Here is a 113,429-nt window from a genome sequence, read left to right as displayed (position 1 = left end):
ATTCGTCAAGTGGGTGAGTGAGGCCAGTCGGTCAATCTGCAACGCCATCGCGGCTGGGGGCAGGAGCGGCCACCTGACAGCCTGCTCGGTGAGAATGAAGGTGAACCGCTTCGTCGTATCATAAAGAACGTCCTGCCGCTCCAACTTCCTCGCCATCGTCTTGCTGATGTCGGCCGGAGAATGGGCGAGGCTGGCCCGGATGTACTCAGGAGTGGACAGCAGCCCAGTGATAATCGACAGCAGAAAGAATCTGAACTCCGCACACGATGATTCGAGAGCGGCAAGCTCGAACTGTTTCTTTTCCAGCCCTCTCCGGCGAAGTGATCGAAGGTCTTGCCACTCGGTGTTGGCCAGTCTCGCGAGGGCAACCACCTCCTCGATGACCTCTGGCGGAGCGACAACGGCCCGGAAAATTCTTTCCAGGTCGAGCAGGCTTGGCAGAACTTTCCCGTTTTCGATCCGGCTGATCTTCGATTGGGACATGTTGCAACGCCGAGCGAGCCGGTCCCCAGTGAGACCGGCCCGCTTGCGCAGTTCTTTCAGCAGGGCCGCCAGTTCCTGCTTTGGCTGCCCCAATTGTTCAGGGTCGAATGTCACCGCTCACATACTCCAGGAATGGTACCGACTCGGCAACGGCAATTCGCTTCCACTGCCGGTACGGCTCCGGATCACCCTCGTAGAGTTCCCGATCGATCTGCGTCCCATCTGTCCGGTAGTTCATCAGAACCACCTTGGAATTGTCGAACATCCAGAAGTCCTGGTTCGGCAGACCCGGGATCTCCCGGTCGGTGAGGTCAAGAATACGGATGTTCTCACCGACCTTCACATGGTGCCGGTAGTAGTACTCGAACTCGAACCGAAGGTAGTCCGAGAGCGGACGGATCACCATATGAACCCTGCCGACGCTCTTTCCCTCCGAGGTCCATTGCCGAACCTCGTCCATCCAGCCCGAGGTGTAATCGTCGGGAGAATTCTCTCCGGCGAGAAAGCGCTTCAACCTCTCCGCTTCCTGGGGCACGGTGTAGACAGGCAGCGTCTCCAGCCGCCATGCCTCGTGCTTCATGGAATCGAAGCAGTCATTCCACGCGTCACCATCCAAGTGCACGAACTGCCTCCCTGAGAATCGACTCCGGGATTTCTACGATCCCTTCCCCTGCGGGCGGGGTGAATGCTTCGGATACGTCGCCCTGCATGACGAACGAACCGGTCGCCGTGCGGTACACGTTCGGGCAGTCCTTCTCTCCGCACTCACCGTTGCCGTTCCCGGTAAGCCGCGTCAGTTCCTCGCGTGCCATGCGAAACCCCCTGGTCTACGGCCGAGTTGGGCCGGAGAGAACGACCGTACGGGGCGTCGTCTGGACCCGTCTATGCACAGCCGCGACTATGCGTGTTGTGGCATAAAGTCACTCCGTCGAGCAGGGCGAAGCAGGTTGGGCACGTGACCAACGCATGACCAACACCCCCCTGAAACGGACAGAAACAGCAGGAAAGAAGAGGGGAAGCACCCGCCGAAACCCTGCCTATTGGCGGGTGTTTCCCCAGGTCAGAGCAGTTGCGGGCTGGTACCCGAGCGGAGAGTTCAAGTCCCCCCTCGGACACAGCGAGGAACCCCCGCTGAGCCGGGGTTTTCGTGTTTTCGGTGCCGTGCGCGGGGCGCAGGGCGTACGGCGTCGGGCGGATCGCTGACTGCCGCGCCGGGGAAAAATCGGTGGGGCGGAAGGCGGGGCGGCGGGAGACTCGGGGGATGAGCGACAGAATCACCCGGATCAATCCCCGCGGCCTCCACGAGACCCCCGGCTACCACCACATCACCGTCGTGGAGGCCGGGCGGACCGCGTATCTGGCCGGGCAGTGCCCGCTCGACGAGGCCGGAACCGTCGTCGGGCGCGGCGACCACGCGGCCCAGGCGGCGAGGGTCGCGGCCAACTCCCTGATCGCGCTGGCCGCCGTCGGCGCCCGGCCCGAGGACGTGGTGCGGTCGGTGATCTACGTGGTCAGCGAGCGCACCCCCGTGCTCTCGGCCGTGTGGAAGGCGTTCAACGCCTCGCCGCTCGGCCCCGCGTTCAGCACCGCGAGCACCCTGCTGGGCGTGGCCCAACTCGGCTTCACCGGCCAGCTGGTCGAGCTCGATCTGACCGTCGCGCTGCCCGCGTAGGGTGAGCCGCATGACGCAACCCTCCAGCCCGCTGATCGAGATCGACGGAGCGCCCGCGACCGTCGAGACGCTGGCGCCCGTGCTCGGCGGGTACGGCCACTTCACCGCGATGCAGGTCCGTGACGGCCGGGTCCGGGGGCTGCGCTTCCACCTGGCCCGGCTGGACGGCGCCACCCGCGAACTGTTCGGCACCCCGCTGGACGGCGAGCGGGTCCGGGCGTACGTACGGCACGCGCTGGCCTCCGCGCGCGCCGCGGACCCCTCCCGCCCCGCAGACGCCTCCGTACGCGTCAACGTCTTCCAGCCGGCCGACGTCCCCGGAACCCCCGTCGCGGTCATGGTCGCCGTCCGCCAGCCGGCCGCGATGCCGGAGGGCCCGTACCGGGTCAAGTCCGTGCCGTATCTGCGGCCGGTGGCCCACCTCAAGCACGTCGGCGGCTTCGCGCAGGGGTACTTCGGGCGGCAGGTGGCGGCCGAGGGGTATCAGGAGGCGCTGCTGACCGGCCCGGACGGCGGGGTCGCCGAGGGCGCGATCACCAACATCGGCTTCGTGGCGGGCGACACGGTGGTCTGGCCGCAGGGGCCCCAACTGCGCGGCATCACCTGGCAGGTGCTGGAGGAGGTCCTGAACGCGGTGGGCGTCCCGCAGGTCAGCCGGCCGGTGGGACTGGCCGACGTGGGCACGTACGACGGTGCCTTCGTCGTCAACTCCCGTGGCACGGCGACGGTTTCGCGGATCGACGACACCCCTGTGCCGATGGACGCCGAACTCCTCGGCCGCGTGGCGAAGTTGTACGAATCGGCGCCCTGGGACGAGATCTGACGGGAGATCAGCCAACGAGATCGGCGACGACCGGCAGATGGTCCGAGGCGCCGGTGACCGGCACCCGTACGTCCCGTACGCCGATCCCGGGCGAGGCCAGTACGTAGTCGATCCGCCGCTCCGGAGCCTGCGCCGGGTGGGTGAAGCCGTCCCCGGCCGGGTGGACGGCCGCCCAGGTGTCGGTCAACCGGGCCAGCAGCGGGGCCAGTTCGGGCGCCCGGGGTTCGGCATTGAGATCGCCCATCAGGATCTGCGGCCCGCCCCGGTCCTCGTCCAGCACCCGCAGCGTGTCGGCGACCTGGAGCCGCCGTACGGAGGGGTCGGCGCGATAGTCCAGATGGGTCCCGTAGACATGGACCGGGACCCCGCGCACCTCGGTGACGATCTCCGGGAAGCCGGGCGCGGGCGCCGGTACCGGGTCCGGGTCCTGGGTGGAGAGCCGGGTCAGCGGATGGTTCACCGCCGACAGGATCGGGTGCCGGGACAGCAGCGCGACGCCGAACTCCTCGCGCGGCGCGCCCGGCAGGGGCGGATCGAGGCTGTAGACCGGCGCGAAGAACACCCGCATCCCGGTCGCGTCCGCGATCTCCCGCGCCTCGTCCCGCCACTGGCTGCGCGCACCCCAGTGCACATCGACCTCCTCCAGCGCCACCACGTCCGGACGCTGCCCGGAGATCGCGGCGGCGGTCCGCGCCACGTCGAGCCGCCCGTCGTACCCGGCCCCCGCGTGGATGTTGTACGTCATCGCGCGCAGCCGTACGTGCGGGCCTTCGGCGCAGGCGGGTACGGCGGCGCCGACGCACAGCAGCGCGGCGCAGAGCGGGACCGCGAGCCGCCGGGGGGAGCGCATGGGTGACCTCCTGACGCGGGGGCAGGGGCCCGCCGTACGACGGCCAGGCTAGCTGTCGCCGCGACTCCCCGCCCGTCCACGCCGGGAGCCCCGGGCGGGACCGCCGCCGGTACGATCCGGTGCCGGGCACCCCGTTCACCCTGCGTACCCTTGGGTACCTCCGACGCGTGCGCCCGCCCGGCCACGCCACCGCGGGTACGCCGGAAGAAGGACCGAGAAGGACGAGAAGGACGAGAAGGAGGGGCACAGGTGTCCAGGCGCACAAGCAGCCCCTCCGCGGCCCAGATCCGCTGGATGAACGCCGCCGTGGTCTACGAGGCCATGCGGGCGCGCGAGTCCAGTACGGCCACCGATCTGATGACGGCGACCGGACTGTCGCGGCCGACCGTCCACACCACCTGCGACTGGCTGATCGCCCAGGGCCTGGCCGTCGAACTGCCCAGCGATCCGGCGCAGGACGCCCAGCCCGGCCGCCCCGCCCGCCGCTACCGGACCGACCCCCGGGCCGGGTTCGTGGTCTCGCTGGAGATCCGGGAGAGTCAGGTCACGGCCGCAGTCGCCGATCTGACCGGCCGGGTCTGCGGCGAACTCTCCCGGCGGGTCACCCCCGACCCGACCCTGCGCGCGCAGGCGACCGAGCACGGGCCGGCCCTCGCGCGGGACGTCATCGCGCTCGCCGGGATCGAACCGGCCGCGGTCTGGCAGGTCTGCGTGAGCATCCCCGCCCCCGTGCAGTCCCAGGGATACGCCCGCGCGACCGCGGCGCAGTACCGGGCGGGCACCCGGGACGTGATCACCGAACTGGCCGACACCCTCCCGTGGCCGGTGGTCGCCGAGAACGACGCCAACCTGGCGATGATCGGCGAGCACTGGCAGGGCGCCGCCCAGGGGCTGGCCGATGTCGTGCTGCTCGACGTCTGCGAGTACGGGTTCGGCGCCGGGCTGATCGTCAACGGCCGCCTGGTGCGGGGGAGCAGCGGCCTGGCCGGGGAGATGACGGCGGTCGACCTGCTGTCCGGCATGGGCCCGGCGGGCGGCGTCCCCGGCAAGCTGGTCAGGCTCGGCGCGGAGGCGGTGCTGCGGGCGCGGGACGCCGCAGGTCCGAAGCCCTCCGCCGGGGAGGAGGGCCGGCTCGTCGGCCTCGCGGGCGGCGACCCGGACCGGGTGACGGCCGACATGGTGTTCACGGCGTACGACCACGGCGATCCGGTCGCCCGGCGGATCGTGGACCGGATCGGCGCGATCGTGGCGCGGCCGGTGGCGATGCTGGCCACGCTCCTGGACCCCGAACTCGTGGTCGTCTACGGCCTGCCGGCGGACGCGGCGCGGCGGCTGATGCCGACGATCGAGGCCCGTACGTTCGACCTCTACCGCAGCCGGCTCGCCGGGCCGCCGCCGCGGCTGGTGCTCTCGGCCCTCGGCGGGCGGGCGACCGTACTGGGCGGGGTGCGCCGGGCGCTGAACGAGGTCGAGGGGCGGCTGTTCGGCGCGACGCACAGCGACCGCTGGCCGGCCGCGCCCGTACCCGCCACCGGGCCCACGGCCGTACCCGCTGCCGAGCCGACGTCCGGGCCCACGGCCGTACCCGCCGTCGAGCCGCCGGCCGTACCCGCCGCCGACGCCCGCTAGCATCCGCCAGCCCGTCAACTCCTGTCCTACGAAGGCCGGTTGGCCGGTTGTACGTGCGCCCGCCCCGCGCCGGACCGCGCACCGTTGACGTTCGTCCCACCCGTCGCTACGGTATCGCAAGCCCTTTAATAAATCCCTCTTCGTAACTCTTGGCGGCCCGTGACGCATGCCCGCGCGGGGCCGGTCGCCCACGAGCGAAGGACTCCCCGTGAGACACGCGAAGGTGAGAATCGTCGTCGGTCTGCTCTCCCTCACACTGCTCGCCGCCTGCGGCCGGCCGGGCGACGACAGCGACGGCACCCCGACGCCGCGGCGTTCAGGACCGAGCGCCCCCGCCCCGGCGAAGGCCAGGCTCACCATGTGGGCGATGGGCGGCGACGGCGACAACCTGCCCAAGCTGCTCAAGCAGTTCGAGGACGAGAACCCCGGCTACTCGGTCGACGTCACCTCGATCCCGTGGCAGGACGCGGCGAGCAAGTTCCGTACGGCGGAGGCCGGCGGAGTCACCCCCGACATCGCCCAGGTCGGCACCACCTTGATGGGCGGGATCACCGACGGATTCGAGCCCGTGCCCGACGGCACGGACACGAGCGTGTACTTCTCCGGCCCGCTCGCGTCGGCCCGGGTGGACGGCCGGACCGTGGGCGTGCCGTGGGCCGTCGACACCCGCGTGCTCTTCTACCGCACGGACCTCGCCGAGAAGGCGGGCTTCGACGGGCCGCCGAAGACCTGGGACGACCTCAAGAAGCTGGCCAGGGGGACCCAGACCGCGGGCGGGGCCAAGTGGGGCATCCGGATGGCGACCACCCCCGACCAGGATCTGCAGAACTCCTTCGCCTTCCCCTGGTCCAACGGCGCGCAGATCATCAGCGCGGACGGCTCGAAGTGGACCTTCGACACCCCCGAGACCATCGCGGCCTACCGCTACTACCAGAGCTTCTACACCGAGGGGATCGCCGACCGTAAGCCGTCCAGTGGCGCGGGCGCCGCCGAATCCGCCTTCGTCAACGGGCAGTTGGGCGTCCTGGTGGCCGGGGCCGGTGAGTCGGAACTGCTCGACCAGGCCGGCGGGCCGCAGTTCAAGGACATGTACGCGCTCGCCCCCTTCCCCAAGCAGAAGTCGGCGACGTCCTTCGCGGGCGGCTCGGACCTGGTCGTGTTCAAGCGGACCAGGAACAGCGCGGCCGCCTGGAAGCTCGTCCAGTGGCTCTCCCGGCCCGACGTCCAGGCGCGGTGGTACCGGATCGACGGCGCCCTGCCCGCCGTGCGGAGCGCCTGGCAGCAGCCCGAACTCGCCGACGACAAGCGGCTGTCCGTCTTCGGCGAACAGCTCAAGGACACCAACGCGCCGCCCGCCAACGCCACATGGCTCCAGATCTCCGACGTGGTCGGCCAACAGCTCGAACAGATGGTCAAGAACGGCAAGGACCCCGCCAAGGCCATGAAGGACGCCCAGTCCGCGGCCGACGAGATCGGCACCGGGGGCTGACGCGGTGACGGTCGTGTCAGAAGGGACCGGCGCCGGGCGTACCGCACGCCGTACCGCGCCCGCGGGCCGCCGTACCGCCTTCACCGGCCGAGGCGCGCGGGCGGCCTCGCGGGCACGAGGCCACGGCCCGCGCGGCAGGCGGCGCCGTCAGACCGTCATCGCCTGGTCCTTCGCGCTGCCCTTCGTCGTGCTGTTCGCCACCTTCACGCTGATCCCGCTGGTGTCCTCCTTCGCGATGTCGTTCAGCGACTTCACCAGCGCGGACACACAGCACCCGCTCGCGGTCGACTTCATCGGGTTCGACCAGTACACCAAGCTGTTCCGGAGCGCGCAGTTCCTCCACGCGCTGCGCAACACCGGCTACTTCGTCGTCGTCGGCATCCCCGTGACGATGGGCGTCGCGCTCGTCCTGGCCGTGGCGCTCAACAGCGGGATCACCCGGTTCCGGGTCGCCTTCCGGGTGGGCTTCTACACGCCCGTCGTGACGAGTGTCGTCGCCGTGGCCGTGGTCTGGCGGTTCCTCCTCCAGCCGGACGGCCCGGTCAACGCGGTGCTCGGCCTGCTCGGCGTCTCCGGGCCCGACTGGCTCAACAGCACGACCTGGGCGATGCCCGCGATGATCGCGATGGGTGTGTGGCGCAACATGGGCACGCTCATGGTGATCTTCCTCGCCGGCCTCCAGACCATCCCGGCCGAGGTCACCGAGGCCGCGCTCATCGACGGCGCCGGGCCGGTCAGACGCTTCACCCGGATCACCGTGCCCCTGATGCGGCCGACGCTGCTGTTCGGCGCGGTCCTGCTGTCGGTGTGGTATCTCCAGTTCTTCGAGGAGCCGTTCGTCATGACCCAGGGCGGTCCGCTCGACGCGACGCTGTCCGTCGGCTACTTCGCGTTCAAGCAGTTCGGCTTCGGCAACTACGCCTACGCCTCGGCCGCCAGCTATGTGCTCTTCGTGGCCATCGCACTGCTCAGCTCGGTCATGTTCCGGGCGCTGAGGGCGAGGGACTGATGGCGACGGCACCGACCGGCCGCTGGAGGGCACGGCGGCGGCTGCTCACGTATCTCGGCCTGGTCGTCGCGGTCCTGATCACCCTGCTGCCCTTCCTGTGGATGCTGCTGGGGTCGTTCAAGACCCAGGGCGAGATCCTGCGCGACCCGTCCGGCTTCCTGCCCGCGCACCCGACCACCGGCAACTACGGCACCTGGTTCACCCGGCTGCACCTCGGGCGGTTCTTCCTCAACAGCCTGGTCGTCGCGCTGGTCACCGTCGCCGGCAATCTGCTCTTCTGCTCGATGGTCGGCCACGCCCTGGCCAAGTTCGACTTCGCGGGCAAACGGCTGGTGTTCGCCCTGGTGATGATCACGCTGATGGTGCCGGGCGTGGTGACCTTCGTACCGCTCTTCGTGCTCGTCACCAAGCTCGGTCTGACCAACACCTACGCGGCGCTGATCCTGCCCTTCCTGACCTCGCCGCTCGGGGTCTTCATGATGCGGCAGTTCATCGGGCAGATCCCGGACACCCTGCTGGAGGCGGCCAGGATCGACGGCGCCGGCGAACTGCGCATCTGGGCGAGGATCGTCATGCCGCTGTGCGGGCCGCCACTGGCCACGCTGGGCATCCTGACGTTCCTCGGCTCGTGGAACAACTTCCTGTGGCCGCTCGTCGCCGCCCAGAGCGAGGACATGTACACCCTGCCGGTCGCGCTGTCGCTGTACTCGACCGGGCAGATCGCCACCGAGTACGGCCTGCTGCTCGCCGGTTCCGTCCTGGTCATCGCGCCCATCGTGCTCGTATTCGTCGTCCTCCAGCGGTACTTCACCCAGAGCATCGCGACCGTGGGCGTCAAGTAGCCCCGACCGGGCCGGAATCGGCCCCTGACAACCTCCGCCGGGCCGGACTCGGCCCCGGACCGCCCCCACCGGGCCGGACTCGGCCCCGGACCGCCCCCACCGGGCCGGACTCGGCCCCCAGCTCCACGCACCTGCCCGAAGCACCACGGAAACCCCACAAGGAAAGGGTCCCCACCCGTGCAGTCACCCAGCACTTTCGTCGCCGCCGCCGGACGCTACGACGAGATGAGATACCGCAGGCTCGGCAGGACCGGGCTGCTGCTCCCCGAGATCTCCCTCGGCCTGTGGCAGAACTTCGGCGACGACGGGCCGGCCGACCGGCACCGGGCGATCGTCACCCACGCGTTCGACCGCGGTGTCACCCACTTCGACCTCGCGAACAACTACGGCCTCCCCGCGGGCTCCGCCGAGGCGAACTTCGGCGCGGTCCTGCGGCGCGACCTGCGCCACCACCGCGACGAGCTGATCATCTCCTCCAAGGCCGGCTACCGCATGTGGCCCGGCCCGTACGGCGAATGGGGCTCGCGCAAGTATCTGACCGCCAGCCTCGACCAGTCGCTGACCCGGCTGGGCGTGGACTACGTCGACGTCTTCTACTCGCACCGCCCCGACCCGCACACCCCGCTGGAGGAGACGGTCGGCGCGCTCGCCGACCTGGTGGCCCGCGGCAAGGCGCTGTACGTCGGGATCTCCAACTACGACGTGGAGCAGACCCGCGCGGCCGTCGAACTGCTCAAGGACCTGCGGGTGCCGCTCGCGGTCCACCAGCCGCGCTACTCGATGCTCGACCGGGGGCCGGAGGAGGGGCTGTTGGACGTGCTCGGCGGCAGCGGGGTGGGATGCGTGTGCTACTCGCCGCTGGCACAGGGGCTCCTGACCAGCCGCTATCTGGACGGCACCCCGACCGGCTCCCGGATGGCGCGCGGCGACACGCTCAGGTCGGCGGCCCTCAGCGACACGCTTCTGGCCACCCTGCGCGGGCTCGACGCCCTCGCGCGCGAACGCGGCCGGACGCTCGCCCAGACCGCGCTGTCCTGGGCGCTGCGGGACCCGCGTGTCACCTCGCTGATCGTCGGCGCGAGCAGCGTCGCGCAGTTCGACGACAGCCTGGCGGCGCTGCGCAGTCCCGCTTTCAGCGACGAGGAACTGGCCCGTGTCGACCGGCTGTTGGCGGACGCCGCCGGAGCGGAGATCTGACGACGTCACAGGGCGCCGGTGTGCCCCCGCGTCACCGAGGGGGCCGGCGTGTCCTGCGGCCGGACGTCACACGGGGGGCCGGCGACGAACGTGTCCGCCGGCCCCCCGGACAGGTCAGAAACGGGCCCCGGTGGCCTCCGGGAGCATGTCCAGCTCCGCCAGATCCTCGGCGGTGAGCGTCACCTGGGCCGCCCCCACGTTGTCCATCAGGTACTTCGGCGTCTTCGTGCCAGGGATCGGGATGACATGGCGGCCCTGCGCGATCACCCAGGCCAGCGCGACCTGTGCGGGCGTCGCGCCGATCCGCTCGGCGAGCGCGCGCACCCTGCCGACCAGGGTGAGGTTGGCGTGCAGGGCGTCCTGCTGGAAGCGCTGGTAGGAGCGCCGTACGTCGTCGGCCGGAAGGTCCTCGAACGACGAGAACCGCCCCGCGAGGAAGCCGCGGCCCAGCGGGGCGAACGGCAGGAAGGCGATGCCCTCCCGGTCGCAGTACGGCAGCACCTCGGTCAGCGTCTCCCTTGTCCACAGCGACAGTTCGGACTGGACGGAGGCCACCGGGTGGACACGGTCGGCGCGTTGGATCTCCGGCACACCCACCTCGGACAGACCGAGCGTCCGCACCTTGCCCGACTCGACGGCCTCGGCCATCGCGCCCCACGTCTCCTCGATCGGCACGGCCGGGTCCACCCGGTGGAGTTGGTAGAGGTCGACATGGTCGGTGCCCAGACGCAGCAGGCTGCCGTCGATGGACCGCCGGATGTGCTCGGGCGTGCCGTTGTGCCCGTACACAATGCGGTCGCCGGTCCGCGACTCGACCACCAGGCCCACCTTGGTGGCCAGTACGGCACGCTCCCGGTACGTTCCCACCAGCGCCCTGCCGACCAACTCCTCGTTGGTGAAAGGCCCGTACACATCGGACGTGTCGATCAGGTTGGCGCCGAGGTCGACCGCCTGGCGGATGACGTCCACGGACGTGGCGTCGTCGCGGCCGACCGGGTCGTAGGCGTGGGTCATCCCCATGCAGCCGAGGCCGACGACGCCGACTTCGGGACCTGACCTGCCGAGTGTGGTGACGCGCATGGTTCTCCTTGTGCGGACTCGCGGATTGCCGACCCCCCTGCTCCCACGGCACTTGGGTGCGTGGCACGCGGAAGCGATACCGGGTCAGCGTGTCGCTTGGAGTGCACTCCAGGTCATGCGCCATTCCGTGCGGCGCGAGCAAGATCATTCGTATGGGGAGCACCACCGCGCGGCGCGAGGCGGGGTCCGACGGGGTGCGACCCCGGACCGGCGCGGCGCGGGCGAGGCGGTGGGGGTGCGGCGGCCGCGGCGCCGAAGGGTCCCGTCGGCGCAATGAATTTGGCGTGAGCGTGAAGTACCCGTAGAGTTACGTTCAACGACGCGGGGTGGAGCAGCTCGGTAGCTCGCTGGGCTCATAACCCAGAGGTCGCAGGTTCAAATCCTGTCCCCGCTACGAATGGAAAGGCCCGGTGCGCACGCACCGGGCCTTTTCCCTTGCCCGGACGGCTCCGGGCGCCCGCACAACGACGACCGGCGCTGTCGTACCAGCCGACCGCTCACCGTCCGTGTCAGAGTCTCACGTTCCGAGCCCGGCGGTCACCGTCCGCGGCGGTTCCGCCGCTCGGGCGGGAGGTACGGCGGCACATCGCGGCCCGGCTGATACCGCGACCCCTGCCGCATCCGCCGGATCACCAGGCCCGCGTCCACCGCCGCGATCGCGGCGATCGCGGCGACCACCGCCGCCCAGCCGGGGTGGCCGATCAGGACGAAGGCGACCGCGGCGGCGATCCCCCAGACCACCCCGCACAAGGCCAGCGTGAGCCTGAGCCGCAGCGGACTGCGGGCCTGAGTCGGTTCCGAACCGGTCCTGCGCACGGCCCTCATCTCCCTCCGTCCAGCACCGTCCCGGGGTCCGCCCTCGCGGGCCTCTCAAACCGCGCCTGCCCGGCCGAGGCCCGGGCATCCGGGTGGCGCCGAAAAACCTGCGGCGCTTTGCCGGGCCGCCGCGTAGGGTGCCTCACCATGGCCGTGATCATCAGGGACTACGCAGCCGCGGACGCCGCAGCCGTCTCCGCGCTCATGCGTGAGACCCTGCCCCACCTCGTGACGACGCCGCAGGTGGTGCACGCCCAGGTCACCGGCGCTCCGGCCCGCCAGCACTACCGGCTGCTGATCGCCGAGGACTCCGGAGTGATGACCGGCTGCGCCCGGATCGGCCTCTTCGCCGACACCGGCACACCGGGGCGGGCCTTCCTCAACCTCAATGTGCTCCCCGCCGGCCGCCGCCGCGGCACGGGCAGCGCCCTGCTGGCCGCCGCCGAAGCCCATCTGAGCGCGGTCGGCGCCACCACCGCCTACTCCTGGGCCACCGACGAGCCCGCCGCCCACACCTTCGCCACCCGGCACGGCTACCGGCCCGGCCGGTCCGCGAGCTTCCACCGGCTCGACCTGGGCAGCGGCTCACCGCTGCCCGACCGCCCGGCCCCCGCGGAGGGCGTACGGCTGCTGCCCGCGTCCCTGTGGGCCGACGACCCGCGCCCGCTCTACGAGTCCGACCTGGAGAGCTTCCGGGACGAGCCGGGCGACGTGGAGTCCGACGCCATCAGCTACCCGGACTGGCGGGCCCTGACCTGGGACCGGCCCGACTTCGACCCCGACCTCAGCACGGCCGCCGTCGTGGACGGCACCGTCGCCGCCTTCGTCGTCGCGCAGACCGACGGGCGGGAGCGGTACTGGTCCGGCGGCACCGGCACCCGCACGGCATACCGCGGCCGGGGGCTGGCCAAGGCCGCGAAGGCCCACTCCTTGCACCTGGCACGTACGGTCGGCTGTCGCGAGGCCTACACCAGCAACGACGACGGCAATCTCGCCATGCTGGCCGTCAACCGATGGCTCGGCTACCAACCCTGCGGCTCAGAACGGCGGTACTTCCGTGACCTTCCCGACCACCCATGACCTGCCCTGGTCCGACGCGGAGTGGCTCAACCCGCCCGCCGACGCCGGCACCGAGGGCGAGGCCCTGGTCGTCACCACCCGCGAGGGCAGCGACTTCTGGCGCACCACGGGCTACGGCTTCGTCCGCGACGAGGGCCACGCCCTGCTCGCGCCCTTCCCGGCCGGTTCGGCCGTCGAGGTCACCTTCGTCGCCGACCTTCCCGAGCTGTACGACCAGGCGGGCGCCCTGGTCCGGGTCGACACCGAGACCTGGATCAAGGCGGGCGTCGAACTCGCCGACGGCTACCCGCAGTTGGGTGCGGTCGTCACCCACGGCACCTCGGACTGGTCGCTCTCCCCGGTCCCGGAGTGGGCGGGCCGCGAGGTCACCATACGGGTCAGCCGGTCCGGTGACGCGGTGACCGTAAGGGCCCGCTGCGAGGACGGACCGTGGCGCACCGTACGGCTGGCCTGGCTCGACCCGGCGGCCGAGGCCCGCGCCGGGCTCTACTGCTGCTCACCGGAGCACGCCGGGCTCAAGGTGCGCTTCACCCGGCTGGCGACCGGCGCCGCGGACACCAGCCTGCACTGACACGGTCACGGGCGGCCCGCCGGTTCGCGTGACGGCCTCGTGCCCCCTCACGCCCCGGCCGGCGGACCGCCCGCGTCGCGCAGCACCGCGTCGAGCACCCGGGACCACTGCCGGACGATCCCGGACCGCCGCGCCGAGTCGTCGCTGAGCAGGTTGGAAAGACCGAGACCGCGGACCATGTCCAAGGTCGCCTGCACGGTCTCGCGCACCCCGGGCACCGACTCGTCCGCGCCCAGGAACTCCACCGCGAGCCGGTGCGCCTCCCGGCCGATCCGCGACTCCAACGCGGCCACCCGCGGCCGCAGCGCCTCCTCGTCAGCGGCGGCCACCCACAGGTGCAGCGCGGCCCGGAAGAGCGGCCCGGTGTGCACGGCCACCAGCATGTCCACCACCGCGTACGTACGGTCGGGGCCCTCGCGGGGCAGGGCGCGGGCCCGCTCGCGCACGGCGGCGAGCCACTGCTCGGCCATGTGCGCGATGGCGGCCGTGAACAGTTCCTCGCGGGTGCGGAAGTGGTGCTGCGCCGCGCCCCTGGACACGCCGGCCCGGGCGCACACCACCGCGACGGTGCTGCCCGACCAGCCGTGTTCCGCCAGACAGGACACGGCGGCCGTCAGAATGCGCTGCCGGGTGGCGCGGCTGCGGTCCTGCTTGGGCGCGCGGTCGGTCACGACGTCCACGACGGGGCCCTTCTCTCCAGGAAGGCCCGGATGCCCTCGGCCGCCTCGGCGGAGGCGAACAGCCGCGCGGCGGTCGTGGACAGTTCCTCGCCACGCGTGGCCAGCGCGGTGCGCAGGCATCCGGCGGTGAGCGCCTTGGACTCGGCGAGGCCCTGCGGCGAGGCCGCCCGCAGACCGTCGAGTATCGACTCCAGCGCGTCCAGCGGCGCGGTGACCAGGCCGATCCTTACCGCCTCCTCGGGGCCGAACGTCTCGCCGGTCAGGAAGTACCGGGAGACCGCCCGCGGATCCACCCGGGCCAGCACCGGCAGTGAGATCACCGCGGGGGCGAGCCCGATCCTGGCCTCGGTGAAGGCGAAGGTGGCCGCGGGGCCCGCCACGGCGATGTCGCAGGCGGCCACCAGCCCGAGACCGCCGGCCCGCGCGTGCCCCCGGACCAGGGCGACGACCGGCTTGGGCGAGTCGGCCGTCGCCCGCAGCAGCGCCACCAGCCGGCGCGGTCCCTCGGCCGTGCCCGCGCCCGCCTCCCGCAGATCGGCCCCGGCACTGAACGTGTCACCGGTGTGGGTGAGCAGCACCGCCCGGGCGGCGGGGTCGGCGCGCGCGTCCTCCAGGGCCAGGGTCAGTTCCTCGACCAGGCGGGCGGACAGGGCGTTGCGGTGCTCCGGGGAGTCGAGCGTGAGGACGGTGACGCCTCGGTCGTGCTCGCGGCGCACCAGGGGTGCGGTCGTCATGCGCGGGCTCCTTTCCGCGGTCGGCGCGCGGAGATGCGGAAGTGGCGGGACTACGGGGTCGGCGGGGGCAAGCAGGCCAGGGCAAAGGGGCCTTCGGGGTACGGGACTTCCGTACGGCCGGGGCGCGCCGGGTTCCGTGGGCGGCCGGTCCGGACGGGCGCTCAGTACGACTTGGGCAGCCCCAGCGTGTAGTGCGAGACGAAGTTGAGGATCATCTCGCGGCTGACCGGGGCTATTCGCCCCACCCGCGACGCCGTGAGCAGCGACGCGAGCCCGTACTCGGTGGTCAGTCCGTTGCCGCCGAGGGTCTGCACGGCCTGGTCGACGGCTTTGGCGCAGGCCTCCGCCGCGGCGTACTTGGCCATGTTCGCGGCCTCCCCGGCCCCCATGTCGTCCCCCGCGTCGTAGAGGTAGGCGGCCTTCCGCATCATCAGCCGGGCCAGTTCCAGTTCGATATGGGCCTGGGCCAGCGGGTGGGCGATGGCCTGGTGGGCGCCGATCGGGGACTTCCACACCTGGCGGGTGCGGGCGTAGTCCACGGCCCGCTCCAGGGCGTAGCGGCCCATGCCGAGGGAGAAGGCGGCGGTCATGATCCGCTCGGGGTTGAGCCCGGCGAACAGCTGTGTCAGCCCCGCGTCCTCGTCGCCGACCAGCGCGTCGGCGGGCAGTGCCACGTCGTCCAGGAAGAGCTGGAACTGCTTTTCCGGCGCGGACAGTTCCATCTCGATCCGCCGGAAGTCGAAGCCCGGCGTCTCGCGCTCCACGACGAACAGACAGGGTTTGAGCCGGCCGGTGCGGGCGTCCTCGGTGCGGCCCACGATCAGGGTGGCGTCGGCGATGTCGACGCCGGAGACGAAGACCTTGCGGCCGGTCAGCAGCCAGCCGCCGGTGTCCGGGTCGCGGCGGGCGGTGGTGGTGATCCGGTGCGAGTTGGAGCCCGCGTCGGGCTCGGTGATGCCGAACGCCATCCGCAGCGAGCCGTCCGCCAGGCCCGGCAGCCAGCGCCGCTTCTGCGGCTCGGTGCCGAAGCGGGCGAGCACGGTGCCGCAGATGGCGGGGGAGACGACCATCAGCAGCAGCGGGCAGCCCGCGGCGCCCAACTCCTCCAGCACCAGGGAGAGTTCGACCAGGCCGCCGCCCCCGCCGCCGTACTCCTCCGGGAGGTTCACCCCGAGGTAGCCGAGCCGTCCTGCCTCCTGCCAGAGTTCGTCGGTCGGCCGGCCCTCGCGGACCGCCGAGGTGAAGTACGCGCGCCCGTAGCGGCGGGCGAGGTCGCCGACGGCCTCGCGCAGGGCGCGCCGCTCGTCGCTTTCCAGCAGCGCGCTGTCGAAGGTCCCCTGTGTGGTGGTCATGGCCCTGACTCCTCCTTGACGACAGCGAGTACGGTGCCGACCTCGACCTGGCGGCCGGGTTCGGCGGTGAGTTCGGTGAGCGTCCCGGTGACGGGCGAGACGATCACGTGTTCCATCTTCATCGCTTCGAGCCAGAGCAGGGGCTGGCCGGCCTCGACCCGGTCGCCGGGTGAGAATTCACCGTTTCGAATGACGGTGCCCGGCATCGGCGCACGCAGGGAGCCGGGAGCGGACTGATCGCCGGGCTCGGGGAAACGTTGCAGCACGGTCAGCGCGATTGACACGATGGGTGAATCCACGAACACCCGTTCGGAGTAGCCGGAGTAGCCGGAGCCGGCGGGACCGCCGGACCGGACCGGGGGAGCGGCATGGACGGCGACGTCGAACCCCTGCCGTACGCCCCCGACATCGAGCACCACCCGCTCACCCGAGGCCGACACCAGCCGTACGTCCGGGTAGCTCTCGTGCCCCTCCGCCGTCAGCCCCTCGCGCCCGAGCCGGTAGCGGACCTCGTGCTCGCGGCCGCCGGGCTCGGCCCGGAAACGTTTCACCTGCGGCTGCGACGGAACGTTTCGCCAGCCCCCGAGCCGTACCGGCACCGGGCCCGCGCCCGACGCCACCCGCCGGGCCGCGTCCGCCAGCGCCGCCGCGAGGGCCGCCAGCGCCTCCGCCCGCCCGGCGGCGTCGTCCGGGTCGGCGGTCAGCGCGGCCAAGTGCCGTTCCAGGAAGCCGGTGTCCACCCGCCCGGCCGTGAACTCCGGGTGCCGCAGCGCCCGTACCAGCAGGTCGCGATTGGTGACCGGACCGTGCAGCCGGGCCCGTTCCAGAGCGTGCGCGAGCCGCCGTACGGCCTGCGCGCGGGTCGGCGCCCAGGCGATCACCTTGGCCAGCATCGGGTCGTAGCGCACCCCGACCGTCTCGCCGCCGGTCAGGCCCGCGTCCAGCCGCAGCCCCGCCTCGCGCCCCGGCAGCACCGCGAACTCCGTGTCCACGCCCGGGACGTCCAGCAGGTGCAGCGGCCCCGCCTGCGGCCGCCAGCCGCGTGCCGGGTCCTCCGCGTACAGCCGGGCCTCGACCGCGTGACCGCGTACCGGCGGCGGCTGGGGAGGCAGGGCCGCGCCCTCGGCGACACGTATCTGCCAGGCGACCAGGTCCAGGCCGGTGACGCACTCGGTGACCGGATGCTCCACCTGCAGACGGGTGTTCATCTCCAGGAAGTACGGCCGCCCGTCCGCGCCGACCAGGAACTCCACCGTGCCCGCGCCCGTGTAGCCGATCGCCCGCGCCGCGCGGGCCGCCGCGTCGTGCAGCGCCCGGCGTACGTCCTCGGCCAGACCGGGCGCCGGGGTCTCCTCGATCACCTTCTGATGGCGGCGCTGCAACGAGCAGTCCCGCTCGCCCAGCGTCCACACCGTCCCGTGCGTGTCGGCGAGCACCTGCACCTCGACATGCCGGGCCCGCTCGGCGTACGGCTCCACGAAGACCTCACCGTCGCCGAAGGCCGCGGCCGCCTCCGCCGCGGCCGCCGTCAACTCCGCGGGCAGCCGGTCCAGTTCGCGCACCACCCGCATACCGCGTCCGCCGCCGCCCGCCGCGGCCTTCACCAGCACCGGCAGATCGGCCGCCGTGACCGCCGCCGGATCGAGCGCGGCGAGCAGCGGCACCCCGGCCGCCGCCATTAGCTCCTTGGCCCGGGTCTTGGAGCCCATCGCGGCCACCGCCTCGGGCGGCGGACCGATCCACACCAGCCCCGCCACCCGCACCGCACGCGCGAAGTCGGCGTTCTCCGACAGGAATCCGTACCCCGGGTGCACCGCGTCCGCGCCCGCCGCGAGCGCCGCCGCCACCAGCAGATCGGCCCGCAGATACGTATCGGCGGGCGTGTCACCCGGCAGCCGTACCGCCGTGTCGGCCTCCCGTACGTGCGCGGCCCCCGCGTCGGCGTCCGCGTGCACGGCCACCGTGGCGATGCCCAGCTCCCGGCAGGTGCGGAAGACCCGGCGGGCGATCTCACCCCGGTTGGCCACCAGCACGGACCCGATGGCGCCGGACCCGGGAGCGCCGGACCCGATGGCGCCGGGCCTGATGGCGCCGGGCATGGTCGGGCCGGGGCCGGTCGTCGGTGAAGTGCTCATCAGCGGAAACCTCACATCCGGAAGACGCCGAAGCCGCCCCTCGCGCCCTCCACGGGGGCGCCGTGCACGGCCGACAGACACAGGCCGAGGACCGTACGGGTGTCGCGCGGGTCGATCACCCCGTCGTCGTAGAGCCGCCCGGACAGGAACATCGGCAGTGACTCGGCCTCGATCTGCTCCTCCACCATCGCCCGCAGCGCCGCGTCGGCCGCCTCGTCGTACGGCCGGCCCCTGGCCGCCGCCGACTGCCGGGCCACCAGCGACAGCACACCCGCGAGCTGCGCCGGGCCCATCACCGCGGACTTGGCGCTCGGCCAGGAGAACAGGAAGCGCGGATCGTATGCGCGGCCGCACATGCCGTAGTGCCCGGCGCCGTAACTCGCGCCCATCAGCACCGAGATGTGCGGGACCAGGGAGTTGGAGACGGCGTTGATCATCATGGCGCCGTGCTTGACGATGCCGCCCTGCTCGTACTCCCGGCCCACCATGTAGCCGGTGGTGTTGTGCAGGAAGAGCAGCGGGATGTCGCGCTGGTTGGCGAGCTGGATGAACTGCGCGGCCTTCTGCGCCTCCGCGCTGAACAGCACACCGCGGGTGTTGGCCAGGACGCCGACCGGATAGCCGTGGATCTCGGCCCAGCCGGTGGCAAGACCGGCCCCGTACAGCGGCTTGAACTCGTCGAAGGCCGAGCCGTCGACGATTCTGACGACGACCTCGCGCGGGTCGAACGGGGTGCGCAGATCGCCCGGCACGATACCGAGCAGATCCTCCTCGTCGAACAGCGGCGGGCGCGGGTCGGGGCGGGGCTCGGGGCCGAGTTTGCGCCAGTTGAGGCGCGCGACGATCCGCCGGGCGGTCCGCAGCGCGTCCGGCTCGTCCACCGCGAAGTGGTCGGCCAGGCCCGAGACACGGGCGTGCATGTCGGCGCCGCCCAGCGACTCGTCGTCGCTCTCCTCGCCGGTGGCCATCTTGACCAGCGGTGGGCCGCCGAGGAAGACCTTGGAACGCTCCTTGACCATGATCACGTGATCCGACATTCCGGGGACGTACGCGCCGCCGGCCGTCGAGTTGCCGAGCACCACGGCCACGGTGGGGATGCCGGCCGCCGACAGCCGGGTCAGATCGCGGAAGAGGGCGCCGCCCGGTATGAAGATCTCCTTCTGGCTGGGCAGATCGGCGCCGCCGGACTCGACCAGGCTCACCAGGGGCAGCCGGTTGGCGAAGGCGATCTCATTGGCCCGCAGGGCCTTCTTGAGCGTCCACGGATTGCTGGCGCCGCCGCGTACGGTCGGATCGTTCGCCGTCACCACGCACTCCACGCCCTCGATCACCCCGATCCCGGTGACGATCGACGCTCCGGTGGTGTAGTCGCTGCCCCAGCCCGCCAGCGGCGACAGCTCAAGAAAGGGTGTGTCGGGGTCGAGCAGCAGCTCGATCCGCTCCCGGGCGAGCAGCTTGCCGCGGCCGCGGTGCCGCTCCTGGTACGCGGGGCCGCCGCCCGCCAGCGCGTCGGCGTGCGCGGCCGCGACCTCGGCCAGCCGCTCCAGCATGATCGCGCGGCGCTCGGCGAATTCCGGGCCGCGGACGCCGAGGGCGCTCACGCGGCACCACCGGGGGCGGGGGAGCCGGGGGAAAGGCGGCCAGGTGCACGGTCCGCGCCGGACGCACGGCCGTCAGACGTACGCCCGGACCGTGCCCGGCCGGTGCCCGGCGGGGCACCGGGCGCCGCCGAGGCTTGTGGAAAAGGCCCGTGCGGATCGGCCATGGCCACCCCCTGAACGACGCCGTGTCATGAGCGGTGCTGACGAGCGTGCCAGTGGGCCAAGAAACAATCAAGCGTGCATGCATGATTTCCGGATACGGAGAAGGGGGCCGTCGGTGACGGCCCCCTTCGTCCTCGTCGTCGCCCGCGGCTCAGCCGCGGGCGGCCCGCCGAGCCAGCAGCGCGGCCCTGCGCTCGTCGAACTTCGTCGCCTGGTCGTTCAACCCGCCCATGAACAGGCCCAGTTCCTCCTGCGCCTGAATCCCCTCGGGCCCGAGCCCGGAGACCTCAAGCACCTTGAGATGCCGCAGCACCGGCAGCAGGACGTCGTCGTGGTGGATCCGCAGGTTGTAGATCCCGCCGATCGCCATCCGGGCCGCGGACCGCTCGAAACCGGGCATTCCGTGGCCCGGCATCCGGAAGTCCACCACCACGTCACGGATCGCCCGCATCGCCAGGTCCGGGGCCAGCTGGAGCGAGGCCGCCAGCAGATTCCGGTAGAAGACCATGTGCAGGTTCTCGTCCGTGGCGATCCTGGCCAGCATCCGGTCGCACACCGGGTCGCCCGACTCGCGGCCGGTGTTGCGGTGCGAGACACGGGTTGCCAGCTCCTGGAAGGCGACGTACGCCACCGAGTGCAGCATGCTGTGCCGGTGGTCGTGCTCGAACCCCTCCGACATGTGCTGCATCCGGAAACGCTCCAGCTCGACCGGGTCGACCGCGCGGCTGGTCAGCAGATAGTCGCGCATCACGATCGCGTGCCGGCCCTCCTCCGCGGTCCAGCGGTGCACCCAGGTGCCCCATGCGCCGTCGCGTCCGAAGAGAGTGGCTATTTCGTGGTGATAGCTCGGCAGGTTGTCCTCGGTGAGCAGATTCACCACCAGGGCGATCCGGCCGACGTCGGAGACCTTGGACTGCTCAGGTGCCCAGGCCTCGCCGCCCATCACCCCGTCGAAGTCACGGCCGTCGCTCCACGGCACGTACTCGTGCGGCATCCATTCCTTGGCCACCCCGAGGTGCCGATTGAGCTCACGCTCCACCACCTCTTCCAGCGCATAGAGCAGTGTCGCGTCGCTCCAGACGTCCGGTCCGGCTCGATGGGGCGAGGTAAGGGTCACGAGGGCTCCTGGGGCGGGGACGGTGTACCTACGCTATCGTAAGTTACGCAACCGTAGGTTAAGGCGGCGTAAGAAGGCAACCGGAGCGCCGCCGCGCAACCGGTTTTTCGTATCGCGCCCGCGCGCCGATCCGGACGCCCGGCCTCCGCCCCGCCGAGCTCCCGCCGGACCTGCCCCCGCCCCCCCGCGCAGCCCCCGCCGAGGTCCCGCCGCGCAGCCGATAGAATCCGGGCCCTGATGAGTGCCACTCTCGTAGCCAAGAATCTCGCCGCCGGTCACGGCGACCGTGTCCTGTTCACCGGTCTTGACCTGGTCGTCGCGCCGGGGGACGTGATCGGTCTCGTCGGCGCCAACGGCGCGGGCAAGTCCACGCTGCTGCGGCTGCTCGCCGGTCTCGCCACCCCAGAGGACGGCACGCTCCGGCTCAGCCCGCCCGCCGCCACCGTGGGCCATCTGCCGCAGGAGCCCGAGCGCCGGAAGGACGGCGAGACCGTACGGGAGTTCCTGGCCCGCCGTACCGGAGTGGCCGCCGCCCAAACGGCCCTGGACGCGGCCACCCAGGCCCTGGTCGACGGGGCACCGGGCGCCGACGACGCGTACGCGCTCGGCCTCGAACGCTGGCTCGCGCTCGGCGGCGCGGACCTGGACGAACGAGCCGAGGAGGCCGCCGCCTCCCTCGCCCTCGGGGTGAGCCTGGACCAGGAGATGTACGCGCTCTCCGGCGGCCAGGCCGCCCGCGCCGGGCTCGCCTCGCTGCTGCTCAGCCGCTACGACGTCTTCCTGCTCGACGAGCCGACCAACGACCTCGACCTCGACGGGCTGGAACGGCTGGAGAAGTTCGTCACGGGTCTGCGGGCCGGCACCGTGCTGGTCAGCCACGACCGCGAGTTCCTGACCCGTACGGTCACCCGCGTCGTGGAACTCGACCTCGCCCAGCAGCAGGTGACCACCTATGGCGGCGGATACGCCTCCTACCTGGAGGAACGCGCCACCGCGCGCAGGCACGCCCGCGAGGAGTACGAGGAGTACGCCGACACCAGGGCCGGCCTCGAAGCCCGGGCCCGGATGCAGCGGGGCTGGATGGACAAGGGCACCCGCAACGCGATGCGCAAGGCCCCCGACCACGACAAGATCGCCCGCAAGGCCCGCGCCGAAGGCAGCGAGAAGCAGGCCGCCAAGGCCCGCCAGACCGAGCGGATGATCGAGCGCCTGGAGACCGTCGACGAGCCCCGCAAGGAGTGGGAGCTGCGGATGGAGATCGCCGCCGCGCCCCGCTCGGGCGCGGTCGTGGCCACCCTGCGCGGGGCCAGGGTCCGGCGCGGCGGCTTCGCGTTCGGCCCGGTGGACCTCCAGATCGACTGGGCGGACCGGGTCGCGATCACCGGCGCCAACGGCTCGGGCAAGTCCACCCTGCTCGCCGCGCTGCTCGGCCGGCTGGCGCTGGACGAGGGGCAGGCCGCGCTCGGCCCCGGAGTGCTGGTCGGCGAGGTCGACCAGGCCCGCGGGCTGTTCCGGGGCCAGGAACCGCTGCTCGACGCCTTCCGCGCCCCGGCCCCCGACCTGGACCCGGCCGAGATCCGTACGCTGCTCGCCAAGTTCGGGCTCAAGGCCGCGCATGTGCTGCGGCCCGCCGCCACCCTCTCGCCGGGCGAGCGCACCCGCGCCGCCCTGGCGCTGCTCCAGGCCCGCGGGGTCAATCTGCTGGTGCTCGACGAGCCGACCAACCACCTCGACCTGCCCGCCATCGAGCAGCTGGAAGGGGCCCTGGCGGCGTACTCCGGCACGCTGCTGCTGGTCACGCACGACCGGCGGATGCTGGACGCCGTGCACACCACCCGGCGGATCGAGGTCGCCGACGGGCGGATCACCGAGCGCTGAGCTGTGCCCGGAGGGGGACGGGTCACCGAGAGCTGAGCCGTGCCCGGAGGGGGGACGGGTCACCGGGCGTCGGGGACGCGGGCCGCCGCGTGCCGAGCCCGTGCTGTCGCGGGCGGGGGACACCGGGCGCTGAGCCGCGTGTCGCGGACACCGGCCGCCGCGCTCTCCCACCCTCCTTTCGAGGGAACCGAACCCGGCTCCACGGCGTCCCATTCAGGACCGGCCGTTCTGTCAGCCCAGGGCGGCCCGGGCGAAGGAGGAACGGTCATGCGCGCTCGGCTGGTCGGTGCTGCCGCCGCCGTACTGCTGGTCGCGGGCTGCGGCTCCGCGACCGGGGTCCGGGTGGGCGCGCCGGACCCGGGCCCCAGCAGCGGGCAGCCCGACTGCGGCGACGTCGTGGTCACCCCGGCCGGCGGGATGGACGCCCGTGAGGTGTGCCTGAGTGTGGGCAGCACACTGCGGCTCGCGCTCGGACCGGGCGGGAACGTCACCGAGAAGGGCGCGGCCCTCACCGAGGTCTCGTCCGGCGTGTATCGCGGCGCGCGGGCCGGCAGCGCCGCGCTGAGCGGCTTTCGCCGGGCCTGCCCTCCGGGGAAGCACCACGGTCCGGTGTGCCATGCCCTCATCGGGTGGCGGGTCACCGTCGACGTCCGGTGACCGCGGCCGCGCCCGCGCGCTGAAGGCGGGCGGCAGCGGTGGGCCCGGGCCGGCCGCGCGGCCGACCCGGGCCCGTACTCCTCGATCAGCCGGTGGTCAGCCGACGTTGACCGCCGTGTCGTCGATGAGGAAGGAGGTCGCCAGGGTGGAGTCCTCGGTGCCGGTGAACTTGAGGTTCACGGTCTGTCCGGCGTAGGAGGACAGGTCCAGGGACTTCTGGACGTAGCCGGTGGTGTGGTTGAGGTTGGAGTAGGTGGCCAGCGTGGTGCTGCCCGCCTGGACGGTGAGCTTGTCGTAGGCCGTGGAGGTACTGGTCTCCGACGTGCTGATGTAGACGTAGAACGTGAAGGTGGCGTTGGTGCAGCTCGCCGGGATGGTCACCGACTGGGCGAGCGTGTCGGTGTGGGTGGTCCCGTAGCCGTCGAGCCAGGCCTTGTACGAGCCGCTGTGGGCGGGTGCGCCGGTGCTGTTGTCGATGACGCCGCTGCTGGTGGTCCAGCCGGTGTTGCCGCTCTCGAAGCCGGGGTTGGCGAGGAGCTGGGCGCTGGTGCAGCCGCCGCCCCCGCCGGCGCTGGTGACCGTCCAGGTGAAGGAGGCCGAGCCGGTCGCGTTGGTGGAGTCCTTGGCCGTGACGGTGACGCTGGAGCTGCCGGTCGCGGTCGGGGTGCCGGAGATCAGACCGCTGGAGGCGTTGATCGACAGCCCGGCGGGCAGGCCGGTCGCGCTGTAGGTCAGGGTCTGTCCCGAGGCGGAGTCACTGGCCTGGATCTGGAGGCTGGCCGCGGTGTTCACCTGCGTCGACTGGTTGGCCGGCTGGGTGACGGTGACGGTGTTCCCGCCGGTCGAGCCGCCGTTGGTGAAGGCGGCTGTGCCGTTCGGCGTGCCGAGGCCGGTCGGGCCGTCGTAGCCGGCCTTGGCGGTGCACAGATAGCTGCTGCCGCACGAGCCGTTGGCGCCGCTGGTCACGTCGTTGAGCGAGCCGGTGTGGGCGTAGGGGTACGAGGCCGGGGTGGTGTTCGCGGCCGGGGTGCCGGCCAGCGCGTAGACCGAGGCGATGATCGGCGAGGAGGCGCTGGTGCCGCCGTACACGTTCCAGCCGCTGGCCTGGTAACTGTCGTACACCGCGAGGCCGGTGGCCGGGTCGGCGACGGCGGAGACATCGGCTATCGTCCGCTTGGCGCAGCCGGTGTCGGTCTGCCAGGTGGGCTTGGCGTCATAGGCGGAGCAGCCCGAGCCCGCGCCCTCGCCGCCCGAGCTGCTGCCCCAGACGGACTCGGACCAGCCGCGCGTGGTGCCGCCGGCCCGCTTGAGCGAGGTGCCGCCGACCGCGGTGACGTACTTGGAGGCGGCCGGGTACTCCGCGCCGTAGCCCTCGTCGCCGGAGCTGACGGTGATGGCGACGCCGGGGTGGTTGAAGTACTGCGAGTCGGCGGTGGTGTCGGTGGAGTCCTCGTCGCCGCCGTAGCTGTTGGAGACGTACTTCGCGCCCAGGGTGACCGCGCGGTTCACCGCGGTGCCCAGGTCGTCCATGCTGGCGGTCTTCGCCTCGACCAGCAGGATGTGGCACTGCGGGCAGACCGCGCTGACCATGTCCAGGTCGAGCGAGATCTCACCGGCCCAGCCGGAGTCGGCGGTCGGGTAGCTGGTGCCGCCGTTCTGGTCGACCTTCTTGAAGCAGCCGTTGGCCGTGGTGCAGGCCGGCAGGCCGTACTGGGTGCGGTAGGTGCCGAGGTCCTTCTCCGCGTTGGGGTCGTCCTGCGCGTCCACGATGGCCACGGTCGCGCCGGCGCCGGCCGAGGCGGGCAGCGCGTAGGCGCTCTGCAGGTCGCTGGGGCCGAAGCCGGACGGGGTGGCGTCCGGGCTGATGCCGAAGTGCTGCACGACGTCGGTACGGGCCAGTGCCTGGCAGGCCATCCAGCCCTTCTTGGCCGGGGCGGCGCACAGCCGCTCGGTGTGCGCGGCGGGGGCGGCGGCGCTGACGGCCGCCGAGCCGTCGCCGGCCGCCGGGGTGCCGGCGACGGACGGCGCCGCGGCGGCGATCATGCCGCCGGTGAGCAGGGCACCCGCGGCCACCACCGCCAGGGTTGCGCGGCGGACGGACCGCCTGACCCGGCCTGGACTTGTCGACTGCAATGAACTGCCCTCCATGGGGGGATCGGCTCCCAAGGGGCGTCCACGTCCGGTGAATATGTCAAGGTCATGACAATTCACCATGGCGAGGTATCGCCCGGGACTTCGTGTGTGGCACGCGTTCACTGGAGATTCGGGAGTCAACTCCCGCTGACTGCCACCCCGTTGAGTGGTGACTGGTGTTGAAGGTAGTGAGGGGGCGCTCAAGGTACTACCGGGTAATGGCAAAGGATTGCCCTTGACTTACCTTCGCCCCAGCCCTCGCCCCACCCCACGCTCTGTCCCTTGCTCCGCCCTCGCTCGCTTCCGCCGGACGATCTCCGCCGTATACGTTGTGGCGCCATGGAGACGGAGGAGGAACCGGTCAACGACCTCGTCGCGCTGGGCCTGGCCCGGTACGAGGCGCGGGTCTACCTCGCGCTGGTGCGCCGCGAGTCGTACACCGCGGCCGAGGTCGCGCGCGAGGCCGACGTGCCCCGGCAGCGGGTGTACGACGTGCTCGACGCGCTGGTCCGGCGCAGGCTCGCCACCGCGCGGCCCGGGCGGGTGGCCACCTTCTCCGCGGTCGCGCCCGAGCTGGCGGTCGCGCGGCTGATGGCCTTGCAGCGCGAGGCGCTTGAGCGTCTGGACCAGGTGTCCTCCGCGCTCACCGCCGCGCTCGTCCCGGTCTGGGCCGACGGCCGCACCCACACCGTCCCGCTGGACTACGTGGAGATCCTGCGCGACCCCAAGTCCATCGCCGAGGCGTTCGCCGACATCCAGGCCCAGGCCAGGCACGAACTGCTCAGCTTCTGCAAACCGCCCTTCGTCGCCCCGGCCCTGAACGCCATGGGCATCAAGGCCGTCAAACGGCTGCGCCGCTCGGGCGGCACCGTGCGGGCGATCTACACCCACGAGGCGCTGGACGATCTCGATGTGCTGGAGAACGTACGGCGGTTCGGCGAGGCGGGGGAGGAGAGCCGCTTCACCGCGCTGCTGCCGCTCAAGCTCGTGGTGGCCGACGCCTCGCTGGTGCTGTGCGACATGCCGGACCCGGTCGCGGGCACGGGCGCGACCACCGCGCTCTACATCGAGCACCCGGCGCTGGCCGCGTGTCTGCGGATGGCGTTCCTGACCGTGTGGGAGGGCGCGGAGACCGTGGCGGGCGCGCGGCCCTGACGAAGGCGCGCGCGGGACGGGGCTCTGGACGTGGCTCCGCGCGCGGCGGTGGCAGGGGCCCGGGTGTCCGGAAGCCACCGGTCGGGCCGCGCCGGACACCGGGTCCGCCCGAGTGGTGGCGTTAAAGTGACCGCGTGGCCGTGTTCCTGCTCGGAGTCGGTGCCGCCTGCTGCCTCGGCCTCGGATTCGTGCTGCAGCAGCGCGCGGCGGTCCGCGCCCCGGGATCGGACTTCCTCTCCTTCCGGCTGCTGCTCGACCTGGTACGGATGCCGGACTGGCTGGTCGGCGTCGCCTTGATGGTGGCCGGCCAGGTGCTCGGCGCGGTCGCCCTCGCCTTCGGGCAGATCTCCCTGGTCGAGCCGCTGACCGCGACCAATCTGATCTTCGCCATGGCGCTGTCCCGCTGGCTCACCAGGCAGCCGCTCGGCCTCAGCGGCTGGGGCGGGGTGGCCGTGCTCGCCCTCGGGGTCACCGCCTTCATCGTCGCCGGGCAGCCGCACGGCGGCGGCTCCGAGGCGGGCGCGCTGCGCCACTGGCTGGTCTTCGGCACGGTCGCCGGGCTCGCGCTGCTGCTGACCGCGCGGTCCCGGCGGCTGGCCAAGTCCTCCGAGGCGGCCGTGCTCGCCCTCGCCGCCGGGCTGCTCTACGGGCTTCAGGACGCCCTGACCCGGATCTGCGGCGGGATCGCCCACCGCGAGGGAGTGGCCGGGCTGGTCGTCCACTGGCAGCCCTACGCGGTCCTCGCCATCGGGCTGACCGGCATGGTGCTCGTGCAGAGCGCCTTCGAGACGGCCCCGCTGCGGATGTCCCTGCCGTCGCTGACCGCCGCGCAGCCGCTGGCCGGGATCGCCTGCGGCATCGGCTTCCTCGGCGACCGACTGCGGGTCACCCCGGGCGCGCTGGCCTGGGAGACGGTGGGACTGGCCGCCGTGGTGGTCGGCGTGGTGATGCTGGGACGGCATCCCGCCATGCCGCCGGGCACCGCGCAGCCTCAGGCGGTGGGCGCCACCCCGATCGTCTGAGGACCGGACGGTACGACGGCGCGGTGGTACGACGGCGTGGTCGTACGACGATTCCGTCGGCTGTACGCGGGCCCGGGTCCGTACGACCGGAAGGTGCGACGATCCGACCGGCCGGCAACTGTTCCGACCGTGCCGAGCGTCCTCGCTCAGTCCGCCCGCGGCGCCCAGGTGAACCGCGGCTCGCGGCGCTCCAGGAAGGCGGCCGCGCCCTCCGCGGCCTCGCCGGCGTCCCGCGCCTGCGCGTCCCAGTACGCCTGCCGCTCCGGCGACGGCACGGCCGAGGCGAACTCCTTGGCCGCGGCCTGTGTCAGCCGCGAGCGGGAGGTGAGCACGCCGGTGAACTCCCGTACCCGCTTGTCCAGGCCGTCGGCGGGCAGCACCTCGTCCACCAGGCCGGTGCGCAGCGCGCGCTCGTGGTCGATCAGCTCGGCCGAGAACAGCAGGTACTTCGCGGTCGACGGCCCGGTCAGCGCGACCAGCCGGCGGGTCGAGGAGGCCGCGTAGACGATGCCGAGCCGGGCCGGGGTGACCCCGAAACGGGCGCCCTCGGCGGCGAAGCGCACATCGCAGGCGACCGCGAGCTGGCAGCCGCCGCCCACGCAGAAGCCGCGTACGGCCGCGACCGTCGGCTTGGGGAAGGCGGCCAGCGCCTCCTCGGCCGCGACCGCCGCGTCCTGGACGCCGCGCGGGCCGCCGGGCGCGGTGGTGAAGTCGGTGATGTCGGCGCCCGCGCAGAAGGTGTCGCCCTCGCCGGTCAGCACCAGCACCCGTACCCCGGGGTCGGCGGCGAGCCCGCCCAGCACACCGGGCAGCGCCCGCCACATCGCCAGGGTCATCGCGTTGCGGCGGGCCGGGTTGCCGAGGGTCACCGTGGCGACGCCGTCCTCGGCGCTCACCAGCAGACCAGGGCCGAACGCGGACATCGGGGGCTCCTCGGGGGCTGCGGGCAGGTGCGGGCCGGGCGGCCTCGGAGGCGGGCGCCGGCCGACGGGTGATCCTATCCACCCATCCCCGTACGGAATCGGTCGCCGTAATGACAGAGGTGATCGAAATCGGTCAAAAAGCGTGGAAACGTGCGGACTTACGGTCTCCCGCGCGAGCCGGTGCGTCATTCCTCGACACTCGGAGCGTGAGGCGGGATCTGCCGGGGCTCCCGGCGGGGCCGCGCGGACACGTCACGCGAAAGCGATGGTGGGTGCGGTCATGGAGGTCCGCGGGAGCGTTCCGCCCGGTCAGGCCCAGGCTCCGGCACCACGACCGTACGAGGGGGTGTGGCGGTTCACGGCCCCCTCCGTCGAGACGTCCGTGCCCCGGATGCGGCACGGGGTGCGCGCGCTGATCCGCGAGCGCGGGGTGCCGGTGGACGACGACACGCTGTACGGGCTGATGCTGATCCTCTCCGAACTCGTCACCAACGCCGTCCGGCACGCGGCCGTGCTCTCGCCCGAGTTCTCCGTGGAGGTCGCGGTCGGCGCGGAGTGGATCAGGATCGCCGTCGAGGACAGCCACCCGTACCGGCCCAGGGCCCTGGAGACCGACCACGCGCGGACCGGCGGGCGGGGACTGCTGCTGGTCAAGACGCTCACCGACGAGGCGGGCGGCCGGTGCGAGATCACCCGGACATCGGGCGGCGGCAAGATCGTCCGGGCGGCGCTGCCGCTGAGCGCGCCGGCGCACTGAGGGGCAGCCGCGCGCGGTGGCGGGCGGCTGCCCGGGCCGGCCTCTCGCGGGGCCGTCGTACTCCCCGCTACCAGCCCGCCGTACCCCCGGTCACCTCGCGCACGGTGGGCAGCGCCGCGTCCAGCACGGTCTGGAACCAGGCCGAGAACGGTCCGCTCTCGCGCAGCCGGGCCAGCTCCTTCGGGTCCGCGAACACCGTCTCGTCGATCTCCTCCGGGTCGGGCCGCAGCGGGCCGCCGACCAGGCCGACGAACAGGTGGTTGTACTCCTGCTCCACCAGGCCGGAGGCCGGGTCGGGGTGGTTGTAGCGGACCGTGCCGGCCTCGCGCATCAGCGCGGGCGCGGCGCCCAGCTCTTCCGCGGTCCGCCGGGCCGCCGCCACGAACGGCGGCTCGTCGGGGTACGGATGCCCGCAGCAGGTGTTGGACCACACACCGGGGGAGTGGTACTTGCCCAGCGCCCTGCGCTGGAGCAGCATCCGGCCCTCGTCGTCGAAGAGGAAGACCGAGAACGCCCGGTGCAGCCGTCCAGGCGCCAGGTGCGCCGACAGCTTCTCCGCCGTGCCGATCGTCACGCCGTTCTCATCGACCAGTTCGAGCAGGATCGGTTCCGCGACCCCGTTCGGGGACGGCGTGGAAGCGGGGGAGCCGGGTCGGCCGGTGGCAGGACTGGTTGGCATTTCCATCCTTCGCGTTCGACGACAAGACCTTAGTCTGCCTCACTTCCGGCCTCGTTCCGCGCCCGTACCGCGTCGCCGCACCGGCGCTTCGGGGCGAACGCCGGCCCCGCGTTCACGCCCCCGCCCGTTCCCGCGGCCCCTTGGCCGGGGGCTGCCCCGCCCGGCAGTCCGCCGCCGGGCGGCGCGCGCCTCCCCCGGCGGCTCGCTGACCAGGACGGTCGGGCGGGCATCCGGGCGGGAGAGAGGCCGCCGCGTCGCGTCGGGCGCGGCCTCACCGGGCGCCAGGCCCGGCCACGGCGTGTGGGCCCGCGCAGCGGAGAACGTGCCTGCCGGAAGGTGGAGGGTGCCTCCCGGGAGCACCCGGGCACACGGTCCGGGGCGGCCCGCCCGGCGAGGGCCTAGTGGCAGAGGCGGGCCTCGTGTTCCGCGTGGCCCACCGGTTCCAGCTGGAACGTGCAGTGCTCCACGTCGAAGTGCGTGCCCAGGCAGCCCTGGAGATCGTGCAGCATCTTCTCGTAGCCCACCGCCTCCAGGACGTCCTGGCTGACCACGACATGCGCCGACAGCACCGGCAGCCCCGAGGTGATCGTCCAGACATGCAGGTCGTGCAGCCCCTCGACGCCTTCGAGGGCCACGATGTGGCGGCGGATCTGAGCCATGTCCACCCCCTTGGGCGCCGCCTCCAGCAGCACGTCCACCGCCTCGCGCAGCAGCTGCCAGGTGCGCGGCACGATCAGCAGCCCGATCAGCAGCGAGGCCACCGCGTCCGCCTGCCGCCAGCCCGTGGCCATGAACACCAGCGCCGCCACCACGACCGCCAGCGAGCCGAACGCGTCGGCCATCACCTCAAGGAACGCCCCCCGGACGTTCAGGCTCTCCCGCTGCCCGCGCATCAGCACCAGCAGGGAGACCGAATTGGCCACCAGGCCCACCAGACCGAAGACGACGGTCGCGCCGCCGTCGATGGAGTGCGGGGTGATCAGCCGCCGCGCGCCCTCGTAGAAGATGAACGCGCCGACGCAGAAGAGCAGCACCGCGTTGAGCACGGCGGCCAGGATCTCGGCGCGGGCGAAGCCGAAGGTGCGGCGCTCGCTCGGCGGGCGGGCGGCGATGTGCACGGCGAGCAGCGCCATGGCCAGCCCGGCCGCGTCCGTGGCCATGTGCCCGGCGTCCGCGAGCAGCGCGAGCGAACCGGTGACGGCGCTGCCGACCACCTCGGTGACCAGCACCAGCACGGTGATGCCCAGCGCGATCCGCAGCCGCCCGCGGTGGACGGCGCCCGCCGTACCGACCGGACCGGTCACCGGCGTCCCGTGACTGTGGCCGTGACCGTGGCTGTGTCCTGCCCCCATCGACCCGGCCCCTCTTCCCGTTCGTCCGTCATCGTCCGCAACCGTCCGCACCGTCCGGGCCGGGTCCCCGCAGGCACCGCGCGCTCCGGTGCCGGCCGTCCTCCGGTCGTCGCGGGCCAGTCAACACCGGTCACGCACTGTGGGCAAGCCGGTACTGGAGACCGTTGTCATGTGCGGTGACCTGCGGTGATGAGGGGTGGCCGACCCGTGCGCGAAGGGCCGGCGAGTTCACTCGAACGGTTGCAGGGCGGGTCGGTTGTCGTCACGCCGACATGCGAGCATGATGATCACACCGGATGGGCCAAGCCCAGGCGAACAGGCAGTGAACTGCCGCTGTCCCGTATCCGATAGCCTCGCCGTCGTCCCGGTCCGGGCCCGTGGGCCGTCCGCGGACACGCCTTCGCACGCTTTCAGGGAGTGGGTTCCTCTGCCGACCGCCATTCTGACCGGCCCGCCCGTCGCCGGGTCGCCGTCGCCGCTCGGGGACGACCTGCGGGCGCTGGGGTTCCAGGTCGTCGAGGCGGACACGCCCGACGCCGTCGCGCAGCGGCTGGCGCAGGTGCCGCCCGCCGACCGGGTGGCCGTCGTCGACCGCCGTTTCCTCGGCCACCGCCACGCCCTGCGGCTGGCGCTGACCGACCCCCGGTTCGACGCGGCCGCCGTGCCGGGCGCGCTGTCCGCCCAGGCCGCGGCCCGCCCCGCGCTGACCCGCGCGCTGGCCGCCATGACCGGCCCGGCCGCCGTCGGTGCCGCCGCCGGCCAGGGCGCCGCCGCGGCGGACGGCGCCGCGCCCTCCGCGCTCACGCTCGCCGCCGACGTACCGGCCGATGTCCTGGCCCACGCGCTCGCCGCCGAAGGCGTCGAGCCGCACCGCCCCGAACTCGGCGTCCTGGTCGCCGCCGTCCCCGCCGACCCGGCCGCGCGCGCCGCCGCCGCCGAGGCCGTCGCGGCGGTCGACGAGGAGTCCGTACGGCTGCGCAGCGCGGTCAAGTCCCGCGACGGGTTCTTCACCACCCACTGCGTCAGCCCGTACTCCCGCTACCTCGCCCGCTGGTGCGCCCGGCGCGGCCTCACGCCCAACCAGGTCACCACCGCCTCGCTGGTCGTCGCGCTGATCGCCGCAGGATGCGCGGCCACCGGCACCCGCGGCGGCTATGTCGCCGCCGGTGTGCTGCTGCTCGCCTCCTTCGTGCTGGACTGCACCGACGGCCAGCTGGCCCGCTACTCGTTGCAGTACTCCACGCTCGGCGCCTGGCTCGACGCCACCTTCGACCGGGCCAAGGAGTACGCCTACTACGCCGGACTCGCGCTGGGCGCCGCCCGCGGCGGGGACGATGTATGGGCGCTGGCGCTCGGCGCCATGGTGCTCCAGACCTGCCGGCACGTCGTGGACTTCGCCTTCAACGAGGCCAACCACGACGCGACCGCCAACACCAGCCCCACCGCCGCCCTGTCCGGCCGCCTCGACAGCGTCGGCTGGACCGTGTGGGTGCGCCGGATGATCGTGCTGCCGATCGGTGAGCGCTGGGCGCTGATCGCCGTGCTCACCGCGGTCACGACACCGCGGATCACCTTCGTCGTCCTGCTGGTCGGCTGCGCGCTGGCCGCCTGCTACACCACCGCCGGGCGCGTACTGCGCTCGCTGACCCGCAGGGCCCGGCGCACCGACCGCGCCGCCCAGGCGCTGGCCGATCTCGCCGACAGCGGACCGCTCGCCGAGGCCGGCGCCCGCGTCCTGCGCCCGCTCGCCCGCCGGCTGCCCGCCTTCGCGCCGCCCGCCCTCGCCCTGCTGGGCACCGGCGCGCTGATCGCCACCGCCGCGCTCGCCCCGCGCGGCAGCTGGTGGCCCTCCGTGGCCGCCGTCGGTTACGTGCTGACCTCGGCCCTGTCCACCGCCCGCCCGCTCAAGGGCGCGCTCGACTGGCTGGTCCCGCCGCTGTTCCGGGCGGGGGAGTACGTCACGATCCTGGCGCTCGCGGCCGTCTCCCAGGTGAACGGAGCGTTGCCGGCGGCATTCGGACTGGTGGCAGCCGTCGCCTACCATCACTACGACACCGTGTACCGCATCCGCGGCGGCACCGGGGCGCCCCCGCGGGCCCTGGTCCGGGCGGCGGGCGGCCACGAGGGCCGGACGCTGCTGGTGGCGGTCCTCACCGCCGCCCTCGCCCACGGCACCGGGCTCACGGTCGCGCTGGCGGTCCTCGCCGGCGCCCTCGCGCTGCTGGTCCTCGCCGAGAGCATCCGCTTCTGGGTGTCCTCGGGCGCCCCGGCGGTCCACGACGAATCAGGAGAACCCGCATGATCGGCCTCGTGCTGGCGGCCGGCGCCGGACGCCGTCTGCGTCCGTACACGGACACGCTGCCCAAGGCGCTGGTGCCGGTCGGCCCCGACGGCGCGCCCGACGGCCCCACCGTCCTCGACCTGACCCTGGCGAACTTCGCCGAGATCGGCCTCACCGAGGCCGCCGTCGTCGTCGGCTACCGCAAGGAGGCCGTCTACGAGCGCAAGGCGGCCCTGGAGGCGAAGTACGGCCTCGCCCTCACGCTGATCGACAACGACAAGGCCGAGGAGTGGAACAACGCCTACTCCCTGTGGTGCGCCCGGGACGTCCTCACCCAGGGAGTGATTCTGGTCAACGGCGACACCGTGCACCCGGTCTCCGTCGAGCGGACGCTGCTCGCCGCCCGCGGTGAGGGCCGCCGGATCATCCTGGCGCTCGACACCGTCAAGCGCCTCGCCGACGAGGAGATGAAGGTCGTCACCGCGCCCGGCCGTGGGGTGCGCCGGATCACCAAGCTGATGGACCCGGCCGACGCCACCGGCGAGTACATCGGGGTGACCCTGATCGAGCCCGAGGCCGCCGCCGAGCTGGCCGACGCGCTCAAGGTCACCTTCGAACGGGACCCCGACCTGTACTACGAGGACGGCTACCAGGAGCTGGTCGACCGCGGCTTCACCATCGACGTGGCACCCATAGGCGACGTGTCCTGGGTCGAGATCGACAACCACGCCGATCTGGCCAGGGGCCGGGAGATCGCGTGCCAGTACTGACCCGGCTGATCCCCTCGCCGGTCGTCGTCGACATCCGCGGCGGGGCGCTCGCCGACCTGTCCAAGCTCCTCGCGGACCAGCGGATCTCCACCTCGGGCAAGCTCGCCATCGCCGCGAGCGAGGGCTCGGGCGCCCGGCTGCGCGAACGGCTCGCCCCCGAACTGCCCGGCGCCGACTGGTACCCGGTCGAGGGCGGCACCATCGACGCGGCCGTGAAGCTCGCCGACGCCATCCGCGGCAAGCGCTACGACGCGGTCGTCGGCCTCGGCGGCGGCAAGATCATCGACGTGACCAAGTACGCGGCGGCCCGGGTGGGCCTGCCCATGGTCGCGGTCGCCACCAACCTCTCGCACGACGGCCTGTGCTCGCCGGTGTCCACCCTGGACAACGACAACGGCCGCGGCTCCTACGGCGTCCCCACGCCGATAGCGGTCGTCATCGACCTCGACGTGATCCGCGAGGCCCCGGCCCGCTACGTCAGGGCCGGCATCGGCGACGCGGTCTCCAACCTCTCGGCCATCGCGGACTGGGAGCTGTCCCACCGCGAGACCGGTGAGCCGATCGACGGCCTGGCCGCCGCCATGGCCCGCAGCGCGGGCGAGGCGGTGCTCCGCCACCCCGGCGGCATCGGCGACGACGCCTTCCTGGTCACCCTCGCCGAGGGCCTGGTGCTCACCGGGATCGCCATGTCGATCAGCGGCGACACCCGCCCCTCGTCCGGCGCCTGCCACGAGATCAGCCACGCCCTCGACCTGCTCCACCCCAAGCGGGCCGCCGCCCACGGTGAGCAGGTCGGGCTCGGCGCCGCCTTCGCGATGCACCTGCGCGGCGCCCACGCCGAGTCCGCGCTGATCGCCACCGCACTTCGCCGCCACGGGCTGCCCGTGGGGCCCGACGAGATCGGCTTCACCGCTCAGGAGTTCGTCGAAGCGGTGCGCTACGCGCCGCAGACCCGCCCCGGGCGCTACACGATCCTGGAACACCTCGACCTGTCCGCCACTCAGATCAGGGACGCATACGCCGACTATGCCAAAACCATCAGTAGCTGAACTGCGCCCGGTCGTTCACCCCCCGGGGGTGAAGGACCGGCGCAGCGGCGAGCACTGGGCCGGGCGCCTTTACATGCGCGAGCTCTCGCTCCGCATAGACCGGTACATCGTGCCGACCCGGATCACCCCCAACCAGCTGACGTACGTGATGACCGTCTGCGGCGTGCTCGCCGCCCCGGCCCTGCTGGTGCCGGGGATCCCCGGCGCGGTGCTCGGCGTGGTCGCGGTCCAGCTCTATCTGCTGCTGGACTGCGTCGACGGCGAGGTCGCCCGCTGGAAGAAGCAGTTCTCCCTCGCGGGCGTCTACCTCGACCGCGTCGGCGCCTACCTGTGCGACGCCGCCGTGCTGGTCGGCTTCGGGCTGCGCGCCGCCGATCTGTGGGGCAGCGGCCGGATCGACTGGCTGTGGGCCTTCCTCGGCACCCTCGCCGCGCTCGGGGCCGTGCTGATCAAGGCGGAGACCGACCTCGTCGGTGTGGCCCGCCACCAGGGCGGGCTCCCGCCGGTCAAGGAGGCGGCGTCGGAGCCGCGCTCCTCCGGGGTGGCCCTGGCCCGCCGGGCGGCCGCCGCACTGAAGTTCCACCGGCTGGTGCTCGGCGTCGAGGCGTCCCTGTTCATCCTGGTGCTCGCGGTCGTGGACCAGATCCGCGACGACCTGTTCTTCACCCGGCTCGGCGTGGCCGTACTGGCCGGCATCGCGCTGCTCCAGACCCTGCTGCACCTGGTCTCCGTCCTCGCGTCGAGCAGGCTCAAGTGAGCACGCCGCTGACGCTCGGCGCGGTGGTCCTGACCATGGGCAACCGTCCCGCCGAACTCCAGGACCTGCTGGACTCGGTCGCCAAGCAGCAGGGCCCGGCCGTCGCGGTGGCCCTGGTCGGCAACGGAGCCCCGCTGCCGCCGGTCACCCACGCCGGGGTGCGCACCGCGGAACTCCCGGAGAACCTGGGCATCCCCGGCGGCCGCAATGTGGGCATCGAGATGTTCGGGCCCGCCGGCCGGGACGTCGACGCGGTGCTCTTCCTCGACGACGACGGGCTGCTGCCCTTCGACGACACCGCCGAGCTGGTCAGGGCGGCCTTCGCCGCCGACCCGGAGCTGGGCATCATCAGCTTCCGGATCGCCGACCCGGTGACCGGCGTCACCCAGCGCCGCCATGTGCCGCGGCTGCGCGCCTCGGACCCGATGCGCGGCTCCCGGGTGACCACCTTCCTCGGCGGCGCCTGCGCGGTCCGCAGCAAGGTCTTCGAGCAGGCCGGGGTGCTGCCGGCCGAGTTCTTCTACGCGCACGAGGAAACGGATCTGGCCTGGAGAGCCCTTGACGCGGGCTGGATGATCGACTACCGCGCCGACATGGTGCTGCACCACCCGACCACCTCGCCCGCCCGGCACGCGGTCTACCACCGTATGGTGGCCCGCAACCGGGTCTGGCTGGCCCGGCGCAATTTGCCGTGGCCGCTCGTTCCGGTGTATCTCGGCGTATGGCTTGTGCTCACTCTGGCGCGTAGGCCGTCCGGGTCCGCGCTGCGCGCGTGGTTCGGCGGTTTCCGCGAGGGCTGGACGACCCCGTGCGGCCCGCGGCGGGCGATGAGGTGGCGGACGGTGTGGAAGTTGACCCGACTAGGCCGACCCCCGATCATCTGACAAGCTCGGACCTGAGAGCATCAGGCGCAGCCCGGGGCCTCCCCTTCCCCCGGCGCGCACATTGAGGACGAAAGTGTCAACTGTGAGCGAGACAACGCACAATGGTGCGGTCGCCGTCGGAGCCCCACCGGCACCCTCGGCCGACGACGGCCTCAGCCCCGCCCAGCTTGCGGCCAAGTACGGTCTGTCCGTCAGCGGGGCCCGGCCCGGTCTGGCCGAGTACACCCGACAGCTCTGGGGCCGTCGACATTTCATCAACGAGTTCGCCAAGGCCCGCACCCAGGCCCAGTACACCCAGGCCCGCCTCGGCCAGCTCTGGCAGGTCATGACACCGCTGCTGAACGCGGCGGTCTACTACTTGATCTTCGGTCTGCTGATCGGCACCAGCAGGGGCATCGACAACTTCATCGCCTTCCTGGTCACCGGCGTCTTCATCTTCACCTTCACCCAGTCCTCGGTGCTCAGCGGGGTGCGGGCGGTCTCCGGCAACCTCGGGCTGATCAGGGCGCTGCACTTCCCGCGCGCCTCGATGCCGATCGCCTTCACCCTGATGCAGCTCCAGCAGCTGATGATGTCGATGTTCGTCCTGCTGGCGATCGTGCTGATGACCGGCGAGGTGCCCACGCTCTCCTGGCTGCTGGTGATCCCCGCGCTGATCACCCAGTGGGTCTTCAACACCGGCCTGGCGATGACGGTCGCCCGGCTCGGCAGTAAGATGACCGACCTCGCGCAGCTGATGCCGTTCCTGCTGCGCACCTGGATGTATGTGTCCGGCGTCATGTACAGCATCGACAAGCTCACCAGCACGGCGCCGCACTTCGTGCGGATCGTGCTCGACCTCAACCCGGCCGCGGTCTACATCGGCCTGATCCGTTTCGCGCTGATCGACAGTGTGACCGCGTCGCAGCTCCCGCCGCACGTGTGGGCCGCGGCGGTGGGCTGGGCGGTGGTCGTCGGGGTCGGCGGGTACATCTACTTCTGGAAGGCGGAGGAGTCGTATGGCCGTGGCTGAGACACAGACGCTTCCCCCGGTGCAGACCGCCACCGAGGCTCGTATCCCCACCGTGATCGTGGACGACGTGCACATCGTCTACACCGTGCACGGCGCGGGCACCGGCAAGGGCAGCGCCGTCGCGGCGCTCGGCCGGCTGGTGTCCCGCAAGAAGTCGCCGAACGTCCGCCGGGTGCACGCGGTGCGCGGGGTGAGCTTCACCGCCTACCGCGGCGAGGCGATCGGCATCATCGGTTCCAACGGCTCGGGCAAGTCGACGATCCTGCGGGCCATCGCCGGACTGCTGCCGCCGGAGAGCGGCCAGATCTACACCGACGGCCAGCCCTCCCTGCTGGGTGTCAACGCGGCCCTGATGAACGACCTGACCGGTGAGCGCAATGTCATCCTCGGCGGCCTGGCCATGGGCATGACGCAGGAGGAGATCCGCGACCGCTACAAGGGCATCGTGGACTTCTCCGGCATCAACGACAAGGGCGACTTCATCTCGCTGCCGATGCGGACGTACTCCTCCGGCATGGCGGCCCGGCTGCGCTTCTCGATCGCGGCGGCCAAGAACCACGACGTGCTGATGATCGACGAGGCGCTGGCCACCGGCGACCGGCAGTTCCAGCGGCGCTCCGAGAAGCGCATCCGCGAACTGCGCAAGGAGGCCGGCACCGTCTTCCTGGTCAGCCACAGCAACAAGTCGATCCGCGACACCTGCGACCGGGTGGTGTGGCTGGAGAAGGGCGAGATGCTGATGGACGGCCCCACCGAGGAAGTGCTCAAGGCGTACGAGAAGCACACGGGCAAGTGATCACGGACCACCGTGGAAATTGCTGAGACTCGCCGACCCCCGCCGGATGATCCGGCGGGGGTTGTGTGTTGTCCCCGTTGTTGTTCCCGCCGTGCCCCCGGCGTACGCCGGGGGGTGGCCGGACGTAAGCTGTACCGGTGCTGGGAGCCTGTCGATGATCGATACCGGATGTGCGGGAGCGCCGGAGCGGCGTGTCCGAAATGGGAAGATCCGACCGGGCGGTGTAAAACGGGGGATGTGGCGGCCATGAAGATCGGGACCATCCAGTTCCGGGGCTCGTTCGCCGCCTGTGTGCCGGGAACTCCGCGGTGACCGGGGACGACACGTCCCGGGCCGTCCTGGACAAGGCCGCGCGCGAGAACTTCCCCGTGGCTCCGGTGTTCCTGCCGCGCGCCTGGCGCAGGGACCTGATGGCGGTGTACGGATTCGCCCGGCTGGTCGACGACATCGGTGACGGCGACCTCGCGGGCGGCGGACGCGCGGACGCGGTCCTGCTCGGGCTCGACCCGCAGGCCGCCGAGGACCGGCTCGCCATGCTCGACGCCTTCGAGGCCGATCTGCGCAAGGTCTTCGACGGCACCCCCGCGCACCCGCTGCTGACCGCCCTTCAGCCCACGGTCCGCCGGCACCGGCTGACCCCCGACCCCTTCCTCGGCCTGATCGGCGCCAACCGCCAGGACCAGCACGTGCGCCGCTACAGCACGTACGACGAGCTGCTGGCCTACTGCGAGCTGTCCGCCAATCCGGTCGGCCGGCTGGTGCTGTCCATCACCGGCACCTCGACGCCCGAACGCATCCGCCACTCCGACGCGGTGTGCACGGCGCTCCAGATCGTCGAGCACATCCAGGACGTGGCGGAGGACCTGGGCAGGGACCGGGTGTATCTGCCGGCCGAGGACATGAAACGCTACGCCGTGGAGGAGGCAGACCTCGCCGCACCGCACGCGAACGAACGAGTACGCGAACTGGTGGCCTTCGAGGCCGAACGCGCCCGCGATCTGTTGTATGAAGGTACTCCCCTGGTGGGTAGCGTCCGTGGAAGGCTTCGGCTGCTGCTCGCCGGTTTCGTCGGCGGCGGGCGTGCCGCGCTGAAGGCGGTCGAGGGCGCGCGGTACGACGTCCTGGCAGGTCCGCCCAAAGCCACCAAGCCCAGCCTGCTGCGCGAGGTGGGGTCGACATTGCGAAGAGAGGGGTGAGCCGGACCGTGAACGGTTCCGCCCACACGTCCGCTCAAGTACTTGCCGCATACAGGTACTGTGAGACCGTGACCGGCCATGAGGCGCGCAACTTCGCGTACGGCATTCGCTTGTTGCCCACCCCCAAGCGGCAGGCGATGTCCGCCCTTTACGCGTTCTCCCGGCGGGTCGACGACATCGGCGACGGCGATCTGGCCCCCGGGGAGAAGGCCGAACGCCTCGACGCCACCCGGACGGTGCTCACCCGGGTCCGGGCCGGCGAGGTCCGCGAGGACGACACCGACCCGGTCGCGGTCGCGCTGGCCGACAGCGCCGCGAAGTTCCCGCTGCCGCTCGGCGGCCTGGACGAACTCATCGACGGCGTGCTGATGGACGTCCGCGGAGAAACGTACGAAACCTGGGACGACCTGGCCGTTTACTGCCGTTGTGTGGCCGGGGCCATCGGAAGGCTGTCGCTGGGGGTTTTCGGCACCACGAATGGGCACGATCATGAACGTGCCGCCGAATATGCCGACACGCTCGGCCTCGCCCTGCAACTCACCAACATCCTCCGGGACGTCCGCGAGGACGCCGGCAACGGACGTACATATCTGCCTGCCCAGGATCTCGCCAAGTTCGGCTGCGCGGACGGTTTCCACGGGGACACCGCGCCGCCCGGGTCGGACTTCGCCGGTCTGGTGGAGTTCGAAGTACGCCGTGCCCGCGCGCTGTTCGCCACCGGCTACCGGCTGCTGCCGATGCTCGACCGCAGGAGCGGTGCGTGCGTCTCCGCCATGGCCGGCATCTACCGCCGGCTGCTGGAGCGGATCGCCGCCGACCCCGAGGCCGTGCTGCGCGGCCGGGTCTCGCTGCCGGGCCGGGAGAAGGCGTACGTCGCCGTGCGCGGCCTGGCCGGACTCGACGCCAGGCGTACCGCGCGCGGCCCCCGGGGTGACGCGTGAGACCCACCCGCTTCAGCGCGGGTCCAGCCGCACGGCACGACGGACACGACCGAGCAACCCTCACGACGCGTACGGCGTCACTTTCCGCGACGGCCCGCCGCGCCTGTTATGGCGCGGCCCCAGGGGAGGGCGCATGACCACGACCACCGGCACCGGGCCGGGCCGTGACGAGCAGGTACGGCGCACCGCCGTGGTGATCGGCGGCGGGCTGGCCGGCACCACGGCCGCGCTCGCGCTCGCCGACGCCGGGCTGCGGGTGACGCTCACCGAGGCCCGGCCGCGGCTGGGCGGGCTGGCCTTCTCCTTCAAGCGCGGCGAGTTGAGCGTCGACAACGGCCAGCATGTCTTTCTGCGCTGCTGCACCGCCTACCAGTGGTTCCTGGACCGGATCGAGGCCCGGGACCTGATCACCCTGCAGGACCGGCTCGACGTACCGGTGTTCGACGCCGACACCGGCCGGATGGGGCGGCTGGGGCGCAGCGCGCTGCCCGTACCGCTGCATCTGGCCACGAGCCTGGTCCGCTATCCGCACCTCAGCTTGCGCGAACGCGCCTCGGTCGGCCGGGCCGCGCTCGCCCTGCGCGGCCTGGACCTGGCCGATCCGGCCCTGGACCGTACGGACTTCGGCAGCTGGCTGGCCGCGCGCGGGCAGTCGCCCCGCACCATCGAGGCGCTGTGGGACCTGGTCGGCGTCGCCACCCTGAACGCCACCGCGGGCAATGCCTCGCTTGGCCTGGCCGCGATGGTCTTCAAGACCGGGCTGCTCTCCGACCCCGGCGCCGCCGACATCGGCTGGGCCTCGGCTCCCCTCGGCGACCTGCACGACCTGCGGGCCCGCCGGGCGCTGGAGGCGGCCGGGGTGCGTACGGTGCTGCGCGGCCGGGCGGCCGGGATCGAGGCGGCCCCGGACGGAGGCTGGCAGGTCACGGTGGAGACCGGACCCGGCCGCGGCGAGCAACTGGACGCCGCCACCGTGGTGCTGGCGGTGCCTCAGCACGAGGCGCACGGCCTGCTGCCGGAAGGCGCGCTGGAAGAGCCGGAAAAGCTGTTGCGCATCGGCACCGCGCCGATCCTCAATGTCCATGTGATCTACGACAGACAGGTGCTGGACCAGCCCTTCCTCGCGGCGGTGGGCAGCCCTGTCCAGTGGGTCTTCGACCGCACCAGGAGTTCGGGACTGACCGGGACCGGCCAGTACGTGGCCGTGTCGCAGTCCGCGGTGCAGGACGAGATCGACCTGCCCGTCGCCGAGCTGCGCGCCCGCTACCTGCCCGAGCTGGAGCGGCTGCTGCCGGCCGCCCGGGGCGCGGAGATCCTGGACTTCTTCGTCACCCGTGAACGTAACGCGACCTTCGCGCCCGCCCCGGGCGTGGCCGCCCTGCGACCCGGGGCCGCGACCCGCGCCCCCGGCCTGTTCCTCGCCGGGGCGTGGACCGCCACCGGCTGGCCCGCGACCATGGAGAGCGCGGTACGCAGTGGCCTGCATGCCTCCCGAGAAGCTTTGTCCGCCCTCGGGCTGCCGTACGAATCCGGCGTCCTGGAGGCGGCATGAGTGCTATTGGTGCAACAAGAGGAGAGAACGTGACCGCTGACAGCGTCATCGCGCTGCTGGAAAACGGCCGCATCCTGACCACACCGGTGCTCCGCGCGGCAGTGGCACGCCTCGCCCCTCCGATGGACACCGTCGCGTCGTACCACTTCGGCTGGATCGACCAGGCCGGCCGGCCCGCGCTCGGCGACGGCGGCAAGGCCGTCCGTCCGGCGCTGGCGCTGCTGTCGGCGCAGGCAGCGGGCGCCCCGGCCGAGACCGGGGTGCCCGGCGCGGTCGCGGTGGAGCTGGTGCACAACTTCTCGCTGCTGCACGACGACCTGATGGACGGTGACGAGCAGCGGCGGCACCGCGACACGGTGTGGAAGGTGCACGGCCCCGCCCAGGCGATCCTGGTCGGCGACGCGCTGTTCGCGCTCGCCAACGAGATCCTGCTGGAGCAGGGGACGGTCGAGGCCGGGCGGGCCACCCGCCGGCTGACCACCGCCACCCGCAAGCTGATCGACGGTCAGGCCCAGGACATCTCCTTCGAGCACCGCGAGCGGGTCACCGTGCAGGAGTGCCTGGACATGGAGGGCAACAAGACCGGCGCCCTGCTGGCCTGCGCCTCCTCCATCGGCGCGGTGCTCGGCGGTGCCTCGGAGGCGGACGCGGACGCGCTGGAGGAGTACGGCTACCACCTCGGCCTGTCCTTCCAGGCGATCGACGACCTGCTGGGCATCTGGGGCGATCCGGCCACCACCGGAAAGCAGACCTGGAGCGATCTGCGCCAGCGCAAGAAGTCGCTTCCGGTGGTCGCCGCGCTCGCCGCCGGCGGCTCCGCGTCGGAGCGCCTGGGTGAACTCCTGGCGGCGGACGCGAAGAATCCGGAAAACGATGCGTTCAGCGAGGAAGAGTTCGCCATGCGCGCGGCGTTGATCGAAGAAGCCGGTGGCCGGGAATGGACCTCTCAGGAGGCCAGGAGGCAGTACGCGACCGCGATCGCCGCGCTGGACAAAATGGACATGCCCGAACAAGTTCAACGTAAACTCGTAGGCCTGGCGGATTTTGTGGTGGTTCGCGAGAAGTAAAGAACGACTGTGGAGCGCTCGACGTCGCCGGTCCCTCTCATGTGACGGCCGACGGCCGCCCCCAACACCGCAGAAGTCTCAACTGCAAAGGGGAAGCCATGACAGCGACGACCGATGGCAGTCCAGGGACGCCAACCCACCGGACACCTTCGGCCAGCAGCACCTCGGAACCGGACCCTGTTCCATCCGGAACCACCGAGGCGGCGGCGCAGCGTGCCGTGCAGCGCGCCGCAGACCACCTTCTGGCACGGCAGCACCCTGACGGATGGTGGAAAGGCGACCTCGAAACGAATGTGACCATGGACGCCGAGGATCTGATGCTGCGGCAGTTCCTCGGTATCCAGGACGAGCAGGTCACCGCGGCCTCGGCCCGGTGGATCCGCTCCCAGCAGCGCGAGGACGGCGCCTGGCCCACCTTCCACGGCGGGCCCGGTGACGTCTCGGCCACGGTCGAGGCGTATGTCGCGCTGCGGCTGGCCGGGGACTCCCCGGACGAGGCCCATATGGCGCTGGCCGCCAAGTGGTCGCGCAACGAGGGTGGCGTCGCGGCGAGCCGGGTCTTCACCCGGATCTGGCTCGCCCTGTTCGGCTGGTGGAGCTGGGACGACCTCCCGGAAATGCCGCCGGAGATCATCTACCTGCCCAAGTGGATGCCGCTGAACATCTACTCCTTCGGCTGCTGGGCCCGGCAGACCATCGTGCCGCTGACCGTCGTCGCGGCCCACCGCCCGGTGCGCCCGGCCCCGTTCGGCATCGACGAGCTGCATGTCGATCCCGCGGTGCCCAACCCCAAGCGGCGCCGCTCCCCGATCACCAGTTGGGACGGTGTCTTCCAGCGTCTGGACCAGGCGCTGCACGTCTACCGCCGGTTCAGCCCGCGTCCCGTGCGCCGAACCGCGATGAACGCCTGCGCGCGCTGGATCATCGAACGCCAGGAGTCCGACGGCTGTTGGGGCGGCATCCAGCCGCCGGCCGTCTACTCGGTGATCGCCCTGCACCTGCTCGGGTACGACCTGGACCACCCGGTGGTCAAGGCCGGACTCGAGTCGCTGGATCGTTTCGCCGTCTGGCCCCGGGACGGCGTACGGATGATCGAGGCGTGCCAGTCCCCGGTCTGGGACACCTGTCTGGCCGCCATCGCGCTCGCCGACGGCGGGGTGGCCGCCGACCATCCGGCGCTGGTGAAGGCCGCCGACTGGATGCTCGGCGAGCAGATCACCCGGCCGGGCGACTGGTCGGTGCAGCGTCCGCAACTCGCGCCGGGCGGCTGGGCCTTCGAGTTCCACAACGACAACTACCCGGACATCGACGACACCGCGGAAGTGGTGCTGGCGCTGCGCCGGATCGACCACCCGGACCAGGCGCGGGTGGACACCGCGATCGACCGGGCCGTCCGCTGGAACGTCGGCATGCAGTCCAGGAACGGCGCCTGGGGCGCCTTCGACGCCGACAACACCAGCCCCTTCCCCAACCGGCTGCCGTTCTGCGACTTCGGCGAGGTCATCGACCCGCCGTCCGCGGACGTCACGGCCCATGTCGTGGAGATGCTGGCCGCGCTCGGCCTCGAACAGGATCCGCACACCCGGCGCGGCATCGAGTGGCTGCTCGCCGAACAGGAGGACAGCGGCGCCTGGTTCGGCCGCTGGGGGGTCAACTACATCTACGGCACCGGGTCCGCGGTCCCGGCGCTGGTGGCGGCCGGCCTGTCCACCGGCCATCCGGCCGTCCGCCGGGCGGTCGGCTGGCTGGAGTCGGTGCAGAACACCGACGGCGGCTGGGGGGAGGACCTGCGCTCGTACTCCGAGCGGGAGTGGGCGGGCCGCGGGCACTCCACCGCCTCGCAGACCGCCTGGGCGCTGCTCGCGCTGCTCGCGGCCGGCGAGCGGGACAGCGAGTCCGTGGCGCGCGGGGTGCGCTGGCTGGCCGAGACGCAGAAGGAGGACGGCTCCTGGGACGAGCCGTACTTCACCGGCACGGGATTCCCCCGTGACTTCTCGATCAACTACCACCTCTACCGCATGGTCTTCCCGCTGACCGCGCTCGGGCGCTACGTCCGGCGCGAGCCCTTCGGGGCGCTCGGTCACCCGAGCAGCCTCACGGCCGGCTCCTCCGTCCCGGGAAAGGGGGCCTAGTTCGTGGGTGGTACCCCGTCCCCGCTGCTGGTGGTGTGCGCCCTGCGCATCGAGCGGTTCGCGCTGCGCAGGGGAGTGGCCAGAAGCGCCGCGGACGCGGTCACCGTGCTGCGTACCGGCATGGGACCCAAGGCCGCGGACCGGGCCGTCCGCGCGGCCCTGCACGACCCGTCGGCGGCGGACACGGCCGTACTGACCACAGGCTTCTGCGCCGGGCTCGCCCCGGGCATGCGGCCGGGCGATGTGGTCGTCCCCGACGACGGGCACGAGAGCGCGGCGCTGGTCGCCGCGCTGAAAGCCGCCGGGCACACCGTGCACACCGGCACCCTCGCGGAATCCGACCATGTCGTGCGGGGCGCCGAGCGCACCGCACTCGCGGCGACCGGTGCCATCGCCGTCGACATGGAATCGGCCTCGATGCGGCGCGCCGCCCTCGCCGAGGGGGCGCACCGCATCGCCGCGGCCCGCGTCGTCGTCGACACGCCCGAGTTCGAACTCGTGCGTGTCGGAACGCTTCGCACCGGGATCATCGCATTCCGGGTGCTCAGAGATCTTGTTCCCGCCTTTCTCGAATGGCACCGCACTACCGCGCTCCCCTGGAGGTGAGCTCAGATGGCTATGCCGCTCCGTCAGACCATCCGTGTCGCGTCGTACCTCTTCGAACAGAAAATGGTCAGGCGCCGCGAAAAGTTCCCGCTGATCGTGGAACTCGAACCGCTCTTCGCGTGCAACCTCGCCTGTGAGGGCTGTGGCAAGATCCAGCACCCGGCGGGAGTGCTGAAGCAGCGCATGCCGGTGGCACAGGCCGTCGGGGCGGTGCTGGAGTCGGGCGCGCCGATGGTCTCCATCGCGGGTGGCGAGCCGCTGATGCACCCGCAGATCGACGAGATCGTACGGCAGCTGGTGGCGCGCAAGAAGTATGTCTTCCTCTGCACCAATGCCATGCTGCTCCGCAAGAAGATCGAGAAATTCACACCGTCTCCTTACTTCGCGTTTACCGTTCATATCGACGGCATGCGGGAACGCCACGACGAATCCGTGGCGAAGGAAGGTGTCTTCGACGAGGCGGTCGAGGCGATCAAGGAGGCCAAGCGCCGCGGTTTCCGGGTGACCACCAACTCCACTTTCTTCAACACCGACACCCCGCAGACGATCGTCGAGGTCCTGAACTACCTCAATGACGATCTCCAGGTCGACGAGATGATGCTCTCGCCCGCCTACGCCTACGAGAAGGCACCCGACCAGGACCACTTCCTGGGCGTCGAGCAGACCCGCGAGCTGTTCAAGAAGGCCTTCGGCGACGGCAACCGGCGGCGGTGGCGCCTCAACCACAGCCCGCTCTTCCTGGACTTCCTCGAAGGCAAGGCGGACTTCCCCTGCACCGCCTGGGCGATCCCCAACTACTCGCTGTTCGGCTGGCAGCGCCCCTGCTACCTGATGGCCGACGGCTATGTGGCCACGTACAAGAAGCTGATCGACGAGACCGACTGGGACAAGTACGGCCGCGGCAGGGACGAGCGCTGCGACAACTGCATGGCGCACTGCGGCTACGAGCCCACCGCCGTCCTGGCCACCATGGGGTCCCTCAAGGAGTCCATCCGCGCCGCCCGGGAGACCGTCGCGTCCAACCGCGTGAAGTGACCTTCCGATGACCGCGTACGAGCCACCCGCGCCGACGGCCCCGCGCCGCCGCGTCGGTGGCTCGTACGCGCACCGCGGCCGGCCGGGGAACGGCCGGCCGAGCTCAGCAATCCCGGCAGGGGGAACGAGGTCCATACATGTCGATGCTGGAGACCATCCGAAGCCCGCGCGACCTGAAGGCTCTGCCCGAGGGCCGGCTCGACGAACTCGCCGCCGACGTCCGCCACTTCCTCGTCCAGGCCGTGGCCAGGACCGGCGGCCATCTGGGACCGAACCTGGGCGTGGTGGAGCTGACGATCGCGCTGCACCGCGTCTTCGACTCACCCGCCGACCGCATTCTGTGGGACACCGGCCACCAGTCCTACGTCCACAAGCTGCTCACCGGCCGCCAGGACTTCTCCAAGCTCCGCAGCAAGGGCGGGCTGTCCGGCTACCCCTCGCGGGCCGAGTCCGAGCACGACGTGATCGAGAACAGCCACGCCTCCACCGTGCTGGGCTGGGCCGACGGCCTGGCCAAGGCCAACGAGGTGCACGGCCGCCCCGACCATGTCGTCGCGGTCATCGGTGACGGCGCGCTGACCGGCGGGATGGCCTGGGAGGCGCTGAACAACATCGCGGCCGCCAAGGACCGCCCCCTGATCATCGTGGTCAACGACAACGAGCGCTCCTACGCGCCGACCATCGGCGGCCTCGCCAACCACCTCGCCACCCTGCGCACCACCGACGGCTACGAACGCTTCCTGTCCTGGGGCAAGCAGCTCCTCCAGCAGACCCCCGTCATCGGCCAGCCGCTCTACGAGTCCCTGCACGGCGCCAAGAAGGGCTTCAAGGACGCCTTCGCGCCGCAGGGCATGTTCGAGGACCTGGGCCTGAAGTACGTCGGCCCGATCGACGGCCACGACATCGCCGCCGTGGAGTCCGCGCTGCGCAGGGCCCGCCGTTTCCACGGCCCCGTGCTGGTGCACTGCCTCACCGAGAAGGGCCGCGGCTACCCGGCCGCCGAGCAGGACGAGGCCGACCGCTTCCACACCGTGGGCGCGATCGACCCGCTGACCGGCCGCCCGCTGGCGCCCTCCGGGGGTGCCTCGTGGACCTCGGTGTTCGGCAAGGAGATGGTCCGGATCGGCGACGAGCGCCCGGACGTGGTGGCCATCACCGCCGCCATGCTCCAGCCGGTCGGTCTCGAAGCCTTCGCGAAGGCGTATCCGCACCGGGTCTTCGACGTCGGCATCGCCGAGCAGCACGCGGCGACCTCGGCCGCGGGACTCGCCACGGGCGGGCTGCACCCGGTGGTCGCGGTCTACGCGACCTTCCTCAACCGGGCCTTCGACCAGGTGCTGATGGACGTGGCCCTGCACAAGTGCGGGGTCACCTTCGTGCTCGACCGGGCCGGGGTGACGGGCGTGGACGGCGCCTCGCACAACGGCATGTGGGACATGTCGATCCTCCAGGTCGTCCCCGGCCTGCGGATCGCCGCCCCCCGAGACGCCGACCAGCTGCGGGCCCAGCTGCGCGAGGCCGTCGCCGTCGAGGACGCGCCGACCGTCATCCGCTTCCCCAAGGAGACCGCGGGCGAGGCGCTGCCCGCGATCGGCCGGATCGGCGGCATGGACGTCCTGCACCGGCCCGCGGAGGACGCGCGGCCGGATGTGCTGCTGGTGTCGGTCGGCGCGCTCGGCGGCACCTGTCTGACGGTCGCCGAACTGCTCGCCGGGCGCGGCATCGGTGTCACCGTGGTCGACCCGCGCTGGGTCAAGCCGGTCGACCCGGAGCTGCCCGCGCTGGCGGCCGGCCACCGCCTGGTGGCCGTGGTCGAGGACAACGGCCGGGCCGGCGGCGTCGGTTCGGCCGTCGCGCAGGCGCTGCGGGACGCCGGCGTGGACGTGCCGCTGCGGGACTTCGGCATCCCGCAGCAGTTCCTCCCGCACGCCAAGCGCGCCGAGGTGCTGGCCGACATCGGGCTGACCCCGGCCGAGATCGCGGGCCGGATCGGCGCCGCGCTGACCCGTATCGCCGCGCGCGGGGCCCAGGACACGGACGGCGCCCAGGACACGGGCGCGGTCCCCGGCAAGGGAGGCCACGACGCGGGTGACGATCCCACCGTCCCCGCCCCGGCCGGACCCGCGCACATTTCGGTAAGCACACGCACGCAAGGAGCAGGTGAGCGATGACATCGTCAGAGCCGGCCGGTACGCTGCCGGCCCCCGGCGGCCCCGTGGACGTCGGCAGGCCCGCCGGGCAGCCCAAGGGCTTCGATCTGGCGACGCTGCTCGCCGAACGCGGTGGTGAGCGCTACGACCTGCACACCAAGCACCTCAACCACCAACTGCCGCGCATGCTGCACACCATCGGCTTCGACAAGGTCTACGAGCGGGCCGAGGGCGCCCACTTCTGGGACGCCGAGGGCAACGACTACCTCGACATGCTCGCCGGGTTCGGCGTCATGGGCCTGGGCCGTCACCACCCCGTGGTCCGCAAGACGCTGCACGACGTGCTCGACGCCGGGCTCGCCGATCTGACCCGCTTCGACTGCCAGCCGCTGCCCGGCCTGCTCGCCGAGAAGCTGCTCACGTACTCGCCGCACCTGGACCGGGTGTTCTTCGGCAACAGCGGCACCGAGGCGGTCGAGACCGCGCTCAAGTTCGCCCGCTACGCCACCGGCAGGCCGCGCGTGCTGTACTGCACCCACGCCTTCCACGGCCTGACCACCGGCTCGCTCTCGGTCAACGGCGAGGGCGGCTTCCGCGACGGCTTCGCCCCCCTGCTGCCCGACACCGCCGTCGAGATGGGCGACCTCGACGCGCTGGCCCGGGAGCTGAAGCGCGGCGACGTGGCGGCGCTGATCGTCGAACCGATCCAGGGCAAGGGCGTGTACGCCACCCCGCCCGGGTATCTGCGCGCCGCCCAGGAGCTGCTGCACCGGCACAAGGCGCTGCTCATCGCCGACGAGGTGCAGACCGGCCTCGGCCGCACCGGCGACTTCTACGCCTACCAGCACGAGGAGGGCGTCGAACCCGACCTGGTCTGCGTCGCCAAGGCGCTGTCCGGCGGCTATGTGCCCGTGGGCGCGACCCTCGGCAAGGACTGGATCTTCAAGAAGGTCTACTCCTCGATGGACCGCGTGCTCGTGCACTCCGCGAGCTTCGGGTCCAACGCGCAGGCCATGGCCGCGGGTCTCGCCACCTTGTCGGTGATGGACGACGAGCAGATCGTCGCCAACTCCCGCCGCATGGGCGACCTGCTGCGCACCCGGCTGGCCGCCCTCACCGACCGCTACGAACTCCTCAAGGAGGTGCGCGGCCGGGGGCTGATGATCGGCATCGAGTTCGGCCGCCCCAAGTCGCTGGGCCTGCGCAGCCGCTGGACGATGCTCCAGGCCGCGCGCAAGGGGCTGTTCGCGCAGATGGTGGTGGTGCCGCTGCTCCAGCGGCACCGCATCCTCACCCAGGTCTCCGGCGACCACCTGGAGGTCATCAAGCTGATCCCGCCGCTGGTCGTCGACGAGGCGGACGTCGACCGGTTCGTCGCGGCCTTCACCGAGGTGATGGACGACGCCCACGGCGGGGGCGGCCTGATGTGGGACTTCGGCCGCACCCTGGTCAAGCAGGCGGTCGCCCAGCGGTAGCGGACGGCCCCGGGCCGAGAGGGCCCGGGGCCTGTGGGCCTCAGCCCGTGAGGAACCGGTCGCGCAGGCGGTCGCGGCCCTCCGGGGTGAGGCCCAGGCCCTCCGTCAGATAGCGGTCCACCGAGCCCCATCGCTCCTCGATCGTGTCGAAGGCCGCCCGCAGATAGGCGGTCCGCGCGCCGAAGAGCGGGTCGAGCAGTTCGCGTACGGCGGGGCTGATGGCCGTCCCCGTGCTGCCGTCGCCGCGGACGACCTTGTAGCGGCGGTGCCGGGCGTTGCTCTCCAGGTAGTCCGCCTCGATCGCGGACCGCTCGACGCCCAGGGCCAGCAGGATGACCGCGATCGACACGCCCGCCCGGTCCTTGCCCGCCGAGCAGTGCAGCAGCGCGGGGACGGCCGGGTCCTCGGGCGCGCTGAGCAGGGCCATCATCCGGCCGTGCTCGCCGGTGCGCTCCAGGACCAGCCGGCGGTAGGAGTCGGCCATCCGCGCCTCGCCCCTGCCCTCGCCCAGCAGGGCGTCCAGCGCAGCCACGTCGCCGTTGCGCACGGTGTCCCAGAAGGTGTCGTCGTTGTTGTGCGCGGGGTCGCTGAGCGGCAGATTGACGTTCTCGGTGCCCGGCAGGTCGGTGTCGCGGCCCTCCAGCCGGATGTCGTCGCTGTTGCGCAGGTCGAAGACCGTACGCAGACCGAGCCCCGCGAGGAAGGCCGCGTCCTGCTCGGTGGCGTGCGCGAGATGGCCGCTGCGGAAGAGCACCCCCGGCCGCACCCGGCGGCCGTCGGTGGCCGGCAGCCCCCCGACGTCACGGAAATTGCGCACACCTGTCAGCTCGGGCTCCGGCCCGGACCCGCTCGGGGCCGACTGCCGCACTTCCTGCGTCACCTGCGCTCCTTCGTTCATCGCCGATTCGCTCGCCACTGCCTCTTCGGTCGTCCGCCGACGACGATACGGCAGCGGGGGGCCGGCGCACCGGACGGAACGGGGTCAGGGGTGGCAGGCGACCGCGCGTCCGGCGGCGTACATACGACGGGTCCGGCCCGGTGGGATGAATCACGTGCCCTCCGGGCGTTCCTACGGTCGCGTAGGTCGCGGACCGAGGAGCAGGATGGTGCGACGTGGCTGACGATTCGCAGAGAGACGCCAGGCAAGACAAGGACGCGATCGGGTCGTACACCGCGGTGGGGGACAGCTTCACCGAGGGCGTGGGCGACCCGGGACCCGACGGTACGTTCGCCGGCTGGGCCGACCGGCTCGCCGTACTCCTCTCCGACCGGCGGGCGGTCCACGGGCCGCCCGGCGACTTCCGTTACGCCAACCTCGCGGTGCGCGGCAGGCTGCTCGACCAGATCGTGGCCGAACAGGTGCCCAGGGCCCGGGAACTCGCCCCGGACCTGGTGAGCTTCTGCGCGGGCGGCAACGACATCCTGCGGCCGGGCGGCGACCCGGACGCCATCGCCGAGCGCTTCGAGGCCGCCGTCGCCGACCTCAGCTCCGCGGTCGGCACGGTCCTGGTCTGCACCGGCTTCGACACCCGCGACGTGCCCGTGCTGCGTCATCTGCGCGGCAAGATCGCCACCTACACCGCCCATGTGCGGTCCATCGCCGACCGCTACGACTGCCCGGTGCTCGACCTGTGGTCGCTGCGCTCGGTGCAGGACCGGCGGGCCTGGAGCGAGGACCGGCTGCATCTGTCGCCCGAGGGGCACACCCGGGTCGCGCTGCGCGCCGCGCAGGTGCTCGGCCTCGACGTGCCGGCCGACCCCGACCAGCCGTGGCCGCCGCAGTCGCAGCGGCTGCCGTCGCAGGTGCGGCGGGACAACATCCACTGGGCGCGCGAGTATCTGGTGCCGTGGATCGGGCGGCGGCTGCGCGGGGAGTCCTCGGGCGACCATGTGGAGGCCAAGCGGCCGGATCTGCTGCCGCTGAGGTGAGGCCGCGGGCCGGGCGCTCGGGGCGCCGGCGTCAGCGGGGTGTGGGGCGGGGCGCGGGCACCGCGTCTGCCGTACGCGGTGTGCCGGCCGTACGGGGGGCCGGCGTTCGGGCCGCCGAACGGGCCGGTGCGCGCGCGGTCGTACGGGCCAGTTCCGCCCACACCACGCGTCCCGTACCGTCCTCCGCCGGGTCGGACCCCCAGGCCAGCGAGAGCACGCTCACCAGGAGCAGTCCGCGCCCGCCCTCCTCGTCTGCCTCGGCGTCGCACGGCACGGGAACCCCCGTTCCCCGGCCCTGATCGGTCACTTCGAGCCGTACGACCGTGCCGGTGTCGTGCAGTGCGCAGGTGATCCTGGCGCTGTCGGTGTGCCGGACCGCGTTGGTGAACAGTTCGGTGATCACCAGACCGGCGTCGTCGCGGAGTTCGTCGTCCGCGTCCCACTCGAGCAGGCGTGCCCGTATTCGCCCGCGGGCGTCCGCCACGGACGCGCTCAGCGCGGGCAGCCGGAAGACATCACGGCGGCCGGGGTGTCCGACGCCGTCCCGGCACTCGTGCCGGAGGGCGTCAGCTGAAGGAACCACTCCGTAACTATGAGGCTCGCCCCGGACACATGGCAAGGTCCGTTCTGTAATTTGCAGAATCGACAAGACATGCTGTTGAACGCGCTGACGTCATGACACACTGCTTGTGAGCCAAGCGAGTTGGAGGATGAGGCACGTGATGGACCCCCGCCCGGGTGGTGCTCCGACCGTCCTGCGCATGGTGCTCGGCAAGCGTCTTCAGGACCTCCGGGAGAAGGCGGGGCTCAGCTTTGAACAGGCCGGGCGCGCACTCGATGTGACGCACGCCACCATTCGGCGGATGGAAAAGGCCGAAGTCGGGCTGAAAATCCCTTATGTCGAGAAGCTTTTGGTCACGTACGGCATCACCGCGCCCGAGGAGATCGGCGGCTTTCTGTCGCTCGCCCGCGAGGCCAACCGCCCGGGCTGGTGGCACAGCTTCCGCGATGTGCTGCCCGAGTGGTTCAGCGCCTTCGTGAGCCTTGAGGGCGAGGCGTCGGTCATCCGCGCCTACGAGCCGCACTACGTCCCCGGCCTGCTGCAGATCCCGACGTACGCGCGCGCGGTCCTGCGCGCCGGACTGCCGCACGCGCCCGCCGACGAGATCGAGCGACTCGTCACCGTGCGTATCGAACGCCAGGCGCTGCTCAGCCGCGAGGGCGCGCCCCTGCTGTGGGTCGTCATGGACGAGACGGTGCTGCGCCGGCCGATCGGCGGCCGCAAGGTGATGCGCGACCAGTTCACCGCGCTGATCGAGGCCACCGAGCGGCCCAACGTACGGCTCCAGGTGATCCCGTTCGCGGCCGGACCGCACCCGGCGATGTACGGCCCCTTTCATATCTTCCGGTTCCAGCTCCAGGAGATCCCGGACATCGCCTACACCGAAAGCCTGGTGGGCGGTGCCTATTTCGACGACCGTGACGACGTGTCGACGTTCCTGGAAGCCCTCGACCGGATGTGCGCACAGGCAGCGCCCGCACACAGCACGAAAGCCATCCTCGATGGCATGCGCAAGGAGATCTGAACCATGGATCGCATCACCAACGACGACATATACAGCGGCGTATACGCGTACGAAGACCTGTACGACACCGTTTACGACGGAATCGACCGTATCTACAACGGAATGCCCGCCATCGAACTCGGCGCGGACGGCTGGCGGAAGCCGTGGAGCGGCGGCAACGGGGGCTCCTGTGTCGAGGCGAAGAAGCTCAACGACGGCCGGGTGGCGCTTCGGCAGTCCACCGACCCGCACGGGCCGGCGCTGATTTACACCCATCACGAGATCACCACGTTCATCCAGGGCGCCAAGGCCGGCGACGCGGATTTCCTCCTCGGATGAGCACGCCCCGAATGACACCGCCGGAAACGAACCTGCACCACGTACCAATGAAGCGGAGGACGGCGTGACCGACCAGGGATTCACCGTCGACGAGATAGACACCAGCCGGCCGCACCCGGCCCGGATGTACGACTACTTCCTCGGTGGCAGAGACAACTACGAGGTGGACCGGGAGGCGGCCCAGCGGGTGCTGGACGTGGTGCCCGACGTCGTGCACGGTGCCCGCGCCAACCGCGCCTTCCTCCAGCGGGCCGTCGGCTTCCTCGCCGAGAACGGGATCCGGCAGATCATCGACATCGGCACGGGCATCCCCACCTCGCCGAACACCCATGAGATCGCCCACGCGATCTCGCCCGACGTACGCATCGCCTATATCGACAACGACCCGATCGTGGCCACCCACGCCGGGGCGCGGCTGACCAACACCGGCAACACCGGCTTCTTCCTCGCCGACATGCGCGAGCCGCGCACGATCCTGGACCACCCCACCATCAGCGAACTGATCGACTTCAACGAGCCGGTCGCCCTGATGCTGGTGTCGGTGCTGCACTTCGTGACCGACGAGGAGGACCCGGCGGGCATGCTCGCCACCTTGCGCGACGCGCTGCCGGAGGGCAGTTACCTGGTGCTCTCGCACGCCACCGGTGACTTCCACGAGGACACCGTGGACGATGTGCTGTCGGTCTACAAGAAGGCCACCGCCGCGCTCACCGCCCGCACCCACGCCGAGGTGCTGGCCCTCTTCGACGGCTTCGACCTGGTCGACCCCGGCCTGGTCCAGGTCCCGCTGTGGCGCCCCGAGGGCGCGACACCCGGCCCCGCGGAGCTGAGCCGGGTCGGCGTGTACGGAGGCATCGGCCGCAAGCGCTGACGCCCGCCTCCCGGTCCCCGCCGGCCGCTCAGGCGGGGGCGGGGACGTCCACGGACATCAGCGGCAGGGTGCGGCCGGGGATCGACCCCGACGGGACGCGGGAGACCGTGACCGCGCCCATGGCCCGGTAGAAGGGCTCGGCGTTGGGGTCGGCGTCGATCGTCAGCCGGGTGAAGCCGAGGCCGGCGGCGGTACGGACGGCGTGCCCGTACAGCAGCCGGCCCGCGCCGCGGCCCATCGCGTCGGGGGAGACGAAGAGCATGCCGACCGCGCCGAGCGGCGGCTCGCCCTCCAGCGTGACGAAGCCCAGCACCCGGCCGCCGTCGGCCTCCTCGGCGACGGTCGTCCGGTGGGCGGCGACCGTCTCCTCGTGGAGGGTGAGTTCGCCGCGGCAGGCGGCCATGAAGTCCTCGTCGTAGCCCCAGTACGCCTTCGAGCGCAGGGCCAGCGCGGTGAGCGCCGCGGCCTCCTGCGGGCGCGCCGCGCGCAGCCGGAGCGCGGCGGGCCCTTCGACGTTCACCACAGTGCGTCCATCGTGACGGTCACGCCGTCCAGGCCTGCCGCGAAGTCCGCGCCCATGGCCAGCGAGGGGGTCTGGAAACCGGGTTCGAGCCCCGGCAGCCGGGACATGATCCGCAGCACCGAATCGGCCGTCAGGCTGTACGGGTTGGGGCCGGTCAGCGTCGCCGTGACCGTGTTGCCCGCCGCGTCGCGGGCCCGCCCCCACACCTCGCAGCGCGACGAGTTCAGCCGGCGCTCGCCCGGCCCGCGCACCAGCCGGCCCACCGCGCCCGCCGCCACCCCGCTCAGCGGGCCGAGCCGCAGCGCCCGGGACGCGGCCAGCACGGGCGCGGGCAGCACGGTGTACGTGGTGATGTCCGGGATGCCCGTCGAGTGGTAGGCGGTGCTGACATCGCCCCACGGCACCGAGACCACCGTGCGCGCCCCGGAGGGAAAGGCCGCCCGCACCCGCCGCGAGCCGATCGGCACCGTACGGATCTCCCCGCCGGAACGGATCCGGCCGCCGTCGCGCATGCCCGCCAGCGCGGTCCGCGCGGTGCCGGGGCTGGGGCCGCCGCTGGTGAGGAACGCCAGGTCGAGCTGGGTGGCGTCCGGCAGCCGGTCGGCCAGCAGCGCGGCCACGCAGTCGGTGGGCACCACGTCGAAGCCCGCGCCCGGCAGCAGGGTGATCCCGGCGGATTTCGCCCGGCCGCCGAGCGCGTACAGCGACTCGAAGACATCGATTTCCCCGGTGATGTCCGCGTACGGCGTCGCGGTCTCCACGCACGCCGTCGCCATCGGCAGCGCGGTACGGGCGAAGGGGCCCGCGCAGTGCGCGACCGCGTCCACGCCCTTGAGGCCGCGGCGGACCGCGGTCGGGTCGTCCAGGCCGAACACCCGGTGCTCCAGGCCGAGTTCGGCGGCCAGCGGGACCAGCTTGGCGGCGTTGCGGCCGGCCAGCACCGGACGCAGGCCCTGGGTGGTGGCGCGGCGGGCGATCAGGCGGCCGGTGTAGCCCGTGGCGCCGTACAACAGCCAGGTCATGGTTCGGGTCCTCCTCCGAGGTCGTGACCGGAACCGTACACGCGCGGTCCACGGAGGCGATATCGGGTGGGCGCAGGTCGCGCGGCATGGGACTCTTGGGGCATGACCGACCAAGAGCACGAGGCCACCGTGGCCGCCGACGCAACCCCGCAGGACCCGGCCGCGGCCGACGACCCCGAGACGGCGCCCGAGGCGCAGGAGCCGGACGAGGACGAGGTGAAGCGGAAGTTCCGCGAGGCCCTGGCCCGTAAGCAGGGGGTCCGCGGCGGCGCGGGCGCCGCCGGCACCGGACCCGACCATTCCAAGATCCACGGCGCCCACGGCCGCGCCGGCGGACCCCGTGAGTTCCGCCGCAAGAGCGGCGGCTGATCCCCGAAGGGCCCGACGCCCGCCCCGGTCACCGACCCGGGCGGGCGTTCTCCGGGCCCGCGCGCGGGTCCGTGCTTCCCCTGCTCGCGCGGCCGCGCCCGGCGTAGGGTCGGCACGGTGACGAACCCGTTCCTCAGCCCGAGCACCCTGCCGTACGGACTGCCGCCGTTCGCGGACATCCGCGACGAGCACTATCTGCCCGCCTTCGAACGCGGCCTCGCCGAACACCTGGCGGAGGTCGAGGCCGTCGCCGCGGACCCCGAGCCGCCCACCTTCGCCAACACCCTGGAGACGCTGGAGCGCTCCGGAGCCCTGCTGGATCGGGTCCGGGCGGCCTTCTCCAACCAGGCGTCCGCCCATCTCACGCCCGCGCTGCGCGAGATCGAGCCGCGGGTCAGCGCCCTGCTGGCGGCCCACAGCGACGCGATCCACCTCAACGCCGACCTCTTCGCGCGCATCGACACGCTCCACAGGACCCGCGACACCCTCGGCCTGGACGCCGAGTCGCTGCGGCTGCTGGAGCGCTACCACACCCGCTTCCGCCGGGCGGGCGCCGAACTGTCCGGCGACGGCCGGCAGCGGCTGCGCGAGCTGAACGCCGAGATCGCCGCCGCCTCCACTGCCTTCGGCCAGAACGTCCTGGCCGCGACCACGGCGGGCGCCCTCGTCCTGGACGACCCCGCCCAGCTGGCCGGGCTGTCGCCCGACGCGATCGCGGCCGCCGCCGAGAACGGCCGGGCGCTCGGGCACGAGGGCGCGTGGGTGCTCAGCCTGAAGAACTTCTCCAACCAGCTGGAACTCGCCGCCCTTGAGGACCGGGACGTCCGCGAGCGGCTGCTCGCCGCGTCCCTGGACCGCGCCCAGGACACCAACGGCCCGCTCGCGATCACCCTCGCCACCCTGCGCGCCGAACGCGCGGCCCTGCTCGGGTACGACAGCCACGCCGCGTATGTCGTCGCCGACAACACCGCGGGCAGCACCGAGGCGGTCACCGGCCTGCTGGCCCGGCTGGTCCCGCCCGCCGTCGCCAACGCCCGCCGCGAGGCCGAGGCGCTCGCCGAACTCGCCGGCGGCCCGGTCGAGGCGTGGGACTGGGCGTACTGGTCGGAGAAGGTCCGCAAGCGGCGCTACGACATCGACCAGGCCGAGCTGCGGCCGTACTTCGAGCTGGACCGGGTGCTGCGCGAGGGTGTCTTCCACGCCGCCCACGAGGTGTACGGGCTGAGCTTCGCCGAGCGGCCCGACCTGGTCGGCTACCACCCCGACGTACGGGTCTTCGAGGTCTTCGACGCCGACGGCAGCGGTCTCGGGCTCTTCCTCGCGGACTTCTTCGCCCGCGACACCAAGCGCGGCGGCGCGTGGATGAACGCGGTCGTCGCCCAGTCGGACCTGCTCGGGCAGCGGCCGGTCGTCGTCAACAACCACAACATCCCGCGGCCCGCGCCGGGGGAGCCCGCGCTGCTGACGTTCAGTCAGGTCGACACGCTCTTCCACGAGTTCGGGCACGCGCTGCACGGGCTGTTCTCCGCCGTGCGCTACCCCTTCTTCTCCGGCACCGCCGTGCCGCGCGACTTCGTCGAGTACCCCTCGCAGGTCAACGAGATGTGGTCGCTGTGGCCCGAGGTGCTGGAGCGCTACGCGCGGCACCACGAGACGGGGGAGCCGCTGCCGGCGGAGGTCGTCCGCCGGATGGAGGAGGCCGCGCGCTTCGGCCAGGGCTTCGCGACCGTCGAGTACCTGGCCGCGACGCTGCTCGACTGGGCCTGGCACACGCTGCCGGCCGGCGAGCGGGTCGACGACCCGCTCGCCTTCGAGGCGGACGCCCTGCGGGCGGCCGGGCTCGACCTCCCGGGGATCCCGCCGCGCTACCGGACGACGTACTTCCAGCATGTCTTCGGCGGCGGGTACAGCGCGGGCTACTACTCGTACATCTGGAGCGAGGTGCTGGACGCGGACACGGTGGAGTGGTTCGTGGAGAACGGGGGGATGCGGAGGGATTTGGGCGGGTTGTTTCGCCGCGAGGTGCTGTCCCGCGGCGGGAGTGTGGAGGCGATGGGGGCGTTTGCCGCTTTGCGGGGGCGGGGGCCTCGCGTGGGGCCTCTGCTGGCGCGACGCGGCCTGGCGTAGGTTCCGTTTTTCCCGCCCGCCCACCCGTGCGGGTGCGTTTCCGTCTGCGGGTGCAACCTGTGGGCGGGTCGGGGCCAGTCCGGAGGTGACTCCTCGAACTGCGCATGTGACGTTCTTTGAGGTTGGTGCCCGGGAGTGTGCGCATTTCTGCGGGGACACCTCCTCCCCGTCCCCTCCGGCCCGGTTGGCGGCGAACGGTCGCGGGGTGGTGGTGAAAAGACCGGGCTCCGGCGGAGAGCCGCCGACGGTGGCGCGGTGCCACAAGAAGACCCGCAGACGAACGACTGCTCGCACGGGCGAGCGAAGCGAGATGGGGGTGCCCCCAATGCCGTCAAGTTTGGCGTTTGGGCTGGTGGGGGTGGGAGTTTGGGCTGTTGTGGTTGATGGTTGCGGTGATGTGGGCGGTGCCGGTGGGGACGGTCTGGCGTTTCTTGCCGTTGCCGATCTTGCCGGCGGCGTATTTGGACAGGGATCGTTTGACGAGGCGGTTGTATATCCGCAGGCGGCGTGGGGGTAGTGGGTGGTCGCGGAGGTAGGTGCCGACCGCGCCGAGCAGTCGGGCGTCTGGGGGACCGTCGATCTCGGTGGCGGTGGTGATGCCGTTGACGGTTTCACGCAGGGCCAGGGCGAAGCCCATCGCGGTGCAGGGCAGCCCTGCGGCGGTCCCGGCGCGGGCCATGACCAGGCGCAGGAGCTGGTAGCTGATCAGCAGGGCATGGATCTCCTGGGCCAGGCCGGCTGGGGTAGTGCAGTGCAGGACCCGGCCGCCGAGCATCGTGGACTTGACCGAGCAGAACGTCTCCTCGACTTCCCACCGGTCGTGGTAACAGGCGGCGATCGCGTCGGCGGGATGGGTGCGCCAGTTGAGCAGGCTGGTGGCCAGCAGCCATGTGCTGGTGCGGGTGCCCTGGTCGGTGGTGACCTGGACGGTGACGGCGATCGCGCGGACTTCGCGGCCGGCCCGCAGCGTCAGCCATGAGCCGTCGGGGTAGCGCTGAAGGGCCGGCAGGCGGGCGGTGCGGGGCAGCCGCACCGTGAAGTCGGCCCCGGTGGCGACCAGATCCGACAGGAACCCGGCCGCGTCGAACCCCGCGTCGAGCAGGACCAGCATTCCCGTGTGCAGGCTGCGCAGCAGCCGCCGGGCCGGAACGAACTCCCGGCCTGAGACCGGGCCGAAGACCGCATCGGCCAGGGTGCGGGTGGAGCAGTAGACCAAGGCGATCACCTGCACCAGCGGATAGCCCGCCGTGCCGTAGCGGTGCTTGTGCTTGCCCAGCCAGGCCCGGGTGGCCGCACTGTCCGGGACGGCCAGGACCGTGCCGTCGACCGCGCAGACCTCAAGGCCCCGCCACGGCTGCGGCACCGCGGCCGGGTGACGGCACAACTCGCGCAACAGCAACTGCAGCGGACGCGACCCCAGCCGCACCCGCGCCGCGTGCAGGCCCTGCCGGGTCGGGTCCGGCAACCCCGCGCCACCGAGCGCGGCACCCGCCATCCGGTACACCGCCCCCAGGGACACCGACCCGCACAACCCCTGCGCGACCAGCAGATAGACCACCACCCGGGCCGGCAGATCACGCACCCGCCGCTGCACCCGGCCCGTCCGCGCCAAAACCTCATCGACCACGGAGAACGGCAGCAGCCACGTCAACGGCCCCAGATGCCCCGGCGCGAAACACCCGGCACCTGCGGCCACCGAACGAGTAATGACAGACTCAGACACAGCAGGGCCCCTCCACGGATCCGGACTCGACACCCATATCCGTAGCGGGGCCCTGCCCCCGCTGTCCCACAAACACCCCAACCCCAACAACCCAACCCCCAAACTTGACGGCATTGGGGGCACCCCCAGGCGAAGCTCTGGGGGAGGGTGGGAGCACAGCCCGCGCCGCTAGGCGCGGGTCGGGCGGAGCGCCGCGCGGGCGAAGGCGCGGACGTCGGCGTCCGGGTCCGTACCCGCCGCCCGGAGGGCGGAGCGGACCGCGGGCTCGGCGGCGTGGGGGCCGAGCGAGCCGACGACGGCCCTGCGGACATCGGCGTGGGGGTCCGCGACCGCGGCGAGCAGCGCCGGCACGGCGACCGCCCCCGCGGCAGCGGAAAGACCGACCGCCGCCCCCTTCCGTACCTGCCACGCCGGATCACCCAGCGCCGCCACCGCGACAGCGGACAGCGGTTCCGGGCACCCGGTCGAGGCCAGCGACTCCAGGGCGGCCGCGCGTACCAGCGGATCGGCGTCCGTGGCCAGTTGCCCGAGCAGCGGAAGGCCCGCGGGCCCGCCCCCTGTGCCCAGGCTCTTCGCGAGAGCGACCCGCACCTCGCGGGAGGGGTCCGCCGCGGCCGGCGCCAGCGCGGTTACGGCGTCCACCGCGACCAGCGCGCGGATCGCCTCGATCCTGACCCGGGGGTCCGCGTCGCCCAGGACGGCGGCGAAGAGGGGTTCCCCGCCGAGCCGCAGCACGCGCAGGACCTCCGTCGCCGCGGCCCGCGCCGCCGCGTCGGGGAGCTTCAGCGCCGCCTCCAGACGTACGGCCAGGTCCGGGGACGGTTCCAGCACCTCGACCAGTTCCCGCAGGCCCGCGCCCGCCGCCTCCCGTACCCCGGGGTCGTCGTCGGCCAGCGCCGTTGCCAGTGCCGGGCCCGTACCCGCGGGGACGACCTCGGTCAGTGTGTCCACGGCCGCCCGCCGTACCGCGGGGTCCCGGTCCGCGAGATACGGTGCCAGCTCGGGCAACTCCGGCTCCTGCTCGGCCAGTTCGAGCAGGGTCAGAATCCGCGGTGAGCCCGTGTGCTTGGCAGTGGGCACGGTTGTCGCCGGGGCCGCCGCGCCCGGGTCGACCGGGGGCATCTCGCGCGGGCCCGCCGTGGCGACCTGCTCCGGCCGTACCTCGCCGATCACCCGTACCTCGCCGCCACCGGGCGAGAAGCCCTCGACCGGCACCACGTAGGGCGCCACCGGACGGGTCAGGAACTCCATCGAACCCCCCGGCCCCTTACGGAGGTTGAGGTGGTGCAGCCAGGCCGCGTCGTCCCGGAGCGGGTGGTCGGTGCGCTCGTGGTAGAGCCCCCAGCGGCTCTCCGTGCGGGCCAGCGAGGAGCGCGCCGCCATCTCCGCGCAGTCCCGGATGAAGGACACCTCCGCGCAGCGCATCAGCTCGTGCGGGGTCCGCGCGCCCATCTGCTCGATCTCGCCGCGCATCCGCTCGAAGGACTCCACGGCCAGCGACAGCCGGGCCCCGCTCTTGGGCGGCGCCACGTAGTCGTTGACGAACCGCCGCAGCTTGTACTCGACCTGCGGCTGCGGCGGCCCCTGCGGATGCCGCAGCGGCCGGTACACCAGCTCGTGCGCCTCGGCCAACTGGTCCTGCGGCAGCGGTCCTTCGTACGTGTCCTGGCCGGCCGCGTCCGCGCCCGCCAACTCCCCGTACACAAAGGCGCCGATCATGTAGTTGTGCGGCACGCAGGCCAGGTCGCCGGCCGCGTACAGCCCCGGCACGGTGGTGCGGGCGTGCTCGTCCACCCACACCCCCGACGCCGAGTGCCCGCCGCACAGGCCGATCTCGGAGATGTGCATCTCCACGTCGTGGGTGCGGTAGTCGTGGCCGCGTCCGGCGTGGAAGGTGCCGCGGGTGGGCCGCTCGGTGCTGTGCAGGATGCCCTCCAGCGCGGCGACCGACTCCTCGGGCAGATGGCTCAGCTTGAGGTAGACCGGGCCGCGCTCGGAGGCCACCTCGGCGGCGAACTCGCTCATCATCGCCCCCGACCAGTAGTCGGAGTCCACGAACCGCTCGCCGTGCCGGTTGACCTGGTAGCCGCCGAACGGATTGGCCACGTAGGCGCACGCGGGCCCGTTGTAGTCCTTGATCAGCGGGTTGATCTGGAAGCACTCGATCCCGCTCAGCTCCGCGCCCGCGTGGTAGGCCATCGCGTGCCCGTCCCCGGCGTTGGTCGGGTTCTCGTACGTGCCGTACAGATAGCCGCTCGCCGGCAGCCCGAGCCGTCCGGCCGCGCCCGTCGCCAGGATCACCGCCCCGGCCCGTACGGTCACGAACCGCCCGGTGCGGGTGTGGAAGCCCGCCGCGCCGACCGCCCGGCCGCCGGCGGTGAGCACACGGACCGGCATCACCCGGTTCTCGATCCTGATCCGCTCGCGCATCTCGCGCCGCCGCAGCACCCGGTAGAGCACCTTCTTGACGTCCTTGCCCTCCGGCATCGGCAGCACGTACTCGCCCGAGCGGTGGACCTTGCGCACCGCGTACTCGCCGTGCTCGTCCTTCTCGAACTTCACGCCGTAGCTCTCCAGCCGCCGCACCATCGCGAAGCCGCGGGTGGCGGTCTGCCGGACGGTGGCCTGGTTGACGATGCCGTCGTTGGCGCGGGTGATCTCCGCGACGTAGTCCTCGGGGGTGGCCCGGCCGGGCAGGACCGCGTTGTTGACGCCGTCCATGCCCATCGCGAGCGCGCCCGAGTGCCGGACGTGCGCCTTCTCCAGCAGCAGGACGGACGCGCCGCGCTCGGCGGCGGTGAGCGCGGCCATCGTCCCGGCCGTGCCGCCGCCGATCACCAGCACGTCGCAGCGCAACTCCTCGGCTTCGGCCAGGGCGGGAACGGCCATGGGGGACTCGTCGGTGGACATCAGACGGGGGCCTTCCAGGTCGCGGGGGTCCGGTCCGGGCGGGCGCCGGGGGAGCCGAGGGATTCGAGGAGCGCGCGGCGCAGGGCCGTGGTCGCGGGCGCGTCGTGCGCGGAGCGGTCGCGCGGCCGGGGTACGTCGCTGATCCTTACGGCGGGTCCGCCGCCGAGCAGCGCCACCCGGTCGCCGAGGAAGAGCGCCTCGTCCACGTCGTGCGTCACGAACACCACCGTGGCCCGCGAGGAGCGCAGCACGTCGACCACCAACTGCTGCATACCCGCCCTGGTCTGGGCGTCCAGCGCGCCGAACGGCTCGTCCATCAGCAGCACCCGGGGCTCGCCGGCCAGCGCGCGGGCGAGCTGTACGCGCTGCCGCTGCCCGCCGGAGAGCCGGTGCGGCAACCGGTCCTCGTAGCCCGCCAGTCCGACCCCGGCCAGCCACTCGCTCGCGCGGGCCCGGCGCTCGGCGCGGCCCACCCGCCGTATGGCGAGCGGCAGTTCGACATTGGCCCGGGCGGTGCGCCACGGCAGCAGCCCGTCCTCCTGGAAGACCAGGGCGCGCCCGCCGCCGGGGCCGGTCACCGGCTGCCCGTCCTCGTACAACTCGCCGTCCAGCAGCGGCAGCAGGCCGGCCAGCGTGCGCAGCAGCGTCGACTTGCCGCACCCGGACGCGCCGACCACGGTGAGGACTTCGCCGGGCACGACGTCGAGCGTGACGCCGTCGAGCACCGGGGTACGGCCGCGGCCGACGGCCGCGTCGCGCAGGGTGAGCCGGGCGCCGTCGGTCCGTCGGGGTTCGTGGAGGGTCATCGCGGTCACCTGCCGGGGGGTACGGGGATCGGTTGCGGGGCGGGGGCCGGGTCCGCCGCGCGCGGTGCCGGGCGGGTACGGCGGCGCACCGGGGACGGCCCCGCCGCGGACTCGGTGCGCGGCAGCCAGCGGGTGGCCCGGCGGCCCGCGAACTCGACTGCGGAGGAAGTGAGTTGGCCCAGCAGCCCGATGGTGAGCATGCCGACGAGCACCCCCGGATAGTCGACCACCGTGTAGTCCTGCCAGGTTCGGTAGCCGACGCCGTACTCGCCGGAGATCATCTCCGCCGAGATCACACAGATCCACGCCACCCCGATGCCGACCGACAGGCCGCCGAAGATGCCGGGCAGCGCGCCGGGCAGCACGACCTGCGCCAGCACCCGCAGCCGTCCGCCGCCCATGCTCAGCACGGCCTCCTCCCACACCGGGGCCAGCGCGCGCACCGCGTGCCGGGTGCTGACCAGCACGGGGAAGAAGGCCGCGGAGAAGGTGATGAAGACGATGCCCTGCTCGTTGCCGGGGAAGAGCAGGATCGCCACCGGCACCAGCGCGATGGCCGGAATCGGCCGGATCAGCTCGACCACGGGCCCGAGCAGGTCCTCCGCGAGCCGTGAGCGCCCGATGGCGATGCCCGCCGTCACCCCGAGCACGGCGGCCAGCCCGAAGCCGAGGAGGATACGGAACAGGCTGTCGCCGAGGTCCTGCCAGTAGACCCCTGTGTGCACCCGGTGGCCGAACTCCCGGCCGACCTGCCCCACCGTCGGCAACTGCTCGAAGTGCACCCACACATGGACCCGGTGGGAGGTCAGCAGCTGCCAGGCGCCGAGGAAGGCGGACAGCGAGAGCGCCCGCAGCAGATAGCGGTACGCCCGCCGCCCGCTCACGACGCCCCCTGTACGGCCTGCGCGAACGTGATCCGGTGCGCGCCCGGGTGCCCGGCCAGCCAGGTCCTGGCGTTGCCCGGCGTGGTGAACGGCTGGAAGCGGCTCCCGGCGTCCGCCGCCGGGTCCGACACCCACACCGCGTGGTCGGCGTACCAGCGGGTGCCGGTCAGCGCGTCCGGCACATAGGAGGCCCGTACCGCCGGGCCGGGGTGGCGCTTGAGGTAGCGCAGCAGGCAGCTCGGGGTGGTGAACGGCACGGTCCGCTCCTGCCCGGCCGGCCACACCTCGCTCGCCGTCGCCGGGTCCTCGACCCGGCCGCCGCACAGCGGGTCGGTGCCGGTGACCGGCGCCGGGTTGGCCAGTGCGGCGCGTTGCTTGTCGTAGTCCGCGCCGACCGCCCGGCGCACGAAGCTGTCGTCGGTGAAGCCGCTGATGTCGACGGCGCCGACCAGTTTCTCCGAGGCCAGCACCGGCACGTCCTTCTCCAGCGCGTCGAGGAGCTGCGGCTTGAGCGTCGGGTCGAAGGTGGCGATGCCGCCGGGGCCGTTGTAGAGGTAGACCACCTCCGGCGGCAGCCCGGTGGCCTTCGCGACCTGCTCCGCCGCCTCCAGCGGGTGCGCGTGCAGATAGCCGGTCGCTTTGATCTGCGCGGCCAGGAAGGCGTCCACGACGGTCGGGCGGTCCTGGGCGAAGGACGTGCGGACGGTCACGCCGTGGAAGGTCGGCAGATCCAGGTCGGCGCCGTCGTACAGCGCCTCGGCCCGGCCCTGGAAGACCAACTGCCCCGGCCACGCGACGAATTGCGACAGCGCGGCGACGCTGCCCGCCTGGAGGGCCGAAGCACCCACCGCCGGCTGCTGGTTGAGCTTGTGCAGATCCTTGTCGGCGTCGATCCCGCGCTCGCGCAGGGCCCGTACGAGGGTGCCGTCGGCCGCAGAGCCGACGCTCGTGGAGACCTTCCGGCCGCGCAGCTCGCTCAGGTCCGTGAGCTTCGAACCGGGCCCGGTCACCACCATGTTGAGGCCGCCGCGCAGGTTGTAGCCGGTCACCGAGACCAGTTCGGTACGCTGCCGCATCTGCACGCCGCGGGCCGCGTTGATCAGCAGCGGGTAGTCGCCCATCGACCCGATGTCGATCTTCCCTGCCATCATCTGCGCGGTGATCGGCGCGCCGGTCGCGTAGTCCTGCCAGTCGACCTTGTACGTGGTCCCGTCGCGCCTGCCGAGCGCGGTCAGTTCGTCCTCGAAGTAGCCGAGGGAGCGCAACAGGGTGCCCGCCGTCACGGTGTTGATCGTCTTGGACTGGTAACCGACGTGCACGGTGACGGTTCCGCCACCGCCTCCGTCGCCCGAACTCGTACCGCAGCCGGCCAGCGGCAGCAGCAGGGCGGCGGCGCCGGCCGCCGTGAGGAACTCGCGCAGCATCTCCGTACCTCTCAACGCAACAGATAGGGCATGTTGACCGTGACCGCGCCGGTCGGACAGCGGGCGGCGCACGGGCCGCAGTACCAGCACTCGTCCACGTGCATGAAGGCCTTGCCGCTGTCGGGGTTGATGGCGAGGGAGTCCAGCGGGCACATGTCGACGCACAGGGTGCAGCCGTCGATGCACAGGGACTCGTCGATGGTCACGGGTACGTCGGCGCGCTGGGGCACGACGGGCATGGCTGGCTCCAGGGACGGGACCGGGGGGTCCTGGTGAGGGGTACGGGGTCGCTTTCGGGCGGGCGTTGTGGCGGGGTGCGGGCGGGCGCGGTTACGGGCGGGCCCGGGTGCGTTCTGTGTGCCGTCAGGCGCCGCGGTGCAGTACGCCCCGCATGGTGATGCGGTCGCCGCGGAACCGGACGAACTCCAGGTCCACCGGGCGGCCGTCGGACAGATGGGTCAGCCGCTCCAGCATCAACAGCGCGGCGCCGCGCGGCGCTTCGAGCACGGCGGCCGAGTGCAGATCGGCGCTGACCGCCTCCAGGGAGATCTCGGCGCTGCCCAGCGGCTGGCCGGAAAGCTCCTCCAGCAGCCGGAAGATGTCGTTGTTCTCCAGGTCGGCGGTGAGCAGGCCCTTGCCGAGGTCCATCGGGATGTAGGTGAGGTCGAGGGACAGCGGCAGCCCGTCGAGGTGCCGCAGCCGCTCCACGTAGAGCACTTCGTCGTGCTCCGGGACGCCGAGGCGGCCGGCCACCGCGGCGGGGGCGCGGACCGGGTTGATCGCGCGGACCTCGTTGGTGACGCGGCCGTGCGGGTGCAGGGTCTCGGCCAGGCCCATCAGCCGGTCCAGGCCGTGCGGGTACTTCAGGCCGACGACGACCGTGCCCAGGCCCGGCACCCGCTCCACCAGGCACTCGGCGCGCAGCAGGTCCAGGGCCTGCCGCACGGTGTTGCGCGAGACCCCGTACTCGGCGCCCAGTGTGTCCTCGTGCGGCAGGACGCCGTCGGGGAAGCCCTGGCCGAGCACCTGGCGGCGCAGCAGGTCGGCGAGCTGCCGGGCCTGGTCCGCGCGCAGCCGGCGGCGCCGCGCGGCGGCCACCGGGGCGGTGTGCTCGCGGGTACGGTCGACGGGCATCGGGGGCTCCGGGGTGAGGGGCGGGTACGCGGGCTGCGGTGCGTCGGACCGGGTGGCCCGACCGCCGAGCACGGACCTTACCGACGGGCCGCCGCCAGAGGTGTTGCCGGATTGTTGCGCCATCTGACAGCGCGCCCACACCGCTGTGACCTGCGCATATGTCATCTCCTCGGGGAGATCTGCCACTTGCCGGACACTCCCGTCCCACCATCCGGTCACCCGCCCCCGGCCGCGAAATCCCGGTGCGGGGCCGCGCCGGGCCACGGTGGGCGGATGGGATGGACGATCACGCACGCGCTCGACCGTTTCACGGCGGAGGCGGGGGCCTTCGTGGCCGCCCGCCCGGTGGAGAACTCCGTGCCGCGCACGGTCTGCGGGGCGCTGCGGCGGCGGGGGACGGACGCGTACGGCGCGGAGCCGCCGCTCTTCGGCCGGTGGCGGCCGGCGGGCGCCGTGACCGTCTCGCGGGTGGCGGCGGAGGCTGGCGACGTACTGCTTTCGGCCGATCTTGCCGATCCGGTCGCCGGCGGGCGCTATCGGCGGCTCGGCCACGTCCCGGTACGTGATCATGTATCGATCGACTTCTCCGGCCCGGAGAGTGACGTCGCCGCATAATGGATCCGGCGGATACTCCGCCGTCCGTAGACCCGCCTGGAGGACCCGTGACCGGTGCCGGCCGACCGTCCCGCCTCGTGAAACTGCGTCCCGCCCCCTTCGGCGCGGACCCCACGGGTGCGCGGCTGGAACGTATCCTCGCGTCACCGAACTACGCGGACGGCGCCTTCGTGAACCCGGTCGGCGCCCGATCCGTGCCCAGCGGCGAGCTGATCAAGTCCCTCCCGGAGACCCTCCGCAAGGAGGCCCGGCTGTCGCGCAAACCGGCCAGGCCCATACCCGTGCACCCCACCACGCTGGCCGACCTGGCCAAGCCGCCGACCTCCGGGCTGCGGCTGACGTGGATGGGCCACTCCACGGTGCTCGCCGAGATCGGCGGGCGGCGGGTGCTGTTCGACCCGGTGTGGGGGGAGCGCTGTTCGCCCTTCGCCTTCGCCGGGCCGCGGCGCGTCCACCCCACCCCGGTCCCGCTGAAGTCGCTGACCGGTCTGGACGTGGTCGTCATCTCGCACGACCACTACGACCACCTCGACATGCCGACGATCAGGGCGCTGGTCGCCAGCGACGTGGTCTTCGCCGTGCCGCTCGGCGTCGGCGCGCACCTGGAGCACTGGGGGGTGGCGCCCGAGCGGCTGCGCGAGCTGGACTGGAACGAGTCGACCGAGATAGCCGGGCTCACCCTGACCGCCACGCCCGCCCGGCACTTCTGCGGGCGCGGCCTGCGCGGCCGCCAGCAGACCCTGTGGGCGTCGTGGGTGGTCACCGACGGCGCCCACCGGATCTACCACAGCGGTGACACCGGCTACTTCCCCGGCTTCGCGGACGTCGGCGCCGAACACGGGCCGTTCGACGCGACGATGATCCAGATAGGCGCGTACTCCGAGTACTGGCCGGACATCCACATGACGCCGGCCGAGGGCATCCGGGCGCATGTCGACCTGTCCGGCGGCTCACCGCTCGGCGTCATGCTGCCGATCCACTGGGGGACCTTCAACCTCGCCCAGCACGCCTGGGCCGATCCGGCCGAGGGCACGGTGGCCGCCGCCCGCGCGACCGGCTCGACGATCGCCACGCCGCGCGTCGGCGCCCCCTTCGAGCCCGCCGACCCCCGCCCCGACGACTGGTGGTGGCGCGAAGTCGCCCTCCCCCCGACCACCGGCTGGCCCACCCACCAGACTTCGACCCCGGCCGAGGCCGAAGCGGAAGAAGAACTCACCGCCGACCGCTGACGGGCGCCCCGCGCAGTGCCCCGGACGTCCGCCCCACGACCGCTGCCCGTGAAGGACCCCGCATGATCAGCGCGTCGTTCGGAGCCGTGCCCGGCCTCCTGCCCGCGTTCCTGCTGCTCACCGCACTGGCCGTACCGCCCGTCTGGTACGTCGCCCGGTTACGGGGCCGTCCCGTCGCGGCACGCGTGCTGTTCACGGCCGGCGTGGCGGGCGTCGTCTCGGTCACGCTGCTGCCGGGCAGCGGCAGCAGCGGCCAGGGCGCCGTGTGCGACACCGGGTCGCCGTTCGCCGTACTCACCACCTGGTCGACGGGCGTACTGCTGAACGTCGCGCTGTTCGCCCCCGCTCCCTTCTTCGCGGTGCTCGCCTTCAGACGCCCGCTGACAGTGGCCGCGTCCGCGGCGCTGGCCAGCGGCTTGGTGGAACTCCTCCAGGCGGAGAGCGACACCGGGCGCGCGTGCAGCCTCACCGACGTCGGCGCCAACACGGTCGGGGCACTGCTGGGAGCGGCCGCCGGAGCGCTGTGGCTGTGGCGGGGGAAGGGCGTGCGGCGGTCGGCCCCGCGGGCCGGACCGGACGCGGTCTGGGGCCTCGGCATCGCCGTGGTCGGGTTTCTGGCCCTGGCGGGGATCTTCCGCGGCTCGGTCAGCGGGTACGACGCGGGGGCGGCCGACCACGAGCGCCGGGCGGTGCTGCGGGCCTCCGCGGGCGCCGACGACTGGATCACCGCCGCCGCCGTGGACATCTTCGGCGCTGACGTGCGGATCAGGCAGACGCAGACGGTGAGGAGCGGCGACCGGCTGCACCTGGAGATCTTCACCGACCGCGGTGAACTCACCGGCTGGTGGCCGGACAGGACGCTGGAGCGAGGGGTCGCGCACGACAGCGGAGCCGACGCCGGAAGCATGACCGAGGAACAGGCCCGGGCGGTCAGTGAGCGGTTCACCCGGCGCTGGTTTCCGCGGGAGGCCGGCGGAGGCGGCGGAACCTCCCGTACGAGGGGAGATTCCGCCGACCGTATCCATCGGTTCACCTACCGCTCCACGGACGGGACGGCGACCCGGACGCGGCTGGAGGTCACCGTCGGCGGGGCCGGGCGCATCGTGGGCTTCCGGTATCTGTCCTGACGCCGCCGGGGTCAGGAGGTGGGGCGGGTGAGGAAGGTGAGGTCGGGGATCGAGGGGACCGTGATCTCGTGGAAGCCGAGGCGGTCGTAGAACGCGCGGGCGCGGGTGTTCGTGCGCAGCATGCCCAGGTGCACTGACGGCACCCCCTGGTCGGCCAGCGCCGCGAGGAACGCCTCCATCAACGCCCGCCCGTGCCCGCCGCGTTGGAAGTCCGGCAGCACATCGATGTGCAAGTGCGCCGGATACGCGGCCACTTCGGGCACGATCATCCGCTCGGGAGTGTGCAGCAGCCCGGCCATCACCTCGCGGAGACCGACCGGTTCGCCCTCCGGCGCCGGCCATCGCGCGGCGACCGTCGGCAGCCACTCGTCGCGGAAGCGCTTGGCGAACCGCGCGGTGTCGCCCGTGCCCAGCACATAGCCGACCGCCTGCCCGTGCCCGTCGTCCACCACGAAGGTCAGCTCGGGCTCCAGCACGGCGTACGGCGCCGCGAAGATCGAGCCGACCAGTTCGCGGTCCTCCCGCGCGTAGTCCCCGCTCGCGTCCTCACCCGCGTCGGCGGTCCGCAGACAGATGTCGTACAGGGCGGGCAGATCGGTGGGCCGGTACGGGCGGACCGAGGGAGTCACCGTTCCTCCAGGTGGGTGAGGCCGAGGGGGTCGGCGGGGTCGTCGGACTCGTCGTCGGGGCGGGCGGCCAGGGTACTGAACGTGAACGAGAAGGCCGCGGGCGCCGCCTCCAGCCGGTGCTCGGGCAGCACACCGGGCCCGCAGGAGTGGCTGCCGACGCCGTGCAGTCCGTGGTCGAGATGCAGCCAGAGCCGGTCGGAGGGCGCCAACTCGTAGGTGTGCCCTGCCTCGTCGAGCGCCCGCGTGCTCCACCGCCGCGCGGTGAACCAGAACGCGGGCGCCCCCTCCACCCGTATCCCCGAGCCGTCCAGCCGCCGCATCTCGGCCCAGCGCACATCGGCGCGGGCCCCGTTCTCCTGCGGCCGGACGTACGGCGTCTGGAGCGCGTCGACGGCCGAGCGGTACCGCCCGATCCGGGACGCCCGGCGGGTGTCGGGGTACGCCTCGCCGGGCCCGCCGCCGTACCACTCGACGGTGTCGAGCGTGGGGCACAGCCCGGCCCGTACGCCGAGCCGGGGGAGCGGCAGCCGCCAGTCGCCCTCGGGCACGACCTCGACGTCCAGCCGCAGCCGGTCGCCGGTCGCGGCCCAGGTGTACGTGGTGCGCAGGCCGAGGTCGGAGGCGGCCGGGGCGACCCGGGTCACCACGGTCAGGGTGTCCCCGCCGACCGTCACCCGCTCCACCCGGTGCCGCATCCGGTCCAGGCCCAGCCGCCGCCACTGCCGGTCCAACTGGCTCTCGGGGGCCCACTCCGCGCCGCGGTCGTTGTCGGTCGGGGCCCGCCACACGTCCAGTTCGGGGCCGTGGACGGCGTTGCCGCTGAAGTACTTGAGCACGCCGCTCGCCGCGTCGAAGGTACCGGGCCCGAGCACGATCACCCCACCCTCGGCGAACCGCGGGCTGTGCGGACGCCCGCCGCGTACCACCGCGGGACGGCCGGCGCTCTCCTCGGCCGCCGCGAACTGCGTCCACGCCACCTCGTGCCCGGACGGCGCCCACGCGGTGTCCTCCGCGAGCACCGCCCGTACGGTCCACCACGCCTCGCCGCCCCCACGGGACCTCGGCATCCGCGGCAGCTCCACCACCGCGCCCTCGCCCGGCCCGAGATCGGGCACCTTGAGCCGCCCCTCGTCACAGACGAAGCCGTCCACCTCGTACACCCAGCGGAAGGTCAGCGCCGAAAGGTCCGCCATGTCATGGAGGTTGGTGACCGTCACCACACCGCGCCCTGCGTCACCCTCGATCCGTACCGGCTCGATCACCTTCTTCAACTCGACCAGACCGGGCGACGGCGTACGGTCGGGGAAGAGCAGCCCGTCGCAGACGAAGTTGCCGTCGTGCAGCTCCTCGCCGAAGTCGCCGCCGTACGCGAAGTACGGGGTCCCGTCCGGCGTGCGCCGCCGCAGCCCGTGGTCGATCCACTCCCAGACGAAGCCGCCCTGGCAGCGCTCGTACGTCTCGAAGACCCGCTGATACTCCGTCAGACCGCCGGGGCCGTTGCCCATCGCGTGCGCGTACTCGCACAGGATGAACGGCAGTCGGCGCCGACGCCGGTCCAACTCGGCGTCGGCCAGCGGCGGTTCCTCGCGGCGGCCGATCAACTCGCACTCGGCGTGGTCCGCGTACATCCGCGAGTACACATCGGTGTCGGCGCACGACGGGTCGCCCTCGTAGTGGATCGGGCGGGCCGGGTCGCGCTCCCTGATCCAGGACGCCATCGCGGACAGACCGCGGCCGGTGCCGCACTCGTTGCCGAGCGACCACATCACCACCGAGGGGTGGTTCTTGTCGCGCTCGACCATCCGCGCCGCCCGGTCGAGCAGCGCGGGCGTCCAGCGGTCGTCGTCGACCGGGTTGCGCCGCCAGCCGACCTCCTCGAAGCCGTGCGTCTCCAGATCGCACTCGTCGACCACCCACACCCCCAGCTCGTCGCACAGATCGAGGAAGGCCGGGTGCGGCGGATAGTGGCTGGTGCGGACCGCGTTGACGTTGTGCTGCTTCATCAGCAGCAGATCACGGCGCATCGTCTCGCCGTCCACCACCCGGCCGTGGTCCGGGTCGAACTCGTGCCGGTTCACCCCGCGGAAGAGAACGCGGCGCCCGTTGACCTTGAACACGCCGTCCTCGACCGCGACGGTACGGAAGCCGATCCGCAGCGGAACGCGCTCGCCCTCGGTGGCCAGTTCCGCGTCGTACAGCCGCGGCGCCTCCGCCGACCAGGGCTCGACGGGGAACGTCACCTGCTCGCCGGTCGGGATGTCCAGGCCGAGTTCGGGGACGGTGACCGTGCCGGCGGGTGAACAGTCCACCCGCAGCGTGCCGTTGCCGGTGGCGTGGTCGTAGCCGCAGTGCACGAAGAAGTCGGTGACCGCGCCCTCGGGCCGCTCGATCAGCGTGACGTCCCGGAAGATACCGGGCAGCCACCACATGTCCTGGTCCTCCAGATAACTGCCGGACGACCACTGGTGGACCCGTACCGCCAGCACGTTCCCGTGCGTCCTGAGCAGCTCGCCGACCTCGAACTCCACCGGCAGCCGGCTGCCCTTGAACGTGCCCAACTCCTGGCCGTTGAGCCACACCCGGGCACAGGACTCCACCCCGTCGAAGCGCAGCAGCGCGGCGCCGCCCGGCCAGTCGTCCGGCAGATCGAAGACCCGCAGATGGTCACCGGTCGGATTCTGCGTCGGCACATACGGCGGATCGACAGGGAAGGGGTAGCGGATATTGGTGTACGCGGGCCGCCCGTGCCCCTGGAGCGGCCAGTGCGACGGCACCGCGAGCACGTCCCAGCGCGAGGCGTCGTAGCCGGGACGCGCGAAGGACTCGTCCTCCGCGTCCGCCGTGGCCGAAAGGCGGAACCGCCAGGCGCCGCCCAGATTCACCCGCCGCGCGTCGGACGCCGCCGTCCAGGCGCGGGGCGGGAGCGCTCCCGCGCCGGGGGACACGTCCTCGTAGTAGGGGAGTGTCCCGGACGGTGGTGCCTCGTGCATGGTGCTGCTCCTCGGGGTCCTCGGGCGCGGGCTCGGACGTATGAGCCGTCGAATGGATCTGCGAGTGGGTCCGCGGGTCCGATTCTCCAGAGGTGATGGCCTCCGACGCCAGATGCATCGGTCACGTATTCGCCATGCGTCCGGCAGCGGTCGGCCCAGGGCCGCCGACGTGGGCGAACGGCCCTGTGCTGTAACGGACTTGACCGTTCCCCCGGCGCGCTGCGATCCTGCCCGCCCGTAGAGCCCTTGGGGGGAAACCGAGATGGCCCACTCACTCGCCGCTGCCGCCGGGCTGGCGCAGGTCCAGCCGATCTCCGGGCTCGGCGGCCGGACGGCCTTCCTCCTGATCGCGGTCGTGGTGGTGATCGTGGCCGTCGTCGCGGTCATCCCGCTGATCATGGACGTCCGCCGGGCCACCGCCTGGCGCCAGCAGCTCACCGACCGGCTGATCGACCGGGCCGCGGACGACGCGGAGGTACGGGACTTCCTGCGCGATCTGCGCGAGCCCCGGGGGGTGCGCGGGCTCACCCGCAGCATCATCGCCGTGCTGATCCTGGCGCTGGTCGGCTTCGCGCTCGCGGTCACGATGCTGTCGACGGACGGCGACGCCGCCGATCTGCGCAAGACCATCGTGACCGCGCTGATGACCGTGCTGGCCACGGTCTCCGGCTTCTACTTCGGCACGCTGGGCGCGCAGAACAGCGCGGACGACGCGCGGCGGCACGCGGCAGCGGTGGCGCGGGACGGGAAGGGCGGGGCGGACGGCGGTGGCGCGGGGGCGGCATCGGGGGCCGCTGCGGGGGTTGCTTCGGCCGGCGGGGGGCCGGGCGGTGCCACTGATCCGGCCGATCCCGCCGGTTCCGCTGATTCCGCTGATTCCGGGTCGGAGGACGACGCCTGACCGGCCGCGGGCCCGGGTCGGTGAAGCCCGCGGCCCGGCCGCGCTCAGACCGGCAGGAAGGCGTCGATCCGTCCCCGTAGCCCCGCCGCGTCCAGACCGTGCCCGGCGACGTGCTCCTGCCAGGTCCCGTAGTGCCGGAACTCCGCGCGCCCGGTGCCCAGCGCCAGCACGCGGTGCGGGACGTCGAGCAGCGCCTCGCTCGCGGCGGCGGCCGAGGTCCCCGCGAGATACGGCTCGACCAGCACCAGGTCGGCCGCGTCCGCCCGGCCCACCGCCGTCCGTACGGTGTCCGCGTCGAAGGGCCGTACGGTCGAGGCGTACAGCACCGTGACGTCCCGCCCGCTGGTCGCGTCGAGCACGGCGTCCAGCAGGGGGCCGACCGCCAGCACCACGCCGTTCCGGCCCTCGCGGATCACCGTGAAGCGGCCCGGCGAGACCGGCAGCGCGGCGATGTTCGTCTGCTCGCTGAGGCGTACGTACACCCGGCGGTCGCCGTCGGCCGCCGCGTGCCGCAGCAGCGCCTCGGCCTCGTCCGGGTGCCCCGGCACATGGACGGTCCAGTCGTCGAGGGTGTCGAGCAGCGCCACGTCGCCGGGCGCCTGGTGGGTACGGCCGCCCGACGCGATGTCGTACGAGCCCGCGGCGCTCACCAGCACCGCGCCCACGCCCTGGTGGCCGAGGTCCAGCTTCACCTGCTCGAAGGGCCGCTCGATCAGGAAACTGGCGAAGGTGTGCGCGATCGGCCGCAGGCCGGTGAGCGCGAGCCCGCCGGCCGCGCTGATCAGGAGCTGTTCGCGGATTCCGACGTCGATCACCCGGTCCGGATGCGCGCGGGCCGCGTCGCGGAAGCGGTCGCCGGAGATCACGGCGAGGACGACGGCGAGCCGGGGGTCCTCGTCGAGCAGGGCGCCGGCGACGGTGCCGAAACGCTCACGCATGGTGTCCATGGAAGGGGGTCTCCTCGGGGGTTGGGGGGTTGGGGGGCGGTGGCCGGGCGGCCGGGGGGCGGGGGTGGGGCTCGCGTCCAGGGGTGCGACGCTGTCGCGGGGCTCGCGTTCAGGGGTGCGGCGGCCGTCGTGGGGCTCGCGTCCAAGGGGCGCGGCGGCCGTCGTGAGGGTGGCGCCCGCCGGCTCGCTCAGCTCTTGGTTTCGACGCGGGCCACGACCGCGTGCGGCCGGCCCGGGTGCGGCGCGGTGAACGCCTCGTACAGCGCCTCGTGGTCCCGCCCGTCGACCGTCACCGCCGACCAGCCCTCGGCCGCGAAGCGCGAGGCCAGGCCGCCGGGCCAGCCGTACGTGGCCGACTCGTTGTCGACCGCCACCACGTGCAGCCGGTTCAGGCCCACCGCCCCGGCGAACTGCACGGCCTCGTGATTGCTGCCCTCGTCCATCTCGGCGTCCCCGACCAGTACCCACACCGCCGGGTCCGTCAGCCCCTGCGCCCGCAGCCCGAGCGCGCTGCCCACCGCGAGCGGCAGCCCGTGCCCCAGCGACCCCGAACCGATCTCCGCCCCCGGCACCAGCGTCCGGTCCGGATGGTGGCCGAGCGGGGAGTCGTACGCCCCGAAGCCGCTCAGCCACTCGCGCGGGATGAAGCCCTTCGCGGCGAGCACGGCGTAGTACGCCATCGGCCCGTGGCCCTTCGACAGCAGGAAACGGTCCCGCTCCGGGTCGTCCTCGTGCTCCGGCGAGACCCGCAGGACCCGGTCGTACAGCACCCACAGCGCGTCGAGCGTGGAGGTGGCGGCGGGTCCGTGCTTCTCGTCGCCGGTCATCAGCGACATCAGCGGCCGCAGGTCGTCGTACCCGTGGGCCGGGGGTGTCGTCGTTCTCGTCGTCATGCACCGACTCTGCAACTTCAAGTCCACTTGAGGTCAAGCGCCACCCGCGGGCCGCGTCCGACTACCCTCGGACGCCATGAGTCTCTCCAGCCGCGACCAGCTCCCGATCGGTGAGCTGGCCACCCGCAGCGGTTACGCGGCGTCCGCCCTGCGTTACTACGAGGAACTCGGCCTGATCCGGTCGGAACGCACTCCGGGCGGCCAGCGGCGCTACCGGCGCTCGACGCTGCGGCGGCTCGCGTTCATCCGCGCGGCCCAGCGGATCGGGCTCTCGCTGGACGAGGTACGGGACTCGCTCGCGCACCTTCCGGTCGACCATGTGCCGACCTCGGCGGAGTGGGACAGCGTCGCGCGGACGTGGGAGCGGCGGATCGACGACCAGATCGCGGACCTCCAGCGGCTGAAGTCCGCGCTCACCGGGTGCGTGGGGTGCGGCTGTCTGTCGTTGACGCGGTGCTCGCTGTACAACCAGGAGGACGTGGCGGGGCACCGTGGGGCGGGGGCGCGGTATCTGCTGGGGGACGAGGCGCCTCCGGCGGGGTGAGGGGGCTTGTCGTGAGCCCGAGCGCCGCGAGCCGCGCGCCGACTGGCGGGGTCAGGGGTGGCGCGGCTGGCGGGCTCAGGGGGCGGGTCGAGCTGAGGGCTCAGAGGCCCTCGACCTTGAACGGGTCGTGCTCGGCCAGCAGCTTGTCGAGCCGCGCCTGATCGACCCGGCTGGTCACCTGGCCCACTTCCTGGCGGTCCCTGATCACCTTCGCCAGCGTGAACGCGGAGGTCACCACGTACAGCAACCCGACCGCCAGGAACGCCCGTACCCATCCCCCGACCGGGAGATAGGCCACCCCCACCACCATCGCCCCGAGCGCGATCACGAACGAGATCGCGGCCTGCGCGGCGTACGCGGCGGTCGTCTGCTGCTGTGGAATCACCTTCGTCATGCCCCCAGGTTCCGCCGGTGTGACCGGCGGCACATGAGTACCGGTACTCATCCGTCCTGAGGCCCTTCCCCCACCCCTCGGGGTGCGAGCGATCACCCCCCGAGGTGCGGTATTGTTCTCATGCGCGGTCACCCCGGGGTCCCAAACCCCGAGCCGATCGAGCACCGGGACGTGGCGCAGCTTGGTAGCGCACCTGACTGGGGGTCAGGGGGTCGCAGGTTCAAATCCTGTCGTCCCGACAGAGGCACAAAGGGCCGTCGGCCGGAGGAAACTCCAGGTCGGCGGCCCTTTCGCTGACGCCACGTCAATTCCGCGCGCAGCCGCCCGCGTGCTGTCCGGGCCTGTTCTGGGACCACTTTGGGACCACGGGCGTCCGCGAGGGGCGTTCTGTGGGCTTTTGTCCACTGGTTGAGCCCTCGATTTTGCTCACTCTGTGTGATGTCCGCAGGTTGTGGGCGGCTGTTTTCAGCCAACATTTCGATGAGATCCAGCCATGGCGGAAGTGCGGTCTGCCCGCCCCTGGCATGGCTTTGCCCGCTGCCCCGGTGGTGCGGGGGCGGCGGGCAAAGGGGGGTGTTGTGTGGGTGGTCAGTTCACGGGGTGGAGGTGCCTGGGGTGTTGTGCGGTCGGGGCGGGGGTTGTCGGGTGGGTGTGTCCGGTGGCGAGGTGGGCGCTGAGGGCTGCGCCTGCGCGTTGTAGGGATTGTTTGTCGGGGTGGAGGTAGCGCTGGGTGGTGGTGAGTTGGCCGTGGCCGGCGATTTCCTTGAGGACGTGGAGGGGGATGCCTGAGTCGGCCATCCAGGTCAGGCCGGTGTGGCGCAGGTCGTGGCGGCGCAGGTGTTCGTAGCCGAGGCTGATGACGACGTCGTCCCAGTGGGTGGCGTCGCGCAGTACGGCGGTGGTGATGCGTCCGCCGCGTGGTCCGGTGAACAGGCGGGCGTGGGGGGTGAGTTTGGCGCGTTCCACCCGCCACAGGACCATGGGCCGGATCTCGGGGATGAGGGGGACGGTGCGCCTGCGTTTGCCTTTGGTTCCTTTGTCGGCCAGTCCGCCGGGGCTGGGGGTGGTCTGGCGGCAGACGTCCCAGGTCCAGTCATGGAGGTTGATGTCGCAGACGCGGACTCCGGAGACCTCGCCTATGCGTGTGGCGGTGCAGGCGGCGAACTCGACGACGTCGCCCCAGCCCTGGAATTCGCCGTGGGAGCGGGCGACGAGGGCAGTGGAGAGTTCCCGCAGCGCGGCCCAGTCGCGCAGGGCGAGACTGCGGGGGTCGTCGAGTTCGTCCTCGGCCTGTTTGTAGGCATACTGCCAGCCGTACAGGCGTGCGGGGTTGATGTCGATCAGGCCGTCGCGCCTGGCCTGTTCCATGATGCGGACCAGCGGGGAGATGGTGTTCTTGATGGTCGATTTGCCGACCTGGTCGGCGATCCATCCGTGTACGGCGCGGTCGGCGAGGCCGTTGGTGATCGCGGTGACCTTCAGGTGGCCGAGGGTGGGGATGACCCGAAGCCGCCATCCGCACATGTAGGGGGAGAGTGTTTTGGGTTCGAGTCCGCGCATGGCCAGGTCCATGACGGACTGGCCGTACTCGGCCAGGGTGGATTCGGCGATGTCCGGGGTGATGCCCCGGCCGGCCAGGCGCCTGACCCGGTCGATCCACTTCTGGGCGGCGTCGGTGGTGGGGAGCATCTCGGAGACCGAGGCGCGGCGCCTGGTGTGCGGGTCGATCCAGCGGGCGCGGGCGCGGTGGGGGTTGGGGCTGTCCGGCCGGTACTCGATGTCGGTGGAGACGGAGACGCCCAGGGGCAGGGTGATCGGCTGGGACATCAGGCGGCCAGGGCGGGGTCGATACGGCGTGCGGACAGCCACGTCTGGACGTCGGTGTCGCTGTACAGGGTCCGGCGGCCGCCGATCGGTACGAACGGCGGGCCCTGCAGGGGGGTCGCGGTCCGCCATCGGCGCAGCGTCGAGGCGTCGACGCCCAGCAGCGCGGCCAGTTCCTCGGTGGAGTACCAACGGCCGTGCAGGAGACCGGGGGGAGGTGTGTCGGGCGTCCGGTCGGGTGTCTGGTCGGGCTGGACCGCCGGCCCCGGTGATACGGGTGCCGCGGGTGCTGTGGCGGTCGGGGTGGCGGGTTGTCCGGGCTGGGCAGGGTGCGGGTGCGGGTGCGGCATGATGGAAGCGCCTTCGTCGTGCGTTGTGAAACGTGCGGTGAGGGAGTGAGGTCTCCGGGGCGGTGGGATGCTTGGCGGCTTTCATGCCGCCTCGGAGACTGATCGGGCCGACTGGACTGCCCGCGCGGGAGTCCGGTGCGGGAGTGCTGCGGGCTGTTGGTCTGTTGGCCGGTGGGGTGTGTTCGGGGGCCGGGGCAGCGCTGGGCTATCCACGGCCGGAGCCGCTTTTCACCGGGCGTCCTCGGGTGAGTCGTCCGAGTGGTCTGAGCCGTCTGCCTGGTCGACGAACGCCAGTTCGCCGGGCAGGGCCGGAGGGACGAGTCCGCGCTCGCGCATCCGCCCGCGGAAAGCGCGCAGCTCCTGGCAGTCCTCGAAGGCGTGCTCCTCGTATCCCTCGGCGCGTTGCAGGAGGGTGGCTCTGCGGGCCCGGTCCAAGGTGGTGCTCGCCGTGCGCCGCCGTTCCCTGGCCAGGGCGTAGGAGGATGTCGCGGCGGCCACCAGGTCCCCGTGATGGCGGAAGACGTCGAGGACGTCCCGGGCGGTGCCTTCGGCCGCGGACCGCTCCAGAGGGGTCTCGCCGGTGAACCAGGCCAGCGCGTCCCACGTGGACACCTCCCGGCCCGGCAGGACTTCCACGGTGGCGGCGGCACCGAGCGGGAAGAGCAGGCTCACCGGCGGCACGCCCAGGACATCGGCCAGTACGAGAAGGTCCGCGACGGCGATGCTCGCCTTGCGCCCGGACTCCAGGTTCTTCATGGAGTGCTCGGTGAACTCCGCCCAACCGCGCTCGGCGCAGCCCTGGGCGACTTCGCCCATGGTGAGCCCGGCGGCCCTGCGCGCCTCCCGTACCCCCCGGGCGACCCGAGCGGTGAGCGCCGTCGGCCATTGATCAGGTGTCATGGAGGCACTTTATGTCGAGAGAAAGTGTCGAGACAACTGTTATGCAAGCTCGTTGTGGTGTTGCGACACCGAATCTTTATGTGACGGCGTCGTGGAGGCGCCCGTCTCGTCTCGTGAAGTGCGGAGATGGGGCGGCGCACTGCTCGCCGGCGGTACGGCAACAGGCGGATGCCGGCCTCCTCCACGGATAGCCGAGGCGAGGCCGGAAGCCCAGGGAACTGCGGGGTCGCGCTCCTAGCGGGAACTGAGCCTGCGGTAACCGCCAACTCCTGCGGCTGACCCCCGCATGCGCGAAGACCAATCCGACCGGATCACCGCCGTCCTGCCCGCAGAGGGCTCACCTCCGCTCGCGCGGAGAGCACGTGGACGCGGTAGAAGGTGGCCATACGACAAACGGCTCACCTCCGCTCGCGCGGAGAGCACGAGGCGGTAGGCGGCGGCCATGTGGCGGACGGCGGCTCACCTCCGCTCGCGCGGAGAGCACTTCTTGGTGGTGTCGTGCACGGCCTTGACGGCCGGCTCACCTCCGCTCGCGCGGAGAGCACCTCGCCACGAAGGTCGGCCCGGCGATGGACGCTGGCTCACCTCCGCTCGCGCGGAGAGCACATCTGGGCCTGGGTAGTAGCGTCCATCGGGCCCGGCTCACCTCCGCTCGCGCGGAGAGCACCCGTGCACCCGCTGCCGGGCGCCCTGCTGCACCGGCTCACCTCCGCTCGCGCGGAGAGCACGACCGTAACGCCTACCGCGACGATCTCGGCTACGGCTCACCTCCGCTCGCGCGGAGAGCACCGTGCCGCCGTCCTCATCGGGCACCGGGCTGTCGGCTCACCTCCGCTCGCGCGGAGAGCACGTGGACGCGGTAGAAGGTGGCCATACGACAAACGGCTCACCTCCGCTCGCGTGGAGAGCACTGCCGTGGGCCACGATGGTGGGATGGCTATGACGGCTCACCTCCGCTCGCGCGGAGAGCACACTTCCTGACCTGGGCTTTCAGAAGGGGTTTGCAATTTCTTTGCCTGATGGTGTGGCTGCCGAGGTCCCTTGCCAGGCTCCATCTTTGTACCGCATGGCACGGATTGTAGGGCTGGGGCCTACGAGGTAGGTGGTCCGGTCTCCGGGCTTGGTGTCAGTGGTGTCTGCTGCTTGTGGAGTGTGGAGAACGGCGAGGATGTGGGGTACCCGGTCGGTCGGGTGGATGGCCGGATATGGGGGAGGGGACACGGCGGCGCGTTGCGGCCGCGCTGGGACTGGGGGAGACGCAGACGCGGATCGTGCTGTCGTTCTGGGCCGGTAGCTTCCTCGGCATGTTCCCTTTCCTTCCCAGTACCCCCAACCCCAGCGGGACCTCGCCGATGCGCTGAGTGCTGCGCCGACGCCGTCGGCCGGGTCGGTTTGGCTGCGGTCGTCGCTTCGATACGCGTGAGCTGGCCGCCCGATCCCCGCTACCCCCGTGGTGCGTCGTCGACTTCGCGGCCCCGAGGTCATCGGTGCAGGGCGTCGATCAGAACCCGGCGTACAGCCCGACTCGTCTGCCGCTACCTGCGGCTTCGCCCGTGAAAGGGCCTCCGACCTGTGTCGGAGGCCCTTTCAGCTCTTTCGGCGGGTTGCTGTCTTAGGCAGCGAAAAGTCCCTCGGTGCTCCCTCGGGCAGAGCTGAAAGTCCCTGAAAAGTCCCTGGGGCGGGTAGGTGCGGAGGGCAGCGGGCCAGGCGGTTCGTACTCCGTGAACTCCGGTCTCGGCGTGTCGAGGGGTAGGAGGCTGAGGCGTCGATGTGCAGGCAGGCGGCACGTCAACCGCGCCTGGCGATACGTTCCGTGTCGGCTGGCGAGGTCCGTGGGAGCGGGACGGGTAGGGTGGCGGCGATCTCGCCGCCAGATAGGGAGAGCTACGTACCGTGACCGCTGCCGTGGGCTCGTCGACTTCGGACTTCTACTGTCACCAGGCCGTTTCCGGGCTTACGCCGGTCAAGGTGGTGGTGGAGACGGAGCGGGTGCTCGCGTTCGAGCACACGAACCCGGCCTACCCGGTACATGTCGTGGTGGTGCCGAAGGAGCACACGCCGTCCCTGGTCGATCTCGGGGACGGGGGTGAGGAGTTGCTCGGCGAGGTGATGGCGGTCGTCCGGCAGGTGGCCGCGCGGGTGGAGGCGGAGCACGGTGCGGCTTCCGTCACCACGAACGTCGGGCTCTATCAGGAATCCCGGCACCTGCACTTCCACGTGTATCACCGTGGGGAGTCCGAGGAGCAGATCCTCGCGATGTACGGGCACCACGACGGCTGACGTCCTACCGGGGGGCTACCGGGCGTGCAGTGCCCGCCGGGGCCGGGCCGCCGCCACGGTTTCCCGCGCGATGAGGTCGGAAGCACGGTGGACGGCCTGTGGGTCGGGCTGCTCTGGCGAAGAGGTCCCGAGGCCGGCGGCCAGTTCCGTGCACGCCTTGGCAAGCGACGCTCCGCCCCGCAGTTCCTCGTCGTCGGGGATCACGATGCACTGTCCGGGGTGGCGGCGGGCGTAGGCGTCGGCGTTGTCGAGCTGGTCGCCGCGACTGACTGCCGCGGGGAGCGGGATGAGGACGGCCCGTTTGCCGAGCGCTTCGATTTCCGCGAGCGTTGTTGCCCCGGCGCGTCCGATGACGAGGTCGGCGAGCCACAGCGCGTCGGCCATCTCTTCGTGCAGGTACTCCAGTTGCCGGTACCCCGGCACGTCGTCGAGGGAAGGGTCGAGGTTGCCCTTGCCTCGGACGTGGATGACCGCGAAGCGCGCGCACAAGGTGGTGAGCTGGCTGGTGACGGCGTCGTTGATGCGCTGGGACCCACTGCTGCCGCAGAAGATGAGCAGGACGGGCCGCGCCGGGATGCCGAGGCGCCGGCGCAGCCGCTCGGGGTTGCCGGAGGCGAGATCGTGGCGCAGCGGAAGGCCGGTGACGACGGACTTGCGGGACAGCCATCGTGGCGTGTCGGCAGGGGGCGTGACGGACAGGCATACCCGGTCGGCCATCCGGGCGACGATCTTGTTGGCGAGCCCGAGGGAGTGGTCGGACTCGTGGACCACGATCGGAACGCGGCAGAGCCAGGCGGCGATTCCGACCGGCACGGAGACGTAACTGCCTTTGGAGAACAGGGCATCGGGCCGCTCGCGGCGCATGGCCAGGACGGCGGCCCCGATGCCTCGCAGCACCGTGAAGGGCATCAGGACGTTGCTCCACGAGCCGTAGCGTTTCAAACCCGCGGAAGGTACGGGCCGGAACGGGATTCCGGTCTTTTTGGCGTATTCGTGTTCGATACTGTCGGCGCGCCCGAAGAACACCAGTTCCGTGGCTCCCTGGGCGGGGAGTCGGTTCGCTACTGCGAGAGCGGGCACGACGTGCCCGGCGCTTCCGCCGCCAGTAATTCCGATTTTCATCTGCACCGCACCTGGTCTGCGTAATTGTCGTTGCGTTTGGTCTCTGGGTGTCTGGTCTCTCGGCGGCCTGCATGAGCTGCTGGGGCTGGGCGCCCCCGGCCGCCAGTGCCAGAGGGTTTGGTCGGGTCGGCTGGAGTTGAACCAGCTCCTCGGCAACACTTATGCCGTGCTCCGCCGTTGAGCTACAACCCGGTGACTGATTCGAGGCTAGAGGTAAAGAGACGGGTGGTCAATTCGGAGATCAGTATCGTCGGCGGGTTTCAGTCATTCGATTTCTCGGTTCTGCGCCGGGTTTTCCTTGGAATTTCGGCAGCCGAATTCTGTCGCCGTTCAGACTGTCGAACGGCGACATGAAAGGTGTTCTGCGCCTTTGGCGCGGAGCGGATTAGCGTGGGCTCCAGGTGTCGGGGATCTGGCTGATTGGTGTTCGGCGGGTCCGGGTGGTCCACCGGTTGATGAGTTCGACCTCGTCGCCGTGCTGCCGCGGGGAGAGGACCAGGGTGTGCGGGAGGCCGAGGAGACGGGCGTACCGGAATTTCTCGCCGGCCGGTTCGGGCCGGTCGTCGACGAACAGGGCGGCACCGCGTCCGCGCAGGTGCTGTACGACGAGGTCGGTGCGTTCACGCATGGCGGGCAGGTCGGGGCGCAGGACGGTGATGTGGAGGTCGGCCGGCGAGGTTTCGGGCTTCCACCGCAGGCCGTTGCTGTCGCGGTGGAGGTCGGCGAGGGTCTGCAGGCAGCGGGTGATACCGATGCCGGAGCAGGCCGAGTAGGGGGTATGCGAGGTGCCGTGATCGTCGGTGAAGGACAGATTCATCGAGGTGGCGTACTGGGTGCCGAGTTCGAAGACGTGGGCGAGTTCGATGGCGCCGGCCTCGCGGTAGTTGCCGTCTTCGCAGCGGCTGCACCCCATGCCCGCGGCTGAGCGGTGGAGGTCGACGGCTGTGGGCGACAGAGCGCCGAGGTCCTTCGTGTCCGTCCAGGTGACATTGTGGCGAAGGCCGCTGACGCCGTCGGAGATGGCGAAGATCTCCAGGTGGGCGACGGAGTCGTCGAAGAAGACGGTCGTGCCGGTGCAGTCCCAGGGGGTGAGGGTGCCGGCTTCCTTGCCGAAGAGTTCAGGCAGTTGGGCGGGATTCAGGAGAGCCACGCGGGCGGCGCCGGTGGCGGCGGCGAGTTTGCGGGAGCTGACCTGCAAGTCGGAGCGGATGGCCACAGCTGCCGGGGCGACAGAGCCGTCGTGGGCGGTGAGGGCGAAGGCGATGATGTTGACGACCGGGTTGGCCTGCGGGACGGCCTTCCCCCGCAGGACGGCGTGGTCGCCGCGGTGACCGCAGTGATCGCAGACCAGGATGGTGCTCTGCCCGGTGTCACCGAGGACGAGGTGCTCGGTGGACGGCCCTGCCGAGATGCTGCCGCCGTCGGCCGCGGCTTGAAAGACGCCAGTCAGGCCCATGCGCGCCAAGGCTGTTCGGCAGGCATCGTTGAGGATGCGGATCGACGCGTACATCGCTTGAGGGTCGGTGTCGAAGGTGTACGCGTCGGCCATGGTGAACTCGCGGCCGCGCATCAGCCCGCCGCGTGGAGCGATCTCGTCGCGGAACTTGGTGGTACTCAGGAACAGCCGTACGGGGAGGTCGTGGTGGGAGCGCAGGCGGTCGCGCACCGTGGCGGCGGCGATCTCCTCTGAGGTCGGGGCCAGGCACATTTCCTCACCGCCTCTGCTCGTGGAGGTGAGGAGTGCGCCTTCGGACTGGTAGACGTCCCACCGGCCGGACTGCTCCCACAGCGAGCGGCTTTGCAGCGTGGGAAACGCGACAGTATTCGCACCGCGTTCCTCGAACGCCGTCCGGGCGAGCCGGGTCAGCCGGTCGTGGACCCGCAGTCCGAGTGGCAGCAGGGTGAACACGCCGGTGGCGTCGGTTTTGGCGACGTAGCCCAGGGATTCCAGCAGGTCCAGCGTGGAAAGGGACGCGTTGGCCGCTCGGCGGCGTACGGGAGGCCACAAGCGGCTTGCGTACAGCGGGGTCTCAGACACGGCGCACCTCCAGCACGGTGTTGGACAGGTCGCGCAAGTGCGTGGCGGTCGCCCTGATGTCATGGCGTCGGGCGCTGACGGCTGCGGCGATGCCCAGGTCGTGGCGCAGATCGGTGTCCTCGGCGAGCTGGTCGACGCACGCGGCCAGGGCGGCGGCGTCGCCGGGCCGGTAGGCGAGGGCGCCGGCGCCGAGCGTCTGACGCAGGCCCGGCAGGTCACCGTAGACGACCGGGAGCCCGTGGGCCTGAGCCTCGACGGCGACCAGGCCGAACGCTTCCAGCTGCTTGGTGGTGAACAAGAATGCGTCGAAGTCGGCGAAGCGCTGCCACAGTGCCTCGCGGGTCATGAAGGGCTCGAAGCGGACCTGGCCGGCAAGGTCGAGGTTGGTGGCCTGGGCGGTGAGGCCGGGCAGTTCGCTGCCGCTGCCGATGATGGTGAGATGGTGCTTGTCGGCGGTGAGCGCCATGGCCTCGATCGCGGTGGCCGTGGACTTGTTCGCGTCCAGGCGCCCCGCATGCAGCAGCCGCAGGCGGCGCGTGTCGGTGAGCCGAGCGGCTGTGGGGTGCTCCGGCAGGGGAATTCCCCAGGGAATGGCGATCAGGCGCTCGGTGAACCTCCCCTGGGTGAGGGCGTCCACCTGGTCGGCCATCGCGGTGTTCGTTACGGCGACCGCGGTACTGGCCGTGACGACCTCGGTCAGGGCGTCGCGGGCCTGGTCGTTTTCGGTGGCGGCGATGATGTCGGTGCCGTGCGCGATGGAGATGAGCGGGGTATTGCCTGCGGCGCGGGCGAAGGCGAGAGCGAGCCCGAAGCCCAAGTGCTGCGCGTGGATCAGGTGGGGGCGCCAGATGCGTACGAACCGTTCGACCTCGTCCGTCAACTTCTCGGCGTACCGGGCGAAGCGCGGCCCGTAGGGGTGCTTGGCCGCGCGGAGGTCGATGGTCTCCTCGAAGCCGTGGGGCCACGTGTCGGAGCCGGGCATGGCCATGAACGCGGTGCGGAAGTCGGGGGCGAGCTGCCGGTACACGTCGTTGGCCCAGATGGTGGAGCCGCAGGACGGCTCCAGGGGCAGGTCGATGCCGGTCAGGAGGCGGGGGCGGATCATCGTGCTTCTCCCGTGTCTGCGGTGGGGCGGTAGGAGCACAGGCCGGCGCGCAGCATCGCGGACACCCCGGCCCAGCCGATCGAGCAGGCCGCGTCAACGACGGACAGGCCCGGTGCGAAGCCCTGTTTCTGCCAGGGCTGGGCGTAGCGCGGATGGCGATCGGTGAACTCGTTCCAGATGACGGTGACGCGCTCGGCGAGCGCCGCGGTGTCGAGGTATTGCCGTGTGCCCGAGCCCGCCCACAGAGTCGTCTCGTCGGCGGCCTCACAAATGAGGGCCAGGCGCTCGGTCTTGTCGTCGGATTCCGTGAGGGTCATCTGGGACGTGAGGAGCAGGGAGGCCCGGGAACCGAGCGCGAGCGCGATCTGCGTGACGAGGTCGAGGGTGAGGTCGGCCAGCCACCGGTGTCCTGCGGACAGCGGCGGGGCGAGGACCTGGAGGGCCTCGTCGATGTACGTGGTTCGTCCGTACGCAAGGCGGATGCCCTTGATCGTGGCTGTGGGGTCAAAGCTCTCGGCGATTCGGGTGTCGCGGATGAGCTGCCCGTTCTTGTGGGAGACGGGGACGGTGATCCAGGCGATGCCGTTGGCCGTCTTGATCCGGTTGCGGTTCTGCCAGCCGCGTTCGGTGAACTGCACGTCGTCGTAGAGCGCGAGGGTGGAGCAGGCGAGCAGCGCTTCGCAGAAGCCGAGCCACGGCAGGAAGGGCGGCTGTTCGATGTGGATCACGTGCGCTCCTGTTCTGGTGGCGGGTTCAGCAGGGTGAGCAGGGGCGTCTCGAACGCCTCGAACGCGCGCCCCGCCGCGGAGGCAGTGGGGCGCAGCCGCCAGCCGGCCGCCGCTGCCCGATGGCGGGTGTAGTTCTCCTCCAGGTACCAGCGGCCTTCTTGAGTCTTGTGACGGGCCAGCGCTTTGACCTTGTCGTCGAGGAAGACAGTGATGTCGACCAGGACAGTGGGAGCGAAGTTGCTGCGGGGGGAGTGGGGCTCGCCGTAGAGCACGGTTCGACAGGACGGCACGCGGGTGACGGCGTTGGCGGTGGCCGTCGCGAGCGCGAGATGGTCCTGGTGGTCGTTGCCCGCGTGCGGGCTGTGAGTGATGACGGTCGTACAGCCCAGGCGCACGAGTTCTCCTTCGACGGCGGAGACCAGACCGCGGTCGGAGTGCAGCGAGCTGTCGGCAAGGCCGAGCCAGGCCAGCTCGACACCCGTGCCGTCCCAGGCCGCCTCGACCTCGCGTGTACGTGTGCCTTCGGTGAGACGGACGCCGCGCGCGGCGTCCGTGAGGGAGACACCGTTGGCGCCGCGGGTCGCGATCAGCACGGTGACCTCGGCACCGAGGTGGTGATAGCGGCGAAGGGTTCCATAGGCGAGCAGTTCGGCGTCATCGGGGTGCGCCACCACCGCCACGACGTGTTCGTCCACGCTCAGGTCCTCAGCGGGCACAGGGGTCACCGCCCCTCGAAGTCGCGATGGATCTGCGAGGCCATCGGCTGCTCGGCACCTTGGTACTTGCCGTCGTACAGGACGATCTCGCCCTGGACTGCCCAGAATGTGACCTGTCCGATTCGCAGCCCCGGGTAGATCCTCACCGGCCGGACCGCGTGCAGTTGCAGCGTGAGATGGCTGTGGGAGCCGATGTCGATCAGATCGGCGGTGACGTGGACGAACAGGCCCAGCCTCGCAACACTGCTACGGGCACGGATGATGGGCACGAAGTGGTCGCTGCCGATGCGCTCCGCGGTGGCGGCGAGGTAGATCCGGTCAGGAGAGAGGAGCAGGCCCTCGGGCGGGATCGTGTGGATCCCGAACGCGTTCTCCCGCGCGCAGTCGAGGTGAGTCTCGGTGTACCAGCCAATGGTGGTGCCGAGGTGGAAGTCGTAGCTGTTGGGGCTCAGGAGGACGGGATCGAACGGATCGATCTCGATCTCTCCGCTCCTGACCCGGGCGTGGATCTCCGGTCCGGTGAGGATCACGCCGCGCTCCCCTCTTGCACCGCGATGCCGGCCAGGGCGCTGGGGGAGCAGGGGGACGGATCGTCGAGCCTGCCGTAGTAGCCGACGTAAGGCGCCCCGGCACCCACCCTTTCCCAGAACGACACCTGGCCCATGCGCATCCCGGCGTAGACGGTGAGGTGCTGGACGACGACGATCTCCAGCGTCCACCGGTGCAGCGCGCCGAGTTGCGCGAGATCGGCGGAGATCTGAAGGAAGCAGCCGAGACGTCCGAGCGAGGACCGCCCGATGAGGCTCGCCACGTAGCGGGGGCTGCCGATCCGCTCGACCGTCGCACCGAGGTAGACAGTGCCCGGTTGGAGCTCGAACCCACTCGACGGAATACGGATGGTCTCCAGTTCCGTGTCCTGGCGAGGGTCGGCAGGCCCGCCGACAGCCACCTTCAGCACGTCACCGAGACGGTAGTTGTAGCTGTTGGGATTGAGCTGGTCCGGGTCGAACGGGTCGATGGTGATCTCCCCGCGGTCCACGGCGTGCCGGATGGCGGGTCCGGTGAGGATCACAGAGCACCTCCGAGGCCCGCCTGGCCCACGTAGCCCTGCTTGAGCAGGCGCCGTTGCCCGGGCGGAATCGCTTCCTGGCCCGTCCCCAGCGGCAGTCGGCCGTGCGCGTAACGCCACTGGTCGAAGACGAGCAACTGCCCCGGGAGCAGCCGGACGGCGAAGTGGCGCTCGTATACGGCGCTGACGAGCCGGTCGAACGCCTCGGTGAAGTAGGGAATGGTGCTGTTGTCCGCCTCGACGAGTTCTCCGTGCCGCAGGTGGAAGAGCATTTTGCTGGTGAAGCGGATCGGCGCGGTGCCATCGATCCTCGCGGGCAGCACCGCGAACCGGTTCAGGCTCTCACCGACGCCGTGGACACCCTTGTCGGCCCAGTAGGAGAACAGAGGAAGGCTGAGCAGGCTCCGGTCGGCGGAAGTCACGTCGCCGGCGGCGGCCCACAGGTCGGACAGGGCCGAGGCTCCCCCTTTCCGTGGGTCGTCGCGGACGCAGTACAGAGCGATGTACCGCGGGCTCAACTCGCGATCCACGAGGTCGACGTGCAGCCGGTTCTCGCCGACGCCGTGGGTCCGTGCGGGGTCGGCGTCGAGGCGCACCTCCAAGTCGCTCCAGCAGCCGTCCTCCGGGTAGACGCTCAGCACCGGACCGAGAGCCGACAGCAGCCCCAGGCCGAGTTCGAGGTTGCGGCGGTGGTCAGTGTCTTCGGGGAAGGAGATCAACGCGACTCCGGCTCCCTCGCCGGTGAGCCGGGCAGCGAACTCGCGTGGTGCGGTGGGGCCGTGCGAGAGCTCGTGGCCGTCAAGGGCCAGCACGTCGCTCATAAGGACTCCATAACGAGATCGGTGAGTATGCCGCGCAGCGTGCGCGGCGGGACGACGGGCCGGGCCGCAACGCCCAGCCGTTCGGCGAGATAGCTCGTGGTCGCCACGGCCCGCGCTGTGCCCGCACCGCTGGCCGAGGAGTACATGACAGGCTCTTCGCCGAGCAGACGCAGCCGTTTCCGGACCGTTTCCGTGTGGTGGACACCGTCCAGAAGTACGAGGTCGGCGTCGAAGGGAGCACAGCTTGAGAGGGCCTGGCGGGTGACGGCCTCCGGTAGCCCTCCGCGAAGGCTCCACAGGCTGAAGACGAAGGCATCGGCACCGGTCACGGCCTGGGCTCGCTCGGCCAGCAGGCGCGCGACATCCCCGCGGCCTGGGATCGGCGCACGCAGAGTGCCGATCAACCTGGCTCCCCAGGTCGCGTACCGGGACAGCGCCTCCTCCAGTCCGTCCGGGTCCGAGGCATCCGCGGTTGCCGGGAGGGTCTCGATGGTGAAGCGGTCACCTCCGCCGGAGCCGACGTCGACGCGCAGTAGCCCCTGGCCGGTGTGCGGGGCCTTGACGACATGCCTGCCGGCGGATGCCCAGTGGTACCAGGCGCTGTGGCAGTGCCCGGAAAGGACCACTCGCAGCGGCCAGCTGTCTTCCTGATCGGCGACATCGAGAGCGAAACCTGTGTGGCTCACCCCGAGAACGAGATCGGCGCCGGCGGCCGTCAACCGGTCCCGCTCTGCCATGATCAGCTCCGCGGTCGGGTCCACGAAGTCGAACCCGGCACGCTCGGCGGCAGGGACGGCCTCGTACGCCTGCCGTCCGAGATACCCCACGATCCCCACCCGCGGTCCGGCCCCCGGGAGCAGCAGACCGCTCTCCCAGCGGCCGGCAAATCCTTGCGGCGGCCGGACATTCGCGCATACCACTGGCGGGAACAGGTCCGGATTCCGAAGCCGCATCAAATCTGCGAAGTCGTGGTTGCCCGGCACCAGCGCGTCGTACAGCTCCGCCAGCAGTGATTCCTCCACTTCTCCTTGCGAAAACTCGTGGAAGGCGGCGCCACCGAAGAAGTCCCCGGCGTCCACCACCCGCGCACCACGGGCCCGGTGCTCGCGCACAGCGGTCAGCAGGGCTCGCCCCTCGGGCACGCTGGAGTGGAAGTCGGTGGTGATGATCAGCGGTGGGTTCACTGGCGCCTCTCGATGGACACGACGCGCAGCGCCTCGGGAGCCTTCGGCCAGAACTCGAAGCGGGAGATCCCGTCGACTTCCCGCAGCCGCAGACCACCTGCCTCCTCTCCTGCCACCTGGTACTTCTCCAGAGTCCGGCTCGGAACGACCACCAGGCCCCGGGCTACCTTCGGCGTGGTGGCGAACACGTGGCGGGTGAGCGCCGCCGACAACTCCCAGTCGAACGGCATGATTGCCAGAAGTACGGTGTCGGCGCCGAGACCTTCGTGCAGGTCCACCTCGCGAACATCGGAGATGCTGACACGGGCCTGTCGGCCGAACGGGCGCAGCACGGCTTGGAGAATCCCTTCCAGCCGCCGGTCCTTCTCCACCGCCCAGATCCAGTGGCCGGTCTCTGCCACCGCTTCCGACAGCGTGCCCAGCCCGGCCCCAATTTCCAGGACCTGTCCCCGCTCCGGCAGTTCGGCACAGTCCAGGAGTCGGCGTGCCGCCTCCTTCGACCGCAGGAAGTGTTGGCCGAGGTCGGAACGAACGTCGAACCCCGCCCGCGCCAAAAGGTCGGCGGAGACCGGAACGACCGACGGGGGCGGTGTTTCCGCCCATTCATGGGGTTGTCGCGTCATGGGCGCGGACGTCCCTTCGAGGTTGAGTGGCCAGGTACTTACGGAGAGATCGCTCCCACTGGGCGGGGGAGACGTTCCGACCGAGCAGAGGTGAGGGCACCCACGTGGCGTGAGAAAGCAGCAGACCCGGACAGATCTGACAGCGGTCCGGCACGCACATCGGGGCATATGAGGGAACCGGGCCTGGGCTTCGCGGCTCGGACCGACGTCAGTCGTGACCGAGGTCGGCGAGTTCGTCTTCGAGGTCGATGACGGTGATCTGGTTGAGTTCGATGGCGTATTGGGCGCCGAGGAAGTAGTGGCGTTGGGGGTGGTTGAAGGGGATGATCGTCGGTTTCATGGCGGTGCCGCCTGGGGTGTGGGCGGGGGTGATGGTGAGGCCGGTGATGGTGTAGGGGGTGCCGAGCATTCCGGCGAGGCGGGGTGCGGCGACGCGCATGGCGACGTAGGTGTTGCGTTTGAGGTGGGGGCACAGGTCGATGGCCGTTTTGGCGTGGCGCAGGCAGACGGGCGGCTGGAAGGTGCGCAGGCCCTCCAACCGGGCCGCCTTGGGACGGGCTTTGGGGCCGAGGACGTCGATGAAGAGGGTGCCCTGTTCGGTGCGGCTGGGCTGTTCCTTGCAGACGTGGCAGAGCATGTGGGTGGCGCATTCGCGCTGGCGGGTGGGGTGGACCTGTTTCCAGTGGGGTTTGCCGGCGGGCCAGCCGGTCTGGTTGCGGTTCTGGGTGACGCGGGCGTAGAGGATTCCGCTGGGGTCGCGGTCCTCGTCCCGCTCGTCGGCGTAGCACAGGCCCAGGCCGTTGCGGAACGGCCGCAGGGCCAGTGAGCGGTCGGAGACGTCGTGCTCGTTCTCGCGCAGGGTGATGAAGGGAACGACGGGGGCCGCGCCGGGCGGTTGGGGGCTGGGGGTCACGGGGGTCGGGGGTCTTCCTGTGGGTGGTGGAGCGGGTGAGGCGGGGTGTTGGCGGGCGGAGGAGCGCAGATCCGGTCCTCCGCCCACTGTGTTTGTGCGCTATGCGGCGGTGCGGGTGAGGTGGTCGGTCAGGCGCGCGGTGTGGGGGAGGGGGAGGCCGTGCAGGAGGATGGCGGCTTCCTCGTGGCACCGGGGGCAGTACGGGGTGTAGGTGGCGTCGATGTCCCCGCCGCCGGTGACGGCTTTCACCGCGTCGGTGATGCGTGCAGCCAGTTCCCCGTATCCCCAGGGGGTGTTGGGGTACGCGGGGCCGTCCTCGGTGCTGCCGGTCAGCAGGCGCAGGAGGGTGCCGGCGTCGGGTACGTCGATGGAGCCCAGGACCACGGTGCCGGTGTCGACGTTGACCTGTTCGGCGTTGAGGCCGTGGGCGACGAGGGCGAAGCGGAGGTCGTCGGCGGCCAGGTGCAGGCGGGTGTGGCCGGTGGTGATGAGGTCGGCCAGGCGGGACACGGTGGCGTGGTCGGCCTCGCCCAGGGGGTAGCGGGGTCCGTCGGGTCCGGTGCGGGGTGTGCCGGGGTTCAGTTCCAGACCGACCGCGCGTGCGGTCTCCCGCAGCCGCTGGTCGGCACTGCCGGTGACGGGCGGGGTGACGGGCACGGGGGTGGCGTGCCGGGCGGCGACGATGAGGTCGGCCAGCGCCCGTACGGTCGTCTCGTCCGCCTCGCCCAGCAGGATGCGCCCGCCGTCCGGGGCGTGGTCGGACTCCTGGGGCGACAGGTGCAGGCCGGCGGTACGGGCCACGGTCAACAGCCGCACCCGCGCCCGCACACCGGCCGAGTACGGCCCGCCGGCGTGGGGCGCAACGGCGGTGGCGGTACTGCCGGAGGCGGGAGGGGCTGAAGGGGTGTGATGAAGCGGGTGCATGGTCGTTCCTCCGTTTGGGATGGGGTGCTCCGGTAGCGGACGCAACCGGAGAAGTCAGTACGTGGCAGGCGCCGGTCACGGACACGGTCACGGCGGCGGACCTCGACGGGAGTGGCCGAGGCTCATTTCTCAGCCTTGATGAGCCGGGCGGCCGACATCTGCTGCACCAGTTCCTCGGTCACTCGGGCAAGGCGACGCAGGTGGCCCAGTTCCGCGTGCGTGTCCCGCTCGGCACGTTTGACCAGGCACCGCACGAGGTTGCGTTCTCGAGCAACCGGGTCCGGCTCCGAGAGGGACGCGGCGGTCTTGACCGAGCGGGAGATCTCCGGGGTGAGCTGACCAGGCGGCGTGCTACGACCGATGCTGACGAGGTACGCCAGGGTCTTCCGGAGCCGCTCAGCGGTCTGCGCCAGCTCGACGGGCCCCGAGTCGGCGTGAGCGGTCTGTGCCATGTTCAAGTCGTCGAAGACTTCGTCCAACACCAGCGGAGACCACTTGCTCAAGCTGTCGAGAAGCCGCTTGAGTCCCGCAGCCTCCATGGGAGGGCTCCACCGAGGAATATCGACATCATGCTGTGGAACAGCGCTGACAAGGGACATGGGTAACTCCGGAAATGAAGGAATAGGGGCAGGCGGTCGATCGCGCGGGTGATCAGCGCGGGAGGCCGGCCCTACGAGTGCGGGTCACCTTCTCCAGGCCGTGAGCCAAGGTCGTGGCCTCCGGAAGGGGAAGCGGTTCCGGGCTGGAGCTGAGCCACGGCGGAGTGTCCCAGCGTGTGCCCGCCGTGGGAGGCAGCGTCAGCAGCCCATCGGGAACGGCCTCCACACGAGTGAAGTCGACGTTCGCGAGGAACTGGCCAGTTGCCATCCGAACGAGGAACGTCACCTCCTCCGGACGCCGGATGCACGGAATGCGCACATCGGCCCGCTCGATGAGCACCAGGGCGTCAAGTCCCAGCTCGTACGGCACACTCACCAGGTCGAAACCGGTGCACGGTGTACGGAGAACGACGGTCGGATCGTCGCCGAACAGCCGATCCGCCTCCTCCGCCCGGACAGGCACGCCATCCGCGAGGAGACTCCAGCCCAGCACGCTCTCGTAGGCGTGCAGCACGGCGGATCGATCGCTCGTCCGCGGCGGCCAGACGGGATTCGTCACCAGGTCCTCCAGTAGCGGTGCGGCACCGGGCCCGTGGCTCGGCGCGAACTGGACGGATCCCCCTCTCCCCGTGGGGTCGGAGGGAATACCGTTCACACTGAGCGAACCGCGATTCACAGTCAGTGGGTATCCCCGGAAGCTGTCGGATGCCGCTAACGCCGCTAAAGATCGTTTCGAGAGGGGGAGTCACCATGGCGCCGACACGCAACCTCCGGCTGGAGGCCGTCATCCGTGAGCTGGGCTGGCCGCAAGACCGCCTTGCCGCACACTTCCGCCGCGTCGCCGCCGAGAACGGCGCCCCGGACCTGCTGACCGTCACCCGCTCGCACATCTCCCAGTGGCTGCGCGGGTCGCGCCCCCGGGGACAGGCACCAACTATCTTGTGCGAGACGCTTTCTCGTGGGCTCGGTCGTGTCGTCACACTCGCCGACATCGGACTCCACGACGAAGCGGCGCCCACGCCCACCGTGCCGACGTGGGACATCGACACGGTGACGACCTTGGTGGATCTGGGGGCTTCGGACTTGGACATGAACCGGCGGCAGATCCTGGTGAACTCGGCCTACTCCGTGGCCGGGCTCACGCTTCCCCCGGATACGTGGTGGGACGAACGCCCTGCACGTGCGCGCGCTCGCCGCTCGACCACGGACATCGCCGTCACCGATGACGACGTCGAGAGTGTCCGGGAGATGACGACCTTCTTCTCCCAACGAGACCAGCGGCGCGGTGGGCGCGTCGGCCGGACTGCCCTGGTCGCCTACCTGCGCACTGAGGTCGCGGGTTATGTCCAGGGGCGCTTCACGTCCGAACGAACTCGGGTCCATCTGATGGCCGCCGCCGGAGAACTCGCCTACCTCGCAGGCTGGACGGCCTTTGATGCGAGCGAACACAGCCTGGCGCAGAGCTACTTCAAGCTCGCCCTGCAATTGACCGCCGAGGCCGACGACGGTCCCCTGGCCGGCCACATCCTGCGGGCCATGGCCCACCAGGCCGTCGACCTCGGACATCCGGCCGAGGCCCTGAATCTCTCCACGGCCTCTCTCCAGCGCAACCGGTACGACCTCGCATCTCCTCGGGAGAAGTCCCTCCTCGGTGTGGTGCACGCGCGAGCCGAAGCCGCCACTGGCGAACGATCCGGAGCCGCACGGGCTCTGGTCCGTGCCGAGGACGACCTTCGCGCCGCAGAAGATGGCACGGTGGACGAGCCCGGACGTGTTTTCTTCTTCTCCGAAGCCAGCCTTGCCCACGAGACAGCCTGCGCTCTCCGGGACCTCGGCGACATGGCCGGCGCCGAGCGGGAGTTCCATCGCAGCGTCCGGACCCGTCAGGCAGGCCCCTTCGCGCGAACCCACGCTGTGACGCTGGGCTACCTCGGCGAAGTACAGGTGCGCCGGGGACACCTCGACGAAGCGATTGCCACCTGGACCAGGGCGCTTGATGCTATGGGCGGCGTCCACTCAGGAAGAACCCGCGACATCGCCGTCCAGATGCGTCGATCCCTCTCACCCGTGCGCCACCGAGGAGGCACTGCCGCAGCCGAGCTGGACGACCGGGCCCGCACACTTCTCCACCGAGTAGGCTGAGCAAGCCGAAATTCCGAAAGGCTGCGGCGGGACGACGAGTCCGGTCCGGCCTGTTCGAAACGGGGGAGAGCCGTGTCTGACGGGCAGAAGCTTGTGATCGAGCCGATCGCCACGGTCGTCGGCGGCCACACCACTCCGAAGGACGACTACCAGGGCGGTGTCACCGCGATCATCCGGCTTCGCCCGGACTTCCCGACCGAGACGGTCCTGCGCCTGGAGACTTTCTCGCACCTGGAGATCGTGTGGCACTTCAGCCAGGCGTCCCCGGAAGACGTCGCGCTGCACGCACGTAGCCCCCGCAACAACCCGGGGTGGCCGGCGACCGGCACCTTCGTGCACCGCAATCACCGCCGCCCGAACCAGCTCGCGGTCTCCCACCCCCGCCTGCTGTGGGTCGAGGGTCTCGATCTGCACGTCACGGACCTGGACGCTGTCGACGGGACACCGGTCTACGACATCGCGCCGTACTTCCCGACGATGGGTCCCCAGGGGCCGGTACACGTCCCCTACTGGGTCACCGAGATGCTCGCCGACTACTGGACGCCCGCACGCGACGACGCCTGAGGGCGCCCGCGTGCCCGGCCCTGGCTGGTCGACTCCAAGGCGCTGGGAAGGGAGCAGCGTCGCTGACCGGCGGTTGGTGATCGTACAGAGACATTGTCCGTGGCGTAGACAACTGGCCCCAACACGACTTCGATATCGCAGTCCTGCGCCACGTCAGATGCCGTTGTTCTCTCCGGCTCGCAGTAGTCCGGGCTCCCTTCGGGCCCTGGCCGTCTCAAGAGGCATCGTCGTTCCCTCCTGCGCCTGATGGACACACCCTGCGGTTGCGGCATCAGTCGGCGGAGCTATAGCGGACTCATTGCGGGGAAGCCGCTGGCCGTCCATGTCGGACTGGAATGCCCCGGACGTGTTCTTTGTCACTTTCCGTGATTCCGTTGTGGCCCTTGTCGTGCGCAGTTCTTTTCCGGTCTTGTTCGACACTTCATCCGATGACTTGCCAGGCTGGCCAGTTGAGTTTTCCGGTCGGGCTTGCATACTGCGAAGTCCGGGTGTCTGCGCACGTCATCGGGACGGCTTAGGGAAATTGACGTGGGCCCGGTCCTCCGGTTTGAATCCCATCGATCTGGCAGGCCGCACCTGCGTGACGATGAGGGTGAGGGCCTTGGCAGAGGATCTGATGTCGAGCTGGGACAGCATTCGCCGCGCTGGTTTGACCGCCGGCTATGACCGCCTTGACGATCTCACTGTTCTGGACGCGAGCGTCATTATCGGCAGGCTGCTGAATCAGTGCCGATCCGCCCTGGCCGCTAGGAAGTTGGAAGTCACTGCCGCTGTGTGGGGGCTGGAACGGCTGATGGATTCCGCTGATTCCGTGCCGCTGGTGGACAGCGGCGACGTGGAATTGGTCAGCGGTGTGAGAAACGTGCAGCGGGTACTCGCTGATGTCACCGCGACCACGACCTTGTTCAGTCTGCTGCGGGAGCCGCTTCCGGCGGGCCGCACGGTGAGCGTGCTGCACGACCTGGCGCTGGCAGCCCGGGGGGTGAGCGTGCGCTCCGTCTACTGCGGGCAGGACACCGCACCGTCGCCGGAGCAGGTCCGCCACATGCGTCTTATGGCTGATGCGGGTGTCGAGGTACGGCTGGCGTCCCTCGTTCCGACCAACCTGGTCATTGTCGATCAGGAGAGCGTGATCCTGCCGGCCGACCCTGATCGACCCGCCGACGCCCTCGTCGTCGTGCGCGGCAGCGCCTGGGCCTGTCTCGCGGACCTGATCTTCCAGGACACCTGGCAGAGCGCCGCGGGAGCCCGGGTGACGGATCGCCTTCCGTAATCAGCGCAGTCCGGGCCTGCCTGACGATGTGTCGGCCCGGCCGGTGGGCTGTTGCCAGCACGAAAAAGGAACCGAACGTATGTCTGCGGACGTGTCGCGCCAGGAAACGGGACCTGTCCCGCCCCTCCCGCCCGCTGCGGCGGAAGAGGCGGTCCTGCGTCTCTATCTGGCCCTGCGCAGCCAGGGAGGCTCTCCGGCCGAAATCGCGGACAGAGCGGGGATACCTCCGGAGGACTTCGCCCGGCGTATGAGTGCTCTGGCGCAGTTGCGTCTGCTTGAGCCGCCGGGGCCGTCCGGCCAGTTGGTGACCCTGGATCCCGACACTGCACTGGTCCGGCTCTTCGAAGCGTACGAGCACCGGGTACAGACGCAGATCGATGAACTGGTGCGGCTCCAGCAGAGCGCCGAGACGCTGGTCCACACATTCCGCCCGGCCATCATGCGCCAGAACCTCGAAGTCGAGGTGGACGTCCTTCAGGCCGGCAGCCGGCAGGCCAAGATCCGTGCGCTCGTCGCAGGCGCGAGGACCAGCGCCTGGTCGATGCACCCGGGTCCGCTGCCTCCGGCGGAGATCCTGACCAGTTCCCTGGCCCATGACGCCGCGCTGATCGGCAGGGGCCTGCGGTTGCGGGCTGTCTACGCACAGAGCGCCGCGTCCAGTCAGCGGGGGCGCCGGTATCTCACGGCCCTGGCCGCCGCCGGCGCAGACGTGCGCCTGGTCCCGCAGCTCCCCTTCGACCTGGTGATCTACGACTCCCACACGGCACTGCTGCCCCAGGACCCGGCCCAGCCCGCAGGGCCGGGCCTCATCCTGAGGGGCTCGCGCCTCATGCCGACGTACATCGCGCTCTACGAGGACGTATGGCTGCGAGCTGTACGCTTCGCTCCCACCGGCCCGTCCGAGCCGCCCGCCGAATCCACGGTCGGCAAAGGCGCCCCCGTACTGCGCCTGCTCTCTCAGGGTCTGACCGATGATCAGATCGGCCGTCGCCTGGGCATCTCGGCGCGGACGGTCGGGCGCGCGGTCGCAGAGTTGATGGAGCAGATGGGCGCGGCCAGCCGCTTCCAGTTGGGCACGCTCGCCGCGACCCGCGGACTGCTCAACCCTGGGACGGACACCACCCCGGACCCTTCCGCCGACTGACGGCAGGCGGTGGTTCGACCGCCCTCGCACGCCCCGAACCTGTCTCCCCGGCCGTCTCGGAATGACGGTCGCGACTGGGGTAATCCTGACGTGGCATATTCCGGACAATGCCCAGGTCACAGCGCCGATGCCGGAGCGGGATCGGAAGGCTGCGCGCTCTTTCCGCAGGTCAGGGGGCCTGCGGGTGCTGATGCCGCTGTCCGTTGTCCTTGAGGAGCCGGGTCGGTGTACCGGACAATTCCACGAAACCGCAGGTCAGGTGTGCCTTTGGTCTTCGGTTGATGACGCTGGACTTGTGCGCGGGCGTCGCCCTATGGTTCTGGTCCCGGCAAGCCGATCAAGGACCGGCAGCGGGCCGGAAACAGGGGGAGGAGGGGGATGCGCGTGCGGGGGTCATGACGCACAGGGGCCGAAAGAAGAACCGGCGCCCGGGAGCTACCAACTCCCAAGCGCCGGGCCGGCATCCCGAAGGACACCGATTCACCTCTCGCGGGCGGCGGGGCTTCTCTGCACGAGACCGCCGCACCGCGCTCCTACGAGCAACGGAGTATCGCATGCCCACCGCCCAGGGCGGAAGTCCGGCCTGCCCGGACGCCGACCGCGCGCACCGCCTCGCGGCCCAGCTCGCCGACATGATCCCCGGCGCAGCCACGATCCGGGTCGGTCTCACCGACCCGGCACGGACCTGGCCCCACCCCCACGCTGTCGCCAAGGACGGGGCGGGCAGGCCGGTGGAGCTGTCCCGGACGACCGCGCGGATCGCGGCCCGTTGGATCATGCGGGTGTGGCCGGAGGCGGACTGGACCCGGCCCCACGCCTTCGACCTCGCCACCGCCACCCTCACCTGCAGCGACAAGGTCGCTGCAGGCCGGGGCCGCTGACGTGTCGCGCATCCGCTCCGTCAAGCCGGAGACCTGGACCTCCGAGACGCTGGCCGAGGTGAGCGTCCCCGCCATGGTCACCTTCCTCGCCATGACGAACATGGCCGACGACCACGGTCGTCACCGCGACAACGCGGCGATCATCTTCGGGCTGGTCTGGCCGCTGCGTGCCGAACACAGCGCGGTCCACGTCGAGGAGGACCTCCAGCAGCTGGAGAGCGCCGGAGCGATCTGCCGGTACACCGGCTGTGACGGGAAGCGCTACTTCCACTACCCGACCTGGTTCAAGCACCAGAAGATCGACAAGCCGTCCCAGTCCCGGCTGCCCGCATGCCCGCGCTGCGTACCCGAGCGGTGCGGGGTGTGCAACGGCCCCTGCTCCCAGCGCGGCGACACTTCGCCGAAGGCTTCCGGAGGGCCCCGCGAGCCTTCGGCGAATCTTCCCGGAGCCTTCGATCGGCCCGCGCAGCCCGCCGCGACCCCTTCCGCGCCCACCCCGGACACCTCTGCGCCCGAGCAGGACACCCTCGGCGCTCCCGAAATAACCGTTCCCGGAAGCGCCGATGAAACCGCAGGTCAGAAGGGATTCGCCGAACCCTCCCCGAAGGCTCCCCGAAGGGTCGGGGAACCCTCGGCGCCTGGATCTAGGATCTTGGATCCTGGATCTTCTTTCCCTACGGGGCGCGAAGCGCCCGGCGCGGGCAGCGTCTCGGCGAAGGAGCTGATCGGCGAGTACGTCGCCGCATGCCAGCAGCGCCCGCCGGGCGACGTGATCGGCCACCTCGGGGGCATCACCAGGAAGCTCCTGGACGAAGGTATCGCGGTGGAGCACGTGCGGGCCGGGCTGCGCCGGTACGCGGAGATCCAGGGGCACCCGTCGCGGCTGCCGAGCCTGGTCAACGACGCGATGAACGCCCCCGGCGGATCGGGCGCCGGTTTGACGCGACCGCGATCCGGCCCTGGCGTGCCCGTTCACACCGCGTGGACCAACCCCGCCGACCCTGCCACCGCCTACGCCGAGGAGCTGTGATGCGTACCCGAACCCGTGAACCGCAGACCCTCGCCGGTGCCGGAAGTCTCGACCGGATGGCCCGGATCCTGGTGGCCCGGGGCATCGACCCCACGGCCGCTGCCCTGGCGGACGAGCCCGAGCCGTACTCGCCGCCGACCGGCCTTGTGGCGGGGATGCCGCCGCGCTACCGGGGCGCGGTGGCCGACCACCCGCAGGTCCTGGCCTGGTGCCGGGAGGTCGCCGCACAGGCCGCAGCTCCGAGCCTGGGTGCGCGGCGGCAGGTGGCGACGGGGCCGTCGCTGCTGATGGCCGGGGTGGTCGGCGCGGGCAAGACCTACCAGGCGTACGGCGCGGTCCGGGCCCTGGCCGGGGCGGGGGTCGGGGTGCGGTGGCGGGCGACGACGGCGGCCGACCTGTACGCCGAACTGCGCCCGAGGGCCGGGGCGGACAGCGAGCGGGAGCTGGCGGCCGTGGCCCGGGTCCCGGTTCTGATCCTCGACGACCTCGGCGCGGCCAAAGCCAGCGAGTGGGTGGAGGAGATCACGTACCGGCTGGTCAACCGCCGCTACAACCACTGCCTGCCGACACTGATCACCAGCAACCTGGCGATCAAGGACCTGCGTGCCCACGTCGGGGACCGTGTCGCCTCCCGGCTGGCGCAGATGACCACCCGGGTCGAGTTCGCCCCGGTCGACCGCAGACGTACCTGCGCCGCCTGACCTGACCGGCGGTCAGGCCGCCCCCGCCGGGCCCGCCCCCAGCGCGCCGCCCGCCCACTTCCCGACCAGGCATCTCCGCCGACGCCGACTCGCGCGCGGAGAGCGATCGGAGCAACCCCGTATGCCCAGCACGACGATCACCCCTGCCCGCCACCGCTCGCTCGGCGACCAGACCTGGCAGAACGACGCCGTCTGCCAGAGCACCGAGTACCACCCGGTCGACCCCGACATCTTCTTCCCCGGGCCCGACGAGATGGACAAGATCCGCGCCGCAAAGGCCCTGTGCGCCCAGTGCCCGGTCCGCCGTACCTGCCTCGACGCCGCCCTGGAGACCGGTGACACCCACGGCATCCGGGGCGGCCTGACCGAGGAGGAGCGCGAGCCGCTGCACGAGAACCTTCCCGCCCGCCTGGACTACAGCCGCGTCAACGCCGCCGTCGCCGGACAGGACGTGCACCTGACCAAGGCCGAACGGCGCGCGGTCATCCTTGCCGCCCACCGCCACGGCGTCAGCGAGGACCGCCTGGCCTGGCTGCTGAAGGTCACACCCCAGCACGCCAAACGCCTCTACCGCGAAGCCCGCCGGGCGATCCGGCACCAGGACCTGGAGCAGACCACGAACACCACGACGCCCTCGCGCGAGCCGAACGGCGAACCCCTGGACCGCGACGACTTCGGGACGGCGGCGTGACCCTGGCCCACGCGCCGGGCACGGCGCACGTCACTGGGTGGGACCGCACCGTCGTCATCGCCCTGGGCGGAGCCGGGTGCGCCCTGTCGTACGACGCCCTCCAGCAGATGGCCGTCGCCATCCACGTCCGGGGCCCGCTGACTTACCTGTTCCCGCTGGTGATCGACGGGTTCATCGCCTACGGCATACGGGCCCTGCTGGTCCTGCGCGACGCGCCGCTTCGCTCCCGCCTGTACGTGTGGATGCTGTTCGGTACGGCGACCGCCGCGAGTATCTGGGCCAACGCCCTGCACGCGGTTCGCCTCAACCAGCAGGCCCCGGTGACCGACGGGCTGCGGCTGTCCGACACGGTGGTCGCGGTGCTGTCCACCATCGCCCCGCTCGCCCTGGCCGGCGCCGTCCACCTGTACATCCTCATCGCCCGGGGCCCGGACAACCACGGCGACCGGCCTGACCGCCACGATCACTCCGGTCAACCCGGCCACGGCGGTCAACCCGGTCAGGGTGACCGGGCCTCGGGCATCACGGTCACTGCGGCTGACCGGACCGGTCAGCGGTCACCGCACGCCGGTCAGACCGGTGCCGGTCAGCCGGTCACCGCGCCGACCGGGCCACACAGGGTGACCGGGAACCCGCCGACATCGGTCACCGGGTCACTGACCGGGAACGGTGACCGGGCGGACAACATCGGCCCGGTCACCGGTCACCGGGATCATCACGGTCCGGGGAAGCAGGCCGCTGACCTGGGTGGTCAGCCGGACAACGGCCCGGCGGTCACCACCCGCCCGGTCGGTCACCCGGCGGTCGCTGACCGGCCGGTGGCTCCCGCGCCGGTCAGTGACCGCGAGCCCCGCAGAGCCGGTGACCGGCGGCCTGACCTGGACACCGAGGAGCTGCTGGAGATCGCCCGGTCAGCGGTCAGAGCCGAGGACAAGCTGACCCGCAAGGTCGTCGCCCAGGCCATCCGGGGCCAGCAGATCCCGCTGTCCAGCGACACGCTGACCGCTCTGATGGCCCAGCTCCGCGAACAGCACGCACCGCCGGTCACCACCTCCCAGGACTGACCGAACATCACGGGGCGGGTGACCGGGCCGGACCGTTCGGCCGGTCACCTGCCCCCCCGGACGCACCTCACCCCGAGCCCCGTAACCGAAGCGGAGGACCGTTCATGCGCACGAATCCCGCCAGCCCGGCCGAGGTGGAGACCTGGCTGACCGTCCTGGTCCGCAAAGGCCACCTCCACCGCGCCGAAACAGGCCCGGACACCACCTGGACCGTGCAACGGCATCGGCACAGCCGCCCGTGGACCCTGCACCACCCGGTCCTGGCGATGGACTTCATCGAGGATGTCCTGCGCGATGTCCACCAGCAGGACGCGGAGCCGGGCCGGTGACCGCGAACGACCCGGCGGCCACCACCCCGCAACAGCAGCGCAAAACCAACTCGGCTCCTGGCGGAGCAAGTTGTGGGGTAAGGAGTCCTTACCCCGCTCCCGCCCCGAAGGGGGCGGGAGCTGCCCGTTCGGCAGCAGGCCCGAGGGTGCCTGCCGCCGAACGGGACGACGGCCCGGGGGTGCCGTCGGGGGAGGAACAACCGCCGCCGAGCGCCGCAGTCCGCGCAGCGCCGCGCCGCCGACTGCGCCAGAGCAGCTTGCGTCCGCACCGCGTCTGCCCCCGATTCAGCGACGACGAATGGGCAGCCGTGCAGCAGGCCGCCGCCACCGCTGACCTCGCCCCCGGCGGCTACGCAGCCGCCGCCACCCTCGCCGCTGCCACCAGCAGCAACCCCAGCGCGGCGGTCGCCGACTACCGGTGCGGCGTGCAGGAACTGATGGAGTCCAACCGTCAGCTCGCCGCCGTCGGCAACAACTTGAACCAGGTCGCCCACTTCCTCAACGCCAGCGGGCAGCCCGCCACGGACCTGCGGCAGCTCCTGCACCGTATCGACGCCGCACTGTCCGGGGTGGACGACGCGGTGGCCTGGCTGGTCCGCCGGTGATCCCCAAGATCCGGTACGGCACCGGAGGAACGTACGGCCTGATCCGCTACCTGTTCGGCCCCGGCAAACGCGACGAGCACACCGACCAGCACCTGGTCGCCTCCTGGAACGACTACGCCCCCGACCCGGGACGCAACCCGCATCACAGCATCGCCCAGCTCGCCGGGCAGCTCGACCAGCCCGTCAAAGCGATCGGCGACCGGGCGCCGGACACGACATTCTGGCACTGCTCGGTCCGCGCCGACCCCGGCGACCGGTACCTCGACGACAACGACTGGGCGGCCATCGCCCGCCGCATCGTGAAGGCCGTGGGCATCGCCCCCGAAGGCGACACCGCCGCCTGCCGGTGGGTCGCCGTCCGCCACGCGCCCGACCACATCCACATCGCCGCCACCCTCGTACGCCAGGACGGCCGCCGTGCCGGCCTGAAGTTCGACAAGCGCAAAGCCCAGGCCGAAGCCCGGCAGATAGAAAAGGACTACGGCCTGCGACAGCTCAACCCCGGCGACGGCACCGCCGCCAAAGCCCCCACCAGCCAGGAACGGTTCAAAGCCGAACGCACCGGCCGGGACCAGACCCCGCGCGAGACGCTCCGCGAAGCCGTCCGCCAAGCCGTGGCCGGAGCCGCTGACGAAGCCGAGTTCTTCACCCGGCTGAAGGAGAAGGGACTGCGGGTCAAACCCACCCACGGATCCTCCGGTGACATCCTCGGCTACGCCGTCGCCCTGCCCGGCGACCGCAACGCCAAGGGCGAACCCATCTGGTTCGCGGGCTCCACCCTGGCCGCAGACCTCTCCCTGCCCCGCATCCAACTTCGCCTCGCCGCCGGCACCCCCGACCAGAGTGCCCCGCCGCGAACCGGCAGCACCCGGACCAACTGGTCGGCGCCCGCCCGCGGACGGCGTGCCGCCGCCGGGGTCGCCGAGCGCGCCGCCGTCATCCTGGACAACGACAACGACAACGACAACGACGACGAAGCCGCCGCCCAGCTCGTCGGACTCGGCGAAATCCTGGACGCCGTCGCCCAGACCTCCCCGGCCGCCACCCGTACGGAACTGGCCGCCGCAGCCCGCTCCTTCGAACGCGCCACCCGCAGCCACATCCGCGCCGAACACGCCGACGCCCGCGCGCTACGCTCCGCCGCCCGAGGCATCATCCAGGCCGGCGGGGCACTGGGCCGGGGCGAGGACGGCGGCACCACCGCCATGCTCCTGTCCACCCTCGTCCTGGCCGCCATCGCCGCAGCCCGCTGGCACTCCGCCCGCGGACACGCCCAACAAGCAGCAGCCTCCCGGCAAACCGCCCAGCACCTGCGCGCCGCCTACCAACAGGCCGCCGCCGCACCCATGCACGCGCTGCATGCCCAAGGCCGCGCCCTTCCCGAACCCGCACGCCGCAGGTACGAGACCACCATCCGCGCCGCCATCCCCGACCACGGCGCATCGTCCGCGGACACCGACGCGCTGGCCGCCACCCTGGCCGAGATCGAACAGGCCGGCCACGACCCCCAAGCCCTGCTCCAGCGGGCCATCGACATGCGCGAACTCGACACCGCCGAGAACGTCAACGACGTCATCGTCTGGCGCCTACGCCGCCTGGCCAACCTCCCCGCCCACCCCGAAACCCCCGCCCGCACCCCGCAGGCCGACACCGACCGCACCAAGCCTCCAGCCCGCCGGACCACAGCCCCAGCAACGCCCAGCCTTGCTGCCCCCACCCCCCGCAACCGCCCGCCCCGACGCTGAGTCCCGGTGCCTGAAACCTCTGGACAGCTCTCCCACCTGCTGTTATGGATGAACATGAAGGACCTCGAACGGGAGATGACGCTCGTGCCCAGAACCACCCACCAGCAGGCGGACCCCGCCGTCACCCCGTCGCCCCTGCCTGTCGGCGGCGACCCGCTGCGGCAGCTCCAGTACGAAACCGAGCCGCCCACCGGCCCCAGCGCGATCCGGTGCACCGGCCACGCGCGGGAACTGGCGCTGCGCGGAATCCCCGTCATGTGCTCGGCCTGCCAGGCCCGCCGCGACTGGATCCTGATCAACCACGGCCGCAACGTCTGGATCCGCTGCCGCTGCGGCAACCAGTGGCTCGAACCAGAGATCCGGCGAGCGGACTTCGACGCCCTGCTCACCAACCCGAACTGGACCAACTACCCGAGCCTCGAACAAGCCATGACCGCCCTCGGCTTCGACGGCTCCTTCGCCGGCACGTACCTGGCATAACCAAGCGGACACCGGACAGCGACAAGGAGCGCCACCAGCACAGCGGTGGCGCTCCTGATTTTTCCAGCCGTGATCAGCCGCGGTCGCCACCCTTGGGGAGCTGGCCCCGGAAATCGCAGCCGGGGCAGGTGTCCTCGCCTTCGATATGGCCTTCGTACCAGCCGTGCACAGCGGCGTGCAGAACCGCGTCCTTCCAGTCGGCTTCGCCGCTCTCCACGGAGGCGATGGCGTTGCCGACGATCACCCGGAGCAGAGGGCTGTCCGGTGACGGGTACGGCGGTGAGGGCATCGGCGAGTCGGTCATGCCCCCGAGCTTAATGTTGTCCACAGGCGCCATCCGTTGAAGGCGATGTCGCTGATGGGCGGGCGCGGTGTCGTGGGCATGCGCGAAGATTGCTCGGCATGAACCCCGACGAGGAGCAGCGGCCCGACGCAGCCGACGACGACTCCGAGTATGAGCCCTGGCAGCATTCGGAGTTGCTGCGTGAGCTGCACGTCCTGCACACGCTCCCCGACCCGCAGCGCCGCGGGTACATGTTGGAAGCCCTTCTGGAACGAGCCTTCCGGCAGGCGCACTTCGAGGCAGACCACAACCCGAAGATGGACCCCGAGCGCCAGACGGACTTCGCCGTCATTTCCCACAGCCACCGCTATCTCGTTGAGGTGAAGTGGAAAAACCGCGAGGCAGGCACACCCGAGGTGGACGAGGTCCGAAGCAGGTTGCTAGGCGGCGACAGCACCGTGGTGGGCGTCCTGTTCACCATGCTGGGCATCAACGACGACGGGAAACAACGCATCATCGGGCGCCGCGACCACGGCCTGGTCCTGGTCTTCGATGAAGCCGACATCCTCGTTGCACTGCGGGATCCGCACGAACTGGCGAGGCTGCTTCGCCACAAGCACGACCAATTGGCCGTGCACGGGCAGGTTGACGTCGGCGCGCAGCACCGCGAGGCCCGGCGGTCCCCCCGCAGCCGAGCTGGCAAGGAGCAGCGCCTCCCCGAAACGCACCACAGGCTTCTGAACATCGACGGAGAGGAGGTGCCGTCGTTCCACGGGGCCGGTGACTTCGGCACCACGGTCTTCTGCCTCGAACTGCCCGACGTGGACTGGGTGCCCGCTGCCGGCAGCGGCATGTGCCTGGACATGCCCGTGGCCGCACGGAGCCAGGACGAATTCCTCGGCCGCCTCGACGATCTGAACGAACTCGGATGGATAACCGACAGAGGTCAGTGGGCCATCCAGCAGCACGGCCGTAACTGGCACGGGGTCGGAGCACGTTCATTCGTCCAGGCGCTCAAGGACTGGGAGGCACGGACTGCCGCTCTCGACGATCCGCACCACAGTGAGGAATTCGTCTACTTCGAAGCCTGCGACGGCGGTTTCTACACCGTGTCCGGCAGCTTCTCCGCGGAACCCACCCGTCGCCTAGCGCGGTGCAACGCCTCATTCCAGTTGGTCGGGGTGCCAGTGGACCCCGGCTCGCTGCAGCAGCTCTACCGGCGGTTCGATGTCCCGAGCCGGGGGTATTTCCGCCCGCTCGTCGAACAGTCCGTCACCCGGCACAGGCTTGCCGGCAGTGTCCAGCTCAAGGTTCTCGGATACATCGTGGAGCCCGCAGACCACTACTGGGACAAACAAGAGTGGGTCGTCGGCGTGCTGGCGGCCAACCCCTACTACAAGACCGGCCTTCAACCACCAGACAACTGGCCTGACGATCTGGCCAGGTCCGGTGTGATCATCTGCAGCCTGCGGTCCCATCACCCGCTGAGCAAGCCGAAGGAACGGTACGAACTCTGGTCGTACGAGGTTGCCAGGACCTCCGACGCTCACGCTCTTCGTGTCGTCGCCGAATGGTCGGAGGTCGAGGAGGAGCGAGAAGAGCGTATGCCGACGGCAGGGGCTGCTTCCCGCTATTTCAGCGTGGGCGTCGGGGAGGTCCTCAAGGAGGAAAACCCTGCGCCGGGGCGGGCGATGCCCAACCTCCAGTAGCCGCTGGCGAACTCCTCCGAAGTGGCCCTGCATACGGCAAGGCCGCCCCTGCCGGTCGGCGCGGGGCGGCCTTTTCGCGGTCGTGCTCGGACGGGGGTGGGTCAGATCTCGGCGAGGCGGTTGGACAGGTCCAGGGCGGTGGTGGCCAGAGCGAGGGCGTGGCACAGGCCGGTGACCTCGTAGAGGGTGGGGCGTATCAGGGTGGGCCAGTCGTCGGGGGCGGTGGGCCAGCGGGCGAGGAGGACTTCGGTGGTGGCGAGGCCGAGGTGGGCGTGGACGGTCCAGCCCGCGCGGGGAGCGGGTTCCCAGCGCAGGCGGATGCGGCCGAGGGGGAGTCTGGTGGCGCTGGTGGGGAGCCAGGCGACGTCGAGCGGGCCGTTGGGAAGGCCGGAGATACGGCGGACGAGCGCGCCGCCGGTGTCGTTCGGCATCGGCCGGAGGGCGAGGCCGCGCAACGGGAGCGCGGCGGAAGCGTGAAGTGGCGCGGGGATGGGTGCCTCCTGGGCGAGCTGTCGGGTGGGTTCAGGTCCAGGCGAGGGCGTCGCGGACCCCGGGCGGGAGGTAGCCCTCCTGTCCGTCCTCGGCGATGTACACGAGTCCGTCGCTGATGACGATGCTGGCGCCGAGGAAGTGGGCGAAGGGCCAGTCCGGGTTGACGGCGAGGCGGATCCGCAGGTTGGGGTCGAGGTCCTGGAGCTGCTGGAGCAGGTATCCGACGGTCAGGTCGTGGGGCACGGAAACCTCCGGGAAGTGGGATACGAAGAGGAAGGCGCTGGTGCGGCTGGGGGTCGGCGCGGGAGGCGGAGCAGGTCGCGCAGGACCTTCGGGCCTTTCGACGGGCCCGGTTCCGGAGCGGGGTGTGCGGCCAGGTGGCGGCGGGATTCGTTGACGTAGCCCTTGCCGCGGGCCGGTCGGCCCGGTACGGGCCGACCGGCACGGGGCGATGCTCAGGCCGCCAGGCGGAAGAGTCGCTCGGGGACCGGCACGGTGTCGTTGGCCACCGTGATCAGGCGCTTGTGGAGGAGGCGGAGCAGGGAGACGGAGATGTCTTCGTTGCGGACGCCCATGGCGTGGGCGATCTCGGGGATGCGGGCTCCGTCGGGCAGAGTTGCGAGGAGGGCGACGATGTCGCTGTCGCGGGCGAGGGACTTCTCGTAGGCGTAGTCCCAGGTGTGGACCAGGCCGTTGACGGTGACGGCCAGACTGAGCACGAACTCGGTGCTGTGCACTGGGGCGGTGGCCGTCAGGGTGAGGCCGAGGGCGGTGATGGCGGGACCGGCGAACCGGTGTGTGGCGTGCGAGAGCTTCAAGGGCGATTCCTTCGTCCGGCGGCAGTGGGCAGTGGGCAGGGGCGGTCCGGCCGGTGGCCGGACCGCTGGTGGTTCAGTGGTCGGCGTGGCCGGTCAGCGCTTCGAGGAAGGCGGCGACGGCCCGGCTCGGCACGTTCGGGCCGAACTCCTGCACCCAGGGCTTCGCGTCGGCTTCGGCGGGGGTGGCCTGGATGGTCCAGACGGTGCCGCGCCGCCAGGCGGCCTGGTCCTCCGGCAGCCAGCCGACGTAGATCCGTCCGTCCGGGCTGGTGCAGTGCGCGTTGGCTTCCGGGGTGTCCACGATCGTCCAGCCGCGCTCGCTGAGCAGGCTGAGCACGGGCTCGGCGCTGCCGTCGCCGGCCAGTGAGGGGCGCTGGGCGGCGACGGGGCGGAAGAGGGCGGGAAGGTTGCTGCCGGTGGTGTTCAAAACGGGACGGTCCCTTCGTTGACCTGCGGTTTTTCCCGACACCGGTACGTTGACATGGGGTGCGCCGGTGGTCGTAGTCGTATTGCGGGGGATCGTGTCTGCCGTGGGCGAACTGGACGCCGATGCAGGTGAACCGGCCGCCGGGAATGGATCGCGGCGGCCGGTTGTCGTAACCGGGTTGCGGCGCACGGCCGTACGGGGCCGAAGGGGGAGCAGGCATGGCGGAGGCGGGCAGCAGACACGGGGACGGCGCCGGGCTGGAGCGCAAGATCCGGGCCTCGGGGCGGCCGTGGACGGTCGGCGACATCGCGATGGTCGCCGACGGCCAGTGGGCCGTGGGCCTCACCGCCCCGGAGGCAGAAGCGGACACGGCGGTGGA

At 71.5% G+C, this 113,429-nt stretch carries 111 protein-coding genes, 3 tRNA genes and 1 CRISPR repeat array (2 of these 115 cut by a window edge); of the genes, 59 read left to right on the top strand and 55 right to left on the bottom strand.

The features are described 5' to 3' along the window. The 3 genes in view from OHA30_RS05010 to OHA30_RS05000 are tightly spaced (each overlapping or abutting the next) and all read right to left on the bottom strand, a layout consistent with a single transcriptional unit that may run on beyond the window. Positions 1-597: the 5' portion of a helix-turn-helix domain-containing protein gene (locus OHA30_RS05010; RefSeq protein WP_328912579.1), read on the bottom strand. The gene continues 237 nt to the left of window position 1, outside the view; only the first 597 of its 834 coding nucleotides appear in the window; it begins with the start codon at positions 595-597; its stop codon lies beyond the left edge, outside the window. Then, entirely contained in the window at positions 581-1,105 is a 525-nt protein-coding gene (locus tag OHA30_RS05005; RefSeq protein ID WP_328912578.1) for a DUF6879 family protein, read from the bottom strand. Before OHA30_RS05005 ends, OHA30_RS05010 begins: the two co-directional genes overlap by 17 nt. Continuing rightward, a complete protein-coding gene (locus tag OHA30_RS05000; protein WP_328912577.1) occupies positions 1,089-1,295 on the bottom strand; it encodes a hypothetical protein in 207 nt (68 codons plus the stop codon). The genes OHA30_RS05005 and OHA30_RS05000 overlap by 17 nt, the downstream gene beginning before the upstream one ends. A 449-nt stretch (positions 1,296-1,744) precedes the next feature. Here OHA30_RS05000 and OHA30_RS04995 point away from each other — a divergent pair, with 449 nt between their 5' ends. Next, entirely contained in the window at positions 1,745-2,155 is a 411-nt protein-coding gene (locus OHA30_RS04995; protein WP_328912576.1) for a RidA family protein, read from the top strand. Between the two features lie 10 nt (positions 2,156-2,165). After that, complete coding sequence (locus OHA30_RS04990; RefSeq protein WP_328912575.1) at positions 2,166-2,978, top strand: aminotransferase class IV; 813 nt, start codon at positions 2,166-2,168, stop codon at positions 2,976-2,978. 7 nt (positions 2,979-2,985) lie between these two features. Here the strand turns inward: OHA30_RS04990 and OHA30_RS04985 are convergent, their stop codons facing one another. Beyond that, positions 2,986-3,828 carry an endonuclease/exonuclease/phosphatase family protein gene (locus OHA30_RS04985; RefSeq protein ID WP_328912574.1) on the bottom strand — a complete coding sequence of 281 codons (843 nt, stop codon included), beginning with the start codon at positions 3,826-3,828 and terminating at the stop codon, positions 2,986-2,988. A gap of 249 nt (positions 3,829-4,077) precedes the next feature. Here OHA30_RS04985 and OHA30_RS04980 point away from each other — a divergent pair, with 249 nt between their 5' ends. From OHA30_RS04980 to OHA30_RS04960, 5 genes are all read left to right on the top strand, one after another. Continuing rightward, complete coding sequence (locus OHA30_RS04980) at positions 4,078-5,457, top strand: ROK family protein (protein ID WP_328912573.1); 1,380 nt, start codon at positions 4,078-4,080, stop codon at positions 5,455-5,457. 208 nt (positions 5,458-5,665) lie between these two features. Next, a complete protein-coding gene (locus OHA30_RS04975) occupies positions 5,666-6,946 on the top strand; it encodes an extracellular solute-binding protein (RefSeq protein ID WP_328912572.1) in 1,281 nt (426 codons plus the stop codon). 4 nt (positions 6,947-6,950) lie between these two features. Further along, on the top strand, positions 6,951-7,955 hold the full coding sequence (locus OHA30_RS04970) for a carbohydrate ABC transporter permease (RefSeq protein WP_405785794.1): 1,005 nt from the start codon (positions 6,951-6,953) through the stop codon (positions 7,953-7,955). Further along, positions 7,955-8,797 (top strand): carbohydrate ABC transporter permease, encoded by an 843-nt coding sequence (locus tag OHA30_RS04965; RefSeq protein WP_328912570.1) that lies wholly within the window; start codon positions 7,955-7,957, stop codon positions 8,795-8,797. Before OHA30_RS04970 ends, OHA30_RS04965 begins: the two co-directional genes overlap by 1 nt. Positions 8,798-9,022: 225 nt before the next feature. Next, positions 9,023-9,994: an aldo/keto reductase gene (locus OHA30_RS04960; protein ID WP_328917727.1), complete on the top strand. Its 972-nt coding sequence runs from the start codon at positions 9,023-9,025 to the stop codon at positions 9,992-9,994. Between the two features lie 114 nt (positions 9,995-10,108). Here the strand turns inward: OHA30_RS04960 and OHA30_RS04955 are convergent, their stop codons facing one another. Continuing rightward, complete coding sequence (locus tag OHA30_RS04955) at positions 10,109-11,074, bottom strand: aldo/keto reductase (protein ID WP_328912569.1); 966 nt, start codon at positions 11,072-11,074, stop codon at positions 10,109-10,111. Positions 11,075-11,394: 320 nt separating this feature from the next. Here OHA30_RS04955 and OHA30_RS04950 point away from each other — a divergent pair. Further along, a tRNA-Met gene (locus OHA30_RS04950) sits at positions 11,395-11,468 on the top strand. Between the two features lie 143 nt (positions 11,469-11,611). Here OHA30_RS04950 and OHA30_RS04945 read toward each other — a convergent pair. Then, entirely contained in the window at positions 11,612-11,890 is a 279-nt protein-coding gene (locus OHA30_RS04945; protein WP_405785795.1) for a DUF6343 family protein, read from the bottom strand. 147 nt (positions 11,891-12,037) lie between these two features. Between OHA30_RS04945 and OHA30_RS04940 the strand changes: the two genes are divergently transcribed. Continuing rightward, positions 12,038-12,970 carry a GNAT family N-acetyltransferase gene (locus tag OHA30_RS04940; RefSeq protein WP_328912567.1) on the top strand — a complete coding sequence of 311 codons (933 nt, stop codon included), beginning with the start codon at positions 12,038-12,040 and terminating at the stop codon, positions 12,968-12,970. After that, positions 12,948-13,541 (top strand): DUF1349 domain-containing protein, encoded by a 594-nt coding sequence (locus tag OHA30_RS04935; protein ID WP_328912566.1) that lies wholly within the window; start codon positions 12,948-12,950, stop codon positions 13,539-13,541. The genes OHA30_RS04940 and OHA30_RS04935 overlap by 23 nt, the downstream gene beginning before the upstream one ends. 47 nt (positions 13,542-13,588) lie before the next feature. Here OHA30_RS04935 and OHA30_RS04930 read toward each other — a convergent pair whose 3' ends face one another. From OHA30_RS04930 to OHA30_RS04905, 6 genes are all read right to left on the bottom strand, one after another. Next, positions 13,589-14,221 carry a TetR/AcrR family transcriptional regulator gene (locus OHA30_RS04930; RefSeq protein WP_328912565.1) on the bottom strand — a complete coding sequence of 211 codons (633 nt, stop codon included), beginning with the start codon at positions 14,219-14,221 and terminating at the stop codon, positions 13,589-13,591. Next, on the bottom strand, positions 14,209-14,955 hold the full coding sequence (locus OHA30_RS04925) for an enoyl-CoA hydratase family protein (protein WP_328912564.1): 747 nt from the start codon (positions 14,953-14,955) through the stop codon (positions 14,209-14,211). The genes OHA30_RS04930 and OHA30_RS04925 overlap by 13 nt, the downstream gene beginning before the upstream one ends. A gap of 161 nt (positions 14,956-15,116) precedes the next feature. After that, positions 15,117-16,307: an acyl-CoA dehydrogenase family protein gene (locus OHA30_RS04920; RefSeq protein ID WP_328912563.1), complete on the bottom strand. Its 1,191-nt coding sequence runs from the start codon at positions 16,305-16,307 to the stop codon at positions 15,117-15,119. Further along, positions 16,304-18,406 (bottom strand): ATP-binding protein, encoded by a 2,103-nt coding sequence (locus tag OHA30_RS04915; protein WP_328917726.1) that lies wholly within the window; start codon positions 18,404-18,406, stop codon positions 16,304-16,306. The genes OHA30_RS04920 and OHA30_RS04915 overlap by 4 nt, the downstream gene beginning before the upstream one ends. Before the next feature lie 47 nt (positions 18,407-18,453). Further along, positions 18,454-19,992, bottom strand: coding sequence for an acyl-CoA carboxylase subunit beta (locus OHA30_RS04910; RefSeq protein WP_328917725.1), 1,539 nt, complete (start codon positions 19,990-19,992; stop codon positions 18,454-18,456). Positions 19,993-20,356: 364 nt separating this feature from the next. Next, the gene (locus tag OHA30_RS04905) at positions 20,357-21,322 is read right to left on the bottom strand and encodes an acyl-ACP desaturase (RefSeq protein WP_328912562.1); all 966 of its coding nucleotides are present in this window, start codon (positions 21,320-21,322) and stop codon (positions 20,357-20,359) included. 237 nt (positions 21,323-21,559) lie between these two features. On the opposite strand from OHA30_RS04905, the gene OHA30_RS04900 reads away from it, so the two are divergent. Further along, positions 21,560-23,200: an ABC-F family ATP-binding cassette domain-containing protein gene (locus OHA30_RS04900; protein WP_328912561.1), complete on the top strand. Its 1,641-nt coding sequence runs from the start codon at positions 21,560-21,562 to the stop codon at positions 23,198-23,200. A gap of 267 nt (positions 23,201-23,467) precedes the next feature. Then, complete coding sequence (locus OHA30_RS04895; RefSeq protein ID WP_328912560.1) at positions 23,468-23,857, top strand: hypothetical protein; 390 nt, start codon at positions 23,468-23,470, stop codon at positions 23,855-23,857. A 96-nt stretch (positions 23,858-23,953) separates the two neighbouring features. On the opposite strand, the gene OHA30_RS04890 is transcribed toward OHA30_RS04895, so the two are convergent. Beyond that, entirely contained in the window at positions 23,954-26,005 is a 2,052-nt protein-coding gene (locus tag OHA30_RS04890) for a putative Ig domain-containing protein (protein WP_328912559.1), read from the bottom strand. A 324-nt stretch (positions 26,006-26,329) separates the two neighbouring features. Between OHA30_RS04890 and OHA30_RS04885 the strand changes: the two genes are divergently transcribed. Continuing rightward, positions 26,330-27,145 (top strand): TrmB family transcriptional regulator, encoded by an 816-nt coding sequence (locus tag OHA30_RS04885; protein ID WP_328912558.1) that lies wholly within the window; start codon positions 26,330-26,332, stop codon positions 27,143-27,145. Between the two features lie 134 nt (positions 27,146-27,279). Beyond that, the gene (locus tag OHA30_RS04880; protein WP_328912557.1) at positions 27,280-28,167 is read left to right on the top strand and encodes a DMT family transporter; all 888 of its coding nucleotides are present in this window, start codon (positions 27,280-27,282) and stop codon (positions 28,165-28,167) included. A gap of 146 nt (positions 28,168-28,313) precedes the next feature. On the opposite strand, the gene OHA30_RS04875 is transcribed toward OHA30_RS04880, so the two are convergent. After that, positions 28,314-29,090, bottom strand: coding sequence for an enoyl-CoA hydratase/isomerase family protein (locus OHA30_RS04875; protein WP_328912556.1), 777 nt, complete (start codon positions 29,088-29,090; stop codon positions 28,314-28,316). Between the two features lie 280 nt (positions 29,091-29,370). On the opposite strand from OHA30_RS04875, the gene OHA30_RS04870 reads away from it, so the two are divergent. Continuing rightward, positions 29,371-29,847 (top strand): ATP-binding protein, encoded by a 477-nt coding sequence (locus tag OHA30_RS04870; RefSeq protein WP_328912555.1) that lies wholly within the window; start codon positions 29,371-29,373, stop codon positions 29,845-29,847. A gap of 67 nt (positions 29,848-29,914) precedes the next feature. Here OHA30_RS04870 and idi read toward each other — a convergent pair whose 3' ends face one another. Further along, positions 29,915-30,526: an isopentenyl-diphosphate Delta-isomerase gene (idi, locus tag OHA30_RS04865; protein WP_328912554.1), complete on the bottom strand. Its 612-nt coding sequence runs from the start codon at positions 30,524-30,526 to the stop codon at positions 29,915-29,917. A 398-nt stretch (positions 30,527-30,924) separates the two neighbouring features. Then, positions 30,925-31,878: a cation diffusion facilitator family transporter gene (locus OHA30_RS04860; protein WP_328912553.1), complete on the bottom strand. Its 954-nt coding sequence runs from the start codon at positions 31,876-31,878 to the stop codon at positions 30,925-30,927. A 427-nt stretch (positions 31,879-32,305) separates the two neighbouring features. Between OHA30_RS04860 and OHA30_RS04855 the strand changes: the two genes are divergently transcribed. The 16 genes from OHA30_RS04855 (at position 32,306) to OHA30_RS04780 (ending at position 51,581) form a co-directional block, all read left to right on the top strand. Next, on the top strand, positions 32,306-34,180 hold the full coding sequence (locus OHA30_RS04855) for a DUF5941 domain-containing protein (RefSeq protein ID WP_328917724.1): 1,875 nt from the start codon (positions 32,306-32,308) through the stop codon (positions 34,178-34,180). Then, a complete protein-coding gene (locus OHA30_RS04850) occupies positions 34,177-34,929 on the top strand; it encodes a phosphocholine cytidylyltransferase family protein (RefSeq protein WP_328912552.1) in 753 nt (250 codons plus the stop codon). Before OHA30_RS04855 ends, OHA30_RS04850 begins: the two co-directional genes overlap by 4 nt. Beyond that, positions 34,917-35,978, top strand: a complete 1,062-nt coding sequence (locus OHA30_RS04845; protein ID WP_328912551.1) for an iron-containing alcohol dehydrogenase family protein — start codon at positions 34,917-34,919, stop codon at positions 35,976-35,978. Before OHA30_RS04850 ends, OHA30_RS04845 begins: the two co-directional genes overlap by 13 nt. After that, complete coding sequence (locus OHA30_RS04840; protein ID WP_328912550.1) at positions 35,956-36,735, top strand: CDP-alcohol phosphatidyltransferase family protein; 780 nt, start codon at positions 35,956-35,958, stop codon at positions 36,733-36,735. The genes OHA30_RS04845 and OHA30_RS04840 overlap by 23 nt, the downstream gene beginning before the upstream one ends. Positions 36,736-36,770: 35 nt before the next feature. Next, positions 36,771-37,619 (top strand): glycosyltransferase family 2 protein, encoded by an 849-nt coding sequence (locus tag OHA30_RS04835; RefSeq protein WP_328917723.1) that lies wholly within the window; start codon positions 36,771-36,773, stop codon positions 37,617-37,619. An 82-nt stretch (positions 37,620-37,701) separates the two neighbouring features. Then, positions 37,702-38,631 (top strand): ABC transporter permease, encoded by a 930-nt coding sequence (locus OHA30_RS04830; protein ID WP_328912549.1) that lies wholly within the window; start codon positions 37,702-37,704, stop codon positions 38,629-38,631. Further along, positions 38,618-39,427, top strand: a complete 810-nt coding sequence (locus OHA30_RS04825) for an ABC transporter ATP-binding protein (protein ID WP_328912548.1) — start codon at positions 38,618-38,620, stop codon at positions 39,425-39,427. The genes OHA30_RS04830 and OHA30_RS04825 overlap by 14 nt, the downstream gene beginning before the upstream one ends. 308 nt (positions 39,428-39,735) lie before the next feature. Next, the gene (gene hpnC / locus OHA30_RS04820; protein WP_328912547.1) at positions 39,736-40,623 is read left to right on the top strand and encodes a squalene synthase HpnC; all 888 of its coding nucleotides are present in this window, start codon (positions 39,736-39,738) and stop codon (positions 40,621-40,623) included. Next, complete coding sequence (gene hpnD, locus OHA30_RS04815; RefSeq protein WP_328912546.1) at positions 40,620-41,564, top strand: presqualene diphosphate synthase HpnD; 945 nt, start codon at positions 40,620-40,622, stop codon at positions 41,562-41,564. Before hpnC ends, hpnD begins: the two co-directional genes overlap by 4 nt. A gap of 133 nt (positions 41,565-41,697) precedes the next feature. Beyond that, the gene (gene hpnE, locus OHA30_RS04810; protein ID WP_328912545.1) at positions 41,698-43,116 is read left to right on the top strand and encodes a hydroxysqualene dehydroxylase HpnE; all 1,419 of its coding nucleotides are present in this window, start codon (positions 41,698-41,700) and stop codon (positions 43,114-43,116) included. After that, the gene (locus OHA30_RS04805; RefSeq protein ID WP_328912544.1) at positions 43,113-44,183 is read left to right on the top strand and encodes a polyprenyl synthetase family protein; all 1,071 of its coding nucleotides are present in this window, start codon (positions 43,113-43,115) and stop codon (positions 44,181-44,183) included. The genes hpnE and OHA30_RS04805 overlap by 4 nt, the downstream gene beginning before the upstream one ends. Positions 44,184-44,281: 98 nt before the next feature. Continuing rightward, on the top strand, positions 44,282-46,315 hold the full coding sequence (gene shc, locus OHA30_RS04800; RefSeq protein ID WP_328912543.1) for a squalene--hopene cyclase: 2,034 nt from the start codon (positions 44,282-44,284) through the stop codon (positions 46,313-46,315). A gap of 3 nt (positions 46,316-46,318) precedes the next feature. After that, entirely contained in the window at positions 46,319-46,921 is a 603-nt protein-coding gene (locus OHA30_RS04795) for a phosphorylase family protein (RefSeq protein ID WP_328912542.1), read from the top strand. A 6-nt stretch (positions 46,922-46,927) separates the two neighbouring features. Next, positions 46,928-47,956, top strand: coding sequence for an adenosyl-hopene transferase HpnH (gene hpnH / locus OHA30_RS04790; RefSeq protein ID WP_328912541.1), 1,029 nt, complete (start codon positions 46,928-46,930; stop codon positions 47,954-47,956). A 137-nt stretch (positions 47,957-48,093) separates the two neighbouring features. After that, complete coding sequence (gene dxs, locus OHA30_RS04785; protein WP_328912540.1) at positions 48,094-50,127, top strand: 1-deoxy-D-xylulose-5-phosphate synthase; 2,034 nt, start codon at positions 48,094-48,096, stop codon at positions 50,125-50,127. Further along, complete coding sequence (locus tag OHA30_RS04780; RefSeq protein ID WP_328912539.1) at positions 50,124-51,581, top strand: aspartate aminotransferase family protein; 1,458 nt, start codon at positions 50,124-50,126, stop codon at positions 51,579-51,581. The genes dxs and OHA30_RS04780 overlap by 4 nt, the downstream gene beginning before the upstream one ends. 40 nt (positions 51,582-51,621) lie before the next feature. Here the strand turns inward: OHA30_RS04780 and OHA30_RS04775 are convergent, their stop codons facing one another. Then, on the bottom strand, positions 51,622-52,449 hold the full coding sequence (locus OHA30_RS04775; RefSeq protein WP_405786155.1) for a tyrosine-protein phosphatase: 828 nt from the start codon (positions 52,447-52,449) through the stop codon (positions 51,622-51,624). Between the two features lie 245 nt (positions 52,450-52,694). Between OHA30_RS04775 and OHA30_RS04770 the strand changes: the two genes are divergently transcribed. Next, a complete protein-coding gene (locus OHA30_RS04770) occupies positions 52,695-53,510 on the top strand; it encodes an SGNH/GDSL hydrolase family protein (protein ID WP_328912537.1) in 816 nt (271 codons plus the stop codon). A 31-nt stretch (positions 53,511-53,541) separates the two neighbouring features. Here OHA30_RS04770 and OHA30_RS04765 read toward each other — a convergent pair whose 3' ends face one another. Next, positions 53,542-54,093, bottom strand: a complete 552-nt coding sequence (locus OHA30_RS04765) for an ATP-binding protein (protein ID WP_328912536.1) — start codon at positions 54,091-54,093, stop codon at positions 53,542-53,544. Positions 54,094-54,271: 178 nt separating this feature from the next. Between OHA30_RS04765 and OHA30_RS04760 the strand changes: the two genes are divergently transcribed. From OHA30_RS04760 to OHA30_RS04750, 3 genes are all read left to right on the top strand, one after another. After that, positions 54,272-55,096, top strand: a complete 825-nt coding sequence (locus OHA30_RS04760) for a helix-turn-helix domain-containing protein (RefSeq protein ID WP_328917722.1) — start codon at positions 54,272-54,274, stop codon at positions 55,094-55,096. 102 nt (positions 55,097-55,198) lie between these two features. Next, positions 55,199-55,414, top strand: a complete 216-nt coding sequence (locus tag OHA30_RS04755) for a DUF397 domain-containing protein (RefSeq protein WP_328917721.1) — start codon at positions 55,199-55,201, stop codon at positions 55,412-55,414. A gap of 64 nt (positions 55,415-55,478) precedes the next feature. Next, positions 55,479-56,285 carry an SAM-dependent methyltransferase gene (locus tag OHA30_RS04750; protein WP_328912535.1) on the top strand — a complete coding sequence of 269 codons (807 nt, stop codon included), beginning with the start codon at positions 55,479-55,481 and terminating at the stop codon, positions 56,283-56,285. A 28-nt stretch (positions 56,286-56,313) separates the two neighbouring features. On the opposite strand, the gene OHA30_RS04745 is transcribed toward OHA30_RS04750, so the two are convergent. After that, a complete protein-coding gene (locus OHA30_RS04745) occupies positions 56,314-56,805 on the bottom strand; it encodes a GNAT family N-acetyltransferase (protein ID WP_328912534.1) in 492 nt (163 codons plus the stop codon). After that, complete coding sequence (locus tag OHA30_RS04740; protein WP_328912533.1) at positions 56,802-57,830, bottom strand: saccharopine dehydrogenase family protein; 1,029 nt, start codon at positions 57,828-57,830, stop codon at positions 56,802-56,804. The genes OHA30_RS04745 and OHA30_RS04740 overlap by 4 nt, the downstream gene beginning before the upstream one ends. 102 nt (positions 57,831-57,932) lie before the next feature. Here OHA30_RS04740 and OHA30_RS04735 point away from each other — a divergent pair, with 102 nt between their 5' ends. Both OHA30_RS04735 and OHA30_RS04730 read left to right on the top strand, forming a co-directional pair. After that, positions 57,933-58,199 (top strand): DUF5302 domain-containing protein, encoded by a 267-nt coding sequence (locus OHA30_RS04735; protein WP_328912532.1) that lies wholly within the window; start codon positions 57,933-57,935, stop codon positions 58,197-58,199. Positions 58,200-58,316: 117 nt separating this feature from the next. Then, positions 58,317-60,326, top strand: a complete 2,010-nt coding sequence (locus OHA30_RS04730; protein ID WP_328912531.1) for a M3 family metallopeptidase — start codon at positions 58,317-58,319, stop codon at positions 60,324-60,326. 331 nt (positions 60,327-60,657) lie between these two features. Here the strand turns inward: OHA30_RS04730 and OHA30_RS04725 are convergent, their stop codons facing one another. From OHA30_RS04725 to OHA30_RS04695, 7 genes are all read right to left on the bottom strand, one after another. Then, the gene (locus OHA30_RS04725) at positions 60,658-62,049 is read right to left on the bottom strand and encodes an IS4 family transposase (RefSeq protein WP_328912530.1); all 1,392 of its coding nucleotides are present in this window, start codon (positions 62,047-62,049) and stop codon (positions 60,658-60,660) included. Positions 62,050-62,217: 168 nt separating this feature from the next. After that, positions 62,218-64,959: a fumarate reductase/succinate dehydrogenase flavoprotein subunit gene (locus tag OHA30_RS04720; RefSeq protein WP_328912529.1), complete on the bottom strand. Its 2,742-nt coding sequence runs from the start codon at positions 64,957-64,959 to the stop codon at positions 62,218-62,220. Continuing rightward, a complete protein-coding gene (locus OHA30_RS04715) occupies positions 64,959-65,765 on the bottom strand; it encodes an ABC transporter ATP-binding protein (RefSeq protein ID WP_328912528.1) in 807 nt (268 codons plus the stop codon). Before OHA30_RS04715 ends, OHA30_RS04720 begins: the two co-directional genes overlap by 1 nt. Positions 65,766-65,770: 5 nt before the next feature. Next, positions 65,771-66,649: an ABC transporter permease gene (locus tag OHA30_RS04710; RefSeq protein ID WP_328912527.1), complete on the bottom strand. Its 879-nt coding sequence runs from the start codon at positions 66,647-66,649 to the stop codon at positions 65,771-65,773. Continuing rightward, the gene (locus OHA30_RS04705) at positions 66,646-68,073 is read right to left on the bottom strand and encodes an ABC transporter substrate-binding protein (protein WP_328912526.1); all 1,428 of its coding nucleotides are present in this window, start codon (positions 68,071-68,073) and stop codon (positions 66,646-66,648) included. Before OHA30_RS04705 ends, OHA30_RS04710 begins: the two co-directional genes overlap by 4 nt. Before the next feature lie 11 nt (positions 68,074-68,084). Further along, positions 68,085-68,312: a 4Fe-4S dicluster domain-containing protein gene (locus OHA30_RS04700; protein WP_328912525.1), complete on the bottom strand. Its 228-nt coding sequence runs from the start codon at positions 68,310-68,312 to the stop codon at positions 68,085-68,087. A gap of 124 nt (positions 68,313-68,436) precedes the next feature. After that, complete coding sequence (locus OHA30_RS04695; RefSeq protein WP_328912524.1) at positions 68,437-69,207, bottom strand: GntR family transcriptional regulator; 771 nt, start codon at positions 69,205-69,207, stop codon at positions 68,437-68,439. A gap of 273 nt (positions 69,208-69,480) precedes the next feature. On the opposite strand from OHA30_RS04695, the gene OHA30_RS04690 reads away from it, so the two are divergent. The 3 genes from OHA30_RS04690 to OHA30_RS04680 all read left to right on the top strand — a co-directional run bounded on the left by OHA30_RS04690 (position 69,481) and on the right by OHA30_RS04680 (position 72,178). Then, positions 69,481-69,822 carry a hypothetical protein gene (locus tag OHA30_RS04690; RefSeq protein WP_328912523.1) on the top strand — a complete coding sequence of 114 codons (342 nt, stop codon included), beginning with the start codon at positions 69,481-69,483 and terminating at the stop codon, positions 69,820-69,822. 47 nt (positions 69,823-69,869) lie between these two features. Further along, positions 69,870-71,051: an MBL fold metallo-hydrolase gene (locus OHA30_RS04685; RefSeq protein ID WP_328912522.1), complete on the top strand. Its 1,182-nt coding sequence runs from the start codon at positions 69,870-69,872 to the stop codon at positions 71,049-71,051. A gap of 62 nt (positions 71,052-71,113) precedes the next feature. Further along, complete coding sequence (locus OHA30_RS04680) at positions 71,114-72,178, top strand: VanZ family protein (RefSeq protein WP_328912521.1); 1,065 nt, start codon at positions 71,114-71,116, stop codon at positions 72,176-72,178. A gap of 11 nt (positions 72,179-72,189) precedes the next feature. Here OHA30_RS04680 and OHA30_RS04675 read toward each other — a convergent pair whose 3' ends face one another. Together OHA30_RS04675 and OHA30_RS04670 are read right to left on the bottom strand one after the other, a co-directional pair. Next, entirely contained in the window at positions 72,190-72,807 is a 618-nt protein-coding gene (locus tag OHA30_RS04675; protein WP_328912520.1) for a GNAT family N-acetyltransferase, read from the bottom strand. Then, the gene (locus tag OHA30_RS04670) at positions 72,804-75,797 is read right to left on the bottom strand and encodes a glycoside hydrolase family 2 TIM barrel-domain containing protein (protein WP_328912519.1); all 2,994 of its coding nucleotides are present in this window, start codon (positions 75,795-75,797) and stop codon (positions 72,804-72,806) included. The genes OHA30_RS04675 and OHA30_RS04670 overlap by 4 nt, the downstream gene beginning before the upstream one ends. Before the next feature lie 262 nt (positions 75,798-76,059). Here OHA30_RS04670 and OHA30_RS04665 point away from each other — a divergent pair, with 262 nt between their 5' ends. Further along, the gene (locus OHA30_RS04665) at positions 76,060-76,698 is read left to right on the top strand and encodes a hypothetical protein (RefSeq protein WP_328912518.1); all 639 of its coding nucleotides are present in this window, start codon (positions 76,060-76,062) and stop codon (positions 76,696-76,698) included. A gap of 44 nt (positions 76,699-76,742) precedes the next feature. Here OHA30_RS04665 and OHA30_RS04660 read toward each other — a convergent pair whose 3' ends face one another. Both OHA30_RS04660 and OHA30_RS04655 read right to left on the bottom strand, forming a co-directional pair. Next, the gene (locus OHA30_RS04660; protein WP_328912517.1) at positions 76,743-77,645 is read right to left on the bottom strand and encodes a transketolase family protein; all 903 of its coding nucleotides are present in this window, start codon (positions 77,643-77,645) and stop codon (positions 76,743-76,745) included. Between the two features lie 188 nt (positions 77,646-77,833). Then, positions 77,834-78,538 (bottom strand): transketolase, encoded by a 705-nt coding sequence (locus tag OHA30_RS04655; protein WP_328912516.1) that lies wholly within the window; start codon positions 78,536-78,538, stop codon positions 77,834-77,836. A 76-nt stretch (positions 78,539-78,614) separates the two neighbouring features. On the opposite strand from OHA30_RS04655, the gene soxR reads away from it, so the two are divergent. Continuing rightward, complete coding sequence (gene soxR / locus OHA30_RS04650) at positions 78,615-79,082, top strand: redox-sensitive transcriptional activator SoxR (protein ID WP_328912515.1); 468 nt, start codon at positions 78,615-78,617, stop codon at positions 79,080-79,082. Between the two features lie 100 nt (positions 79,083-79,182). On the opposite strand, the gene OHA30_RS04645 is transcribed toward soxR, so the two are convergent. Continuing rightward, positions 79,183-79,476: a YiaA/YiaB family inner membrane protein gene (locus OHA30_RS04645; protein WP_328912514.1), complete on the bottom strand. Its 294-nt coding sequence runs from the start codon at positions 79,474-79,476 to the stop codon at positions 79,183-79,185. Positions 79,477-79,641: 165 nt separating this feature from the next. On the opposite strand from OHA30_RS04645, the gene OHA30_RS04640 reads away from it, so the two are divergent. Continuing rightward, a tRNA-Pro gene (locus OHA30_RS04640) sits at positions 79,642-79,715 on the top strand. Positions 79,716-80,064: 349 nt separating this feature from the next. On the opposite strand, the gene OHA30_RS04635 is transcribed toward OHA30_RS04640, so the two are convergent. The 3 genes from OHA30_RS04635 to OHA30_RS04625 form a co-directional block, all read right to left on the bottom strand. Continuing rightward, a complete protein-coding gene (locus OHA30_RS04635; protein WP_328912513.1) occupies positions 80,065-81,303 on the bottom strand; it encodes a site-specific integrase in 1,239 nt (412 codons plus the stop codon). After that, positions 81,303-81,650, bottom strand: coding sequence for a helix-turn-helix transcriptional regulator (locus tag OHA30_RS04630; RefSeq protein WP_328912512.1), 348 nt, complete (start codon positions 81,648-81,650; stop codon positions 81,303-81,305). The genes OHA30_RS04635 and OHA30_RS04630 overlap by 1 nt, the downstream gene beginning before the upstream one ends. Positions 81,651-81,878: 228 nt before the next feature. Continuing rightward, positions 81,879-82,550 carry a helix-turn-helix transcriptional regulator gene (locus OHA30_RS04625; RefSeq protein WP_328912511.1) on the bottom strand — a complete coding sequence of 224 codons (672 nt, stop codon included), beginning with the start codon at positions 82,548-82,550 and terminating at the stop codon, positions 81,879-81,881. A gap of 333 nt (positions 82,551-82,883) precedes the next feature. After that, positions 82,884-83,522: a CRISPR direct-repeat array (repeat unit 29 nt; unit sequence CGGCTCACCTCCGCTCGCGCGGAGAGCAC). A gap of 921 nt (positions 83,523-84,443) precedes the next feature. Between OHA30_RS04625 and OHA30_RS04620 the strand changes: the two genes are divergently transcribed. Beyond that, positions 84,444-84,830 carry an HIT domain-containing protein gene (locus OHA30_RS04620; protein ID WP_328912510.1) on the top strand — a complete coding sequence of 129 codons (387 nt, stop codon included), beginning with the start codon at positions 84,444-84,446 and terminating at the stop codon, positions 84,828-84,830. A 15-nt stretch (positions 84,831-84,845) separates the two neighbouring features. Here OHA30_RS04620 and OHA30_RS04615 read toward each other — a convergent pair whose 3' ends face one another. The 15 genes from OHA30_RS04615 to OHA30_RS04545 form a co-directional block, all read right to left on the bottom strand. Further along, positions 84,846-85,952, bottom strand: a complete 1,107-nt coding sequence (locus OHA30_RS04615) for a UDP-N-acetylglucosamine--N-acetylmuramyl-(pentapeptide) pyrophosphoryl-undecaprenol N-acetylglucosamine transferase (RefSeq protein WP_328912509.1) — start codon at positions 85,950-85,952, stop codon at positions 84,846-84,848. A gap of 118 nt (positions 85,953-86,070) precedes the next feature. Then, positions 86,071-86,144, bottom strand: a tRNA-Thr gene (locus tag OHA30_RS04610). A gap of 193 nt (positions 86,145-86,337) precedes the next feature. Then, complete coding sequence (locus tag OHA30_RS04605) at positions 86,338-87,990, bottom strand: proline--tRNA ligase (protein WP_328912508.1); 1,653 nt, start codon at positions 87,988-87,990, stop codon at positions 86,338-86,340. Continuing rightward, positions 87,983-89,095 carry a glycosyltransferase family 4 protein gene (locus OHA30_RS04600; RefSeq protein WP_328912507.1) on the bottom strand — a complete coding sequence of 371 codons (1,113 nt, stop codon included), beginning with the start codon at positions 89,093-89,095 and terminating at the stop codon, positions 87,983-87,985. Before OHA30_RS04600 ends, OHA30_RS04605 begins: the two co-directional genes overlap by 8 nt. Continuing rightward, complete coding sequence (locus tag OHA30_RS04595) at positions 89,092-89,823, bottom strand: WbqC family protein (protein ID WP_328912506.1); 732 nt, start codon at positions 89,821-89,823, stop codon at positions 89,092-89,094. Before OHA30_RS04595 ends, OHA30_RS04600 begins: the two co-directional genes overlap by 4 nt. Next, positions 89,820-90,518, bottom strand: a complete 699-nt coding sequence (locus OHA30_RS04590; protein WP_328912505.1) for a PIG-L deacetylase family protein — start codon at positions 90,516-90,518, stop codon at positions 89,820-89,822. The genes OHA30_RS04595 and OHA30_RS04590 overlap by 4 nt, the downstream gene beginning before the upstream one ends. A gap of 26 nt (positions 90,519-90,544) precedes the next feature. Next, the gene (gene dcd / locus OHA30_RS04585) at positions 90,545-91,069 is read right to left on the bottom strand and encodes a dCTP deaminase (protein ID WP_328912504.1); all 525 of its coding nucleotides are present in this window, start codon (positions 91,067-91,069) and stop codon (positions 90,545-90,547) included. Then, positions 91,066-91,611 (bottom strand): dCTP deaminase, encoded by a 546-nt coding sequence (locus OHA30_RS04580; RefSeq protein WP_328912503.1) that lies wholly within the window; start codon positions 91,609-91,611, stop codon positions 91,066-91,068. Before OHA30_RS04580 ends, dcd begins: the two co-directional genes overlap by 4 nt. Continuing rightward, entirely contained in the window at positions 91,608-92,429 is an 822-nt protein-coding gene (locus tag OHA30_RS04575) for a TauD/TfdA family dioxygenase (RefSeq protein WP_328912502.1), read from the bottom strand. Before OHA30_RS04575 ends, OHA30_RS04580 begins: the two co-directional genes overlap by 4 nt. Continuing rightward, positions 92,426-93,613 carry a metallophosphoesterase gene (locus OHA30_RS04570; protein WP_328912501.1) on the bottom strand — a complete coding sequence of 396 codons (1,188 nt, stop codon included), beginning with the start codon at positions 93,611-93,613 and terminating at the stop codon, positions 92,426-92,428. Before OHA30_RS04570 ends, OHA30_RS04575 begins: the two co-directional genes overlap by 4 nt. Next, positions 93,610-94,236, bottom strand: a complete 627-nt coding sequence (locus tag OHA30_RS04565) for an rRNA adenine N-6-methyltransferase family protein (protein WP_328912500.1) — start codon at positions 94,234-94,236, stop codon at positions 93,610-93,612. The genes OHA30_RS04570 and OHA30_RS04565 overlap by 4 nt, the downstream gene beginning before the upstream one ends. 208 nt (positions 94,237-94,444) lie before the next feature. Further along, positions 94,445-95,149, bottom strand: coding sequence for a hypothetical protein (locus tag OHA30_RS04560; protein WP_328912499.1), 705 nt, complete (start codon positions 95,147-95,149; stop codon positions 94,445-94,447). 99 nt (positions 95,150-95,248) lie between these two features. Beyond that, complete coding sequence (locus OHA30_RS04555) at positions 95,249-96,073, bottom strand: hypothetical protein (RefSeq protein WP_328912498.1); 825 nt, start codon at positions 96,071-96,073, stop codon at positions 95,249-95,251. Between the two features lie 122 nt (positions 96,074-96,195). Then, the gene (locus OHA30_RS04550) at positions 96,196-96,612 is read right to left on the bottom strand and encodes a hypothetical protein (RefSeq protein WP_328912497.1); all 417 of its coding nucleotides are present in this window, start codon (positions 96,610-96,612) and stop codon (positions 96,196-96,198) included. Positions 96,613-96,724: 112 nt separating this feature from the next. Beyond that, positions 96,725-97,186 (bottom strand): hypothetical protein, encoded by a 462-nt coding sequence (locus tag OHA30_RS04545; RefSeq protein WP_328912496.1) that lies wholly within the window; start codon positions 97,184-97,186, stop codon positions 96,725-96,727. Between the two features lie 236 nt (positions 97,187-97,422). On the opposite strand from OHA30_RS04545, the gene OHA30_RS04540 reads away from it, so the two are divergent. From OHA30_RS04540 to OHA30_RS04480, 13 genes are all read left to right on the top strand, one after another. Beyond that, positions 97,423-98,814, top strand: a complete 1,392-nt coding sequence (locus tag OHA30_RS04540) for a tetratricopeptide repeat protein (RefSeq protein WP_328912495.1) — start codon at positions 97,423-97,425, stop codon at positions 98,812-98,814. 72 nt (positions 98,815-98,886) lie between these two features. Further along, positions 98,887-99,378, top strand: coding sequence for an SAM-dependent methyltransferase (locus tag OHA30_RS04535; protein ID WP_328912494.1), 492 nt, complete (start codon positions 98,887-98,889; stop codon positions 99,376-99,378). Positions 99,379-99,979: 601 nt separating this feature from the next. Beyond that, positions 99,980-100,651: a hypothetical protein gene (locus tag OHA30_RS04530; protein ID WP_328912493.1), complete on the top strand. Its 672-nt coding sequence runs from the start codon at positions 99,980-99,982 to the stop codon at positions 100,649-100,651. A gap of 247 nt (positions 100,652-100,898) precedes the next feature. Continuing rightward, a complete protein-coding gene (locus tag OHA30_RS04525) occupies positions 100,899-101,795 on the top strand; it encodes a helix-turn-helix transcriptional regulator (RefSeq protein WP_328912492.1) in 897 nt (298 codons plus the stop codon). Positions 101,796-102,349: 554 nt separating this feature from the next. Next, positions 102,350-102,676, top strand: coding sequence for a transcriptional regulator (locus OHA30_RS04520; RefSeq protein WP_328912491.1), 327 nt, complete (start codon positions 102,350-102,352; stop codon positions 102,674-102,676). Position 102,677: 1 nt separating this feature from the next. Further along, entirely contained in the window at positions 102,678-103,706 is a 1,029-nt protein-coding gene (locus tag OHA30_RS04515; RefSeq protein ID WP_328912490.1) for a hypothetical protein, read from the top strand. Continuing rightward, complete coding sequence (locus tag OHA30_RS04510; RefSeq protein ID WP_328912489.1) at positions 103,706-104,407, top strand: ATP-binding protein; 702 nt, start codon at positions 103,706-103,708, stop codon at positions 104,405-104,407. The genes OHA30_RS04515 and OHA30_RS04510 overlap by 1 nt, the downstream gene beginning before the upstream one ends. A gap of 121 nt (positions 104,408-104,528) precedes the next feature. Continuing rightward, positions 104,529-105,098 (top strand): WhiB family transcriptional regulator, encoded by a 570-nt coding sequence (locus tag OHA30_RS04505; protein WP_328912488.1) that lies wholly within the window; start codon positions 104,529-104,531, stop codon positions 105,096-105,098. Continuing rightward, positions 105,095-106,162: a DUF2637 domain-containing protein gene (locus tag OHA30_RS04500; RefSeq protein WP_328912487.1), complete on the top strand. Its 1,068-nt coding sequence runs from the start codon at positions 105,095-105,097 to the stop codon at positions 106,160-106,162. The genes OHA30_RS04505 and OHA30_RS04500 overlap by 4 nt, the downstream gene beginning before the upstream one ends. A 104-nt stretch (positions 106,163-106,266) precedes the next feature. Beyond that, positions 106,267-106,491, top strand: coding sequence for a hypothetical protein (locus OHA30_RS04495; RefSeq protein WP_328912486.1), 225 nt, complete (start codon positions 106,267-106,269; stop codon positions 106,489-106,491). 308 nt (positions 106,492-106,799) lie between these two features. Further along, a complete protein-coding gene (gene mobC, locus OHA30_RS04490) occupies positions 106,800-107,096 on the top strand; it encodes a plasmid mobilization relaxosome protein MobC (protein WP_328912485.1) in 297 nt (98 codons plus the stop codon). Next, entirely contained in the window at positions 107,093-108,841 is a 1,749-nt protein-coding gene (locus tag OHA30_RS04485) for a relaxase/mobilization nuclease domain-containing protein (protein ID WP_328912484.1), read from the top strand. The genes mobC and OHA30_RS04485 overlap by 4 nt, the downstream gene beginning before the upstream one ends. A gap of 75 nt (positions 108,842-108,916) precedes the next feature. Beyond that, entirely contained in the window at positions 108,917-109,321 is a 405-nt protein-coding gene (locus OHA30_RS04480) for a hypothetical protein (protein ID WP_328917720.1), read from the top strand. Positions 109,322-109,394: 73 nt separating this feature from the next. On the opposite strand, the gene OHA30_RS04475 is transcribed toward OHA30_RS04480, so the two are convergent. Beyond that, positions 109,395-109,625, bottom strand: coding sequence for a hypothetical protein (locus tag OHA30_RS04475; protein ID WP_328912483.1), 231 nt, complete (start codon positions 109,623-109,625; stop codon positions 109,395-109,397). A 98-nt stretch (positions 109,626-109,723) separates the two neighbouring features. On the opposite strand from OHA30_RS04475, the gene OHA30_RS04470 reads away from it, so the two are divergent. Next, positions 109,724-111,313 (top strand): hypothetical protein, encoded by a 1,590-nt coding sequence (locus OHA30_RS04470; RefSeq protein WP_328912482.1) that lies wholly within the window; start codon positions 109,724-109,726, stop codon positions 111,311-111,313. A 101-nt stretch (positions 111,314-111,414) separates the two neighbouring features. Here the strand turns inward: OHA30_RS04470 and OHA30_RS04465 are convergent, their stop codons facing one another. The 4 genes from OHA30_RS04465 to OHA30_RS04450 all read right to left on the bottom strand — a co-directional run bounded on the left by OHA30_RS04465 (position 111,415) and on the right by OHA30_RS04450 (position 113,050). Next, positions 111,415-111,744, bottom strand: coding sequence for an esterase (locus OHA30_RS04465; protein WP_328912481.1), 330 nt, complete (start codon positions 111,742-111,744; stop codon positions 111,415-111,417). Positions 111,745-111,835: 91 nt separating this feature from the next. Continuing rightward, positions 111,836-112,048 carry a hypothetical protein gene (locus OHA30_RS04460; protein ID WP_328912480.1) on the bottom strand — a complete coding sequence of 71 codons (213 nt, stop codon included), beginning with the start codon at positions 112,046-112,048 and terminating at the stop codon, positions 111,836-111,838. A 212-nt stretch (positions 112,049-112,260) separates the two neighbouring features. Continuing rightward, positions 112,261-112,623 (bottom strand): hypothetical protein, encoded by a 363-nt coding sequence (locus OHA30_RS04455; protein WP_328912479.1) that lies wholly within the window; start codon positions 112,621-112,623, stop codon positions 112,261-112,263. A 73-nt stretch (positions 112,624-112,696) separates the two neighbouring features. After that, the gene (locus OHA30_RS04450; RefSeq protein ID WP_328912478.1) at positions 112,697-113,050 is read right to left on the bottom strand and encodes a DUF317 domain-containing protein; all 354 of its coding nucleotides are present in this window, start codon (positions 113,048-113,050) and stop codon (positions 112,697-112,699) included. 218 nt (positions 113,051-113,268) lie between these two features. Here OHA30_RS04450 and OHA30_RS04445 point away from each other — a divergent pair, with 218 nt between their 5' ends. Then, a protein-coding gene (locus OHA30_RS04445) for a hypothetical protein (RefSeq protein WP_328912477.1) crosses the window boundary here: on the top strand, positions 113,269-113,429 show its 5' portion. 106 nt of this gene lie beyond the right edge of the window; 161 of the gene's 267 nt are visible here — the first part of the coding sequence; the start codon lies at positions 113,269-113,271; its stop codon lies off the right edge, out of view.

It is taken from the genome of Streptomyces sp. NBC_00223 (genome assembly GCF_036199905.1).
GTDB lineage: Bacteria > Actinomycetota > Actinomycetes > Streptomycetales > Streptomycetaceae > Actinacidiphila.
The sequence above is the reverse complement of the archived record's forward strand: the minus strand, read 5'-3'. Positions and strand labels throughout refer to the sequence as shown.

Coding starts and splice junctions, on each gene's coding strand:
- OHA30_RS04805 (WP_328912544.1), top strand. CDS start 43,113: ATGAGTGCTATTGGTGCAACAAGAGGAGAGAACGTGACCGCTGACAGC.
- OHA30_RS04600 (WP_328912507.1), bottom strand. CDS start 89,095: ATGATCCGCCCCCGCCTCCTGACCGGCATCGACCTGCCCCTGGAGCCG.
- OHA30_RS04475 (WP_328912483.1), bottom strand. CDS start 109,625: ATGACCGACTCGCCGATGCCCTCACCGCCGTACCCGTCACCGGACAGC.
- OHA30_RS04915 (WP_328917726.1), bottom strand. CDS start 18,406: ATGCCCGGCGCCATCAGGCCCGGCGCCATCGGGTCCGGCGCTCCCGGG.
- OHA30_RS04735 (WP_328912532.1), top strand. CDS start 57,933: ATGACCGACCAAGAGCACGAGGCCACCGTGGCCGCCGACGCAACCCCG.
- OHA30_RS04690 (WP_328912523.1), top strand. CDS start 69,481: ATGGGATGGACGATCACGCACGCGCTCGACCGTTTCACGGCGGAGGCG.
- OHA30_RS04630 (WP_328912512.1), bottom strand. CDS start 81,650: ATGCCGCACCCGCACCCGCACCCTGCCCAGCCCGGACAACCCGCCACC.
- OHA30_RS04925 (WP_328912564.1), bottom strand. CDS start 14,955: ATGACGACCGCACCCCTGGTGCGCCGCGAGCACGACCGAGGCGTCACC.
- OHA30_RS04885 (WP_328912558.1), top strand. CDS start 26,330: ATGGAGACGGAGGAGGAACCGGTCAACGACCTCGTCGCGCTGGGCCTG.
- OHA30_RS04565 (WP_328912500.1), bottom strand. CDS start 94,236: ATGACGCGACAACCCCATGAATGGGCGGAAACACCGCCCCCGTCGGTC.
- OHA30_RS04890 (WP_328912559.1), bottom strand. CDS start 26,005: ATGGAGGGCAGTTCATTGCAGTCGACAAGTCCAGGCCGGGTCAGGCGG.
- OHA30_RS04480 (WP_328917720.1), top strand. CDS start 108,917: ATGACGCTCGTGCCCAGAACCACCCACCAGCAGGCGGACCCCGCCGTC.
- OHA30_RS04625 (WP_328912511.1), bottom strand. CDS start 82,550: ATGACACCTGATCAATGGCCGACGGCGCTCACCGCTCGGGTCGCCCGG.
- OHA30_RS04525 (WP_328912492.1), top strand. CDS start 100,899: ATGAGTGCTCTGGCGCAGTTGCGTCTGCTTGAGCCGCCGGGGCCGTCC.
- OHA30_RS04665 (WP_328912518.1), top strand. CDS start 76,060: ATGGCCCACTCACTCGCCGCTGCCGCCGGGCTGGCGCAGGTCCAGCCG.
- OHA30_RS04520 (WP_328912491.1), top strand. CDS start 102,350: ATGCCCACCGCCCAGGGCGGAAGTCCGGCCTGCCCGGACGCCGACCGC.
- OHA30_RS04780 (WP_328912539.1), top strand. CDS start 50,124: ATGACATCGTCAGAGCCGGCCGGTACGCTGCCGGCCCCCGGCGGCCCC.
- OHA30_RS04870 (WP_328912555.1), top strand. CDS start 29,371: ATGGAGGTCCGCGGGAGCGTTCCGCCCGGTCAGGCCCAGGCTCCGGCA.
- OHA30_RS04955 (WP_328912569.1), bottom strand. CDS start 11,074: ATGCGCGTCACCACACTCGGCAGGTCAGGTCCCGAAGTCGGCGTCGTC.
- OHA30_RS04995 (WP_328912576.1), top strand. CDS start 1,745: ATGAGCGACAGAATCACCCGGATCAATCCCCGCGGCCTCCACGAGACC.
- OHA30_RS04555 (WP_328912498.1), bottom strand. CDS start 96,073: ATGCACCCGCTTCATCACACCCCTTCAGCCCCTCCCGCCTCCGGCAGT.
- OHA30_RS04615 (WP_328912509.1), bottom strand. CDS start 85,952: ATGAAAATCGGAATTACTGGCGGCGGAAGCGCCGGGCACGTCGTGCCC.
- OHA30_RS04825 (WP_328912548.1), top strand. CDS start 38,618: ATGGCCGTGGCTGAGACACAGACGCTTCCCCCGGTGCAGACCGCCACC.
- OHA30_RS04670 (WP_328912519.1), bottom strand. CDS start 75,797: ATGCACGAGGCACCACCGTCCGGGACACTCCCCTACTACGAGGACGTG.
- idi (WP_328912554.1), bottom strand. CDS start 30,526: ATGCCAACCAGTCCTGCCACCGGCCGACCCGGCTCCCCCGCTTCCACG.
- shc (WP_328912543.1), top strand. CDS start 44,282: ATGACAGCGACGACCGATGGCAGTCCAGGGACGCCAACCCACCGGACA.
- OHA30_RS04465 (WP_328912481.1), bottom strand. CDS start 111,744: ATGCCGAACGACACCGGCGGCGCGCTCGTCCGCCGTATCTCCGGCCTT.
- OHA30_RS04985 (WP_328912574.1), bottom strand. CDS start 3,828: ATGCGCTCCCCCCGGCGGCTCGCGGTCCCGCTCTGCGCCGCGCTGCTG.
- OHA30_RS04540 (WP_328912495.1), top strand. CDS start 97,423: ATGGCGCCGACACGCAACCTCCGGCTGGAGGCCGTCATCCGTGAGCTG.
- OHA30_RS04860 (WP_328912553.1), bottom strand. CDS start 31,878: ATGGGGGCAGGACACAGCCACGGTCACGGCCACAGTCACGGGACGCCG.
- OHA30_RS04660 (WP_328912517.1), bottom strand. CDS start 77,645: ATGGACACCATGCGTGAGCGTTTCGGCACCGTCGCCGGCGCCCTGCTC.
- OHA30_RS04470 (WP_328912482.1), top strand. CDS start 109,724: ATGAACCCCGACGAGGAGCAGCGGCCCGACGCAGCCGACGACGACTCC.
- OHA30_RS04940 (WP_328912567.1), top strand. CDS start 12,038: ATGGCCGTGATCATCAGGGACTACGCAGCCGCGGACGCCGCAGCCGTC.
- OHA30_RS04960 (WP_328917727.1), top strand. CDS start 9,023: ATGAGATACCGCAGGCTCGGCAGGACCGGGCTGCTGCTCCCCGAGATC.
- OHA30_RS04575 (WP_328912502.1), bottom strand. CDS start 92,429: ATGAGCGACGTGCTGGCCCTTGACGGCCACGAGCTCTCGCACGGCCCC.
- OHA30_RS04850 (WP_328912552.1), top strand. CDS start 34,177: ATGATCGGCCTCGTGCTGGCGGCCGGCGCCGGACGCCGTCTGCGTCCG.
- hpnE (WP_328912545.1), top strand. CDS start 41,698: ATGACCACGACCACCGGCACCGGGCCGGGCCGTGACGAGCAGGTACGG.
- OHA30_RS04920 (WP_328912563.1), bottom strand. CDS start 16,307: ATGACCACCACACAGGGGACCTTCGACAGCGCGCTGCTGGAAAGCGAC.
- OHA30_RS04895 (WP_328912560.1), top strand. CDS start 23,468: ATGCGCGCTCGGCTGGTCGGTGCTGCCGCCGCCGTACTGCTGGTCGCG.
- OHA30_RS04700 (WP_328912525.1), bottom strand. CDS start 68,312: ATGCCCGTCGTGCCCCAGCGCGCCGACGTACCCGTGACCATCGACGAG.
- OHA30_RS04910 (WP_328917725.1), bottom strand. CDS start 19,992: ATGCTGGAGCGGCTGGCCGAGGTCGCGGCCGCGCACGCCGACGCGCTG.
- OHA30_RS04965 (WP_328912570.1), top strand. CDS start 7,955: ATGGCGACGGCACCGACCGGCCGCTGGAGGGCACGGCGGCGGCTGCTC.
- OHA30_RS04505 (WP_328912488.1), top strand. CDS start 104,529: ATGCCCAGCACGACGATCACCCCTGCCCGCCACCGCTCGCTCGGCGAC.
- OHA30_RS05000 (WP_328912577.1), bottom strand. CDS start 1,295: ATGGCACGCGAGGAACTGACGCGGCTTACCGGGAACGGCAACGGTGAG.
- OHA30_RS04740 (WP_328912533.1), bottom strand. CDS start 57,830: ATGACCTGGCTGTTGTACGGCGCCACGGGCTACACCGGCCGCCTGATC.
- OHA30_RS04510 (WP_328912489.1), top strand. CDS start 103,706: ATGCGTACCCGAACCCGTGAACCGCAGACCCTCGCCGGTGCCGGAAGT.
- OHA30_RS04760 (WP_328917722.1), top strand. CDS start 54,272: ATGGTGCTCGGCAAGCGTCTTCAGGACCTCCGGGAGAAGGCGGGGCTC.
- OHA30_RS04680 (WP_328912521.1), top strand. CDS start 71,114: ATGATCAGCGCGTCGTTCGGAGCCGTGCCCGGCCTCCTGCCCGCGTTC.
- OHA30_RS04635 (WP_328912513.1), bottom strand. CDS start 81,303: ATGTCCCAGCCGATCACCCTGCCCCTGGGCGTCTCCGTCTCCACCGAC.
- dxs (WP_328912540.1), top strand. CDS start 48,094: ATGTCGATGCTGGAGACCATCCGAAGCCCGCGCGACCTGAAGGCTCTG.
- OHA30_RS04705 (WP_328912526.1), bottom strand. CDS start 68,073: ATGCTGCGCGAGTTCCTCACGGCGGCCGGCGCCGCCGCCCTGCTGCTG.
- hpnH (WP_328912541.1), top strand. CDS start 46,928: ATGGCTATGCCGCTCCGTCAGACCATCCGTGTCGCGTCGTACCTCTTC.
- OHA30_RS04550 (WP_328912497.1), bottom strand. CDS start 96,612: ATGGAGGCTGCGGGACTCAAGCGGCTTCTCGACAGCTTGAGCAAGTGG.
- soxR (WP_328912515.1), top strand. CDS start 78,615: ATGAGTCTCTCCAGCCGCGACCAGCTCCCGATCGGTGAGCTGGCCACC.
- OHA30_RS04495 (WP_328912486.1), top strand. CDS start 106,267: ATGCGCACGAATCCCGCCAGCCCGGCCGAGGTGGAGACCTGGCTGACC.
- OHA30_RS04655 (WP_328912516.1), bottom strand. CDS start 78,538: ATGACGACGAGAACGACGACACCCCCGGCCCACGGGTACGACGACCTG.
- OHA30_RS04840 (WP_328912550.1), top strand. CDS start 35,956: ATGCCAAAACCATCAGTAGCTGAACTGCGCCCGGTCGTTCACCCCCCG.
- OHA30_RS04835 (WP_328917723.1), top strand. CDS start 36,771: ATGGGCAACCGTCCCGCCGAACTCCAGGACCTGCTGGACTCGGTCGCC.
- OHA30_RS04645 (WP_328912514.1), bottom strand. CDS start 79,476: ATGACGAAGGTGATTCCACAGCAGCAGACGACCGCCGCGTACGCCGCG.
- OHA30_RS04695 (WP_328912524.1), bottom strand. CDS start 69,207: ATGCCCGTCGACCGTACCCGCGAGCACACCGCCCCGGTGGCCGCCGCG.
- OHA30_RS04715 (WP_328912528.1), bottom strand. CDS start 65,765: ATGACCCTCCACGAACCCCGACGGACCGACGGCGCCCGGCTCACCCTG.
- OHA30_RS04990 (WP_328912575.1), top strand. CDS start 2,166: ATGACGCAACCCTCCAGCCCGCTGATCGAGATCGACGGAGCGCCCGCG.
- OHA30_RS04875 (WP_328912556.1), bottom strand. CDS start 29,090: ATGTCCGCGTTCGGCCCTGGTCTGCTGGTGAGCGCCGAGGACGGCGTC.
- OHA30_RS04720 (WP_328912529.1), bottom strand. CDS start 64,959: ATGTCCACCGACGAGTCCCCCATGGCCGTTCCCGCCCTGGCCGAAGCC.
- OHA30_RS04900 (WP_328912561.1), top strand. CDS start 21,560: ATGAGTGCCACTCTCGTAGCCAAGAATCTCGCCGCCGGTCACGGCGAC.
- OHA30_RS04755 (WP_328917721.1), top strand. CDS start 55,199: ATGCCCGCCATCGAACTCGGCGCGGACGGCTGGCGGAAGCCGTGGAGC.